At 50.0% G+C, this 95102-nt stretch carries 85 protein-coding genes, 1 tRNA gene and 3 pseudogenes; 43 read left to right on the top strand and 46 right to left on the bottom strand.

The features are described 5' to 3' along the window. The first annotated feature begins 194 nt into the window (after positions 1-194). Together Q0P86_RS03530 and Q0P86_RS03525 are read left to right on the top strand one after the other, a co-directional pair. Complete coding sequence (locus Q0P86_RS03530) at positions 195-1112, top strand: hypothetical protein (RefSeq protein WP_295037507.1); 918 nt, start codon at positions 195-197, stop codon at positions 1110-1112. A gap of 16 nt (positions 1113-1128) precedes the next feature. Then, the gene (locus Q0P86_RS03525) at positions 1129-1791 is read left to right on the top strand and encodes a hypothetical protein (protein ID WP_294112933.1); all 663 of its coding nucleotides are present in this window, start codon (positions 1129-1131) and stop codon (positions 1789-1791) included. Positions 1792-1868: 77 nt separating this feature from the next. Here the strand turns inward: Q0P86_RS03525 and Q0P86_RS03520 are convergent, their stop codons facing one another. From Q0P86_RS03520 to Q0P86_RS03495, 6 genes are all read right to left on the bottom strand, one after another. Further along, positions 1869-2735: an arginase family protein gene (locus tag Q0P86_RS03520; RefSeq protein ID WP_295037504.1), complete on the bottom strand. Its 867-nt coding sequence runs from the start codon at positions 2733-2735 to the stop codon at positions 1869-1871. Then, a complete protein-coding gene (locus tag Q0P86_RS03515; RefSeq protein WP_295037502.1) occupies positions 2722-3765 on the bottom strand; it encodes an FISUMP domain-containing protein in 1044 nt (347 codons plus the stop codon). Before Q0P86_RS03515 ends, Q0P86_RS03520 begins: the two co-directional genes overlap by 14 nt. Positions 3766-3855: 90 nt before the next feature. Further along, positions 3856-4890 carry a radical SAM/SPASM domain-containing protein gene (locus Q0P86_RS03510; protein WP_295037499.1) on the bottom strand — a complete coding sequence of 345 codons (1035 nt, stop codon included), beginning with the start codon at positions 4888-4890 and terminating at the stop codon, positions 3856-3858. A 257-nt stretch (positions 4891-5147) separates the two neighbouring features. After that, positions 5148-6542 carry a chloride channel protein gene (locus Q0P86_RS03505; protein ID WP_295037497.1) on the bottom strand — a complete coding sequence of 465 codons (1395 nt, stop codon included), beginning with the start codon at positions 6540-6542 and terminating at the stop codon, positions 5148-5150. A 48-nt stretch (positions 6543-6590) separates the two neighbouring features. After that, positions 6591-6989, bottom strand: a complete 399-nt coding sequence (locus Q0P86_RS03500; RefSeq protein WP_295037495.1) for a hypothetical protein — start codon at positions 6987-6989, stop codon at positions 6591-6593. Between the two features lie 153 nt (positions 6990-7142). Further along, the gene (locus Q0P86_RS03495) at positions 7143-8444 is read right to left on the bottom strand and encodes a pyridoxal phosphate-dependent aminotransferase (RefSeq protein WP_294112945.1); all 1302 of its coding nucleotides are present in this window, start codon (positions 8442-8444) and stop codon (positions 7143-7145) included. 426 nt (positions 8445-8870) lie between these two features. Between Q0P86_RS03495 and Q0P86_RS03490 the strand changes: the two genes are divergently transcribed. Then, positions 8871-9299, top strand: coding sequence for a type I restriction enzyme HsdR N-terminal domain-containing protein (locus tag Q0P86_RS03490; protein WP_295037493.1), 429 nt, complete (start codon positions 8871-8873; stop codon positions 9297-9299). An 86-nt stretch (positions 9300-9385) separates the two neighbouring features. Here Q0P86_RS03490 and xseA read toward each other — a convergent pair whose 3' ends face one another. After that, complete coding sequence (gene xseA, locus Q0P86_RS03485) at positions 9386-10684, bottom strand: exodeoxyribonuclease VII large subunit (protein ID WP_295037490.1); 1299 nt, start codon at positions 10682-10684, stop codon at positions 9386-9388. Between the two features lie 25 nt (positions 10685-10709). Between xseA and Q0P86_RS03480 the strand changes: the two genes are divergently transcribed. After that, positions 10710-10910, top strand: coding sequence for a type II toxin-antitoxin system Phd/YefM family antitoxin (locus Q0P86_RS03480; RefSeq protein ID WP_072977325.1), 201 nt, complete (start codon positions 10710-10712; stop codon positions 10908-10910). Here Q0P86_RS03480 and Q0P86_RS03475 read toward each other — a convergent pair. The 3 genes from Q0P86_RS03475 to Q0P86_RS03465 form a co-directional block, all read right to left on the bottom strand. Beyond that, positions 10907-12628, bottom strand: coding sequence for a hypothetical protein (locus Q0P86_RS03475; RefSeq protein WP_295037488.1), 1722 nt, complete (start codon positions 12626-12628; stop codon positions 10907-10909). The two genes, Q0P86_RS03480 and Q0P86_RS03475, sit on opposite strands and share 4 nt — an antisense overlap. A gap of 9 nt (positions 12629-12637) precedes the next feature. Further along, positions 12638-15709, bottom strand: coding sequence for a glycosyl hydrolase family 28-related protein (locus Q0P86_RS03470; protein WP_295037486.1), 3072 nt, complete (start codon positions 15707-15709; stop codon positions 12638-12640). Between the two features lie 144 nt (positions 15710-15853). Continuing rightward, positions 15854-16579, bottom strand: a complete 726-nt coding sequence (locus Q0P86_RS03465; RefSeq protein ID WP_295037484.1) for an endonuclease — start codon at positions 16577-16579, stop codon at positions 15854-15856. Between the two features lie 101 nt (positions 16580-16680). On the opposite strand from Q0P86_RS03465, the gene Q0P86_RS03460 reads away from it, so the two are divergent. Then, on the top strand, positions 16681-18009 hold the full coding sequence (locus tag Q0P86_RS03460; protein ID WP_295037482.1) for a cyanophycin synthetase: 1329 nt from the start codon (positions 16681-16683) through the stop codon (positions 18007-18009). A 26-nt stretch (positions 18010-18035) separates the two neighbouring features. Here Q0P86_RS03460 and Q0P86_RS03455 read toward each other — a convergent pair whose 3' ends face one another. Beyond that, entirely contained in the window at positions 18036-18908 is an 873-nt protein-coding gene (locus tag Q0P86_RS03455) for a geranylgeranylglycerol-phosphate geranylgeranyltransferase (protein WP_295037480.1), read from the bottom strand. 92 nt (positions 18909-19000) lie between these two features. Here Q0P86_RS03455 and Q0P86_RS03450 point away from each other — a divergent pair, with 92 nt between their 5' ends. From Q0P86_RS03450 to Q0P86_RS03440, 3 genes are all read left to right on the top strand, one after another. Then, complete coding sequence (locus Q0P86_RS03450) at positions 19001-20308, top strand: deoxyguanosinetriphosphate triphosphohydrolase (protein WP_295037478.1); 1308 nt, start codon at positions 19001-19003, stop codon at positions 20306-20308. Positions 20309-20314: 6 nt separating this feature from the next. Continuing rightward, entirely contained in the window at positions 20315-20974 is a 660-nt protein-coding gene (locus tag Q0P86_RS03445) for a pyrimidine 5'-nucleotidase (protein ID WP_295037476.1), read from the top strand. 105 nt (positions 20975-21079) lie between these two features. Then, positions 21080-22195: a hypothetical protein gene (locus tag Q0P86_RS03440; RefSeq protein WP_295037474.1), complete on the top strand. Its 1116-nt coding sequence runs from the start codon at positions 21080-21082 to the stop codon at positions 22193-22195. 193 nt (positions 22196-22388) lie between these two features. Here Q0P86_RS03440 and Q0P86_RS03435 read toward each other — a convergent pair whose 3' ends face one another. Genes Q0P86_RS03435 through dcm form a run of 5 tightly spaced genes read right to left on the bottom strand, consistent with a single transcriptional unit; the run spans position 22389 to position 28654 of the window. Then, positions 22389-23228 (bottom strand): HNH endonuclease, encoded by an 840-nt coding sequence (locus Q0P86_RS03435; RefSeq protein WP_295037472.1) that lies wholly within the window; start codon positions 23226-23228, stop codon positions 22389-22391. A 29-nt stretch (positions 23229-23257) separates the two neighbouring features. Beyond that, on the bottom strand, positions 23258-24817 hold the full coding sequence (locus Q0P86_RS03430; protein WP_295037469.1) for an ATP-binding protein: 1560 nt from the start codon (positions 24815-24817) through the stop codon (positions 23258-23260). Positions 24818-24832: 15 nt separating this feature from the next. Then, complete coding sequence (locus tag Q0P86_RS03425; protein WP_295037466.1) at positions 24833-26713, bottom strand: DEAD/DEAH box helicase; 1881 nt, start codon at positions 26711-26713, stop codon at positions 24833-24835. A 2-nt stretch (positions 26714-26715) separates the two neighbouring features. Then, positions 26716-27513: a hypothetical protein gene (locus Q0P86_RS03420; protein WP_295037465.1), complete on the bottom strand. Its 798-nt coding sequence runs from the start codon at positions 27511-27513 to the stop codon at positions 26716-26718. 4 nt (positions 27514-27517) lie between these two features. Continuing rightward, positions 27518-28654, bottom strand: a complete 1137-nt coding sequence (gene dcm / locus Q0P86_RS03415; RefSeq protein WP_295037463.1) for a DNA (cytosine-5-)-methyltransferase — start codon at positions 28652-28654, stop codon at positions 27518-27520. An 872-nt stretch (positions 28655-29526) separates the two neighbouring features. Between dcm and Q0P86_RS03410 the strand changes: the two genes are divergently transcribed. The 5 genes from Q0P86_RS03410 to hisB all read left to right on the top strand — a co-directional run bounded on the left by Q0P86_RS03410 (position 29527) and on the right by hisB (position 35519). Next, positions 29527-30336 carry a PDZ domain-containing protein gene (locus Q0P86_RS03410; RefSeq protein ID WP_295037461.1) on the top strand — a complete coding sequence of 270 codons (810 nt, stop codon included), beginning with the start codon at positions 29527-29529 and terminating at the stop codon, positions 30334-30336. Between the two features lie 518 nt (positions 30337-30854). Beyond that, positions 30855-33281, top strand: coding sequence for a putative LPS assembly protein LptD (locus Q0P86_RS03405; protein WP_295037459.1), 2427 nt, complete (start codon positions 30855-30857; stop codon positions 33279-33281). Between the two features lie 76 nt (positions 33282-33357). Then, positions 33358-33933, top strand: a complete 576-nt coding sequence (locus tag Q0P86_RS03400; protein ID WP_295037458.1) for a nucleoside triphosphate pyrophosphatase — start codon at positions 33358-33360, stop codon at positions 33931-33933. Continuing rightward, on the top strand, positions 33933-34919 hold the full coding sequence (locus Q0P86_RS03395) for a helix-turn-helix domain-containing protein (RefSeq protein WP_295037456.1): 987 nt from the start codon (positions 33933-33935) through the stop codon (positions 34917-34919). Before Q0P86_RS03400 ends, Q0P86_RS03395 begins: the two co-directional genes overlap by 1 nt. A 15-nt stretch (positions 34920-34934) precedes the next feature. Beyond that, positions 34935-35519, top strand: coding sequence for an imidazoleglycerol-phosphate dehydratase HisB (hisB, locus tag Q0P86_RS03390; RefSeq protein WP_295037454.1), 585 nt, complete (start codon positions 34935-34937; stop codon positions 35517-35519). A 3-nt stretch (positions 35520-35522) separates the two neighbouring features. Here the strand turns inward: hisB and Q0P86_RS03385 are convergent, their stop codons facing one another. Then, positions 35523-36119: a hypothetical protein gene (locus Q0P86_RS03385; protein ID WP_290992087.1), complete on the bottom strand. Its 597-nt coding sequence runs from the start codon at positions 36117-36119 to the stop codon at positions 35523-35525. Positions 36120-36208: 89 nt separating this feature from the next. Between Q0P86_RS03385 and Q0P86_RS03380 the strand changes: the two genes are divergently transcribed. After that, positions 36209-36511 (top strand): type B 50S ribosomal protein L31, encoded by a 303-nt coding sequence (locus Q0P86_RS03380; protein ID WP_072977299.1) that lies wholly within the window; start codon positions 36209-36211, stop codon positions 36509-36511. A 61-nt stretch (positions 36512-36572) separates the two neighbouring features. Next, entirely contained in the window at positions 36573-37430 is an 858-nt protein-coding gene (locus Q0P86_RS03375; protein WP_295037452.1) for a hypothetical protein, read from the top strand. A 75-nt stretch (positions 37431-37505) separates the two neighbouring features. On the opposite strand, the gene Q0P86_RS03370 is transcribed toward Q0P86_RS03375, so the two are convergent. After that, a complete protein-coding gene (locus Q0P86_RS03370; RefSeq protein ID WP_291023405.1) occupies positions 37506-38240 on the bottom strand; it encodes a polysaccharide deacetylase family protein in 735 nt (244 codons plus the stop codon). Between the two features lie 155 nt (positions 38241-38395). Between Q0P86_RS03370 and Q0P86_RS03365 the strand changes: the two genes are divergently transcribed. The 4 genes from Q0P86_RS03365 (at position 38396) to htpG (ending at position 42117) form a co-directional block, all read left to right on the top strand. After that, positions 38396-39277: an undecaprenyl-diphosphate phosphatase gene (locus Q0P86_RS03365; protein ID WP_295037449.1), complete on the top strand. Its 882-nt coding sequence runs from the start codon at positions 38396-38398 to the stop codon at positions 39275-39277. A 48-nt stretch (positions 39278-39325) separates the two neighbouring features. Beyond that, positions 39326-39736 carry a hypothetical protein gene (locus Q0P86_RS03360; protein WP_295037447.1) on the top strand — a complete coding sequence of 137 codons (411 nt, stop codon included), beginning with the start codon at positions 39326-39328 and terminating at the stop codon, positions 39734-39736. Then, positions 39720-40004: a hypothetical protein gene (locus Q0P86_RS03355; protein WP_295037446.1), complete on the top strand. Its 285-nt coding sequence runs from the start codon at positions 39720-39722 to the stop codon at positions 40002-40004. Before Q0P86_RS03360 ends, Q0P86_RS03355 begins: the two co-directional genes overlap by 17 nt. A gap of 223 nt (positions 40005-40227) precedes the next feature. Beyond that, complete coding sequence (htpG, locus tag Q0P86_RS03350) at positions 40228-42117, top strand: molecular chaperone HtpG (RefSeq protein WP_295037443.1); 1890 nt, start codon at positions 40228-40230, stop codon at positions 42115-42117. A 395-nt stretch (positions 42118-42512) separates the two neighbouring features. Here the strand turns inward: htpG and Q0P86_RS03345 are convergent, their stop codons facing one another. The 6 genes from Q0P86_RS03345 to Q0P86_RS03320 all read right to left on the bottom strand — a co-directional run bounded on the left by Q0P86_RS03345 (position 42513) and on the right by Q0P86_RS03320 (position 47448). After that, on the bottom strand, positions 42513-43553 hold the full coding sequence (locus tag Q0P86_RS03345; RefSeq protein ID WP_290992068.1) for a CofH family radical SAM protein: 1041 nt from the start codon (positions 43551-43553) through the stop codon (positions 42513-42515). A gap of 134 nt (positions 43554-43687) precedes the next feature. Beyond that, positions 43688-43760: transfer RNA gene (locus tag Q0P86_RS03340), tRNA-Met, on the bottom strand. A gap of 49 nt (positions 43761-43809) precedes the next feature. Next, entirely contained in the window at positions 43810-44967 is a 1158-nt protein-coding gene (pgsA, locus tag Q0P86_RS03335; RefSeq protein WP_290992066.1) for a CDP-diacylglycerol--glycerol-3-phosphate 3-phosphatidyltransferase, read from the bottom strand. Continuing rightward, the gene (gene recN / locus Q0P86_RS03330; protein WP_291022146.1) at positions 44968-46611 is read right to left on the bottom strand and encodes a DNA repair protein RecN; all 1644 of its coding nucleotides are present in this window, start codon (positions 46609-46611) and stop codon (positions 44968-44970) included. Between the two features lie 324 nt (positions 46612-46935). Continuing rightward, positions 46936-47163 (bottom strand): hypothetical protein, encoded by a 228-nt coding sequence (locus Q0P86_RS03325; RefSeq protein WP_295037438.1) that lies wholly within the window; start codon positions 47161-47163, stop codon positions 46936-46938. A gap of 66 nt (positions 47164-47229) precedes the next feature. Next, positions 47230-47448: a hypothetical protein gene (locus Q0P86_RS03320; RefSeq protein ID WP_290992058.1), complete on the bottom strand. Its 219-nt coding sequence runs from the start codon at positions 47446-47448 to the stop codon at positions 47230-47232. 325 nt (positions 47449-47773) lie between these two features. Between Q0P86_RS03320 and Q0P86_RS03315 the strand changes: the two genes are divergently transcribed. From Q0P86_RS03315 to Q0P86_RS03305, 3 genes and pseudogenes are all read left to right on the top strand, one after another. Beyond that, complete coding sequence (locus Q0P86_RS03315) at positions 47774-48190, top strand: hypothetical protein (RefSeq protein WP_295037436.1); 417 nt, start codon at positions 47774-47776, stop codon at positions 48188-48190. A 2-nt stretch (positions 48191-48192) separates the two neighbouring features. Continuing rightward, positions 48193-48417: a hypothetical protein gene (locus Q0P86_RS03310; protein ID WP_295037435.1), complete on the top strand. Its 225-nt coding sequence runs from the start codon at positions 48193-48195 to the stop codon at positions 48415-48417. A 25-nt stretch (positions 48418-48442) separates the two neighbouring features. Next, positions 48443-48667 (top strand): annotated as a pseudogene (locus Q0P86_RS03305) (FISUMP domain-containing protein); the annotation flags it as partial. 428 nt (positions 48668-49095) lie between these two features. On the opposite strand, the gene trmB reads toward Q0P86_RS03305, so the two are convergent. The 3 genes from trmB to Q0P86_RS03290 all read right to left on the bottom strand — a co-directional run bounded on the left by trmB (position 49096) and on the right by Q0P86_RS03290 (position 51566). Continuing rightward, a complete protein-coding gene (trmB, locus tag Q0P86_RS03300; protein WP_290993829.1) occupies positions 49096-49839 on the bottom strand; it encodes a tRNA (guanosine(46)-N7)-methyltransferase TrmB in 744 nt (247 codons plus the stop codon). 122 nt (positions 49840-49961) lie between these two features. Further along, on the bottom strand, positions 49962-50849 hold the full coding sequence (locus tag Q0P86_RS03295; RefSeq protein ID WP_295037432.1) for an MBL fold metallo-hydrolase: 888 nt from the start codon (positions 50847-50849) through the stop codon (positions 49962-49964). A gap of 132 nt (positions 50850-50981) precedes the next feature. Beyond that, on the bottom strand, positions 50982-51566 hold the full coding sequence (locus Q0P86_RS03290) for a hypothetical protein (RefSeq protein ID WP_290993825.1): 585 nt from the start codon (positions 51564-51566) through the stop codon (positions 50982-50984). Positions 51567-51776: 210 nt separating this feature from the next. Between Q0P86_RS03290 and Q0P86_RS03285 the strand changes: the two genes are divergently transcribed. Beyond that, complete coding sequence (locus tag Q0P86_RS03285) at positions 51777-52577, top strand: exodeoxyribonuclease III (RefSeq protein WP_295037429.1); 801 nt, start codon at positions 51777-51779, stop codon at positions 52575-52577. A 223-nt stretch (positions 52578-52800) separates the two neighbouring features. Beyond that, positions 52801-53433: a hypothetical protein gene (locus tag Q0P86_RS03280; RefSeq protein ID WP_295037426.1), complete on the top strand. Its 633-nt coding sequence runs from the start codon at positions 52801-52803 to the stop codon at positions 53431-53433. 124 nt (positions 53434-53557) lie between these two features. On the opposite strand, the gene Q0P86_RS03275 is transcribed toward Q0P86_RS03280, so the two are convergent. Together Q0P86_RS03275 and Q0P86_RS03270 are read right to left on the bottom strand one after the other, a co-directional pair. Continuing rightward, on the bottom strand, positions 53558-54730 hold the full coding sequence (locus Q0P86_RS03275; protein ID WP_295037424.1) for an FISUMP domain-containing protein: 1173 nt from the start codon (positions 54728-54730) through the stop codon (positions 53558-53560). Then, the gene (locus tag Q0P86_RS03270; RefSeq protein WP_295037422.1) at positions 54727-55545 is read right to left on the bottom strand and encodes a TIGR02147 family protein; all 819 of its coding nucleotides are present in this window, start codon (positions 55543-55545) and stop codon (positions 54727-54729) included. The genes Q0P86_RS03275 and Q0P86_RS03270 overlap by 4 nt, the downstream gene beginning before the upstream one ends. 245 nt (positions 55546-55790) lie before the next feature. On the opposite strand from Q0P86_RS03270, the gene Q0P86_RS03265 reads away from it, so the two are divergent. The 12 genes from Q0P86_RS03265 to Q0P86_RS03210 all read left to right on the top strand — a co-directional run bounded on the left by Q0P86_RS03265 (position 55791) and on the right by Q0P86_RS03210 (position 70472). Continuing rightward, on the top strand, positions 55791-56897 hold the full coding sequence (locus Q0P86_RS03265; RefSeq protein ID WP_295037421.1) for a fibrobacter succinogenes major paralogous domain-containing protein: 1107 nt from the start codon (positions 55791-55793) through the stop codon (positions 56895-56897). Positions 56898-56963: 66 nt separating this feature from the next. After that, positions 56964-58061 carry a fibrobacter succinogenes major paralogous domain-containing protein gene (locus Q0P86_RS03260; protein ID WP_294113895.1) on the top strand — a complete coding sequence of 366 codons (1098 nt, stop codon included), beginning with the start codon at positions 56964-56966 and terminating at the stop codon, positions 58059-58061. A gap of 18 nt (positions 58062-58079) precedes the next feature. Further along, positions 58080-59495 carry an FISUMP domain-containing protein gene (locus tag Q0P86_RS03255; protein ID WP_295037419.1) on the top strand — a complete coding sequence of 472 codons (1416 nt, stop codon included), beginning with the start codon at positions 58080-58082 and terminating at the stop codon, positions 59493-59495. Between the two features lie 262 nt (positions 59496-59757). Then, positions 59758-61122 carry an ATP-binding protein gene (locus Q0P86_RS03250; RefSeq protein WP_295037417.1) on the top strand — a complete coding sequence of 455 codons (1365 nt, stop codon included), beginning with the start codon at positions 59758-59760 and terminating at the stop codon, positions 61120-61122. A gap of 251 nt (positions 61123-61373) precedes the next feature. Then, complete coding sequence (locus Q0P86_RS03245; protein WP_295037415.1) at positions 61374-63443, top strand: fibrobacter succinogenes major paralogous domain-containing protein; 2070 nt, start codon at positions 61374-61376, stop codon at positions 63441-63443. A 39-nt stretch (positions 63444-63482) separates the two neighbouring features. Beyond that, positions 63483-64496 carry a Fic family protein gene (locus Q0P86_RS03240; protein WP_163452933.1) on the top strand — a complete coding sequence of 338 codons (1014 nt, stop codon included), beginning with the start codon at positions 63483-63485 and terminating at the stop codon, positions 64494-64496. 78 nt (positions 64497-64574) lie between these two features. Further along, positions 64575-65282 (top strand): SMC-Scp complex subunit ScpB, encoded by a 708-nt coding sequence (gene scpB / locus Q0P86_RS03235; protein WP_290996419.1) that lies wholly within the window; start codon positions 64575-64577, stop codon positions 65280-65282. Positions 65283-65601: 319 nt separating this feature from the next. Beyond that, positions 65602-66150 (top strand): hypothetical protein, encoded by a 549-nt coding sequence (locus Q0P86_RS03230; RefSeq protein WP_295037411.1) that lies wholly within the window; start codon positions 65602-65604, stop codon positions 66148-66150. Positions 66151-66153: 3 nt separating this feature from the next. Further along, the gene (locus Q0P86_RS03225; protein ID WP_295037410.1) at positions 66154-67200 is read left to right on the top strand and encodes a hypothetical protein; all 1047 of its coding nucleotides are present in this window, start codon (positions 66154-66156) and stop codon (positions 67198-67200) included. 21 nt (positions 67201-67221) lie between these two features. Next, positions 67222-67812 (top strand): TlpA disulfide reductase family protein, encoded by a 591-nt coding sequence (locus tag Q0P86_RS03220; RefSeq protein WP_295037408.1) that lies wholly within the window; start codon positions 67222-67224, stop codon positions 67810-67812. After that, entirely contained in the window at positions 67809-69137 is a 1329-nt protein-coding gene (locus Q0P86_RS03215; RefSeq protein WP_295037406.1) for a hypothetical protein, read from the top strand. Before Q0P86_RS03220 ends, Q0P86_RS03215 begins: the two co-directional genes overlap by 4 nt. Positions 69138-69182: 45 nt before the next feature. Further along, a complete protein-coding gene (locus Q0P86_RS03210; RefSeq protein WP_295037403.1) occupies positions 69183-70472 on the top strand; it encodes a hypothetical protein in 1290 nt (429 codons plus the stop codon). A gap of 101 nt (positions 70473-70573) precedes the next feature. Here the strand turns inward: Q0P86_RS03210 and Q0P86_RS16860 are convergent. Then, positions 70574-70792: pseudogene (locus Q0P86_RS16860) on the bottom strand (AAA family ATPase); the annotation flags it as partial. 195 nt (positions 70793-70987) lie between these two features. On the opposite strand from Q0P86_RS16860, the gene mutS reads away from it, so the two are divergent. Further along, positions 70988-73600 (top strand): DNA mismatch repair protein MutS, encoded by a 2613-nt coding sequence (mutS, locus tag Q0P86_RS03200; protein WP_295037399.1) that lies wholly within the window; start codon positions 70988-70990, stop codon positions 73598-73600. Between the two features lie 83 nt (positions 73601-73683). Beyond that, positions 73684-74187: an HD domain-containing protein gene (locus Q0P86_RS03195; RefSeq protein ID WP_290991317.1), complete on the top strand. Its 504-nt coding sequence runs from the start codon at positions 73684-73686 to the stop codon at positions 74185-74187. A 48-nt stretch (positions 74188-74235) separates the two neighbouring features. Here Q0P86_RS03195 and Q0P86_RS03190 read toward each other — a convergent pair whose 3' ends face one another. The 13 genes and pseudogenes from Q0P86_RS03190 to rpsP all read right to left on the bottom strand — a co-directional run. Next, a complete protein-coding gene (locus Q0P86_RS03190; RefSeq protein ID WP_295037395.1) occupies positions 74236-74742 on the bottom strand; it encodes a RidA family protein in 507 nt (168 codons plus the stop codon). 61 nt (positions 74743-74803) lie between these two features. Beyond that, on the bottom strand, positions 74804-78196 hold the full coding sequence (locus Q0P86_RS03185; protein WP_295037393.1) for an MFS transporter: 3393 nt from the start codon (positions 78194-78196) through the stop codon (positions 74804-74806). Between the two features lie 218 nt (positions 78197-78414). Continuing rightward, complete coding sequence (locus Q0P86_RS03180; protein ID WP_291025588.1) at positions 78415-80067, bottom strand: sodium:calcium symporter; 1653 nt, start codon at positions 80065-80067, stop codon at positions 78415-78417. 36 nt (positions 80068-80103) lie between these two features. Further along, positions 80104-81408, bottom strand: a complete 1305-nt coding sequence (locus tag Q0P86_RS03175; RefSeq protein ID WP_295037392.1) for a tRNA (N(6)-L-threonylcarbamoyladenosine(37)-C(2))-methylthiotransferase — start codon at positions 81406-81408, stop codon at positions 80104-80106. Positions 81409-81412: 4 nt separating this feature from the next. Then, positions 81413-82882, bottom strand: coding sequence for a SpoIID/LytB domain-containing protein (locus Q0P86_RS03170; RefSeq protein WP_295037391.1), 1470 nt, complete (start codon positions 82880-82882; stop codon positions 81413-81415). 38 nt (positions 82883-82920) lie between these two features. Continuing rightward, positions 82921-83460 carry a peptide deformylase gene (gene def / locus Q0P86_RS03165; RefSeq protein WP_290991302.1) on the bottom strand — a complete coding sequence of 180 codons (540 nt, stop codon included), beginning with the start codon at positions 83458-83460 and terminating at the stop codon, positions 82921-82923. Positions 83461-83470: 10 nt separating this feature from the next. Continuing rightward, the gene (gene yajC / locus Q0P86_RS03160) at positions 83471-83851 is read right to left on the bottom strand and encodes a preprotein translocase subunit YajC (RefSeq protein WP_291025591.1); all 381 of its coding nucleotides are present in this window, start codon (positions 83849-83851) and stop codon (positions 83471-83473) included. A gap of 145 nt (positions 83852-83996) precedes the next feature. Next, positions 83997-84926: a Crp/Fnr family transcriptional regulator gene (locus Q0P86_RS03155; protein ID WP_295037388.1), complete on the bottom strand. Its 930-nt coding sequence runs from the start codon at positions 84924-84926 to the stop codon at positions 83997-83999. Continuing rightward, a complete protein-coding gene (locus Q0P86_RS03150; protein ID WP_295037386.1) occupies positions 84923-85846 on the bottom strand; it encodes a hypothetical protein in 924 nt (307 codons plus the stop codon). The genes Q0P86_RS03155 and Q0P86_RS03150 overlap by 4 nt, the downstream gene beginning before the upstream one ends. A 36-nt stretch (positions 85847-85882) precedes the next feature. Then, positions 85883-86230 (bottom strand): 50S ribosomal protein L19, encoded by a 348-nt coding sequence (rplS, locus tag Q0P86_RS03145; protein ID WP_072978956.1) that lies wholly within the window; start codon positions 86228-86230, stop codon positions 85883-85885. Between the two features lie 15 nt (positions 86231-86245). Beyond that, the gene (gene trmD / locus Q0P86_RS03140; RefSeq protein WP_290991293.1) at positions 86246-86950 is read right to left on the bottom strand and encodes a tRNA (guanosine(37)-N1)-methyltransferase TrmD; all 705 of its coding nucleotides are present in this window, start codon (positions 86948-86950) and stop codon (positions 86246-86248) included. After that, entirely contained in the window at positions 86947-87504 is a 558-nt protein-coding gene (gene rimM, locus Q0P86_RS03135; protein ID WP_294983836.1) for a ribosome maturation factor RimM, read from the bottom strand. Before rimM ends, trmD begins: the two co-directional genes overlap by 4 nt. Before the next feature lie 276 nt (positions 87505-87780). Then, positions 87781-88050: pseudogene (gene rpsP, locus Q0P86_RS16855) on the bottom strand (30S ribosomal protein S16); the annotation flags it as partial. 489 nt (positions 88051-88539) lie between these two features. Between rpsP and Q0P86_RS03125 the strand changes: the two are divergent. From Q0P86_RS03125 to Q0P86_RS03115, 3 genes are all read left to right on the top strand, one after another. Then, positions 88540-89022, top strand: coding sequence for a hypothetical protein (locus Q0P86_RS03125; RefSeq protein WP_290991284.1), 483 nt, complete (start codon positions 88540-88542; stop codon positions 89020-89022). Continuing rightward, complete coding sequence (locus tag Q0P86_RS03120; protein WP_290991282.1) at positions 88994-89266, top strand: diguanylate cyclase; 273 nt, start codon at positions 88994-88996, stop codon at positions 89264-89266. The genes Q0P86_RS03125 and Q0P86_RS03120 overlap by 29 nt, the downstream gene beginning before the upstream one ends. A gap of 162 nt (positions 89267-89428) precedes the next feature. Beyond that, on the top strand, positions 89429-90913 hold the full coding sequence (locus tag Q0P86_RS03115) for a DUF1846 domain-containing protein (RefSeq protein WP_295037380.1): 1485 nt from the start codon (positions 89429-89431) through the stop codon (positions 90911-90913). 412 nt (positions 90914-91325) lie between these two features. On the opposite strand, the gene Q0P86_RS03110 is transcribed toward Q0P86_RS03115, so the two are convergent. The 3 genes from Q0P86_RS03110 to Q0P86_RS03100 all read right to left on the bottom strand — a co-directional run bounded on the left by Q0P86_RS03110 (position 91326) and on the right by Q0P86_RS03100 (position 93641). Next, positions 91326-92039, bottom strand: coding sequence for a hypothetical protein (locus Q0P86_RS03110; protein ID WP_290991278.1), 714 nt, complete (start codon positions 92037-92039; stop codon positions 91326-91328). Positions 92040-92113: 74 nt separating this feature from the next. Next, positions 92114-93070, bottom strand: a complete 957-nt coding sequence (gene dapA / locus Q0P86_RS03105; protein ID WP_294115058.1) for a 4-hydroxy-tetrahydrodipicolinate synthase — start codon at positions 93068-93070, stop codon at positions 92114-92116. 67 nt (positions 93071-93137) lie between these two features. After that, positions 93138-93641, bottom strand: coding sequence for a hypothetical protein (locus tag Q0P86_RS03100; RefSeq protein ID WP_294115057.1), 504 nt, complete (start codon positions 93639-93641; stop codon positions 93138-93140). 160 nt (positions 93642-93801) lie between these two features. Between Q0P86_RS03100 and Q0P86_RS03095 the strand changes: the two genes are divergently transcribed. Together Q0P86_RS03095 and Q0P86_RS03090 are read left to right on the top strand one after the other, a co-directional pair. Then, positions 93802-94560: a nuclease-related domain-containing protein gene (locus Q0P86_RS03095; protein WP_295037377.1), complete on the top strand. Its 759-nt coding sequence runs from the start codon at positions 93802-93804 to the stop codon at positions 94558-94560. A 253-nt stretch (positions 94561-94813) separates the two neighbouring features. Further along, on the top strand, positions 94814-95032 hold the full coding sequence (locus Q0P86_RS03090; protein WP_295037375.1) for a hypothetical protein: 219 nt from the start codon (positions 94814-94816) through the stop codon (positions 95030-95032). Positions 95033-95102: the final 70 nt, after the last annotated feature.

The following is a 95102-nucleotide window of genomic DNA, read 5'->3' as shown; positions in this document are numbered from 1 at the left end:
CCATCCGCATACGACATACAAAACCCTGCACTTTCAGTGCAGGGTAGTTTATTATCCAGGATAGGGGGTATACAGGTTTCGGGGAACGAACACAAAAAAAATTCCATCGATATTCAAACCATAATGTAGTCATTCCGAAGGGATATGACCAACCAGACAACGAACGTATTTCCGGTTCGGAAATACGAAAACGGGTGCAGGCTTTTGCAAAGAATTTTTCTGGTGGAACACAAACGGGTTTGTCTTATCTGTACCTGCTTTTTGAAGGACTTTTTTCTAAGGAAAAGGATTATTCTATTGCCGTTGCCGGCGGTGCCGAAGCTTCTGTTGGCGAACATTTCATAGATAGCCCTGAAAAAGGCGTTGTGGGTTATACAGCAACAACCCACTTGTATGGTAGCAACCCCACCAAAATAGAAAACCATCGTTCCATTTTATATTTTGGCGGAAGTTTCTGGGTAATTGACCGCGCGAATACGACAGACCTCACGTGGCTTGCAAATTCTCCGATTGTAAAATGGACTGATATAAATAATGCTGGATTGCATCTTTATGGTTCTTCTGAAATCGATTCTAGCAAGGTGGCTGTAGAAACCATACAGATCGATCAAAAGGTGGCAAGAAATGATTATTGGGATAAAGAGAAAAATACAAAAGATTTGACTCTTAACTCATATTCTGTTCGTGACAAAAATACGAATACATTTGTAATGACCTACGCAGTTGATAGTGTTTTTGCCAAGGTAACTGAAAATTGTCCCACTTCTTGCAAATGTTTTGAAAATAGCACCAAGGATAAGCGTATAATAATTCCTCCATTGAATGAAAAATTTGAATTGTGTGATGCTGTGCCAAAAAATGAATGTACCGACAACGGAAAGTCTTCTGCAATTACGATGCTCGTTAAATCGTCAAATAAAGAATGGATTTCAAATTTAGACTTAATCTTGGATGGCGAGTTGACTACAGAAGAAAATGGGAGCGATGTCAAATTGAAATCAGTAAAATTATCCCGAAGAACATTTCTTTACGAAAAACTAAATGGTTCTGCGGTTTCTCGAAAACATAATTCTATTTACTTGCCTGCAAACATAATTTTACTACGCCAATAACTAAAGGATTTTTTTTATGCAACGTTTTATTTTAATTTTGAGTTTATTCATAAGCCTTTGTTCCTGCGGGTTTTCCGAATTGTTTTCTACGGTAGGTGTAGACCCTCCTCCTGCGTGGGAATGTAAAGGAACATTGAAAATTCATCCTCAAATGTTACAACTTCGAATAGATTTAATATATTCGTCTTTGTTTTTTGGGTCAGTATACCATTCTGATTCTTCTCATTTATGTTACGCAGATTACGAATATAAATTTGTGTCAAAAAATACAACAGAAAAAATCCATAAAAATAGTACCTTGTACAACATTTTGGATTCTGACAAGCATGTCCGTTTTTCGCTTTTTGACAAGAACAATGTTGAAAAATCGTATGACATCGACCTTTCCGAAATACTCCATTCCTACACATTCAAAGGCGATTCCGTAGAAATAAAAATGCCGGAAAATGGGACTACCGAAATTTCAATTGCGTGTCCTTATTGTAGTACCCATAGAATTTATGATAGCTTATGTCAGGGTATTTTTGCATGCAATTATCAAAGTACAGAGCAAAAGTCCGTTATTGTCGGCACCGATTCTTCTTGGGGAAAAAGTTATGGCTTTAAGTTATATTTGGCTAATCAAAGCTCAATGAAAACAGATAGTATTTTTATATATGGGGACATAACATTTAGATAGTTTTTTTATGGCACTACACTAACAAGGGAGATCCCGTAGAAATAAAATATGCGTTGTCCCTATTGTCAAGTTTATTTTTATATGATGTAATGGATGCTTTGGAGCTGATTATACAGTTTCTCATTCAACGTGTTGTTGAGCGCGTCTGCTGCGGCGGTATCTTCGAAACCTATGTCACGGGCGCGTTCCCCGCAGATGTCGATTCCTAGAATTTTTCGGTTCTGGGCGAGCGTTTGGAGAGTCTCGGCGAGTTGTTCAAAGGTGAGTGAACCCTGGTCCCAGTTGGTGGCGGCCTCTTGCATGCTGAGGGCGTCCTTGTCGATGGAAATGTAGACGGGTGTGGTGTGTGATGTGAGATGGACCCTATCGGGGCTACGCCCCTCCAGGGTGACAGCGGTTAGTTCGCTTTCGCGGATAAAAGTGACGCGATCCAAAATTTCGGCGGCATTCGCTTGGGTAAGGTCTTCTTGAATTTCCTCAACCAGATGATCTGCGACTCCGATGACGATTACGTTCTGCACAAGCTTATTGTGATCGAGTACCTCTTTAATCCAGCCTCCGCAACTTAATATTCCTTCGAAGCGGGGCGGTTGCATATCGGGGTGATGGTCAAACACCACAAGGTCAAACGGCTCGCGGATTGAATCCGTCCAGAGTTTGCTCATGTAGTGGTAATTGCCGTTGTCAAAAAAATGAATGCCCGGCGTACTTATTGAACTAGGTCCCTGAGCCTGTCGAAGGGCCGGTGTTTTGCTGAATTCAATTTGCTTTCGGAGAATTGCCTGCGCTTCGTCGTCGCAGTAGCAGTCGGTACCGTCAATTCGGGTACAGTCAAACCAGCGGATTTCGCCGTCAGTTGAGGCTGCTTTTCGCAGCCCCTGCATAAAGGGCTGCTCTGCGTAAACGCTTGTAAAATCCTGAATGGTAATTCTAGTACTCTTCACATTCAAACAATTCAGGATGAAGGATGCAGAATCTTGTCCTGCAATATGCGAGTTCATCTTCGGTGAAGGACTCGATGGTTTCACATTCCGATAAGTTCGTCAATTTTGCAATTTGATTGTTGAGGCGCTCTATTCGTATGGCCTTATCAAGTTCTTTCTGTACTGAATCGGGGAGCGGTGCTGGAACGGTGATGAATTCATCTTCGGATGAAGAACTTTTGGGTTCTACATAACCCTTGATGCAGCGGATATTCCCGTTTTCTGATGCGCTCCAGTGATCGACTTTTGCCCATTCGGTATTATATTGTATCAATAGGTAACTGGACTCCATTCCCGTTTCGACTTCCTTGTTCCAAAAACTATCCCATTTTTTCCCCATAAAGGAAGTGGATGTCCAAAAATAGGTTCGCTCTCCAACTCTGGTTACTTTATTGGGAACAATACCCACTCCGGCAGGCTTTGCTCCGAAACAATATGAGTCTGTACCGTTGCCGTCATGATTGTCATAATCATCCCAGTTCCAACCCGATGTCGTCTTTAATTTTGTTCCGGAACTGTCCTTGTAAACGTCGGCATCACCTACGTAACGAAGTAATTCGCCAAATTCATTGCTGGAAGGCAGATGCCAACCATCGGGGCAAACCGTGTTTACTTCTTCGAAGGTATAGAATCTACCGTAGATGGCTCCGTCCTTGTCGAGGCTGTCGTTTGTCCAGCTATTAGGACTTGCATAATTCATGTTTTCGGCCATCCAAATCTGGTCGCCGATTTTTACGGTCTTGTAAATTTTTCCGTCGCGAGAATCGATTAAATCGTCCGAGGCGTTGGAACATTTCCCGGTAGATTTTGTGGTGCTCGAATTGGAAAGCGACGTTTTTGAATCCGAAGAAATAGAGGTGTTCGAGTTGGAACTCGTGACCGTTGTATTGGACGATTGCGGCATATCTGTCGAATTTGCCGAGGTGGAACTGTCATCGCAGGCCGCTAGCAAAAGGGCTCCGGCGATAATGGTAAAGAACATTTTTCTCATTTGTATAAACTCCTCTTTGAAAAGAAATATAGCAAAGTCTTTGTAAATCAAAAAGGAAAGATGCCGCTTGATAAAGAACTTGGCTTTCTATTATTTTCCGAAGCGCTTGCAGAAGGAGCAACTCTGGCAAAACGGGTGGCGCAATTCGTGTTTCTTGAAACCTTCGCGGAGGTTTGTTGCCGTAGGCGAGTCAAGAATTTCCGCAAGACTTTGGTCGGTGATTTTTCCAAGAGTTATTTGTCCGCTATGGTCTAGGCAACAGGCGACAACGCGGCCGTCGTGCAGGATTGCTACGTGGGTGTCAAGCGCGCGGCATGTTCCCGCAGCAGTCATTCTGGAGGGGCTTTGCCCCGACGGAATCCATACACTATAATTTGTGCTTGTAATTGACGGATCCCCTCCATCACTTCGTTCAGTCGGGGATGACGTGACGGGTAATCGTTCGGTGGTGGATGATGCGGAGGGCCATTCAAATCGGCTGTCCTGATGCAGGTAGATTCGTCCGGTGACATTGAAACTTTTGTGGCGGCTGCAGAAATGACCTAGTTCGATATTGAAACCGAAAGCCTCGCCCACTTTGGCGAGCATGGTGCGGTTCCAGGCATCGCTGGAATCATCGCCTACGTTCCAGAGCCTTAAATTGATGTACAGGTCGGGACGCACTGCATTCGCCATCTTGCAAAAGTCAAGGACGTCTTGCAAGTATGTGAGTGCCGGTTCCCGCGGCAGTTCCGCATAAGCGTGCGTTGAAAAGTTCACCTGGCGCACGGCGGGGCATTCCAAGAGTCGCTCTGAAACCCGCGCAATCGTGGTTCCGTTAGTTGTCAGGTTCAGCTTGAGCGGAGTCGCTTCCAGTTTTTTCAGGAAATGCCCGAATCCCGGGTGCAGCGTAGGTTCGCCGAGTACATGAAAGTAGACGTTCTCGGCAACGGTCGCTGCCTCGGCAATGCAATGCTCGAAAAGTTCCGAACTCATAAATTCGCGAGGCTCTTTGGGTGCTGAATTTTGGGGCGGAATCGTCGATGCTTGCGAATCCGGCGGTACGGACGAATTCCTTTTGCCGCAAGGGCAAAAGCTGCAATTCAAGTTGCAAACGTTCGTGATTTCGATGTAGACCGCATTCATAAACTTTTAGTAGAGATTTCTCGATTCTGTCATTCTCGACCGAAGGGAGGTCGGACAGCACTTGGCAAGTGGACGCCTTTGGCGTCCGCAATTTCGGCTCAACCATGCCAGCATGTAAACATTCTGTCGCGGCGTTCGCCTTATATGCTTTTGTTGTCTGAGTGCGCATGACCCCCGAAGGGAGTGAATCCAATGCTGGATTCCGTCTCCCCTCCGCTACGCTTCGAGGATGACACGCTCCAGAATGACACTCTGTGTCACTTAAGCCTCAATTTTTTCTGCGCATAGATGCTTTGGCCGCCGTTGCAGGCGAAGGCAACTACGCATACGATGAAAAATGCGGGCAAGGTGTCGAAACCGAAAATTTCTGCGCCGATAAAGATGGGGGCAAACAGCGTATTGGTCGCACCGCCAAAGACGGCTGCGTATCCGAGGGCTGCTGCAAGCGGCAGAGGAACACCGACCATCGTGGCGACCCACGCACCGAATGTGGCTCCAATGGCAAACAATGGCGTGACTTCGCCGCCCTTGAATCCGACGGCGATTGTTGCAATCGTAAGTGCAAATTTCAGAATCCAGTCGTAGGCGAAAACTGTTGCGGCGTTTCCCGCGGCATTTACATCTGCGGCCTGCGAGCCAGCAAAGCAAAGGTCAATTAGGTTCGTTCCGAGTCCTGCGTAGCGGCCCTGCCAGAATACCAACAGTAACAGGCTGATTCCAATCCCGACGAAGGCGATGCGCTTGACCGGGTTCGGCAACTTGTTCGCCGCAAATTTTTTCGCGAGTGAAAGCAGCTTGGCAAAGCCGCCTCCAACGATTCCGAACAGTACGCCGAGCAGTGCAAGTTTCAACACAAAATGGATGTCGAATCCGTTTTCGTTCCAGAGCAAATTCGCAACATTATAATCAGGGAAAAGCGTGTGCAAATCAACGGAAAATTTTTCGAGTCCGAGCATCTCGGAAACCTTGTAGGCCGTGATCGCGGCGACCGCAGCTGGCAACAGCGCGGAAAGTTCCAGGTAACCGACTAACAATACTTCAAGGGCGAGCGCAATCGCCGCAAGGGGCGTCTGGAAAAGTCCCGCGAAGCCGGCCGCCATTCCTGCAACCAGCAGGACCTTACCCGCTTTTTCGACATGGATTTTCTTGCTGATGTTGTGCCCGAGCGTCGCACCAATCTGCATCGCGACGCCTTCGCGGCCGGCGCTACCGCCGAACAAATGCGTAAGCCAGGTGCTTACGGCAACCATCGGAATCATGCGCAGGGGAATTTCGCTTTCCTTCCCGTGAGCGACTCCGAAGACCATGTCCATGCCGCGCTCGGTGCCCTTGCCGAACTTCTTGTATCCAAGAACGATGGCGATGCCGATGAGCGCAAGTCCGGGAATCCAGTAGAGGGGATGCGCGTCGCGCAAGGCGGAAACGGCTAGCAGCACCTGACCGAAGAAGGCCGTAAGCGCTCCGACAAGCGCTCCGAGGAAAAGGGCGACAACAATCAGTACGGGTTGCGAAAGCCATTTCTGCACAAAGGCGTTTAAGCGCGCCTTCATCTGTTCTTTCGCCATGCGCATCATCTGCTCCTTCATTTCGGGAGACATGCCGGCGAACTGTTCCTTGAATTGGTTGTATTTGCCAAAATCTCTAAAATTCATAGCGGTCCCTTTATTGCGACCGCAAATTTAGAAAATACTCTGGCTTCGTTATTTAGTGCGTCTTGACGGTTGTCCAAGCTGCATCGAAGAGCTTGGAGGCGTCGCCCAGGTCGCGCAGGAATACCATACGGTCGATTTCTTCCTTGGTTGGGTTAATGACGCGGTTTTTCTTGAACTGCTCGTTACCCACATAAAGCTTCCTTCCTTTGGAATGGCGTACTGCAACGTGGAGTCTTCGTTAATGGCGTCCATGGCTTCACCGTTGAAGACGATGGCTGCCCAGTCAATCTTGGCAAGAACCTTGTCCTTGGAAATTTCGGAGGGGTCGAATCCAATAAAATGGGAGTCCTTCTTTGCATGATGGATATGTTCGACAGCCTGGTTGATTTCGTCCGTTTTCGTGCTGTTTGCGCTAAACCCTTTTGCTAGCAGCGCCATCGAAAGCATGGACCTTTCCTCTTCGAGCAGGCTGAAGTTACCCTTGGTCTGCTTGGAATCAAACTTTCTGTAAATTTTAGATAGGATATGTGCCCTTTTATAAAAAAAAACACTGCCTTGTTACAGACAGTGTAAAATTCAATTGAAGCTAGATCCGTTAATCTAGCTGTGCAGGTATTCTATAATCGCGTCGTGGATTGTGGTGAAAACTTCGCGCAGTTCCTCTTCGTCTTCTTCCAGGAGCGTCACGCGGAACCCCTTGAGGTCGGTACAGAAGCTCGTGCTCGGCACCACGCAGATTCCCTTTGCGCCCAGCAGGTAGTACACGAAGCGGTAGTCGAGGTTCGTTGTCTTGCTGCACCATTCTTCCACCTTCTTCTTGATAATCGGGTTGTCGATCTTCAAGGTCTGATGGCTATTCAGGGTGCCTTCGCGGAAGATGATGGTGTTGTAGAATGCACCGTAAGTCGGGTTGAAATACAGCTCCGGAATGTCGGAGAGAATTTCGTTGATGATGGCGCTACGGCGGCCGATTTTTTCGTTTAACGCATCGCGGTGTTCCTTGAAGCGCTTGTCGCCAAGCACGCGGGGAATCGTCATCTGCGGTAGCGTGGTCGAGCAGACTTCTACCATCTTGGCGTTGTCGAGAGCGCGGCAGAATGCGTCGAACTGTTCGTCCTTGTCGCGGTTGTAATATTCAGCCCAGCCGCAACGAGCGCCCGGCCACGGGTATTCCTTGGAAATGCCCTTGAGGGCGATTCCCGGCACGTCGCCAATGTATTCGGCGAGCGCGTAAGCGTGCGCTCCGTTGTATGTAATCTTGTTGTAGATTTCGTCGCAGATGATGAACAGGTTGTAGCGTTTGGCGATATCCACGATTTTCTGGAGAATCTCGAGCGGGTAGACCATGCCTGTCGGATTGTCCGGGTTCAAAATCAAGATGCCCGCGATACTCGGGTTGTACTTCACCTTGTTTTCGAGTTCTTCCAGATCCGGATACCAGTGGTTTTCTGGCTGCAAGCGGTAGGTAATCGGGGCCGTGTGGGCATGAGCCGCTTCAGCAGAGCTGTGAGTGGAGTAGGCCGGTGCCGGTCCGATAATGCGGGTCGTCATCGAAAGAAGACCGTAAATTGTGGCGATGGCGTCGCCGAGGCCGTTGAAGAACAGGATGTCATCGACGTTAATCTGGGCGCCGCCCAGCTTGTTGTTTTCTTTCACCAGGAATTCGCGGGTTTCGAGCATCCCCTTGGACGGACAGTAACCGTAGCTGCGGTTTGTCTTGGCGAGGTCAACTACAATATCCTTAATCCAGTCAGGAATCTGACATTTCTTTTCGATGGGGTCTCCAATATTTTCCCAATGAATGGGGAGGCCGAGTGCCTTGAGCTGGTTCGCCTTCTTCACGATCTCACGGATTTCGTAAGAGAGTTCCTTGGCACCTTCGCTCAATAGTCTTCTGCGCATTTTAAGCTCCTGTATAGGGATCGAAAATTCTCATTATCTTACAATATAATAATAGAATATAATTTTTAGAATTTTCGTTGTTCCTTGTGGTTTATGGTTGAAATAGGGGTAAAAAATCGTGAGCTCGTGAGAACGAGCGGTCAAAAAAAGGACAGCCTTTTACGGGGCTGCCCATGAAACTTTTAATCTGGATTTTATCGCTATGCTTTACAGATTTTGGTTTCTCTGGACAGCCCCACAATAGCTCGGGCTGCTGCCGGGCTTGCTGCCATTGCTACGATGGCTGCTGCTATATTCTGTCCAAAGATTTTATTCATATAATCAAATATAGTTTGAAAATAGGGAAATTGTCAAGGCCATAAGATTTTTTTATTTTATGAAAAAAATCCACACTTCACATTTCACACTCCACATTCTTTCCCCAAAGTGAACAACCTCAAGCATCAAACCCTATTCGACCCAATCCGCCAAAAAGATGTGCCCGCTACGCCCGAAGAACTCGTGCGTCAGGCGACGGTTAAATTCCTGATGGATGAAGTCAAGGTGCCGCAGAACCTGATTGCGGTGGAGTTTGCACTTTCGACGGTGGAGTCTTCTACAGATGACCGCGTGGACATTCTGGTGCAGGACTTTAAGGATGGCGCTGACTTGAAGCATCCGTGGCTTTTGGTGGAATGCAAGGCTCCGGGCGAGTACACGTGGCAAGCATTGCAAGTGCAGTTGAACAAGTATTTACAGGTACTGACGCCTAAGTATGTGATGCTTTCGCTAGGCGATGCGGTGCGCTACTTTGCGCTGGATGCCGCCACCAAGCGTTTCCAGAAAATAGATAAGCTTCCCGCTTTTAGTGCTTAAATGTCGGTGCTGGATTCCGTCGTCGGAGGCTCCAGAATGACTTATTCTGTCATCCTGGAGGGTTGAAAACCCGAACGGGATCCATTTTATTTCACGATTGACTGTACGCAGCCGTCCTTAAATCTTGTGGTCAGGGTGTCGCCGTGCTTTAGCTGGTTCTTGTTGCGTATGAACTTGCCGTTGGCGTCAAGCGTAAGCGTGTAGCCTTTAGAAAGCGTGGTCTCGGGGTCGGCGTTTTTGACGCGGAGTTCGATAAGGTTGAATTTTGATTTTTCAAGGTCCAGAATCTTGCGGGATCCTTGGTGCAAACCTTCGGTGTCGCGGGCGATGCGTTCGCGTTCGCCTCTAAAGATAAACTGCAAGTCTTTTTGTAGGTTGCCCTTGTACAGCGAAAGTTTCATCGTTTCTTTTTGAATAAGGGCGTTCACCTTTTGCTGCAGGCGGTTTCCCTTGTAGGTCAGGTCGCGGTTGACGGAGACAAGTGTTTCTTTTGTCTGTAATGCAATGTTTTGCGCAAGCGAAAGCATTCGGTTCCAACTGTCAGTGATGCGGTCAATCAGGCGTTTCGCGGTATCGGTCGGCGTAATGCAGGACTGGTAGGCGACTTCGTCCAAAAGGCTGCGGTCAATTTCATGACCGATTCCGGTAAACACCGGTAGCGGAAAGTTCGCAACGGCACGGCACAATGCTTCGCTGTCGAAAAAGTTTAGGTCAGTTTTGCTGCCGCCTCCGCGGATAATGCACACGACATCCAGTTCTGAATCCTTGGCGAGTTCCTCAAGGGCGGCAAGTACCGTGGGTTCGGTGTCTGCGCCCTGCATTTTTGCGTAAGCGGTTTTCACCTTGAAGTTAAAAGGCGATTCTGCAAGTTTAGTCGTAAAGTCCTTGTAGGCGGCGGTCCCTTCGCCGGTAATAAGTCCCACGCGAATGGGAACATCGGCGAGGGTGAGCGCCTTGTTCTTTTCTAACAAGCCTTCAAGCGCGAGCCTCTTTAAGATGGCGCTTTTGGTAAGAGCTAGTTCCCCGAGCGTGTAAACGGGATCAATATCCAGAATCTGTGCCTGCAATTTTCCATAAGGCACATAAAGGTCCGCCTTGATCAAGAAACTCACCTTGAGCTGTTCCTTGAGCGTGAACGGCTGCGGGTAATTTTCGACCTTGGCTCGAATGGCGGCGAATTTTGCCGAATAGCAATACAGGGGAACCGTCGCAAGCGGGTTCACGTTCCCTTCTTCGAAGTCCGCAATGCTCAGATAGACGACGCGCGCCTTCTCGTTAATCTGGGTAATCACGCCACGCACCCAAACGGCAGGGGTAGATTCCACCTTCTGCTTCAGGGCCTTCATGTATTGGGTGACGGTATAGGACTTGTTTTCGGTTTCCATACGCGGAATATACTATTTTTAGGGCATGTCTAAAGTAGTTTCTGCCATGGAAGTCCGCCAGAATTTCGGCTCGCTCTTGAATCAGGTTTCAATCAAGGACGAAGAAATCGTTATCGAAAGAGCGGGGAAACCCTTGGCCCGCCTCGTAAGCGTGAACGCTCCGTCGACGGGACTTCTAGACTTCCGCGATATCGGTAAACTTCCGAACCAGATCTGGGAAGATTAATTCGCTTTGGCGATAATTGAAATTTTCAGCGTGTCTCGCTTGGCGGGGTCCGCAACGCTTTGGGCGATGAGAATAGCCGTTTCTCCGATGCCAGCTTCCTGCGCAATCAGGTAATCCGAAGAAATATCCTGTTCAACCTCGCAGTTTTCCGCCTTGTAGTTGCTGCTGTTGTTCAGGAAAGCTAGCGATTCGCATGGCACAAACCAGGAAATGTCAGACCCGATGATTTTCCATCCGGTTTCCTTGACGGGTTCCATCATAAATTCAATGTTGCTGAAACGGATGGTGTCGCCTGCAGAAAGGGTCGTCTTGTCGTAGGTGTTGTCCGTTTCGCCGTTGTAGAATTCTAGTGTCTTGAGCAGGCCCGGCTGCTGTACCATGGTGTAAAGCTGCAACACGTAACGCAGGCTATCGTAAACTTGGTCGAGCGGATCGGATTTCAGACGGAGATAGTGCAGGTAGTAGGGGCCTTCGGGCATGTCTCCCTTGACGGAGAAGGCTCCGCCATAGGTGCTACTGATGGTTCCCTGAACTTTCTGGTTCTTGTCCAGAATTTCGTAGGTGACCGGACTTGTGAATCCGTCGTCGCTGTAATTTTCAATCCAGTGCTTTACGAGGACGGAATCGCCCTTCTTATAGTCGCCAATCCACACGAACTGTTCCTGCCGCAGGTTGTACTTGTAAATGGCCTTGTTGGGGTCGTCCTTGGGGCGGGAGCGTAAGTAGGCTTCGCCCGGATACGGGATGGAATCCGGTTTCGAAAAGTATTCGCCCTGTTCTAGTTCGCGCGCCTTGGTTGTCGCTTCGAAGAAGGCATAGGGGCCGGTTAAGAAATTGGAGAACGATTCTGCGGAAACCTTGAGGTTCCAGCGGATGGAATCCTTGGTAACAAGCATTGTGTCGATGTTGCTTGCGAATTCGCAGAGCAAGGAATCGTTGTTTGTTAATTTGTATTGAACGATGTTTCTGCCCGTTGTCTTCAGGTTGATGCTGTAGCCTTCGGTTGCCGAGAATTCGATGGAAATATCTTCGGGACTGTTGTCGATGTCAATGATGCCGCGTAGCGTGTCGCTCATTTTCATTGAGATGTTTTCTTCATCGCCTGTATATTTATAGTAGGCGGTATCGACCGTTACCTTGAGGCGCAGGCTGGATTCATTGTTGAAAGCTCCGCCGATTTCTAGGTAATAGTGGTTGTCGCTAAAAATAACGAATTGGTTGGAATCCTTGAATATGGCGCTCGTGTCGGAACCGAGGCTTGCTGCAAGATAATTGCCGTAGACGGAGTCTTTGCCGGCTTCCTTTTTCGGAACGGCGGTCAATGCCGGCATATAGTCGCCGAATTCGCTCTTGATGCGTATACGGTCTTCGCCGATGTCCGATGCGTAGGCGTAAACCTTGATGCGACTGCCCTTGGTGAATTCTCCCAAGTACAGAGGAACACTTGTGGCGAAACTGTCGATGTAGATTTCGCTTTCGTCCATCTTGGAACTGTCGCCGTCAAAGAGCTCTATGTAAACGCGGGTGGTGTCGCCGAGTGTCAGGGTGTCCTTGTAGTTGATGTCCGCTCGGGTCGAGAGCGAGCTGCTAGACCTGAAGGATGCTACGGACGAACTGCTTTCGTCGCTGGCCGAAGAACTGGAATCATCTCCGCAGGCCGCGAAAAGGGCGAGGCTGGAAATGACGAAACCGAGTGGAAAAATGTGACTGATTTTCATGGTTCGCTCCTAGTTCAAGATGTAGAAAGATTGCTCGGCGGTAAAGGCTTCGCCAATGACGCGCAGCACGTATTTGCCGGTCGGGAATGCCATCGCCTTGAATTTGAAGTTGGTTTTCTTTTCGCCAGCCAAGTCGCGGGCCGCAACGGTCAGCATGCGCTTGCCGAATTCGTTCACGATTTCGATCTGCACGAACTGCGGGTAACCCACGGTCAGGTCGAAATTACATTCGAGGCTGTAGATGTCTATGTTCACTTTCGAAAGCGTGTAACCGCCGTCCATGGCTTCGCCACCGACGGAACGCGTGTTGTCAAAGTAGCCGATATAAAGAGATGGCGCGAATTCCCTGCCTGCTGCGGCAGAGGGAAGAATGGTTTCTCCTTGTTCGACAGCGGTCAAAATCAGCGTGTACAGGTTAGAGGCGTGCTTGCGCTTGAAAAATTCCGTGAGCGAGGGAGTGCGCAGGAATGCGCCCAGCGGAGCCTTCGGATTCAAGGTGATGATGCCCAGGAAGTCGGCGTACTTGGTATCGACGCCGCCGCCCGAATTTTTACGGATGTTGAACTGGCCGCCCGCCTGCGGGATATTTGCCGGGGCGTTTTCCCAGGTGAGTTCGAAGTCCGCCCAGTCGACGCCGAGTTTCTGGTCGCCGAAGTTCATTTCCTTGGAATTTTCCTTCAATCCGAAAATGTTGAGCTGAATCGGCTTCTTGACGGAGTCCTGGTTGAATTCCAGCTTCAGTGCCGCGTCGAAAAGGGCTCCCGGAAGTGCGGAAAGATCGAAGCGCAGGTAAAGCTTGCCTGCATTGCCTCCCGAAACGTTTGCAATATGGATTTCGGGGTCGGAATTGTGCGGGCTGTAGTTGTCGAATTCCGAAATCCAGGTGGCGGCTCCGCGTCCGCTCGGGATACCGTCGCCGGTGTTGTCGAGCGTGGTGTAGCGCTTGTCGAATACGTAGACCTTGCCGGTGTCGGAGCCGGTCTGGTAACCGTCATCGCCGGTAAAGATGATGTTGTAGCGGCCGCTGGCGGTAAATGACACGTCCGTTTCGTAGGCCATACTGTCAGAGAAAACGACCTTGCCGGGGCCCAGGCCCTTTTTCCAGCGCACGGGGTCCTCACAGAGGCCGTCGCCGCGTCCGTCATCTTCGATACTGCCTTTGATGCGGAGCAGGTCGGGCTGCACGATAAGCATTTCGTGTGGGATTTTTGCGATTGGCTTTTCGTTGGCGCCTTGCTTGGGGGCATATCCGACGAATAGCGGAAGAAGCGTGCCTCCGTTAGGCGTCTTTAACAGGTCCGTGCTGTAGAGCGACTTGATGGCGGAAGCCTTTCTCGATTCTTCGACGATTTTCTGATAGGCGTTTCCGCGTGTGAGGGTTTCGCGGAGACCCATAATCGAAAGTCCGGAATTGTCGTTGATGAACATGGGGCGGTCTTTCGCCTTGTCGCTTGCGACAATCTCGACACCGATGAGTTCGGCGTTCGCCTTGTTGAAGTTCTGGAGAATCGTGTTGCCCTTCTTGGCGGTGAGGCCAAGAATCCAAATGTTACCACCGTTATTCGTAATCTTGGGTCCCTTGGTGTCGCCCATCATGGTTACCTGACGGCCCCAGAGCTTCTGGTAGTTTAGCTGGATGGTTCCGATGGTCACGTCTTCCAGGAAGACATCGCCGCCACCGAGTTCGTCGGTCTCAAGGGCGCGTACCATCATGTTCTTGAGCAACAGGTTGCGCTTGGATCTCAGGATAATGCCGCTTCCGAATTCCGAGAAACGTTCAATCGTGAGTTCGCCAAAGGCTCCGCTTTCGATGATGAACTTGCCCTTGCCGTCGATGCGTCCTTCGATACCCAAAATCCTGCGGACACGGTTACGGATGTAGATATCGCGGTTAATGGTCCAGCGGCCGCCGGGCGGGAAATAGATCGTTTCTGCACCGTCGTCAATCGCTTCTTGAATGGCCTTGGAATCGTCGGCACCCGTATTCGATTTTCCACCGTAGTCGCCTGCGATCGTAATCCAGTTGTCGGCTTTCTGCTCCGGGTAGTTCGGCGTTTCTGCAACGGCGAGTCTCATGGACTGTTTCGGGCTGTGGCAGAGCTGGTGAGTTTCTTGCGTAGCGAATTCGATGATCTCGCCTTGGATCATTTCTTCGTTATAGCCCTTTTTCTTGGACTGGATCATGGTCTTGTAGCGCGAGACCTTCATGGATCTTGCGAACAGGTGGCTCTCGTTGACGATAGCGGTGGTCGGCTTGACTTTCTTCTTGTCGTTGTCGAATTCGAGCAGGCCGTCGACCAGGCTCATGATGGCGGATTCACCGTGGTTGAATACGGCGGGAGTGTATCCCTTGAAACGCAACGAGCGCACGGACAGGTTCATATTTTCGTTTTCAAGTCCGTATTTGCGTTGCCCGCCCAGTGTCACGTGTTCCAGGGTGGCGACCCCGTTTTCACCCTTGGCATAGACGCCGACATTGAATCCGCGGACTTCTATGTTCTTCAAAAGCAGGGGACCGATTCCCTCGGTAAAGCCGAGGTCGATGCCGTAAACACCCGTGGAGTCACCGGAATAAACCTTCACGTTGTTGATGGTGCCCTGGTTAGACGCGTTAAACTGAATACCGATGGCGCCGGGGTTCGCCTTGCCTGTGCGCAGGGTGAGGTCGCGGATGGCGTTTCTGTATTTGGGAGAGGGGCCTTCGCCTGTAAAAATGAGTGCCTTGGGAAAATCGGGATTGTCGAAACCGTAGGTACTGTCGGCGAGCTGGATAATTGTTCCGCCCATGCTCTGTCCCTGCAAAATGGTCCTTCTGCTGGAGGATTCCTCTTTTTTGGTGGTGGGCCAGACAAGACCGTCGGTAATCTTGTAAATGCCGTGCGGAAGGTAGATAATGTAGTCGCCGTCGGGATGGTCGTTCAAGGCCCTCTGAATGGCTTCAGTGTCATCGTTTTTGCCGTCACCCTTTGCAAAATAGGGATCTTTAGTGACATTGACAATCTTGGAGCCCATGGGGAATTCCACCTGGGCGAACGCCGAAACTGCAAAAAAGACAATAAAAAGAAACAGGGCTTTATTCATACAGACCTCTAATGTAAATATATATATAAAAAAGAGGGGCGGATATTAGGAAAACGAAGAATAAAGAATTAAAAATGAAAAATGAAGGCGAATAAGCAGGTCGAGGGATTTGGATGTTGTAATGCCCCAATTAAAAAAGATTCATTATTGCTTGCATTTTTCGTACACGAACGGATTGTGGTCCCCTTGCACCTTGAAAATGCGGCGATCGCGCTCGCATTCCCTTTCGGTGACGGGGTACATCTTGTCCCATGCCTCGAACAGCTTGCGGTCTTGCTTGGACAAATTAACACCGTATGTCTTTTCCATGTAAAAGTAGGCGCGCGCGATAATTCCGCGGGCTTCTTCACGGGGTTGAGCCTTCTTGAGCTTGAAATCGACAATCGTCTTGCACTTGCCGTACATGGGTTCCGGATTGTTGGTCCACTGGCTATACATAAAATTGTTTCGGTCGCCGTTTACTTCGCCAATGGCGGGGTAGAGGTTGTGAAGGTCGCCTTCCATCAGCTTGAAGGTCGTGTCGTTCGCGCTGCAATTCTTGCGTCCTCCATCGCGCCAGCAGGGGAGATGCTGTCCCATATTGTGGGCGGTTACCATGTGTTCCCATTCGATAGACTGGGCCCGCTTAAAGCTCTTGCGCTTCGGATTGTCGCGCGGTGCAAAATCGCAGGAGGAAAAATCGACGTGTTTTTTGTCTTGGTAGCGGCAGCCGCAGTAAAGGGTTTCTTGTAGGTCGCCATAGTAAATGCGACGCATCTGCTGCGAAGCCTGCTTGTAGTTGTAGTGGTGCGGAGCTTCTTCGGGATCGACGCGCGACCAGGCAATAGCGATAAAAACCGCCAAAAGCAGTAATGTACCAATTCTTTTCATATAAAAACTATGTAGTAACGTTAGAAATATAGAATACTAGTGGTTAGAGTTTCATCTTTTTTCTAAGTTCTACCAGCTAAAATCTTTTCTACATTTGGCGCATGCAATCTCTCGGTATGGATTATCTGAATTCTCGGCTCATGTTCGGCATGGTGCCGGGGCTTGAATCAACAAGAAAACTTTGCGAAGTTCTCGGAAATCCGCAAACCAAGTTCAGGACCATTCACATTGTCGGTACGAACGGCAAAGGCTCCACGAGTTACTATCTGTCGGGTATTCTGCAGGCGCATGGGTTCAAGACCGGTCTTTTTACGAGCCCGCACTTGGTCAGTCTCCGTGAACGCATCCGCGTCAACGATGCGCCCATCAGCGATGAAGATTTGGATCGCCTGTTGCTCTGCGTGCGCGATGCCGCCGCAAAGGCTCAAGTGGAACCGACTTTTTTTGAGGTGCTGACCCTGGTGTCGTTCCTGTTTTATGCGGAGCAAGGCGTAGACGTGGTGGCCATGGAAGCGGGAATGGGCGGTCGCCTCGACAGTACGGCGGTGGCTTGCGGCGATTTCGTTGTGCTTACGAGTATCGGACTTGAACATACCGAGGTTTTGGGACCTACCGAAAACACCATTCTAAAGGAAAAAATGGCCGTTGTGGATGCTTCTGAACAGAACGTCATTACGGGCTCGAAGTGCGAAATAATCCGGAAGACTTTTATTGTTGGGGGACTTTCTGAAAGCCTGCTTGCCGAAGCACGTCAGTTTGCCACCTCGCACAATGCCGACTGTATTGTCCCGGAAATCCGCGACGATATCGAACTCCCGAACTTGGGACATCATTATATCGAGAATGCAAGCCTTTCTTTGGCGGCTGCGGAACGCTTCATAAACGGGAGCGGTCGTTGCTCCTATGATGATGCCCTTGCGCTTTCCGCTCTCAGGACTCGTTCGTGGGCAGGGCGCATGCAGAAGCTGACTGATGCCTCAGGGCGCGTCCGCTATATTCTTGACGGGGCGCACAATTCCCATGCGGTCAAGCGCCTAGTAGAAACGTTGGCGGAGTATTATCCCGGAGTACAGTTCCACTGCGTTTTCGGTGCGCTCAAGGACAAGGACGTGGGAGAAATGTTAAAGCTCATGGCCCCGCACGTGAGCCATTGGCATATTACCAAGACTCCGTACCCGCGATTCCGGGAACTGGATGATTTGCGTGGTTTGCTGACAGGCCTTGGATTGAAAGTGGCTAGCGAAGGCGAACTCTGTCGCGAATTTTTAGATCGAGTCGCAGAGACTGCTTCTGCCGAAAATAAAGATGTTCCCGTGCTGGTGACGGGGAGCCTCTATATGATAGGCGAAACGGTTCAGGCCTTGAAAAATGATTTTGACGGATTGGCCTTTTTCCGTGGACTGAATCCGACGACTAACGAACACCGCTAATGAATACCGCGATTCGTTCGTCCGCATTAGCAGCTGACGACGAGCGCAATGAGACCCGCAAACATCGCTACCTTCACAAGTTTTTGGGCTCGGCGGTAGTTTCTTTGGTGCGCGAAAATGAGAATGGCCGCAAGAATCGGGGTAAAGGCTGCTCCCGTGATATAGAGGAATAGCATGGGGTAGTACCCCTGAACAACAGGAAGCGGGAGGATTGCCCAGCAGAAAATGGTGATAAAGGCGGCGAGGCGTCTTGCCGTTTTTGTTCCTGCAATCAGCGGGAATGTCATGATTCCTGCTTTGAGGTCTCCTGTTTCGTCTTCAAGATCCTTGTAAATTTCACGAGATGTTGTTAGCAAAAATGCAAATAACATAGCTGGATAGAGAAAGCCGACTTTATCGGTGATATCCATCGCAAAATCTTCGGTTTCCTTGTATCCGGTGGGATAGAACAGGCAAAGGATAAGGGGGGTCGCGCATAAGAAGGCGACGATCATGTTCTTGAGAAGGGGGATATGCTTGAGCCACTTGTTGTAGGCTATCAGAACAAGACTGAGCAGGATAAAGAAAATGGCGGAAGTGAATCCAGTCTTTGTGACTAGGCTTTCGGCGATTCCACAAACAACAGTCAAGACAATCAGGGTAATCCACGCCCTCCGCGCCACAGTCACCGAAACTTTCCCGCTTACAAGGGGGCGCTCCGGGCGATTCAGACGGTCACTATCCAGGTCAAGAATGTCGTTTTGGATGTTTGCGAATCCAATCGCAAAGGCGAACCCGATGCTCTGCAAAATCAGCGTTGTCCAGCTGATGCCCGTTTCCTGGGTCGGCATGGCCGAAAGCAGGTAGTAGCCGATTGCGAGCGTCACCATGGCGATGACGATGTTGACGGGACGGGTCATTTTGAGAAGGTGCAATATCATATGCGGTAATTTAGTAAAAGATGAACGGAGTCATCCTGAATGCGTCTTGGCGAATTACTATCTTTCTATCTATGCTTCAATGGGATACTTTGCTTTCTGCGACGCGCTACGGGCACCCCGCCAATTTGGACCCGAACCGTTCTGACTTTCACCGCGATTACGACCGTATTGTTTTTTCGACAGCGTTCAGGCGCCTTGGCCGTAAGACGCAGGTGCACCCTTTCTCGGTGAATGACCATGTGCACAGCCGCTTGACTCACAGCATCGAAGTGTCGAGCGTGGGGCGCAGCCTTGCGATTACGGTGTATCATTTGATTAAAAAGTATCTGCCCAAGTACATCAACGAATACCATTTCGGAACGATTGTGCAGTCCGCCTGCCTCGCGCACGACATCGGTAACCCGCCTTTTGGTCATGCGGGTGAAGCGGCCATTCGCGAATGGTTCCGCAAGAACCGTAATTCCGCACCGCTTCGCGACTTGAGTGAAACCGAAATCGCCGACTTTGAAAACTTTGACGGCAACGCCCAGGGCCACCGCATTTTGAGCAAGCTGGAATACCACTTTTTAGATGGAGGTATGCGCTTGACTTATGCGACTCTGGGGGCTATGATCAAGTATCCGCAGCTTGCAAAGTTTGGGCAGCCTACAAGCCTTTTCTCGACCGAAGCGGATCTTTATCGAGTGACCGCTTATACGCTTGGCATTCCCGAAGTGGAAACGGGCAAGTGGGTGCGCCATCCGCTGGTTTACCTGATGGAAGCGGCCGACGATATTTGCTACAGCATCTTGGATGTGGAAGACGCCATTGAACTGGGCATCTTGAGCTACGGCGATGTGCGAGGCATGTTCAGTTATTTGTGCGGCCCCGACGTGGATATTGACCGCGAGTTCCAGGAAAACGGTCAGAATTTCCGCGATTTCTTGAGCAGCGTGCGTGGACTTGCCATCCAGAACCTGATTGACGATGTAGCCGTGACCTTCGTAAATAATTATGAAGCCATCATGAGTGGCGAACGCGTCAAGCATTTGACGAACCTTTCCCGCTCCGACGTGATGGAAGGGATCCGCATCGCAAAACGCCTGGGTGTCGAACGCATCTACCCCGACCGCCGCAAGACCGAACTCGAAGTCGGTAGCTACACGACGCTTGCCACCGTGCTCGATGCCTTTATCAACGGCGTTTACGACTACCGCCTGAACGGAAATAATTCCTACCGCGCCGACCGCATTGTGCGACTCATTGGCCAGGCAAAAATCGGCCAGAGTGTCACGGTTGCCGAAGCCTACCACCAGGTGCTCGACTTTGTGAGTGGCATGACGGACAATTACGCCACTTACTTGGCGCGCCAGATTGGCGGCCTTGCCATGGGATATTAAGTCCGTATGGTTTGGCTGTTTGATTACGATTTAACTTTATACGGAACCGAAGAACGGTGCGTCATTAATTCCTTGGACCACCGTATTTCGCTGTTTGTGCAAAAGACTGTTGGTGGTGATTTCGAATCGGCCCATAAGGTGCGCACCGATTACCTGGAACGATTTGGCACGACCCTTTCGGGGCTGATGGCGATGCATGGTACGGATCCCGACGAGTTTTTCGATTTCATTCATGAGCCGGAATTCCTGATTTACCCCAAGAAGTCCCCGGAAAAGTTGGCCCTGCTGCAGAGCCTGAAAGGGCCGCGCTTCGTGTTTACGAACGGTCGCCACGACTGGAGTGAGGCGGGCATGGCTCACATGGGGATCGATTCGGCGATTGATGGCGTGTTTGATCTAAAACAGCTTGATTGGGTTGGAAAGCCCCACGACAGTGCCTACGAAAAAATGGAAAAGTGGCTTGCCGAAAGGCTTGCTGAGATGGGGCTTTCGATGCCCAAGGATCCGCGCGAAATTGTGCTGCTCGAGGATTCGCTCCGTAACCTGGAACCTGCACATCGGCGCGGCTGGACGACGATTTTCGTGAATCCGACTCCCGACACCCCCGATTGGGTGGATTATCACATTCCGCATTTGCTTAATTTACGCGATTTACAAATTGCCTAGCATTAGTCATCCTAGAGTGTGGCGTGGCCGAAGGGCTGAATTGCCCAGCATCAGTCATCCTGGAGCGTAGCGACGGGATCCAAGATTTTGTATTTTATTTCCTGTATGAAGTTTTCTACTCTATTTGCTGTAATTTGCCTTTTGGCGGTGTCGTTTGCCGCCGCAATGCCTGAACCTGCAAAACGCAACGGTTTTAGCAACATGACCGTAACCACGGAGTATTCTGAACTCCTCAAGGAAAAGAATGCCCGCAATGATTCTTTGCTCCCTGCGCTCGATGGCGACAAGGCCTTTGCCGAGGTGCTTCGCCTGAATCCGAACTTCTGGAGCCTGGGTGGCGCGCTCGACAAAGAAGCTTCTCTTGTAACCAAACTTAATGCAAAAGTCATCTTTATTGACGGTATTCGCGAAGACCCCTTCTGCGAAATTGACAAGAATGCAGGCAATACCGCCGGCGAGTGGAACGTGCGCATTGGCGTGGACTTTGTGTCTGGCGGCTCCAATACGGTGCATATTCACGTGCAGCAGTGCCTGGATTATGTGCGCGACCAGCTCGGTTATGCCATCAAGAAGGGCGATAAGGTGGTCTTTGTTCCGCCTAAGAAAGTGCTCGATAAAATCAAGGAAAGCGAAATTCCCGATGCTATCGATATCGACTTGCAACAGACTCTTTTAAAGGCCCACGAAGACGTGAACTTGACCGGCAAATGCCCCAAGGATATCGAGGCGTATATCATCTTGATGAATGTTTACGAACAAGTGAAAAACCAGAAGATGGACTATGTGGTCATCAACGACCAGCTGAACAAGCAACGCAACGGGGCTGGCCGCGTGCAGAGCTGCGCCTTTAGCCGCGAATGGAACAAGCGCTACCATGAAAGTGCAAGCTTCGAATGTGACATCGATAACGACCGCTGCACCTACCGCCAGGAAAACGACGGCAACTCCGAATGGGCAATCAACTACGAACAGGACCGCTTTGAGTACATCAACAAAAAGTTCCTTTTCTTCAATTTGAATCCGAAAAGCATCCACAAGGGCGGCACTATGCTTGACTTGCGCCTACTCCGCCTTTCCACGAATTTGTGGCTTGAAGCTTACTTGAACATGAAGGGCGACCCTGTGACGCTCGGCCTAATTATCGTCCCCGGCGGCGACAAGTCTATGGATGACTACGACGACGGTGAAAGCGATGAAGACGAAGGCATGATGTTTGAATAGTTCTCAATTTTTGCGGCAAGCTCCGCAATATCCTTGTCAGAGGACTTGGGATGTCGCTGCATAATGGAGCGGACATCTAGCAGGATCCCGTAAATGCGTTCATAGGGCTTTGCGTCTTGCGCATCGCCCTTTCGCCAATCACATTCCGCATATCCAAAATTTTCTAGGCGATATGAAGTGGTAGTAATGTTTTTTAAGTTTTCTTCACTTCATCTATTAATTTTTTCAATTGATCTGGCTCAAAAGGCGGATTTTGACGATGCAGCATTGCATGACAATTGGGACATACAGGGATCAAATCCTTGATTGGATTTATCTTGTAATCTTTCCCTATTTTTGAAACAGGGATTATGTGGTGAACATGAATAAAGTCCTGACCGATAGGACCATATTTAGACTTAAAGTCAATTCCACATATTCTACACTGATATCCATAATAGGATAAACATAATTCCCTATTTATAGGATTTCTTTCATATCTAGTTGCTCTGACCTCAAAAGGACTACCTTCTACGAAGCCTTCTATTTCCGGTTCCTTTTCAGAAATTGTTAATAAGGAAAAGATTAGGCAATACGCTTGCTTGGTCCATTCACAAATTACTTGATATTCGTCGTACAACGACTCGCTTTCGATAATGGGGATTTTTGTAATTCGACAAGAAAATGTCCGCCAATTAGAAGACCATAGCGATGGATTGATTTCCTGAACATTATTTTCATTTACCGAGAATATGAACTTGATTCCAGTGCGCTTCGTTATTGTCTTAGTATAATCGAGAAATCTTTCTATTTTCTCCGTTGAAGCGGAATTCATTTCATGAACAAGCCCGCCTGCATGGCGCTGTGGTTTGATTTCAACAACTATACGTATCGAATTTGAAATATATGTGATTACATCAAAGTAAAGAAAACCATCATTTTGCGGACAAGAAATAAAAACTTCCACCCCATCACGGTTTTCGGTCCGGACGTCAAAAGGCATTGAAAATGTAATCTCTAAGAACTCTTTTAGAGAATCCGGAGACAAAGTCATTTTTCATCCTCGTCAATTTCGGGATCCGGCTAATCAGCAACCAATTTCTTTAATATTCGTGATACGGTGAATCGCATATCTTCATAATTTTCAATACTTGCTTCATTACAGGTTGAATTTTCTGCTTCCGCCAAAGACCACAACAAATCATCAAGACCCTCGACAACAACACTCTTAGCCAAAATAGGTCCATATATTTTTTTATAAAACGGATGGCTTTGGTTAATATTTACAGCATGCTTTCCATTTACCAAAGCAGGCTCCCAAAGAGCTCCACCATCAATGTCATCAACAGGAACGACTCTATTTTGCTTTGGATCAACTTCATTTACAATAGTTATCGTTTTTGTAAATTCGCCCCTGTTGTTTTTTACAAGAGCTTCGTTTTCATTTCCTGTTGGCGTAATGTTAGAGGATTCAACAGAACTTCCCTTTGCATCAATATTACTGTTTGCCGGAGCATGGGCGTCTTTTCCCGATGTCGAAATCTTTTTCGTTTCTCCGTCACGATATCTCTTTTGCGCCTCTCTTCGTGGTGCAGCCAAGAATTCCATCAAGAAATTTTCGATTTCCGAAATCAAAAGAATTCTCGACTTCTTTATATCCACATTCAAGAATTCATCTAATTCATGGGTGAACGAAAAATCGACTCGTAATAGAGAATAGTGGGGTTCCTTTGTAAAGAAACCCAGCCAATCACCATAATGTATTAAACGATTTTCTCGATAAACGTAAAATCCCTGATAATCATTATTGCCGCGAGCCCTATCGCTTGCTTCCTTAGAGCTGAATTCTGATTTTCTAGGAATAATGTGAGCTGCAATTTTGAACGATCCAGCTTTACGACCATCAACTTCTATTGGTACATTTTGCGTTTGGACATTTTCTGATTTTTCTTCTTGTGTGCAGAATGGGTCCCAAGGTTCCAGTTTCTCATCGTTAACGTAGATTTCAACATCAGATGCTCTTGAGTCCTTTTCATCAAGGAAACGCTGAAACACCATTGATAAATGGAACTTTAGATCGGTAATTTTCTTTTGGAGCGCTCTTTTGGCAGTACTATCACTTTTATATTCTTTTAAAAGACGGTCTACCTTATCCCAAACAACAAGTGTACCATGGCCATCAATCGCAACACTATCAAAAAAATCGATTTCATCGGAATCAACCTCAAGTATCTTTAAAGCCCATGAATTCTTTTCACAAATATGGTCTAAATCCCACTGAACCTTTTGAAGCTTATCTTCTCTAGTTTTTTTTGATATCACAGAAAGCTGACGACAAAATGCTGTTGACGCTGTTTTTAAGCCCAGGCCAAACTTACCCAAGCTACTTTTATTTTCTCGTTCTTTGGACCCATATTTCATTGCATTTTTTAAACCATCTAGATCCATACCGATACCATTGTCAGCAACACATATACTTACATGTAAACTTGGATCTACATCTACACGAACAAACACTTGGGTTGCATTCGCTGCAATGGAGTTATCCACAATGTCCGCTATTGCAGTATTGAAATTGTAGCCTGTATCACGTAGGCCATTAACGATTCGGTCCGGATCCGGAAGAAGTTCAAAGTCTGGCATATAAGTGCTCCTTTTTTAGATGGGTAATTTGGTTAAGATTTCAGAAATCAACTTTTTGTTATGACTTGTATTACTTTCTGTTACAGTAACATCAGCAATGTCCTTTTTCTCATCCAGTTTATTTTGAATGATTTCCTCTATCGTGTCCTGATAGTACAATCGATAAACAAAAACATTTTTCTTTTGTCCGTTTCTATACGAACGCGCGGTGGCTTGCGCTTCCAAAGAGGGATTCCACTCTAAGTTATAGTGTATAACATGGTTGGCGCCGGTTATATTCAGCCCAACTCCAGCGGCTCGTGGATTAAGCAAGAGAATCTCCGATTTGTCCGATGCATTAAATGCATCTACAATTTTTTGGCGCTCTTCTACTGGAGTACTTCCGTTAATTTCAGAGGCTTGGATTTTCCATCTATTAATAAAATCCGCTTTCATCAGTTCAAACATTTTGACATACGAGGTGAAAATCAGAGCTTTTTCACCACAATCAATTATATTCTGCATAATTTCACATAGACGTTGATACTTCACCGATGTTTTACAAGGATCTTTTTCATTTTTTTCTGGAGATACAATAAAAGGATGGGTACAGAACATTCTTAGGTTTGTAAACATTCCTATGGAGATGTCTTCAGAATCACTCTGTTTTATCTCGTTAATGTAAGAAACGTATCTTTCGCTTTCTTCCCTAGACATTCGGATAGGTTGATTTATTACAACCTTTGCAGGCAAGTCATTGGAAACATTCGCCACGACTCTTCTTATCATCAATGTTGAAAGGAATGACGCTATTTGTTTTCCTCCATTCACATCATCCGAATATTGCTCGGACAATTCCTTGGCATTATTAAAAACATTCGGTTGAATGAATTCTAATAAAGAAAGAATATCGCTTATATGATTTTCAAAAGGAGTTCCCGTTACAGCGATACTTTGATTACGTCGAATGGCCTTGCATTTTTTCGCTCGCTCACTATCAAAATTTTTTATGTTTTGAGCTTCGTCAAGAATGACTATATTCCAGCAAATCATATTCATAAAGTGAATATCATTGCACAAGGTTGAGTAAGATGTAATAACTACATCGTAATCCATAAAAGTTTTGTAATAACCGGTTCTATCACTACCATGATGAATCAGAGTCTTTAATGTCGGCGAAAATTTTCTACACTCGTTCACCCAATTGTCTAATAAGGAAATGGGCGCTATAACTAAGGCCGGTCCTCTATCGAATCGCTTTTCCAATGACAATATTGCAATTATTTGTAGTGTTTTGCCTAGTCCCATTTCATCGCCAAGAATGCAACCATGTGTTTGCTCAAGCATAAAAGCCATCCATTCAAAACCAGTTTTTTGATAGGGATATAAGGTTGCATTTAATCCTAGCCCGTTCAACAGAGAACCATCATTAGGAGTTTTTAATAACGAATAGGAATCAACATTGTCCTCAAAAAGAGGCCTTTCGAAATTAAACTTCTTTAGTTTTAAATATTGGGAAAGAGAAATGGTTCCTGAAGATGTAACACCAACTTCATTAAACACCTCCTGAAATTCATCAACATTGGATATAAAAAACCAGCGATTTTCTACAACAATAGAATCAATGATTTTTCCTTGACAGAAAATCACCGACCAACGATTTCCATTTTTTTCCACATATGGGAAAAGTGTCAAGTCGTTATTGTGACAGGCTAATTCTATTTTAAGAGTGCAATTAAATCTTGAAAACCTTAAATCTGGAATATCTAATTCAGGTGAACCACATTCATAATTATTTATATGAATTTTTTCGCAAGATTCTCTAGCCGAAACAATATTTGATGCCGATGGAAAATATATGCCATCCGCCATACTAATCGCAAGATGATTGTCTTTTAAGATCCAACGGCAAGTCATGCTTATTTCCTTGATTGAAATCTTTGAAGACTCGCAATACTTATATTTATAGGCGATGCGTCATACTGAAATTCAACATTTTCTTTTAAGGTTATTTTTTTAGGGACAATTTCTTCGACCAACTCATTTACTTCCAACACAGTTGCTTTCTTTTTGAAATCTGCCGCAATGCTGTTTATATCAGAAGCTGTTCTTCTGAGAAGATAATTTGAAGCATAAGCATTCACAATTTCGGCCACATAGCCATGAGATTCATGGACGAGATTCAATTTGTTCAAAACAGGGGATACGTAAAAATCATTCCTGTCAATTGTTTTTCCGCCATCCCACCAAGAGTAATCACTTAAAAATTTCCACAAATATTCAGCCGTTTTCACATAATCGTCACGACCAGGAAACTGCCTTTCTAAAATTCTAATAGCACATCGTTCGAAATGTTCTTTTTCGCTATTACTGCCTCTACAGTTTTTTATATAATCTTTTATATTGGTACTTAAACTTGAGCATATATCCACTGCATATTCTTTGTACGTAAAAAGCTCCGTACAAAAATCCACCACATAAGAAGCAATGACAAACCATTGATTGGGCAAGAAGATGTACTGATTCTGTTTTGTTGTAATTATGGATGATTTTGACAGATACTCAATCTCGCAACCTTTCTCTGCCAAATATCGACGATAGTTATCCTGAAAATCATTTTTTAGTGAAAACTCTTGCCATTGGAACTCGTTTTGATACCGGAATTCCGCACTCTTCATGACAACGTTGAGATTTTTTAATATATGAGTTTGCGGCATATACTCACCCCTCTAAAAGTTGATTCTTGATTTCTTTGGCAAGTCGTTTGATTACCGGAACAGCAACACTATTTCCGAATTGATGATACGCTTCCTTTCGAGAAACCACAATCTTATACGGCACCTGTTCCGATATCTGGTCATGGTGATTGGTTTCCCATCCGGCACCAGCAATGTTGTAACCTTGCAAGCGTCCCGCTTCTACAGGAGTCAGCGTTCTCGGATTTTTCCCTTCAGCAGATTGGTCTATTAGAATCTCGCTGCCGTCTTTCCAATACCTTGCAGAGATTGTACTTGCATAGGGAGAATCATCATTGAATAGAGAATACCCAAAACCCTTGCCATTTTGACGGTTTCGTTCTTTCCGTTTCTGATGACCTTCCCACATTCTATCACTAATTGTGTAATGGAGGTCTAAGCTATCTTTAGGTTCAAAGATGTCCGATACTTTAGTCTGTTTTGCTTTTTCTTTTGCTTCATCAATTGAGTAAAGGGTCCTTCCCTTTTCGTCTATGCCATAGGGAAATTTGAAATTTTTCGCTTTTACAGATTCTTTATTCCATGCGACAATAAAAAGACGCTCCCTGTTCTGCGGGACGCCAAAATACTTTGCGTTCAGAACTTCAATGGAATAGCGATACCCGAGTTCTTCTAACGTGGCTAAAATCACTTTCAATGTATTTCCATGGTCGTGATTTTTGAGACCTTTCACGTTCTCAAGCAAAAGAACTTTGGGTGGTCTTTTTTTCGCTTCTTTTGTTTTGACAATATTGGCGATATTGAAGAACAGTGTTCCGCGAGTATCTTCAAATCCGCGACGAAGTCCGGCAATGGAAAATGGTTGACAAGGAAAACCGGCGCAACATACGTCAAAATCAGGAATTTCCTTCGGGTCAGCTTTAGTTATATCGCTATTGAAATTCTTATTATCATTTTTGAAAAGTTGTGGAGCAATTTTCTTATAGTTGGCTTCATAGGATAAGCGAGCGTTTTCATCCCACTCACTGGCAAATACGCACTTGCCGCCGACACTATGCATTGCCTGATGAAATCCACCAATTCCTGCGAACAAATCAATAAAAGTGAATGTCGTCGCTCTGGGCTTATTCTTTGCCGTTGTCTTGGCGCTTTTCTCGGGCATCTTTTCGCTCCATTTTGAAAGTGAACGAGTTCACTCTCGCGGGAGCGGTTCTAGCCGATTCGCTTGGCCGGGGTGCGGGCAAAAAAAGAAAAGGCGGGGAGCCGACTCACTCCTCGTCTAAAAGCGCGACATTTTCAAAAGAATACAATACACCCGCATAATCTTGCAATGGATTGCTTCACCCTTTCAGGGTTCGCAATGACGTTGCAAAACAATCCCGAGCGGATACAATACGCCCAGGGTACACTACGCCCATGCAATCCACGGGCGATGGCGAGTCATTGTCTTATTCTTTCTGTTCGTGAAAGTGTCTAGTTTTCAAGAGAAGAACAAGAGCGATACTCAACGAGCGTTCACCCTCGTTCTTGCAGACTCTTCCAAGCTTTTTCTGTATATAAAAAAGGCGTGGAGTTGAATGCACTTACCTCTTGAAGGCCTAGACTGCCCGAACAAAATAAGCGCAAACAACTCACGCCCCATAAAGGCCGCTTGCCTACAGGCAGATCTACAAAATATGCATGTACCAAAACGATGCGGCAGGCTTGCGCCGGTCGCAGACGTGAGCGTTCGCCTTATTCTCCTTGTTCGTGAAAGTGTCTAGTTTTCAAGAGGAGAACAAGAGCAAAAACTCTATTTCATCCAAAATATAGATTTTTGGAATGGCAAAAGATGACACTTGCCGATTTTGTTGTAAAAAAGCGACCTAAAACCGTGAAAACCGGCCCCTGAGGATCGGTTATGGAATAAAGGATGCGATTCTTCTTTCGTTTTTGTCAAGGGTTCGGCATTTTGGGATGATTTCTTGACAAATGGAGTTGCCGAAACGATTAAATAATATATATTTAGGTCGAATGGATTTTCAAGGAGAATTTATGAACAAGTTTATTAAGGCTTCTCTTGTTGCTGCAATGCTTGCGGCTCCGATCATGGCCGACGAAGAGTTCGGCGGTATCGGCGTGACAATTTACCAGACTCGCGACGGTGTCAAGGTGGCGGAAGTCATTCCGGGCACTCCCGCAGCCGAAACCAAACTTCAGGCCGGCGACGTGATTACTGCCGTCGACGGTGTGAGCCTCAAGGGCAACGACATCGAACAGTCCAAGTCCATGCTCCGCGGTCAGGTGAACAAGCCGCTCGAAATTACTTATACGAGCGAAGGTGAATCTTATACGACGGTCATCCGCCGCGCCCAGATTACCGTGAAGGATCTGGAAAGCGAAAAGGTGGAATCCTGGTACAAGAAGTCCGAGTTCAACGCCCAGGAACTTGAAACCTATGCTTCCGCAACTGAAGGCAATAGCAAGCAGCTCGTCGCCGTGCTCCAGCAGGGCTCGCTGGTCGCTACCGACAAGAACGTGAATGCTGCGAACCTGAACGGCATTTATGTGGAACGCGCGACTGAATTCGCTCCCAAGGCGAGCAAGCAGCTGAACAAGCCTGCCTCTTCCTCGCTCAAGGGTTTCAACCGCAAGTCCATCAGCTTCAACCTGTCTTCTGCGGGGAATGCTGTCGTCACGATCTTGAACTCCGATGGTGCTGAAGTGGCTACCCTCCGCGCCGACAACGCCCAGCCGGGTTTCAACACGCTCCGCTGGAACGGTGAAAATGTCCCGAGCGGCCGCTACCTGGTTCGCATCGACCACAACGGCTCTGTCTCTGGCAAGAACGCCGTGCTGAAGTAGTTGATCGCCTTTAATTGCTGATTAATCGCTATTGATGTAGGCTCCCGACGAAGTCGGGGGCCTCTTTTTGTACGAACTGCTGGGATGGTGTTGTTGGAGGGGGTAATTTGGGAAAAAAAAGACCTGTTTTTGGCGGGGTGTACCTATAAATTGGTCTGAACACGGAGTTTTATAGGTGCATTTGCAGGAATTATGAACAAATTAACAACTTTTTGCAGACCCTTTTGTAAAGGAAATGAAATGTTGTACCTATAAAAACCGGAATCTTTAGCTGTTTATAGGTAAAAAAGGATGACGCAATGCTCATGGCGAGTTTGTACAAAGTAACATCGTACCTATAAATGCTGTCATTTGGCTGCGTTTATAGGTACAGTGTTGGAAAAATGCCCTTTTGGCGGCCTCCAAGAAGCTCTTTCTTAGGGAACAAAGTGCTTTTTGTTGTTTATAATGGTCTCCTATTTGCTACATTATGCCGCAACGTGATTTTATCTGGAACCCATCGTATTCTGTGGGCCTTTTTGGCATTATGGATTGTGTCCATCGCCGCTCCGACCGCCTTCGGCCAGGAGATGACTCGCTTTGAACTCGAAGAACGGGTGCAGGAAGAAGAGGACACGACCGAGGTCGACTGGATGAATGACACGACCGGTGTCGACACAATCGAGTACCGTGCGGTGGACCTCGTTTACGATGTGGACAAGTCTACCTTTAACTTGAACAATAGCGCTCAGCTCAAGTACCGCACGGCGACCCTGGATGCCGATACGATTATGTTCGATCAGGAGAACAGCATCTTGGCGGCGAGCGGTGATCCGGTCCTTCGCGAAACCAAGAATCCGTCGCTTTCGGGAATGCGACTCAAGTACAACATGAAAAGTCGCATCGGTGAAATCTACTATGCGACCACTTATCAGGACAACCAGCAACTGAACGGCATGGAAGTGCGCAGGCTTCCGGACCAGCGAATCCAAATCGCGCGCGGTGACTTTAGTACTTGTAACGACTCGACGCACCAGCACTTTTATTTTTACGGCCGCCGAATGGTGGTGAAGCCCAAGGAAACCATTACCGCGCGTCCTGTGGTGCTGAACATTGCCGATGTGCCCGTGGCGGTACTCCCGATGATTGTTGCTCCCTTGAAGAGCGGGCGCAAGTCGGGTCTTTTGACTCCTAAGTTCGGCGGTGACCAGAAGCAGGGTTACTACATGAGTAATATCGGTTTCTATTATGCACCGAACGACTACTGGGATGCGACGGTCAAGGGTGACATTATTGAAGGTGACGAAGCTCGCTTTGAACGTTCGACACTCACCGGTGAAATCCGCTACAAGAAACGCTACGTGCTCGATGGAAACCTCTCCTATACGGCGTATCTTGAAGAGTTTGATCTGGGAAATAGCGGGTACGACATCCGCTTTACGCATAACCAGAACTTGACTCCCGACGGCAAGCAGACCTTGAGCGGTTCGGGCTCGTTCGTTTCTAGCCAGAGTATCCGTAAGGACAAGGCGCTTGATGCGGAAACCATCCTGAACCAGCAGGCGAACGCTCAGCTGACTTATTCGGGAAAGTTCGGTACTAACAAGAGCCTGACGATTAAGGCTCGTCAGAGCCACAACCTGGTGACCGACATGATGGAACGCGAAATTCCTGATATCCAGTACCGTATGAGCGGTCAGCTTTTTACCTTCGAGGTCGACGAGGATGAGGAAGCCTACGAGGACGGTTCGTTCATCAGCTACATGGAAAAGTTCAACTATAGCTTCAACAACCGTTTCAACTATTACACCAAGCGGGCGCGTGACACGGTGAATGCGGTCGATACGACTGCTGAATATGTGGGCTACACGGGAACATATTCCTTGGATTATTCGGGCTCGCTTTTTGATGTCATCAACATTACGCCGCGCGCAAGCTTTACGGGTTACTGGACGGGAACGGGGTGGATCAATCCCGAGGATTCGCTGAAGTACCGCAAGCGCTATATGAGCCTTGATCCTGAACACGATGAATATGGCCAGGTGGCCTACAACCACAATTACAGCATTACGGCGGATACAAAGCTTTACGGTATTTGGGTCCCTGAAATCGGACGGTTTACCGGGGCACGACATGTGCTTTCGCCGAGCGTGTCCTATACGTATGCGCCTGAAATTGATACGGTGAAAAAATTTGCGCCGCATCCGCTGTTGGGACAGACGCCTTACCAGATTGAACAGAAAACGGTGGGCTTTGGCCTCAATAATGATTTCGACATTAAGTACCTGAAGGTGGTGGGGCATGCGGCCGATACCACGAAGGGCGATACGGCGAAGGCGGTTGAAGACCAGTATGGGACTCGTCGCTTGCTCACCACTCGCCATAACGTCTCGTATAACTTCGCGGCAGATTCCCTACAGTTTTCCGATATTACCTCTTCGTTTGGATTCCAAATTTTGCCCGATTACCTGTTTACGATTAATACGCGTCATAGCGTTTACCACAAGTTCACGGACGAGCCGAACAAGGTGCAGATGCCCGAACTGATTTACTGGGGCTACGATTTTTCGAAACGCTTTAGTTGGAGTGGCGATTTCAACGGAGGCCTTCCGTCGCAGATGGGCAAGTACGAAATGCTTAAGTGGACCTTCGGCTTCGACTATAGCTATAGCTTTAGCAGTACCCGCGTAGCGCGCGACTTGTTCCAGGATCGTGTGACGCATTCGACGGGAATCAGTGCGAGCCTGCAGCCGACACGCAACTGGGAAATGACTTACAGCACTCGCTACAACTATAACGAAGGCCGCTTCGTGACGCATAGCTTTACCTTTAACCGAACGCTGCATTGCTGGCAGCTTGACTTTAGCTGGACGCCTACGGGACCTGCCGCGGGCTGGAGTTTCTCGATTTACGTGAGGGATTTGCCGGACATCAAGCTGAACGCGGGTAGTACGGAGACGAATTAGCGATGAGGGCGCACCTGCGGTGCTTTGAGTAGTGAGGGAGGTCGCAGAAAGCTCCCTATGAGTAAAAAAGGATGCTATGATGGGAAAAACGAAAGTGATTTTAGCGAGTGGATCACCGCGACGCAAGGAAATTTTGCAGTTGATTGGCGTTGATTTTGAGGTGGTGGTTTCGAACGAAGAAGAAAAGCCGACTTCGACGAATCCCCTCGATTTCCCGAAGGAAAACGCATCGATCAAGGCGCTTGCCGTTTCGCGCAAGATGCCCGCTGAAATTGTTCTCGGCTTTGATACGCTCGTGTTTCTGGATGGAGTGCCCCTCGGAAAGCCTCACTCCGAGGCGGAGGCGCTGGAGATGCTACGAAAGTTGAACAATCGTTCGCACAAAGTAATTACCGGTGTCGCCATTGCCCATGGTGGGCAAATTCTCAAGGCGGAATGCGAGGATACAGAGGTCATTTTTAGAAACTGTTCCGATCAGGAACTCGAAAAATATGTAAATTCTAGAGACCCGATGGATAAGGCTGGCGCCTACGGAATTCAGACTGGAGGCGCAAGGCTTATCAAGGCAATTCGGGGGTGTTATTACAACGTTGTTGGACTCCCTATGGCGAGGATGCTCCAGATGTTGGGTGATTTGAAGGTAGAGGTATAATGTCGAATCCTGCAGAAAAAAGCCCCGATGAAAAGCTGGGCGCGTTTATTGCAAGAGTCCGCGAAGAACGCGGCATGAGTGTCGAAGAACTTTCTGCGGCGACCAAGGTGTCTGTCGCTTATATCAAGTCCATTGAATCGGGGGACTGGAAGGCCTTCCCGGTAGCGGCGTACGTTCGCGGTTATCTGCATTCCATTAGTAACAAGTTGAATTTGAATCAGCAGCAGGTGCTCAAGGCTTACAATGCCGAAAGTGGTGCCCCGGTTCAAAATGATTTTGAAGACGTTTCGGGCGGCCAGAAGCTTGCTCCCCTCAAGGATGGCGAAATCAAGAAAAAAAGCATGGCTGTGCCTGTGGTGCTCGTGCTTCTCGTACTGGCATTCCTAGTTGCGTCTCACTTCCTTGATTTGGAATCTTTGGCAACGAAACAGTCTAGCGAACAGCAGCCCGCTGAAAATGTTCCTGCCGCTGTTGAAGATTTGATGACTCAGGAAATTCCTGATGGTGCCGAAGCGGTGCCTGTGGATTCCTTGGGGAGCGATTCCGCCGCAAAGGATTCCGCTGTAGACCGTTTTGCCGTCGATGTGACGGTGAGCCAGGCGGTGGTAGACGAAGCGGTGAAAAACTCTGATTTGCCTGCATCTGCAACGATTTTCATTTCTTCGGATTCCAAGAAGGATTCTGTCGCAGTTGAAGAAGCTCCGAAGACCAAGAAGACAAATTTCTTGCTGGTCGGTTCGGGTGAAGCTCTTTCTTGGGTTGGGCTCAAGCGCCGTGAAGATTCGAATTCTTTCCTCAAGGAAGCGAACATCTCCAGGGCGGGAGTCAAGATGGTGTACAACACGAACGATACTTTGTGCGTAACCATCGGCGAGCCCAAGGCGATTGCTAAAATGTACCTGAACGGAGTCGAAACTCCGCTTCCCGAAATGAAGTTTGGCCGTGTTACGCGTTTCCGCGTGTTCGGTGGCCGCATCGTTAAATAATTGAGGTCCTTGTTTATGCGCAGTTCGACGATTTCTCGTAAGACCGGCGAAACCGACATTACGTTGTCCCTGAATCTGGATGATTCTACGCCGGGGCAGATTAGCTCCGGTAATGGTTTCCTGGATCATATGCTTAACTTGTTCCAAGTCCACGGCGGAATTCACCTGGATCTGGATTGCAAGGGCGATGTGCATGTCGATATGCATCACAGCATGGAAGATATCGCGATTGTGCTCGGCCAGGCGTTAGTGGAATGCCTCGGCGACAAGAAGGGAATCGAACGCTACGGTTTCTACTTTGTTCCGATGGACGAAGCCTTGAGCCGTGTGTGCATCGACTTCAGCAACCGCATCGGCTTTGTGTGGAACGTGAAACTCCCGGCTGCCATGGCTGGCGGTATCGAAGCCTCGATGTTTGAACACTTCTTCAAGAGTTTGTGTGAAAACGCCCGCATGAACTTGCATGTGGAACTGTTCTACGGCAACGACAACCATCATTGCCTGGAATCGATCTTCAAGGCGTTTGCCCGTGCTGTCGCCATGGCGATTGCCCCGAGCCGCAACGTGAAGGGCATTCCCAGCAGCAAGGGCGTGCTGTAATAATTAAATCTTCGGTACCCTGACTTTATCGCCGGCGTTCAAGTGTTCCAGCACGACGCCGGCGTTTACTGATTGTAGGGCAGAGAGTACGTAGAAGCGGGGGAGTCCTTGGACTCCGGCACCGTAGGTGCGTTTCAGCAGCTTGAACAGGTCGTCGCCTTCGTTTGCGGTGACCGTTTTGTATAAGCTAGCGTTGCTCGGGTCGGACTGCAACCTGGAAAGTGCCGTGGCGAATTTGTCGGCAAACGCTTCGGCGCTGTTGTCGGCCGGCTTTGCTGCGTTCGCTTGTTTTGTTCCCGCCGACTTCCCTGCGTGGTTCGCCTTCGCGGAAGCCTCTTTTTTGCCGGTGACCGACCCCGGCAGTTTGAAGACGGGCGCTTCGAAAACGTTCATGTTGATGTTCGCTTCGGTTTCGGCGTTCTTCTTGATAGGCTCCAGGGCGAGAATTGAATCTAGTCCTGCAACGTAGGCGCTGTCGGGCCATTCGGTGAGAGGCATCTTTTGATCCGTCACGATGATTTTTGCCACGGGAGCTTCGTTCCCGCAGGCGGTGAAAATCGCTGGAATTCCAATAAAAAGTGCCGTCCACAATGTCTTCATGCTCCCAAAAATACTATTTCCCTTGCCAAAATGGCCAAATTCTTCTAAATTTAGGCTCTCAAAATCAACTACTTCATAGGAAGTTTAAAATGAAAGAAGGTATCCACCCTAACTATCAACCGGTCGTGTTCGTCGATGCGAATACGGGTAAAGAATACATCACCCGCTCCACGAAGTCTTCCGCCGAAAAGAAGACTATCGATGGTGTTGAATATAGCGTAATTTCTCTCGAAATTACGGCTGATACCCATCCGTTCTGGACGGGCAAGCAGCATCGCGTGGATACGGCTGGCCGTATCGATCGCTTCAACAAGCGTTTCGCTGGCAACATCACCGGTGCAAAGCGCAAGACCCGCAAGGCTGCGCCCGCCAAGGCTGAAGACGCCGAATAATTACATACAAATTGGGCTCCCTGCTTAAGTGAAGGGGGCCTTTTTTTCAAAAAGGATTCTCATGAAGAAGCAACTCTTTATTGGTGCAGCCGCTCTCGTGGCCATGGCTATGACCGGTTGCCAGAAGACCGGCACCATCGAAGGTGTCGTCCTCGATCCGTTTACTGGCAAGGCTGTTGAAATGCCTACCGTCTGGATGGATTCCACCATCTTTGGTACGCAGAACCCGAAGTACCCCTACAAGGGCGACCTCCAGCAGGGTAAGTTCAAGTTCGAAAAGGTTCCCGTTGGCAGCTACCTGATCAAGGCTCGCCGTTCCAAGTATATTCTCGGCCAGCAGAAGATTACGACCGACGAACAGAACCCGAACCTCTCTGTGACTTTGTACGAATACAGCGACCAGATCAAGCCGGGTCTCTACAAGAGCGGCACGACTGAAGGTCCTGAAAAGATCGATAACCAGTGGGTCGTGTACTCCACCAACTGCAGCGAATCTGTTGCCGGTTACCGTTTGACGATGCCCATTGCTACGGATGCCGCCAAGGTTCCGGGCAAGAAGGCTGACAAGAAGAAAAAGGCTGACAAGTCCGCCAAGGTTTCTAACCTCCCGGCTCCGTTGGCTGTGGACGCTGCACTCAACGTGTTCTACGTGAATGCGAGCTCCGTGACTTCTCCGCTGGTCGTGACTTCCTTCCCGGCTGTGGAAGGTAAGGTGGCCGACCATGCTGACTGCCAGGGCTTCGGTGCCGACGAAAAGACCGGTCTCTTCGTGGACAAGGCCAAGGGCACGACTCTGAACGTGGAATACAAGGCTGAAAACCTGTTCCAGGTGACGGGCAACCTTCCGAAGGGCAAGCAGATTATTCAGCTTTCTCAGGATGGCAAGACTTTGCAGACCTACTACTTCCAGGTGAAGTAACTAAGTCTCGCTTGAAATTTGAAAACCGGTTGCTTTCGCAGCCGGTTTTTCTATTTGCTGATAATTGGTCCTTGATTACAGGTCTTTGTATTGTGTAAGTCTTCTTCCGCAACCGAGGGCCGTGCGGATGAGATTCTTGATTTGAATCTCGTGCTGAGGGAAGTCCTCTGGATGCAGTGCGATGCGGGGGAGGCCCACAGGGACTTTCAGGATGATGTCACCGAATTTGAAAGCGGTCTTCGTCATGAAACCGGGAATGCCTGCGAAACTTGCAACGGGTGAGGCGTAGCGTTTGCCACGAGAAGTCACGAGCGCGAACCTGTCTTCGTAGAGCATTTTTTCGGCGTGGACTTGCGTGGGCAGGAACTTGTTGCTGTACCAGGTCGGTGGAATGAATGCGGCGGGCTTTTCAATGTCATTCCGGACCAGCCCCGGAACCTCGAAAAGTTTTTCCCAGGCATCGAGTCCTGCATGTAGGAGTCTGCTGGATTCAAATTCGCTGAGGCCCGCGAATTCCGCTTCGCCTTGGGTAAGATTCATGGCGATAAGCCCGGCGTAGCTGCGGCCCTGGCTGAATTCTGCCTTGTGCTTGAAGCCGTGGAGAGCGAGCTCGAAGTCTTCCGATTTTAGCTGGGTGAGTGTGGCTCGAAAATCGCGGACGGTGTCCGAAGGGGCGGTCTCGGTGTCGGGAATGACGAGTATGCTGAATGGGGCTCCGGCAAGGTCCTTGAGCTTTTCGAGGATTGGGGTCACCTTCTGGTAATTCCAGACGCTGAAATCGTGAAAGCAGAGAAGAAATTTACGAGCCATGACTTTGAAGATAGTAATATTAGACGAAAGAACGGACCTTCGGTCCTACAGACTAGAGACGAAAGTGAAATAATGGCGCTTCGCGCAATGAAAAAACTAAAAATCTCTCGTCTCTCGTCTCTCGTCTCTCGTCTAAAAGCTACATTTACCCTACTATGATTGAATCTGTCATTCTCGGCTTCTTGCAGGGCCTCGCTGAATTTCTCCCCATCTCCAGCTCCGGTCACCTCGTTATCGGACACGAACTTTTAGGCATGAACGAAGCGGGCATGTTCTTCGACATCATGCTCCATGCAGGCACACTGCTTGCGATCTTCGTGGTGTTCCACAAGAAGATTACCGACATCATTGTGGGCTGCCTCCGCCGCGACAAGGATCAGTTGCGTGAAGCGGGCTACATCGTTCTCGCGAGCATCCCGACGGCGCTCATCGGCCTTGGTTTCAAGGACTTGCTTGAAGGCCTGTTTGAAAATCCGCGTGCCGTGTGCGTGGCGGAACTCTTTACGGGCTTGCTCCTGTTTACCTCGCAGTGGGGCGCAACCGGTGCCAAGCATCCGGATAACGAAGGCGTCAAGATGAACTGGTGGCGTGCGTTGGTGACGGGCGTTGTTCAGGGCATTGCCTGCATTCCGGGCATCAGCCGCAGCGGTTCTACCATCAGCGCCATGATGTTCATGGGCGTGAACCGCAAGTACGCCGGTGAATTCAGCTTCCTCATGAGTATTCCTGCCGTGGGCGGTGCCGCACTCCTCGACTGCATCAAGTGGATCAAGTGCCAGTCGATGACTGGTGAAAGTGTTAAGCTTGCGCTAGACAATGCGGCGACACCGGAACAGGTGCAGGACATTTCTGAAAAGGCGATGAGGTGCGCCATGGCCGGTGGTTTTACCCCCGAACTTCTGGTGGGAATGTTGGTATCCTTCATCTTCGGCATCATCGCCCTCAAGTGGCTCATGACCTTCTTGCAGAAGGGCAAGTTCCAGCACTTCGCCTGGTACGTGTGGGCCGTGGGTATCTTCGGATTGATTTTCATCTAGGTCTACAAGACTGTCTGTAAGAAATGCGGCGAGAAATACGAAGACGATATGCCGCGCTGCCTTTGGTGCGACGCTCCGAATCCGTTGCACCCGCTGAATGAAGCCAAAGTGGTCGCACCTTCCGTAGTCGTCACCACACAAGCAACGCCCCCTATGCCTGCTGTAACTTGCCTGGGCGTCACCGAACAATCTGCTGACGAGCCTGCCTCGCCTGTGACAACCGATGCCAGCAAAACCGTCGCGGTCATAGACCCAGAGCAGGACCTGGATACTGTCGTCGAGCAGCAGTTCCATCAAAAGGGATTCCTGTGGAGCGTTATTCTTGCGGGTCCCTTCATTTCATGGCTATGCCATTACAAGTACCTAAAGAAGGGCGACAAGTTCGGCACAACGTTCTTTTGGTCCCTATTCGGCATTGAGTGTGTCCCAATCTTTATTCCACATGCTTTCAAAGGCTAATTATTCTGGATTAGCCTTCGGCCCTTTTTTACATGCCATCATCACCATCATCGTTTGCCTGTTCTATTGGTTTTTCATCGGAAAGCTAGGCTACGCTCTACTCAAGAAAGCCGTTCCCAACTATGACCAAAAGGCTTTCAAAAAACGGGAACGCATCGGGATAGCTATCGGCATCCCCATCGTCGCTTTAGAATTTATCGCCGGATACCTTCAATACGGCACTGCCGCTAGAATGTTGGGAGTTTGGCTAGGCAACGCCCTCCGGTAGTTTTCCACCATTTTTGGCACGGTTCTTGCATATACTAGCGCGGAAACAAGGCAGAGCGATCGTTTCGTTTCGTTTTGAAACTAGGCAATCGTTAAAACCGCTTAAAAATTTAACAGCAAACGAAAAACAGCGACCTTAACACGAAACCTTATATACCGCGCAAAGCGCCAAATTAATCTTTCGTCTTTCGTCTCTCGTCTTTCGTCTAAAACAGGAGATTAAAATGGCAACAGAGAAGATGGAATTCCAGACCGAAGTTCGCGACATGCTGAACTTGATGATCAACTCCCTTTACAGCAACAAGGAAATCTTCCTCCGCGAGCTCGTCTCGAACGCGGCGGACGCCCTGGACAAGCGCCGTTTCCTCTCGCTTTCGAACGCAGAACTCTTGCCGCAGGGCACACAGCTCCGCATCGATATCTCGGTGAACAAGGAAGGCAAGCGCATCGTTGTCGAAGACAACGGTATCGGCATGAACAAGGAAGACTTGATCAACTGCCTGGGTACCATCGCCCGTAGCGGCACCAAGAACTTTATCAAGAATTTGAAGGAAGGCGACAAGGGCAGCGTCGATCTCATCGGTCAGTTCGGTGTGGGTTTCTACTCCGTGTTCATGGTCGCAAAGAAGGTCGAAGTGTTGACCTTGAAGGCCGGTGAAACTCAGGGCTATATGTGGTCCTCCGAAGGCACGGGTGAATTTGAAATTTCTGAGGCCCCGCGCGACAAGGTGGGCACCAAGATTACCTTGTATCTGAAGGACGACGAAGACGCGGTCGACTTCGCCAGCGAATGGAAAATCAAGGACATCGTTCAGAAGTACAGCGGCTTCGTGAGCTACGGCATCTACTTCCATCCCGAAGCAACGAAGAACGACAAGGGCGAAATCGAAGAAAAGCCCGAAGAACGCTTGAACGAAAAGCAGGCATTGTGGCGCCAGAGCGAAAAGGAAGTCACCGAAGAGCAGTACAAGGATTTCTACAACGTCATCAGCCACGAAGCCGACGAACCGGCCGCCTGGAGCCACAGCCACGCCGAAGGTTCCCAGGAATTCTGGAGCCTCGTGTACATCCCGAGCAAGGCTCCGTTCAACATCTGGCACAACGACGCCTTGCACGGCCTCAAGCTCTACGTGAAGAAAGTCTTTATCATGGACGACTGCAAGGACCTGCTGCCGCCTTGGCTCCGCTTTGTGCGCGGCGTGGTGGACAGCGAGGACTTGCCGCTGAACGTGTCCCGTGAAATCCTGCAGAACAACAAGATTATCACCAACATCCGCAAGCACGTCATCAAGAAGGTGCTCGACACCCTGCAGAACATGGCCGACAAGGATGCCGCCAAGTACAACGCCTGGTGGCGCGAACTCGGCATGGTCTTGAAGGAAGGCTTCTACATGAACTGGGAGCATCTTGACGAACTCAAGAAGTTGCTCCGTTTCGAAAGCACCAAGACGGAAGGCGACGCTCTCGTGGGCCTCGATGAATACGTGAAGCGCATGCCGGAAGGCCAGAAGGAAATCTACTACCTCATCGGCGACAAGAACGCAGTGAAGTCGAACCCGATGCTCGAAGCCTTCAAGGCGAAGGGCTACGAAGTGTTGCTCATGAGCGACGGCATCGATGAATTCATGATGTCAAGCCTCACCGAATTCGGCGACAAGAAGTTCCACGACATCGCCCGCGGTGACGTGGACTTCGAAAAGACCGAAGACGAAAAGAAGGCCGAAGAAGAAAACAAGGGAATCTTCAAGGGCCTCTGCGAAAACCTGCAGAAGGTCTTGGACGAAGACATCAAGGAAGTCCGCGTGTCCAGCCGCCTGAAGGATAGCCCCTGTTGCCTCGTCACCAGCGAAGACGCCATGAGCGCCCAGATGGAACGTATGATGAAGGCGATGGGCCAGAAGAACTTGCCGAAGAGCAAGCGTATCCTGGAAATCAACCCGACGCACCCGATTTGCGAGATGCTCAAGAAGAAGGCCGAAGCCAAGGAAGATTTGGGCGATTGGCCGAAGGCCCTCTACGGTCAGGCATTGCTTGCCGAAGGCTCTCCGCTTCCGAACCCGGCAGAATATGTGGCTGCAGTCACACGACTGCTCGGCCAAGCCGCAGGCAAGTAAATCCCGTTAGGCCTCGCTACCACCTAAAGGTGGCCATGCTCACGTAAATACTAAAGTATTAAGTGAGCAAAGGTCGTTGCCACGCCCGGTCAATACCGGGCGCTTGCAACTCACGGCCAAGCTGCTGACCGCCAGCGTGAAGTAAGGTCACTGTGCCGGTGCGCTGAGTTTGTCGAAGCGTTGCCGAAGTGCCGCCTTTGGCGTCATTTTTGAGTGCTATGCACGAGGGAATCTATACGATTACATACAAAAGACCGCGAAACAATCGCGGCCTTTTTCGATGAAATTCTACGCATTTTTTTTGAACGATTCTCGTTAAGAGAATCGAATGAGCGGTTGGGAAAGGAAGGTGTTAGGAGGGGCGGAGCCTCTCCTTGTCGAAAGAAAGATTCTCGTCAAGAGAATCTTTCATATAAAGCATCGCGCTCCACTGGCGTGAGCCCCTCGTTTGTAATGAGGGTCTTCATGCGCTCGGGGCTCATGCCCACGGGGACCGTGGCGCCGGCGGCGTGCGTAATCTTCTCTTCGATAATCGTTCCGTCCAAATCAGAGGCGCCGGCGTGGAGCGCCTTCATCGCAGTCTCGATTCCCATTTGAATCCAGTAGGCCTTGATGTGCGGGAAATTGTCGAGGAAAAGTCTTGCGACGGCGACCGTACGCAGAATATCTTCAACGCAGGTGATATTCGGAACGATTTTATGCAGCGCGTTATGTTCCGGGTGGTACACCAGCGGAATGAATGCGAAAAAGCCCGGCGCTTCGTCCTGCAGGTCGCGGAGCATCTTCATGTGGGCGATGCGGTCCTCGATCTTTTCGATGTGCCCGAAAAGCATCGTCGCATTCGTAGGAATTCCAATCTTGTGGGCTGCGCGGTGAACTCCCAGCCATTCCTCGCCGGTTTCCTTGCCAGGGCATATTTGGTCGCGAACATCCTGCACCAGGATTTCGGCGCCACCGCCAGGCAGTGCGTCAAGGCCAGCTTCTTTCAGCGTCGTCATAATTTGCAGCGGCGTCTGCCCCGAAAGTTTCGCGAAGTGGCAAATTTCTACGGCGGTAAAAGCTTTCAGGTTCACTTTCGGAAATTCCACGCGGAGCTTGCGCAACATTTCGATGTAGTAGTCGAACGGATGGTCCGGATGGAGTCCGCCTACAATATGCAGTTCACGGGCTCCGCCTGCAATCGCCTCGGCTGCCTTGCCTCGAATTGTATTGTAGTCCCAGTCGTAGGCAGTGGGGGAATCCTTCTTGATTTTTGAAAACGCGCAGAACTTGCAGTGCAGCACGCACACGTTGGTGTAATTAATCTGGCGGTTATTCACCCAGTACACGGACTTGCCGTGGCGACGTTCTTTTTCTGCGTTTGCTCGGGCGCAGAGTTCGTCGAGCGGGGCGTTCAAGAATAAGTCTAATGCTTCGGATTCTGTAAGGCGTGACATATATGGTGTAAATTTACAAAAAAGCGGGCGAGAACAGAAATGCCTATTTTCGTGGTGACAAAAAGAGGTGTACAGTCTAAAGTAAAACAATAATTAAAAAAGAATCCGCCCTTGAAGGACGGATTTCTTATTAGTAGCGGGGGCAGGACTTGGACCTGCGACCTCCGGGTTATGAGCCCGACGAGCTACCAACTGCTCTACCCCGCGTCGAAGTTAGCCCATATATAGAAATTTTTAATACCCATGTCAAGGGTTGCTAAACGAATTTTTTCAGAATGTGCTTGCTGGCGACGAAATAGTCGATTCCGCTAATGATGGTAATCGCTGTAATGCACCCCATCACGGCCTTTGGGAATACGTTCCAGAAAGCTTGGTAATTGGGGATAATCGATTCCATAGGGTTGAGTGCCCCAACGAGAATTGCGACAATCCCGATGCCCTGCAGGGCCGTTTTCCATTTTCCGCTACGGCGGGCCGGCATGATGAGGCCTTCGCTTGCGGCGAGCGTGCGGAGCGTCTCTACACTCGACTCGCGGAAGTAAATCAGGGCGACCATCCACACAGGGGCGTATCCCGTAGCGATAAAGCACATAAAAATCGTCATGTTCGATATTTTGTCGCTGAACGGGTCAAGGTACTTGCCGAGCGTGCTGACTTCGCCCATCGCGCGGGCGAGTTTTCCGTCGAGGAAGTCGGTAAGCATGAACCCGAGCACCATGATGAGGGCTAGGCTTTTGAAAACGATGCTGTTGTTGCTGTAATCGAGGTCGTTGTCGTAGAAAAATACCCACAAAAAGAATGGCGTGAGTACGATGCGGCTCATGGTGAGCTGGCTTGCAATCGAAAGCGGCTTGCGGTGAGCCGGATCGCGGTAGTACCAGTAGGAGTAAGCGACGGTCGATGCGATAATCAGGAGAATCGAGGATACCATGCAAATCTGCTGGTAATCTTCGAGGTTCAGCAGGTAGACGCCCATCGTAATGGTGATGGCGATGTTCGAAAGTTTGCTCCAGCGTCGCTTGCGGGGGAGCGACTTTCCTTCGCGGAGAACCCCGAGGCTGAACAGAGTGTGGGCGACTAGGCGCGTGAGCAGGAATACGCATCCGATGGCGAGCAGTTTTTCGGTCTGGTCGTTTTGCAACAGGTCGCGCACAAAGATGCTTGTCATCACGGCGAATGAAAGGAACCCGTCGATGACATTCAACCAAAGCCGGTAATAAGGCTTTTCGATTTCCTGCGAACGGAGTTGGTACAAGTTAACCCAACCCATAATAAGGGCTACAGCGACCAGGGCGCAGGCGCTTTTGGCCATGCCCATCCAGATAAACACGATGACCGCGATAAAGACTGCCGCGCGCAATACGCTCCAGATGCGAGTGCGTAACCGGATGTCGGATGTCTGTTCTTCTGTCATTTAAGCCTCTAAAAGTTGTCTTGCGTGTTCGCGAACGGTGTCGCTTTCGCCGCCGAGCATGCGAGAAAGTTCATTCACTCGGCCTTCGTGGTCGAGTTCCTTTACATGCGTGTAAGTGCGTCCGTCGATTTCGTCCTTGCTGACGGCGAGCTGGTTTACGGCGCGACTTGCCACCTGGTGCAGGTGCGTAATCGTGAGCACCTGGTGGTGTTTGCCTAAGTTCTTGAGTGCGATGCCGATGCTGTTGCCGACTTCGCCGCTGATGCCGGAGTCTACTTCATCGAATATCAAGAGGGGGACGCGGTCGAGGTCGGCCATGACACTCTTGATGGAAAGCAGCACGCGGGAAAGTTCGCCGCCCGAAACCGCCTTTTGCAGGCTCTTGAAACCTTCGCCGGGGTTTGGGGCGAGCGTGAATTCAATCTTGTCCGCACCGTTCGGTGACAGGGACTGCATTGTAATCGAGGTTGTAAAGACGGCCTTCGGCATGCCGAGCGTGTGCAAAATGTCGCTTACCGCCTTGTCGTAACGGGCGGCGGCTTCCTGGCGGGATGCCGTCAGCTTGATGGCGGTCGCCTGCAACGCATCGAGCGCCTTTTGGGATTGCCTTGTGAGTTCTTCGAGGTCGGCATCCAGGTTCTCGAGACTCGAAAGTTCTTCGCAGCGTTGTTCGGTCAAGGCGATTAGGCCCGCGACGTCGGTGCGGTACTTGCGCTTGAGTTTCTGGATCGCGGCGATGCGGGCGTTGGCGCGGTCGATATCGGCTGCACTCATGGCCGCAGCGGGGCGGAGCCTCAGCAGGTCCTTGCAGACGCTTTCGTAGGGGTCGGTCACTTCTTCGAGCGACTTCAAATGATCTTCGTAGTCGGGAAGCTTTGCCGCCAAGGAGCGCAGCTTAGATGTGAGGATTTGCACCTGGTCCAGGAGACCGTTTTCTCCGCCGAGCATTCCCTGGATTTCGTTCAGGTAGCGGGTTTCTGCTTCCTGCTTGCTTGCGCTGTTGACTTTTTCTTCGAGGGCTTCTTCTTCGCCTTCCTTGAGTGCTGCTTTCGAAAGTTCATCGAACTGGAATTTTAAAAAATCCTTTTGCGCGGCGAGATTTTTCGCCCGTTCTTCGGTCGCCCTGATTTCGTCCTGGATTTTGTTCCACAGGGTCCAGTGCGTCCCGTATTCCCTGAGCAGTTCGCCGTTCCCTGCAAAGTCGTCGAGCATCTTGGTGTGGGTGCGTGTATCGCGCAACAGGAGCTGTTCGCTCTGGCCGTGCATCTGGATAAGTTCTTCGCCCAGACGCTGCAAGTCGGGGAGAGCGACGATTGCGCCATTCACGCGGGCGCGGCTCTTGCCGTTCTCCTGGATTTCGCGACGGATAATGAGTTCGTCGCCCTCGTCCAGCTCCAGTTCTTCAAGAACCTTCTTCACCTGCGGCTTGTTCGAAATGTCGAAGGTCGCTTCGACCACGGCTTTCTCTTCGCCGGAGCGGACCATCGATGCCTGAGCCTTGTCGCCGCATACAATGCGGAGTGCTTTAAGAAGTACCGATTTTCCGGCGCCGGTCTCGCCGGTAATCGCCGTAAAACCTTCGCGGAAGGGAACATCCGCTTGCGCTATCAAAGTAAATCCACTAATCGACAGGTGCTTGAGCATGGTGTGCATAAATTAGAAAAATCGCGGAAGGGGTGAGTGAGGGATGTGGAATGAGTAGTGTAAAATGTGGATTGTTTTTGTTCCGTTTCGCTGCACCAACCGAAGGCTTCATCGCAGAGAATTATTGCAGGGCGTCTTCACAATCGTCAAATTGAGAAGCCAATGACTGATCGACAGTAGATTCATCTGCCATTGTCATGTTTGTAGGCAATCTTAGGTTTTGAAGTAAAACTTTCACGTCGTTTTTCCATGCTTACATAGAAGGTAAGAAGCCGTTGCGTATGTCATTGGGGGAATAAAAAAGATACTTCTTTGATTTTCTCTTCACGCCACCAGGTCCAGCAGGTCAAAATACATTACTCTCGTGTGTGGGTCGTCATCTTCGGCGGTCAAGAAGCGGAAACCGTTCTTCTCGTAAAACGGCACCGTCTCCAGGTAGGCGTCCACTGTCAAAAAACGACAGCCTGTCTTGTTCTCGATAACGAACATGGACTTGATGTAATTTTTGAAAAGCGGTTGCTCTGTTTTGGATGAAGTCATCCAAATCGGCATCACCACAACAGAAATGTTCTACGGAATACGAGTCTCTTAACCGAACAAAAGATAATTTGTTTCGGTCTATACATGCTTGAACCATGGATCTAAACCTCCGTTGGCGGCTTCGCGGGCACGTTGTTCTGCCATGCCCCGTTCGTAAGCCTTTTTCATGAATTCGTAATCCCGCAGGCGGCGGGCACGAACTTCCGGAGGTTCCGGGTGCCGCTCTTCCATACGGGCTAGAAACCGGCGAGCATCCTCGCCGAACAAAATCGGGGTCTCTCGAATATCGCGAGCCATAAGTCCTCTTTTGCGTTGTCCATATATTAAACCGGCCATGCCGGGGCGACACCTGTCAGTAGGTTCTAGGGATAATATACAAAATTCTTTCGAGAAAATCAGTAGGGCGTGTTTTCCGTCTTTCTGAAAATCCCGCATTCTATTGCTGTGAAAAAGAAATTATTATCAGAGTCAAAAATTTGACCTTTTCCAATAAAAATTGCCAAGAAATATGACTTTTCCCAGTTTTGCGGATTTTTGTAAAATTTTCGCTCTTTTCGGCAAAATACTTGACATTGTGTATTTTTTTTTACATTTGAGAACGAAATCATGAAGGAAGATTTATATGGCTCATAAGAAAGCGGACATCAACGGGTTTAATTATGAACAGTTTGCCGATAGTCTTTTCGGTTTGTACCAGCAGAACTCATTTGGGTCCGTATCTAAGCGGGAACTGGATTTGTTCCTTTTTGCGAACTTTAAAAAGATGGGAAGGATTCAAGGTTGTTTCTCGTGGGACATCGCGCAAGAATTGAAAATCTCCAAGAGCAAGGCTCAGTCATTGCTTTACGAAAGTGAATTACGTTACCGTTCTCAAGATGACAAAGAGCTGATTCAATGTGCGCTTGACAAGATTCCGCAGTTTATAGACAAGGGGGTCGTTTCGCTTGTTGTCGATAACCGTTATGTGAGAGATTGTATGCGGAGCTTTCTATCAAAAAAGGTTTTATTTCTGATTTGTCCTTTGCATCGGATGTGGTAAAAATGCCTATAGATGCGTATTGGGAACTTCAAAGTGAGTACAATAAGGAATCGGTGAAATCATTGCGAAAAGAGGACTTTGTTAATAATTTGAAGTCTCTCGGTAAGGATGTTTTTCCGGGACTTGTAAGTAGGTTTGTGGGAGAGCCGGTGGGACAGTCTGTTTCAAAAACACTATCGTCTTTCTTTAAATTTGTTTTGGAAGAAAAAAATAATGTTTCTAATTGAATATTATTAAAAAGGTGCCACCGATGCCTACGGTTTTTCTGCCCTCCCTGCTGGATTCTTCGAAAAAATCGATGGCTTCGCCTTCTTCGGTATGGTAGGCCAGTTCGCCTCCTTCTGGAGTGCCACTGAAGACTACGATAGCTATCAGAAGGCCTTCGTATTGTGCTTGCTTGGTGTCTACGCGGGCGTCGACGCCGCCAACTCCTACAAGGACCGCGGCTACTCGGTTCGTTGTCTCCAGGATATGTGAGGATAGCCCGCAGGGCTAACCTCACCGCGGGCCTGCCGTAGGCGCGCCCGCGTGGCGTTTTTTTGCGAGTGGGGCATGTGGAAAGACTAATTACCCACATCGGGCCTCTCTCCCGATTGTGCGAAACAAAGGATCGGGTTAAATCCTTATCCATTGATAAACCTCTTGATTTTTTCGGTGCGACGGGCACGCTGGATAGGCAAGAAATCTTCGTAGAAATACAATGCCTTCATGATGTATTTGTGAAATATTTGAAAGATCGGCTATGTCAACTTCGCGTCCACACAGTCGGCCTTGCTCAGGGCAGGTTTCGGCGGACTGTTGCTTTGCTAGAAGGAGTCAAAAAAGGCGGCTTTCCTCTTTTCTTTTGCACCTTCTTGCAATTATCTCGTATTTTATAAAGTTTGCGAAAAAGTTTTTTGGACTTTTCACTTTTCGAATTCCACGACGCTTCTGTAAATGGGACGGCCTTCCTTGCGGTATTTCTTTTCGAAACCGGTCATGATTCCTTCGGTGGGTTCGGCCGTGTTGCGCTCTAGAATCTTGCAACCTTTGAAATTGTCGAAAACCTCGAGGGCGACCTCGTTGTATTCCTGGTGGTCGGTTCCCCAGTAGAAAATGCGCTTGCCCGGCTTAAGTACGCGAGCGACTTCCTTGAGAAAATCCGGACGCAAGAGGCGGTTTTTGTGGTGGCGTTCTTTCGGCCACGGGTCCGGGAAATACATGTGGAATGCATCGACGGTGTTGTCCTTGACGCAGTCGCGCAAGAAGTAGAAAACATCTCCCCGGAGCATGGTGGCGTTGGCGAGTGCGCCCGCCTTGTCCATCTTGCGCTGGGCGAACTTGGCCCAGGTGTAGTCCCATTCGCTACCCATGATTACGAGGTCCGGGTGCCTGGGGGCGTATTCGGAGAGGAATCCGCCCTTGCCGCTTCCGATTTCGACTTCCACGCGGGCGTCGGCCTTGCCTGCGATTTGCGGGAACATGTCCTTCCACTCAAAGTCAAGTTTGTGGGGGAGTCCGTCCGGCGTGGCGATGGGCTTCCTGTCGCCGTGGGTACGAAACACGTAATGCCAGAGACCCTTGGATTCAGGGTCTTCTTTCAAGTCGCGGAAAAACTCGGGAATGATGACTTCCTTTTCAACGTCTTCAATGTTTTCGATATCGCTCATATTCTTTTTCTTAAAAAAATCGTTCACCTGTGGATCCCGTCATTTTGCTTCGCTACATTCCAGGATGACTTAAATAGATGCGTCATCCTCGACCAACGGGAGGGGATCCAGATTGGTCTCTTTTAAATAAATGCTACGATTCTATCTATAAACCTCTCCGGGATTTCTTTAGCGATCATTTCGCGGATGTATTTTTCGGAATACTTCATCGAAAAGTGCGCGAGGATAATTTTTTCGCATTCTACGCGGTCACCCATGCGGTTCAGGGCGTCGGCTATCTGGCGGATATGCGTGTGTCCTTTCTTGTGGCTCATCTCGTAGTCTTCGGGAGCGAGGAAGGTACATTCTGTAATCAGCACCTTTGATTGGAATACGCGATAGTTTTCCAGGAGACTTTCGCCCATGCAGTCACCCATGAAGCTCACCAGCGGATCGTAGACTTCGCGGGTGATTTCGGTGCCGCTTGTGCGCAACTTGATGATTTCGTCGGCAGAAAGTCCCAGATATTCGTCCTTGAGTTTCTTCTTGTAATGGTACAGCGTGCCGCCCATGGCAGGAATCGAATGCTTGACGTCGAAAGCTTCGAACGCAAGGTCCTTTCGGTGTTCCAGGAACTGGATGTCGTCCGCCGTAACGGGAACGATGTCGGGGTAGCGGAACTTGTTTTCGGGCACGCCTTCGAACATGGCTTCGGAACGGATCCAGTCGCGGGCTCCATCGCAAATGTATTCGGGCATGTAGTAGACGCTTTCGCGTTCGACGCCCATCATCTTGCGCAGGCTGTGGTGACGCATCAGGCAACGGGCGTGGTCACCGTGCGCATGCGTCAGGAACACGTGATTGATGGAGGTTGCCGAAAGCGGGCATTCGCCCATGTCGATGCAGAAGTCCAGTTCGGGAAGCTGGATGTAGGTCGCCAGTCCCGAAATCGAAAAGCCGGAGACGGTCGTGCACGAAGTCTCCAGGTGAACCTGCTTTAATGCGTTATGAATATACTTGCTTTCTGCCATGACGTGGGGACAAATGTAGCATTTTAGATTTTAGAACTTAGAGCTTAGAACTTAGAAAACGTCTAAATTCAATAAAAAAAGAACTTAGATTTTCTCTAAGTTCTAAAAGCATAGCGGTCTAAGTTCTACCAACTACTTCGTCTTCGCGTTTTCGGCGACGAGCCTGTCGAAGTCGGCGCAGCTCAAAGCTTCGATGTGGTTACCCATAGCGACGCTACGCGTACGGGCGTTACCCCTCTTCTCGGGAATGCGGAAGCAGAATTCGTAGGTGTTGCCCTTGTCGGTCGGGATACCCATCTTGAAGATGCGGATGCGTTCTGCGCCCTTGTTGTAAATCTCGTGGTAGTCGTAAGTGTTCTTGATCTTCTCGAGGCGCTTCTGCTGGCTGAATTCAATTTCGTTGATGATCGGGCCGTCCAGGTACAGCGGAAGGTTGTTCTGGAAACGGAGTTCCAACTGGCCGTTGGATTTGACGATAGATGTTTCTTGCGGCTTGATCAGATAGCGCTGCTGCGGGATGTTCTTATAGGCGAAGCTGCGGACCGTGCGGACGCCGCACATTTCACGCATGTCAGGTTGTTCCACAAAGTCGATTTCACGGCAGATAGGGGGCATATTAGTGGGAACTTCCAGGTTTTCGCCCGAATTTGAACCGGCACAGGCGGAAAGGAGGGAGAGCAAAGCGATACCAGAGAAGAACAAAATTGAAGATTTCATATGCTAAATATAATTTTATTATTCCGTTTGGCATATTTTTTCTTTAAAATTGTGATAAAATTTGAATAAAGTCTGTAAATTTTCTTTTTCCTTTTTGCCGTTTGAGTTAAATTTGAGCCTGTTTTCTGTTTCGCGGTGAATTCGAAAAGTTTTTACGCATTTGTGCAGTAAAAAAATGTATTTTTGGCGCGGATTAAGATTTGGGTTTATATGAATATTTACAGTTGGAACGTAAATGGCCTCCGCTCCGCCCTCAAGAAGGGCTTTTCGGATTGGTTTGCCGCAACGAAGCCGGATATCCTGTGCTTGCAGGAAGTTCGTGCCGAAGTGGACCAGATTCCTGACGAGGTCGCTAAGCCCGAAGGATACTTTGCCTACTGGAATCCCTGTCGCCGCAAGAAAGGCTACAGCGGGGTAGGCATCTATACCCAGATTGAACCTGACCGTGTGAACTACGGTTTTGACATCGAGGAATTCGACGAAGAGGGCCGCGTGCTCCAGCTCGTGTTCCCGGACTGGGTGCTGAACTCCATTTATTTCCCGAACGGTGGCCAGGGGGATGACCGCCTGGACTACAAGCTCCGCTTTTACGATGCCTTCCTTGAAAACAGCAAACGCTGGGTGGCGGACGGCAAGCACGTTGTGACCGTCGGCGACTATAATACTTGCCACAAGGAAATCGATATTGCGCGTCCCAAGGACAACGAGGACGTGAGCGGCTTCTTGCCTATCGAACGCGCCTGGATGGACAAGTACGTGGAAAGCGGTTTTGTGGATTCGTTCCGCAAGTTGCATCCCGATGAACGTGACCGCTATTCGTGGTGGTCCAACCGTTTTGGTGCACGCAAGCGCAACGTGGGGTGGCGCATTGACTACGCCTTTGTAGACGAAGGCCTGGTGCCAAATATCGTGAATGCCGAGATCCATTCCGAAATCATGGGTTCGGACCATTGCCCGATCAGCATCGAGCTTGAACCGCCGTTCGCCCCGCTGCCGATCTGCCACGAGTAAGATCGCTAAAACAGGGCTTAGGAATCTTTTTTTGTACTGCTTTGACGTTCTGTGTCGTATATGTCTCAGGTTGAGTCATATAGAAAAATTTCTGCTCGAAAAGTTAAAAAAATTTCTGTTTTCAGTCCAAACTTCTCAAATTTAGTACAAATTTTTCCTATCTTGTGCCGTCAAGAAAACAATGTCGTTTTCTAAAAAAAATCTCCATTAGGAGGACTTTATCATGAAAAAATTTGCAGCGCTTCTCCTCTGCGCAGCTTCCCTCTCCCTCATTGGTTGCGGTGGCAAGGCCGGCCTCAAGAATATCGACCCGACTTGGACTGAACCCGCAACTGCAGTGACCGTCTTCTACACCGAACCTGTCGTGAAGAACCAGGACGACGTCGCCGACGACCTTCCGGACTTCTCCAGCAACTTCTCCGGTTGGTTCACCCAGCAGATGGGCAGCGAACTGAAGAGCCAGGCTGACATCGCCGCCAACTTCACCGCCAAGGAAGTGACCGACTACACCATGACCCCGGCCAAGTTCGGCAAGAAGGACTACCTCGTTCCTTCTCCGAAGTTTGACGCTCTCGACGGTGTTTCCGGCCTCATCATCTCCATGAGCAACCTCGAAGTTTCCCGTCTTTCCGAAACCAAGATGAACCCGCTCACCATGAGCGCCGAAACCAAGAGCTACCTCCAGTTCACCGGTGAATACTCCATTGCCAACGCCGACAGCAAGGCTGTCGTCGCAAGCGGCACCCTCAAGGCTCGCGTCCACCTCGGCTTTGCCATGGGCAAGGGCGACTGGGAAGAAAACATGAAGAACCTGGTCGAAGAAATCCTGAAGGATACCCCGCTCCAGAAGAAGTAACCGTCGCCAATACTCCTTATATGATGGTTAGCCCCGCGCAAATGCACGGGGCTTTTATTGTCGCCTATCCATGCGTTTCGCACATGGCATCCCGGCACGGTTGCGGCTCGCCCCCACCGCTTCGTCAATCCTTTAGGCATCGGACATTCAGATAGTTGCCCGATGTCATGGACGTTGCCGGGTAACCGACATTGAGTCCGTCAAAAACGAGCGTCCCGAATTCGCTTTCCGTGTCCGTCCATAGGTAGGTCGCCACTCCCATTTGCACGAATTTCGGGGTGTTCCCGATGATGCTGTAGCGTCCTGCCGGGTAAAGGCTGAATCCGTAAAGGTCGCTTCCGTTTCCGCTTTCCCAGCCTTCGGTCGTCCTGAGAGCGGTCATGTCCTTCCCGGTGTTATCCTCCAGGTCTACAAAGTCCTGGGCGGACGGCAGCCGCCAACCCTCTGGGCATGCCGTCTTGGCGTCGTCGGGAGAATACATCCTGCCGTATTTTTCGCAGTTCTCGTCGTCGTTTTCGTAGCAGTAACTCGTGAAATCCCCCTTGTAGTTCAGGTTCTCGGCAAGCCATGTCTGCGAACCTATCGTCGTGGTGGCGTAAGTCCGCCCGTCCCGCTTGTCCACAAGGAGCGTGGAATCGGCTTCAGCGTCTTCTCCCGGGGCGTAGAACTCGGCAATGCAGATATCCTTCATTCTCTTGGCCGTAGCCTGCAAGTATTCATCGGCGGCAATTTTCGGCGTGAACTTCATGACGCACGAGAGGTGCAGAACGCTGCATTTTTTCAGTTTGAAATAGTCCGTGAAGACGCCGTCGTTTTCGGCACAGTAGTCTGCGAAGGCGGTAGAATCGGCCCTGCAGTTTGCCACGGCGCTGTCGCCGTAAGAATTGTCCAGGTGATCCTCCACTACAGCGTCCAGCGAATCCCGATTCAAAAATTCCGTATAGATGTTCTTCTTGTAGGTGCGAGTCAAGTTCATGCGGACGCCGTTCTGTTCGGCATACAGGTTCACGGTGCAACCGTCGTCAACGGTCCCGCCCGCATGCTCGTAGTAGGGCTTGGCGGCTGTGGTAAAATCGACATCGAACCACGACAAGCCCCGTTCCTTGTCCTTGACTTCCACGAGCCTCAGGGCGACCTTGGGTTCCCATGTCATGAGCCTTGCATAGGCGGCGCTGTCCAGGCTGGCGTTCTGCTCTTCGGTGTAGCCGTTGGCGATTTCCTTTTCCGAATCGCTGCAGGCGGTGCAGAACAGGAACGCAAGGCAGGGGATGGATAGAATGTTCGGGGAAAATCTCATTTTTTAATTTCTTTGGTCAGCGGGAACAACTGCAGGTTCACCCTGTAAACCCTGTCGCAGTCCTCTGCGGCAGAAACGATTGCGGCTATCTTCTTGCGGCAGAAATCCAGTTCGCTTACGATTTGCGCGTATGCCGCCCGGTTTAAGGCGACCGTCATTCCCGAAAAGTTGCGCTCCGTTACGGGGAATGCCTCGACGGCCTTCTCCGCAAGCCTTGCCATCTGTCTGTGCATGCCGCGGATGGCCCGCGGAATCTTCTCGGACGAGCCAAGAATTGCCTTGTCGGATTGGACATACCTGTTGCGCCGCTCCTTCAGAAATCCCGCCTGGACCAGGAAATCCAGGGATTTCTTCACGTTCTCGGGAGTCACGCTTTCGTGGAGCATATTCGCGATTTTTGACGGCGTGGCATTGGCAATCCTGGGGGCAAGTTCCCGGAGCACCGGGTTCCACCAGTTCTTGAAGTATTCGTAGCCGTCGCCCCCTACGACCCGGATCCTGTCGTCCTTTGCCAGGGTGTGCATCTGTTCAAGGGCGGCCTGCCTTTTCTTTTCTACGGGGGAATTGCAGTAGGTGACCAGCGCCAAGAAGTAGGATGTCTGGATCTTGGAAAGGCCCATGACTTTTGACAGGCGGGCGGCGCCGACGCAGCTCAATTTCGACTTCCCGTCACAAACGAGTTTCAGGAACTTTGTGCTGGCGTATCCGGCCATCTTGTTGAAGCCGCGCCACGACAGGCCCGTCATCAACTTGCGCTCTTCGTAAAAATCCCTGATGTAGGTTCGGTAGTTGTCGTAGTCGGAAATCGGTTTCATGGGCTTTTCAAATTTACCTTATTGGGTTGGAATTTGCATTTTTTACGGAACGGAAAATTTCGATAAGATGTGCTTTTTATCACGTACTCTTCAAGAAAATTCTCCATATGTCGCAACGTGAGACATATAGAAATTTTTCGGCCCGACGCGGCATAAAAAGTTCGTTTTTCTGCGCATTGAAGGCTTGCGATGCACGGGGGTGCTTTGTTATTTTTAGGAGGTAAATTATCATAATGGATGTTTTTATGAGAAAGTCTTTCCAGCATGTCATTGCGACCCTGAACTTGTTTCAGGGGACGCATTCTCTAACCATCTTCTTGTTGGCGGCAATCTTTGTCCTTTCCTCCTGTGACGACTCTTCGTCGGCTTCTAGCAACGGATCGGATGAAAATGCCGCGGTCGATTCTTCATCTTCGGTCTGTAAGGATTGCGATGACGAATCAAGTAGTTCTGCTAAAAAGATTGAATCCTCTGCTGAGAAGGATGTAGAATCATCGGATGATGCCAAAATAGATGAATCTTCTTCAATTAAGGAAAACAGAACAAGTAGTAGTTCTGTAAAGACAGATGATTCTTCTAGTAGTAAGAAGGATGTATCTAGCTCGTCGGTTAGTTCTTCATCGAGTGTCAAGTCTAGCAGCAGTTCTTCCGTGAAGCAATCTTCTTCAAGCGTTGGTTTCATTGATCCTGATGATGTAGTTACGGGTACCATGACCGACAGCCGCGACAACAAAGTCTATAAGACGGTGACCATCGGCACCCAGACTTGGATGGCGGAGAATCTGAACTACGCTTACACCAGCGTTCCCTATAAGTTTGACAGTAAATATGGCAGTTACACCTCCGATTCCACAAGTTGGTGCTACGACGATGATCCTTCCAATTGCGACAAATACGGTCGTCTTTACACTTGGGCTGCCTCCATGGACAGTATAGGAACCTGGAGCACTAACGGAATAGGCTGCGGATACGGTTCCACATGTTCGCCTACTTACCCTGTTAGAGGAATTTGTCCCACAGGCTGGCACTTGCCTACCAAAGCCGAATTTGAAACTTTGTTCACCGCAGTGGGCGGTTCATTCCAAGCAGCAAAGAGGCTCAAATCTGCCAGCGGATGGGAAGCTGCTGGCGAGGCCACCGATGCCTATGGCTTTTCCGCTCTTCCGGCGGGCGCCCGCGACAACAAGGGAGCCTTCAGCAGTCCGGGTCTCTACGCGTACTTCTGGAGTGCCACGGAGTTCCGTGACTACGCCTACAACATGTTCTTGTACAGCAACGACGAGTTCGCATACCTGGAATACAATTACAAGTACGACGGCTTCTCCGTCCGCTGCGTCAAGGACTCTGACTAGCCCGCCAGCGAGTTATCAATTCCGAAATCCGAATTCAAAAATCCCGAATTTCCCAAAGGTTTCCCTATGAAAAACACGTTCGCGAAAAAGTTCACTGTCTTAGCCCTTGCAGGGGTGCTCGGATTTGCCCTTTCCGCCTGCGATGACTCTTCGTCGGCGGGTGGCGATGAAACCGAAACAAGCGCCCTGAGCAGCGCCGAAGGGCAGGAAGACGTGTCGTCCAGTTCGGAAAAGTCTTCTTCGTCTAGCAGTGTCAAGGACTCTGAGCCTGCCGAAGTGTCCAGCAGTTCCACGAAAGAAAACAAGAAATCTTCAGATTCCAAGAGTTCAAGTTCCGTAAAGTCGGGTGATTCTTCGAGTTCGACTGAAGCGCCGAAAAGTTATGCCGAAGCGAAGGTCATGCCGTCGGGAACTTACGCGTGTTCCAAATACAAATGCTTCACGACAGAATACCTGAATCAGGACTTTCTGGAAGCGGGGAAGTATGGCGAAATTCTCGACGAGCGAGATGGTCAGGTCTATAAGACTATTGAGATTTGCGACGAGGAAAATGAAAATTGTCAGATATGGATGGCTCAGAATTTGAACTACGCATACACTAACGTTCCCTATAACTATGGTGACTACACCTCCGATTCCACCAGTTGGTGCTATGACAACGCCCCTGCCAATTGTTTCAAGTACGGACGACTTTACACCTGGGCTGTGGCCATTGATTCGGTGAAGTTGGCGAGCGATGCAGACAATCCGCAGGACTGCGGCTTCCGCAAAGATTGCGACCTCATTTCGGTAGGTTCGGCAACCTTAATTCAGGGTTTTTGTCCCAACGGCTGGCATCTGCCGAACGGAGATGAATGGAATGCCTTATTCACGGCGGTTGGCGGAAGAAACATAGCAGGTACAAAGTTGAAATCTACAAATGGTTGGCAAGAAAATGGCAACGGCGATGACGCTTTCGGTTTTTCTGCGCTCCCTGCTGGTAGAAGGGCCTACAGTGGCGACTTCTTCAATGACGCCACTAGGACGTACCTATGGAGTTCTATTGAAGGCGAAAGCCTCGGCGCGTACAGAGTGAATTTGGACTATCACAGCGGCCTTGCGGACTTGGGGAGTTCCTACAAGAACCACGGGTACTCCGTTCGTTGTCTCAAGGACTCTGAGTAATTTCCAAAAGGTTTCCCTATGAAAAACACATTCGCGAAAATGTTTACGGTTTGCACCCTTGCGGGGGTGCTTGGTGCTGCGTTTATCGGTTGCGGGGACGACGATTCGTCTTCGCCGAAAGGGACGGGGCTCCCCGCCAAAGTGGCCGACATGGAAGAACTCGAGACCTACGGGTGCGGCATGGATGTCATCGGCGAGAAGGTCTATGTAGTAGACCTTGAATTGAACTACGAATGCGACGGCGAAAAGTGGTTCAAGTCCTACGACCAGACAAGGCCGAGTTCGACTTCCACAAAGTCGTCGAGCAGCAAGAAGTCCGACGGCTCCAGCGACTCCAAGGCTGCCGACAAGGACGGTTCATCGAGCAGCGACGCTACGACATCAAGCAGTTCTGCGAAGTCCAGCAGCTCGCGCCCGACGGAAATCCTTGAACCCGAAATCACCGTGAACGAGACCTGCACCGAGGTGGGAGCCTGTGACGCCATGGTCAAGACCGACATCAGCACATGGCACTTTGTGCGCAAGGACAACTTCGGCGACGATGCGGAATACACCTACACGGTGGACGGCAAGGACCTTATCGTTACCATCAAGAATGCCGACGGCACGACCAACTCCAAGACCTACTCCATGTATAACATGGAATCCGAAGCGGGCGTGGAAATGGCCTTCAACGCCGCAAAGTCCACCTGCAAGAACGGCGGCGGGAACGACAATGTAATAAGCAAGACTTGTGTGAAAGACACGATTCTAGCCTTACCCGAATGTAAATCAAGTATTGACGGGGCGCTTGGGATTGATACTGCCGGTATAAAGGTGATTTGTCTAGAAAATGAATGGAAAAGATACATCGAGTACGGCTCTTTGACGGATGCGCGTGATGGGCAGACTTACAAAACTGTGAAAATCGGTGAGCAAATTTGGATGGCCCAGAACCTGAATTACGCTTATTTAGTGCCCACGGATGAGGAAGATTCCTCCAGCATCTGTTATGAAGACAATTGCGCTTTATTTGGTCGGCATTATTTGTGGAGTGCCGCCATGGATAGTGCGGGCGTATTCACGGATAATGCAAAAGGATGTGGATCGAGAGTTTTTTGTTCTCCAATTTATCCTGTAAGAGGAATTTGTCCAGAAGGTTGGCATTTGCCAGATTTTCAAGAATTTGAAACAATGCTTTTTTTTGTTGGCGCTAAAGTGGAAAACTATAAAAATATTGGAGAAATATATGTGGATGTCAATCATAGGGAATTCGGTTTTACAATTCCCTATGATGGTATAAGTGTTTATCGTTATTTGACATCCACTGAAACAGATTATGACGAAGGATTTACATTTGGGGTTAATTTCGAAAGAGCTCCTGATAAAGTTACAATGTGGGGCGCTCCCAAAAATAGATTCAACCCAGTCCGCTGCATCAAGGACTCCGATTAACCCGCCGACGGATTTTCAATTCCACACCGCACATTACACATCGACTTCGCGTTAGGGATGGAAGTGGCGAAGCCATTCGGACTCGCGAAGCAAGGCTGAACGGACGCACGGCTGCCTTATTCTTGCCATAAAAAATTGCCGTGCGATAACGCGACAGCCCGACTCGGCCCTTGGCCGGGGAACGCCCAATAAATGGCTAAATTTTGAAAATTATTTAGTAGAAAAATTATTTTCCTGCTAAATAATTTGTTATATTAGGGGTATGGAATTCCTAGATCGTGAAGAAGAATCGAAAAGGCTGAAGGCGGAACTCTCCCGGAAGGGGGCGTCTTTTGTCGTTGTCTATGGCCGTCGCAGGTTGGGCAAGTCCACCTTGTTAAAGCGCGTCTTGAAGGAAAACGATATCTATTTTATGGCGGACCGTTCGGAAGAATCCGCCCAGCGCCGTTTCCTGGCCATGGCGATTGCAGTCCGGTATGAGGGGTTCGATTCCGTTGCTTACCCCGACTGGGAGTCGCTTTTCAGGGCATTCAACTACAGGTGCGCGAAGGGTTCTACGCTCTGCCTGGACGAGTTCCCTTATCTTGTGAAATCCTGCGAGATGTTGCCCTCTACGCTGCAGAAACTGCTGGACGAAAAGTCCTTGAACTTCAACCTGGTGATTTGCGGCTCGTCGCAACAGATGATGTTCGATGTCGCCCTCGACGAAAAATCGCCATTGTATGGGCGAGCCCATGAAATTCTCCGGTTGAAGCCTATTCCGGTTTCTTACTTGCCTTCTGCGTTGAAAATTTCGGCAAAGGAGGCCGTTTCTGAATATGCCGTTTGGGGCGGGGTGCCCCGCTATTGGGAACTGCGTGAACGGTATCGGAATTTCAAGTCGGCCTTGAGGGAATTGGCCCTTTCTCCCATGGGCGTCCTTCACGACGAGCCTGTGCATATTTTGCGCGACGACATGCGCGACCTGGTGCAGGCGTCCACGCTTCTTGGAATCATCGGGAACGGCGCGAACCGAATTTCGGAGATTGCGGCGCGTGCCGAAAAGAATGCGGCGACTTTGAGCGCCCCTTTAAAAAGGCTCGTGACCATGCAGCTTGTGGACCGGGAAATCCCTTTCGGTGAAAATCCAAAAAATAGCAAGCACGGCATTTACCACTTGTCCGACCCGTTCATTAATTTCTATTACCGGTTTATTAGCCCGTATCGTTCGCTGCTAGAACTGGGCCGTATCGATTACGTGGAAGAAATCGTAAAACAGCATTTCTCTGAATTTGAAGGTTTTTGCTGGGAACGCCTTTGCCGGCAGGCTGTTAGCGGGCAGGTTGTCGGTGACGAAATGTTCAATGTGGCTTCCAGGTGGTGGGGCAATGTCGGCAAGAACGAACGGGTTGAAATCGATGTCGTTGCCGAAAGCATGGACAAGAAAACGCTGCTTGTCGGGGAATGCAAATGGACGAATGGCGAAAATGCAGGGCGCCTGTTTGCTCATCTGAATGAGCAGGTTCAGAAATTGCCGTTCGTCCACAAGTATAAAAAAAACGTCCCGGTTCTTTTTTTGAAAGAAAGACCTCGCGACAAGACGGATGGAATTGTCTTTTTGCCGGAAGACATCCTTAAAATTATTTAGTAGAAAAATTATTTTTCTGCTGAATAATTTTATTGATTGAATTGTCACTCTGGAATAATTTATTTTGCCCAAATCTACCATAAAATTGCCTACATTTGGCAAGTTATAACTCTATATGTCCCAAGTTGAGTCATATAGAAAATTTCTGATAGAAAATCTTGAAAAAAGTTGTTTTTATGTGCGCTGAAGGCTTGCGGTGCAGGGGGTGCTTTGTTATTTTTAGGGGGTAAGGTTTACAAAGGGATGTTTTTATGAGAAATTCTTTCCAGCGTGTCATTGCGACCCAGAACTTGTTTCAGGGGAAGCAATCTCTCACCATCTTCTTGTTGTCGGCAATCTTCGCTCTTTCCGCTTGCGGGGACGACGACTCGTCTTCACCGAAAGGGACGGGGCTCCCTGCCGAAGTGGCTGACAAGGCGGAACTCGAAACATACGAGTGCAGCATGGATGTCATCGGCGAGAAGGTCTATGTAGCAGACCTTGAACTGAACTACGAATGCGACGGCGAAAAGTGGTTCAAGTCCTACGACCGGACAAAGCCGAGTTCTACAAAGTCGTCGGGCAGCAAGGACACCGACGGCTCCAGCGACTCCAAGGCTGCCGACAAGGACGGTTCATCGAGCAGCGACGCTACGACATCAAGCAGTTCTGCGAAGTCCAGCAGTTCGCGACCGACCGAAATCCTAGAACCTGAAATCACCGTGAACGAGACCTGCACCGAGGTGGGCGCCTGCGATGCCATGGTCAAGACCGACATCAGCACGTGGCACTTCGTGCGCAAGGACGATTTTGGCGACGACGCCGAATACACCTACACGGTGGACGGCAAGGACCTTATCGTGACCATCAAGAGTGCCGACGGCTCGACTGATTCTAAGACTTATTCTATGTATAATATGGAATCCGAAGCGGGCGTGGAAATGGCCTTCAATGCCGCAAAGTCCACCTGCAAGAACGGCGGCGGGAACGACAACAAAGTAAAGAGTTGCGTGAAGGACACGGTAAAGGCGTTGCCAGAATGCAATGCGAGTAGGGAAGGATTTATCGGAAAGAAGGATTCTTCCTATGTAATTTGCAGGTCGGGTTCTTGGATAAAAGCTTCAGTTCTCGAATACGATACATATGGTTTAGAATGCTTTGATGATGGACGCGTGGTTACAGGAAATGTTGTAGATAGCAACATATATGTTTGCGAAAAAGGAGCTTTTCGTGTTGCATCGGAAAAAGAAGTTGAATTTTATAATGATACTTATGGATTAACATGTGTTGATGGACGAATCGTTACTGGTGCAGTAAACCCGACTAACAAATATATGTGTGAATCTGGAAGGTTTCGGACGGCAACAGAATGGGAAAAAGATACAGAAGGCCTTGACTGTATAGAGGGAGAAATTGCAAAAGGGGAGAAAGAGACTTATGTTTGCGAATCAGGAAAGTTTAGAATCGCGAATTCAATGGAAAAACATTTAAATAAAGCTTGCTCGGCGAAAAATGAAGGTATGGCCGTTATAGACTCAAACCCTGCTGGTTATTATTCTCAGATTACTTATTACACACATTTTTGTAATGAAGGAACATGGCGTTGTATAATGTTTTGGGAGTGGGATGTTCCGAAGGAAGTTCGTTTTAATAAAGAAATTGATTATGGCGTGATGACTGATAATCGTGACAATAAGGTTTATAAAACGGTAAAAATTGGAAGTCAAGTATGGATGGCGGAAAATTTGAACTATTATGATAGGGCGACAATGCCCTTGGATGAGATGAGTTCGTGTTTCAATGATGAAGATGAAAATTGTGATGTTGGAGGACGTCTTTATAATTGGACTGCAGCAGTGGATTCCGTTACATTGGCAAAAAATATTGATTTTAGGGAATGTGAAACTTCAGCAATACTGTGTAATCTACCATCGAAAATTCAGGGAGCTTGTCCTAATGGCTGGCATTTACCTGATACATTGGAATGGGTAACTTTGTTTAATGCAGTGGGTGGAATTTCGACAGCAGGTAAAGTCCTAAAATCTTTGACTGGTTGGGGAGATAAAACCGCAAATGGGTATTCGGGTCTTAATGGGACCGATGTCTATGGTTTTTCTGTGTTACCTACTGGTTACGTAGAACAATGGGGTGGCTCCAAAGGGCTTTATTGGAAGTATGAATATGAAAGTACTCAAGTTTTATTTTGGAGTACTACTCAATATGGAAATGGAGTCACTGCGTTCACGGTGGGATTTCATAGAAACTCTGATGCGGTTCTTATTGATAATCATGTTAAGATGCAGGTTCGGTTGCCAGTCCGCTGCATCAAGGACTCTGAATAATTTTCCCGTTCTCAAAATTGTTATATTGATGTCAGGATTATGCCACAAAATGACTTGACATCCTTGATTGCCCGTTATCGTGAATTGGGAATAGATTCGCAGATAGACTATAGGAAGTTCTATCTGTATTCGATTATTACCCATTCTACGGCAATCGAAGGTTCGACGGTCACTGAAATTGAAAACCAGTTGCTGTTTGACAAGGGGATTTCTGCAAAGGGCAGAACCATTGAAGAGCAGATGATGAACCTGGATTTGAAAAAGGCGTACGAAAAGAGTATTGATTTTGCTCAAATTCATGCGGAAGTCTCGATTGATTTGCTGAAGGAACTTTCTTCGCTCGTGATGAAAAATACCGGTAGTTCTTATCAGACTGTTCTTGGTAATTTTTCGAGTGCAAATGGAGACCTTCGATTGCTGAATGTGACTGCGGGTATTGGTGGGCGCTCCTATATGAGTTTCACGAAGGTGCCTGCAAAATTGGAAGCCTTTTGTGCGGAAATGAATGAGGCTCGACATCGTATAAATCCTCAGGACTTAAAATCTCTTTATGACTTGAGTTTTGATGCGCACTACGGGCTTGTCACTATTCATCCTTGGGCGGATGGCAATGGACGTATGGCAAGGCTCCTCATGAATCAAATTCAATTTGAATTTGATGCGATTCCGTCGAAAGTCCTGAAAGAGGATAAAGAAGAATATGTGAAGAGCTTGTCGCAATCACAGGAAACAGGCGATTCAAGGTTCTTCAAGGATTTTATGCACGCATCCCTTTGCCGTAACCTTCAGAAGGAAATCGATGAATTTCTCCGTTCTACAGAAATGGGGGGAGAAAATCTGGAAATGGGGGGAGAAAATGCAAAACGGGGGGAGAAAACTCGCGATGTTATTCTCCGTATCATTCGTGAAAATCCGCAGATAACGATGGCTGCACTTGCCGAAAAAGCAGGCATTTCTGCAAAAGCAATTGAAAAGCAGATTGCCCGCCTAAAGAAAGACTCCCTGTTAGTTCGTGTAGGCCCCGATAAGGGTGGCCATTGGGAAGTGCTATAGAATGGGGGACGCCCTAAAGAGGGGTCTCCTGGGGTGGCGGCGTATTCGCCGCGGTGAAAATTTTTATTTTGCGGATGTATGGAAGAAAATCAGAATTTGGACGATTTGGCCGAAGAATCGGCGGAACTCCCGAAAGTCGAGAGCCAAGAGGATTTGGCCCGCATTATCCAGGCGCTGGTGTTTGCGTCTCCTGACATTGTGACGCTTAAAAAGCTGCGTGAAATTCTGGGTGATTTTTTGGATGCACGCTTGGTGTCCGATGCCTTGATTGCGGCGAACGATTCGCTGAACAAGATTAATTCCCCGTTCGAAATCGTGGAACAGGCGGGCGGTTACCGCTTCCGCACGCGTGCCAAGTATTACCCGTGGGTGCGCAAGCTGTTCCCCGAAGCAAATGCTCGCAGACTCAGCCAGGCAGCCCTTGAAACCTTGGCGGTGATTGCTTACCAGCAGCCGATTACCAAGGCAGCCATTGAACAGGTGCGTGGCGTGTCGTCGGTGGACGGCCCGATTCGTAACCTGCTCGACAAGGGCTTTATTGCGCTGGGTAGCCGCGCCGATACGGTGGGTAACCCCTATACCTACGTGACCACGCAGGAATTCATGAAGTATTTCGGCATCAACCGCATTCCCGAAGACTTGCCGAGACTCCGCGAGTTCAGTGAACTTCTGGAAGCGGGCGCCTTGGTGCCGCAGTACGCGAAACCCGAATCGGTGAGCCCCGAAGAACCGGTGCAGCCCGAGGAAAATCCGGACCAGGTTGAATTGTCGATGGGGGACATGTAATCCGAATAGGAATGTGCAGCATCCCATGAAATGTTTTTTCTCGGTGCCCTATTGACTTTGGCAGCCCCTTTATATATATTTATGTTATGATTTCCTCACTTTGTAAAAAATCCGGGAGTGGACGTCCGGCTTTGACCGCCGGTGGGCGTCTTGCCGTGTCTTGCGCCGTTTCCTGGTTTGGCACGAGTTTTGCAGGGGGCTGCTCGTTTAGGCAGTAGAATTTGTCTGTATTTACGCTCTAGGCTCGTGGCCATTTTCGGCTACGGGCTTTTTTTGCGTTACGTGGAATTTAACACTTACCTGTAAACGGAGGCTTACCATGAAAAAAATGCTCACCGCGCTTGTCGCATTCGCTATCGTCGCATTCCTTTCGGGTTGCGCCGGCACCCCGCAAGAAAAGGCTGCCAGCGTGCTTGTGGAAATGCAGATGAAAAAGACGAACTTGATTAAAAAGGACCATGTTCCGGCGGGGCTTGGCATAGGCGTCTCCAAGGACGAGCAGGTGGCCATGGAAAAGGCCGACCAGAACGCCCGAGTCGATTTGGCCAGGGAGATTGATGCCCAGGTGAAGGCGCTGACCAAGAACTTCAAGGAAGAAGTGGGCGGGGACATTGCCGAACACTTCCAGAGCGCATCGAAAACCGTCGTCGATACGCGGCTGAACGGGGCGACCCTCACCGATGTGAAAATCGAAACGACCGAGGATGGACAGTTCAAGATTTACGGCATCATGACGCTGGACGTTAGCCTTGTGGAAGAATACCTCAAGACCCTGGTGGATACCGATGCCGCGAACGAGGCCATGAAGAACAAGATTCGCGCCGCCGCCGAAAAGGCCTACGCCGAAATCGATGCTGAAACGAAGTAGCCTATGAACAGCAAACTTGTCTGCATTTCTCTTGCATCGCTTGTTGCGCTGGCGGTGCTTTGGGGTTGCGCATCCAATGAGGCTACGGTCCAAACGCAGCCTTCTGTTGCGCAGGCTCCCAAGGTTCCCGTGTCGCAGGAACTGAACGCTATCGCCTGTTCCGAAGGTGAATTGCGCGGTTCGGGGCTTGCCGGTGGTTACGACCAGGCGCTGAGTTACGCGGTTTCGCAGATTGCGACGCAAATCCAGAGTTCGGTCGTTTCGACGAGCGTGATGCAGACAAGGTCCGATGTTTCTGCTAGCGGCAACGAGGAAATTTCTTCGTCGTTCGACAGAAAGTCGCAGGTGCAGGCCGAAATCCGCAACAGGCAGGATGTGCACGTGCGGGAGACTATCGCCCATGACGGTGTCGTCGGTGTCGTGGCGTGCATGTCGAGGGCCGATGCCGCAAAGCCTTTCCGCGAAGATTACCTAGGCGCCCGCGATGCGCTGGTGGCCGCCGTTGCGGTGCTTTCGGTGACGAGCCATCCCTTGGACAAGTTCGGCAGTTACGAGAAGGTAACTGCGGCATATTCCAAGTACAGGGCGGCGCTGCAGGTCCTTTCTTCGCTGGGCTTTAACGAGACCTCTGCCGAAGTCGAAGACGGCTATGCGAAGGCGGTTGAAAACTACATCGGGTTCAGGAGCAAGTACAAGGTCTACATCGACGGAGCCTTTGAAAGCGAAGAAGGCAAAATCCTGTTCGAACAGATTTCGGGCGATGTAAAGCTACAGAGCCGGGAAGATTCCTGCGATGTGGGACTCGTGCTTGAACTCGAAATTTCGGCACCCTCCTGTAAGGAAGGCGCACTTGGCGTGAGCTGCACCGAGGTGGTGGCCTTGAACGGTAAGTCCTGCAAGGGCGAAACCTACTTCACCCTGGGGGGCACGCTCAAGGGGATTGGACGCTCCGACGAAAACGAGGCGAAGGCGAAGCTTTTGAAGAGTGCATCGAAGAACGACTTTGTTGCCGACTGGAAAAAGGAAATCAGCCGCTGGTTCGCGAGGTAGTGCGATATGAGCTTTACAAATATGAAAAATGTCATTGCGTGGAGCCGGAAGGCGACGAGGCAATCCCTAGTTGTATTGTTTTTCGTTGTCCTGCTGTTTTCTTCTGCATCGTTTGCGGCAGAGGCGGCTACTCAATCGCAAAGGATTCCGCTCCCGGCAGCTATCCGGGATTCGCTCCCGTGGTTTGCCGTGTTCGAACTGCAGAACGACAATGCTCCCTTTACGCGCAACCACCTGAATGCACTCGCGCAAAAAAACGAGCGGGTGGCGCTTGTCTATTTCGCAACCTGGTGCATTCCGTGCCGCGAAGGACTGAAGCAGATTTCAACAAATGCAGAAGCCCTTGCCGCCGCAAAGACAGCCGTGGTCCTTGTAAACGTAGGGGAACGGGAAAAGGATTCAATTACGAAATTCCTCGAACAGTTTTCGCTAGAAAAGATGCCCGCCGTGGTGGACCCGTTCGGCAGGCTTACGGAAGGCTTCGGGCTGATTAAGGAAGGCGAAAACATTGACCTTCCACGAACAGTCGTGGTCGATAAAAAAATGCTTCCGAGTTTCATGATTGGTGCCGAAGGCGCCGACTACATCCAGATTCTGAAAGGTGAAAAATGAATTCCGTGAATATGATAGGATTGTCATTGCGAGCTTGCCGTAGGCAGGCGTTGCAATCTATAGTAGCATTCCTGTTCCTTGCACTCCCTGCGCTTGCGACGCATGTGGCGGTTCTCGAAACTACCGCCGCAAAGGACGTACTCACGCTTGAAGAAAAGCAGTACCTGACCGATGTGCTTAGGTCCGAGGCGGTGAAGTCGCTCCCTGCCGAGCAGAATTACACCATCATGACGCGCGAAAATATCAGCATGATGCTTCCGCCGGGCAAGGCCGTGGAAGACTGCGAAGGTAGCTGCCTTGTGGAAACGGGCAAGAACATCTCTGCCAATTATGTCGCCCAGGGGCACGTGGGGCGGTTTGCAAACAACTTGACGATTACCGTGGAACTTTACGAAACGGCGGGCAACAAGCTCATGGGCAGTTTCAGCTCCAAGGCCCCGAATATCGAATCGTTGGAGACGGAAATCCGCCAAAAGTCAAGCGGGCTTTTCTCGCGCATATTGGCAAGTTCCCTAGGAAAGGTGGATTTGCAACCGGTGCTTGCCGACAAGGTGGGGCACGAGGCGGAACTCGTGATAAGGATTGACGGCGAAAGCAAGAAGGACGGTCGCAAATATGTCCGCGGTACATGGGAACTGGCGTCGGGTATCCACGAAATTGAATTCGAACACCGCTGCTATGAATCGCAAAAATTCAAGGTGAACGTGCAGAGCGGGAAGACCGTGACGGTGAACAATTCGCTCGATGCCACGATGGGGAATTTTTCGCTGACTACTAATTTCAATGGCGCGTTCCGCGAGGTGCCCGTGTTCGTGAACGGCGTGATGGTGGGGCGCACCCCGTTTACGGGGCGTGTGCCGATTTGCGCGAAGGTAGAAGCGGGCGAGGACGAGTTCCGCGAGACGGTGGTGCTGGAATGGTCGGGTAAGGAGAAACTCGAAATTGCACACGACCTAAAGAATGCGAAACCCACCGCCGAAGAACTCCGTGCAGATTCGTTGGCCTCTGTGGAACGCATGGCCGAGCAGATGGCTGCAGAAGAGGCCGCCCGTGCAGCCGCTGCCAAGGAAAAGCGCTCGGCGATAGCGAAACCGGTATCTATAGCCATGATGGTGCTCGGGCTTGCAAGCGTCGGTGTCGGTGTCTACGAGAATATGGTTGCAAGCGATGAACGTAAAAAATACGACGAAGCGACGTTTGACAACCAGAAGGATTTTGACGACCTGTGGGACAAGGTGGAATCGGCGAAGACGATGCGGAACATTTTCTATGGAATCGGCGGTGGCCTGATTGGTGCGGGTGTCGTTGTGTTCTTTGTGTTTTAACCCTCGTGTCATCCCCGCGTAGGCGGGGATCTTTAGGAAAAGTATATGGAAGAATTGAAAGAAATTTTGAATAGTTCCTTGCGAGCGATAGGGACCATGGCGCTATTGCTTCTTGCCGCTTGTAGCGATATAGGCGACCGTGATAACCCGCTGGACCCGGGGGCAGAAAATTATGCAGGTCTAATCATGTCCAGCGACAGTTTCCTTGAAATGTCCAGCGACAGTTTCCCAATCTCTAGTTCTGCGGAACCCCCCTCCAGTGCAAGCGATTGCATAGGAGATGATTGCTTTGTGGACATTTCCAGCAGCGCGAACGGAGATCTTTTTGAAAGCTCCTCATCTTCGAGTATTCGAAATGTCGGAAATTCGTCGTCGTCAGTAAAGTCTTCAAGTTCAAGAGTCTCGGCGTCCGTTTTGAACTGTGGCGACATCTGGTGCGGGTCAACGGCAACGGATGGCTTTTCGACAATCACCGCAACGGATGGAACGGTAATCGGTACAAACTGGTTTTATTATGGTGACGAGAGCAATGGCGGCAATTCCTATTTTGACTGGCCTGCTACAGTTGAACTGGATGCGTCCGTCGGGTACAAATGGGAAGGCGTTGTTTTAGCCTGTAACGGGATTTGCGGTACGGCCAATTTGGAAAATGGCTATGATTTCCCGTATGCGGGAATCGGAATTATCACGCAGGACAATAGTACGGTAGATATCTCCAGTTGGGGTGGCATCTGTGTTTCTTACGAATCAGACGAACAGATAACCGTGGCTATCCACCCCGATGAAGCCGAACAGGAAAAAATGCAGTGGGACGACTACCGATTCACGGTTCCTGCGGGTTCGCATACCATAGATATTCCTTGGAGTAAGTTCTCACAGAGAGGATATGGTCCATCGTATAGCATTACGACATTGCTAACAAAAGTGCAGTCCATTGTTTTTGCGTATCAGGATTTGGGTACGGTATCTACCCATTTTAATATTGTGGGTGTCGGCAAAATGGGAACGTGCAATGAGAATTATTCTTTAGACAGAGAGTCTGTGAAGTCTTCAAGCAGCGTGGAACAGCCGTCGTCCAGCAGCAAGGACGAACCAAAATCTTCCAGCAGCGTTCCCAACTCCGATTCGAACTCCAGCAACAGCAACACTTCCAGTTCAACGATTCAGTCGTCGTCTGGCGGGGCGGGAAGCCAATACGATGCCACAAACAACATTGTGACCGACTTCCGCGACAACCAAACATACAAAACTGTCACTATCGGTACACAAACATATCCTGCGAGGCCTCGAACCCCGTTTCGAACGGAACAGGGTCAACCTTGTACTTGCGCATAAGCCGCGTCAAGATGGTCGGTGTGCCCGTGGAAAACCAGTAGTTGGCAAGTTCCTTGTCGCTTAGTGCATTTATCAGGCTGAACGGGTTGTATACATTGGGCGAGTGCAAGACCGGAGAACAGGTCCTTGCGGCCCTCGAAATAGTACTGGAGCGTACTTACAAGCAACGACTTTCCGAAACGGCGCGGACGGGACAGGAAGTAATACAGGTCTGTATGAGTCAACTTATAGACAAGGTCTGTTTTGTCTACATAATACATACCGTCTTCGCGAATTCTCGCAAAATCCTGAACGCCGATAGGGAATCTCTTTAACGCCATGATGTTAATATGCATAAAGATGAGCGTCGCGACAATAGAGTGCTTCGCGAGTCGGGTGCGAGAACCTGTTTTCGCTTTGGTCGGAGACAGAAATAAGTAACCTTGTTTAGCGGTAGGTCAAAACATCGCAAGAAAATGTTATTATTTTTCGCATATGGCTGATAGATTGGTTGAATTGTCGATGGGAGATGCCTAATGGCTGTGACCCCGTTAATGCAGCAGTATTACGAGATCAAGAAACAGAATCCCGGCTGCATCTTGTTTTTTAGAATGGGCGACTTCTTCGAACTTTTCGAAGACGATGCCGTAGTTGCCTCGAAGATTTTAGGACTCACGCTCACGAGCCGCAACAACGGCGCTTCGGGGGCAACACCCTTGTGCGGGTTCCCGCATCATGCTGCGGACCGCTACGTGCCCAAGATGGTGGCGGCGGGTTACCGCATTGCCATTTGCGAACAGGTGGAAGACCCGAAGCTTGCAAAGGGTATCGTCAAGCGCGATATTGTAGAAATCATCAGTGCCGGCACCGCGATGGACGAATCGAACCTGAATGCGAAAGAGGCGAATTACCTTTGTGCGTTCATTCCCGAAAAGGATTCGGTCTCGTTTGCGATTGCCGACGTGACGACCGGCTACTTGGCCGCGTGCAAGAGCTCGGTGCAGGCTTTCGAATGTGAATTCTGCCGCCGCATGCCCAAGGAAGTTGTGGTGCCCGAAGGAACTTCGATTCCTAGCGGCGTCATGGACTTGATCCGCTCCGAAAACATTCTGGTGACGGAGCTTCCGGCTTTCCTGTTCGGCGAAGATTCCGCGAAGGATGTGCTGTTTACGCATTTTAAGGTCGAGGCTTTGGATGGCCTTGGCTTGGACGGGCGAGTGGTCGAAACGCAGGTGACGGGAGCGCTTCTCCAGTACCTGATGGACCAGAAGAAGTCCGAACTTTCGCATTTTACGACGCTCGAGATTCTGAATCTTGACGATTACATGACGCTTGATCCGAGTACGCTGCGTAACTTGGAACTGGTGCGTCCGTTGAATGCCGACGACATCAGCAGCACGCTTTGCTACGTGCTCGACTTTACGGTGACCGCGATGGGTGGGCGCAACTTGAAGGAATGGGTGAGCCACCCGCTGATTTCGGTGGACCGCATCAAGGAACGCGAAGAGGCCGTCGAAGAACTTGTCAATAATCCGGTCGCGCTAGACGAACTCAAGGAATCGCTGACTTCGATTCTCGATATGGAACGCCTGATGGGCCGTGTGGGCTCTGGCCGCGCGAATGCCCGCGACTTGGCGGGCATGGGCCGTTCGCTTTCGCAAGCATCCAAGGTGGCCGATGTACTTGAGGGCTTGAATTCGCCGATTTTTGAACCGATGCGAACGGCCCTCATTGCCGCCCGTGGCCGTGGCGAGGAACTCCTCTCGCAATTTAACGATGACTTGCCGCTGACCGTGCGCGAGGGCGGCATGATTCGCGCGGGTGCAAACGCGGAACTCGATGCCATGAACGAAGACATCAAGGAACGCCGCGAATGGATTGCCTCCTTGGAAGTCCGCGAGCGCGAACGCCTCGGCATCCCGAGCCTGAAGGTGGGCTATAACCGCGTCTTCGGTTACTACATTGAAATTACCAAGGCGCAGATGGCGAAGGCCACGAGCCCGATTCCCGACGAATATATCCGCAAGCAGACGACGGTGAATGGCGAACGCTACATTACGCCCGAGATGAAGGAATGTGAATCCATCATCAGTAATGCCGAAGTCAACATTCATGCGCTGGAATACAAGATTTTCTGCGAACTTCGCGAACGCGTGAACAGCTGGCGTGCCGAACTGCAGGAAATCGCAAATGCGATTGCCCATGTGGATACGCTTTACAGCTTTGCCCGCGCCGCACGCAAGTACAATTACGTTTGCCCCGAAGTCTTCGAAGGCTCGGGCATCGAAATCAAGGGCGGTTTCCATCCGGTGATTGTCGCGGTGAATTCCGACCTTGACTTTATCCCGAATGATGTGAATCTTTCGCCCGAAGCGACCCGCCTCATGCTCATTACGGGCCCGAACATGGCCGGTAAATCGACTTACCTGCGCCAGACGGGTCTTATTGTGCTCATGGCGCAAATCGGCTGCTTTGTGCCTGCCGAAAGTGCCCGCATCGGCGTGGTGGACCGCATCTTTACCCGCGTGGGTGCCAGCGATCGCCTGAGCCGCGGCCTTTCGACCTTCATGGTCGAAATGATCGAAACCGCAAACATCTTGCGCAATGCGACTTCGCACAGCCTGGTGCTCCTCGACGAAATCGGTCGCGGAACGAGCACCTTTGACGGCCTCTCGATTGCGTGGGCGATTGTGGAAACTCTGCACGACGAACCGGCCCGCGCCGCCATCACGCTGTTTGCGACGCACTACCACGAACTTACCGGCCTTGTAGAAAGCCTTGAACACGCCGGAAACTTCCAGGTGGGCGTCCAGGAGAAGGGCGACAAGCTGATTTTCTTGCACAAGATTTTGGAAGGCGCTTGCGATTCGAGCTACGGTATTCACGTGGCCGAAATGGCGGGGCTCCCGAACAACGTGCTCCGCCGCGCCCGCAAGATTCTCTTGCGTCTTGAAAAGCAGAAGATTGATCCGAGCGATGGCGCAACCCACAAGAAGCTCATGGAAAAGCCGCAGGTCGACCTGTTCGCTCCCCCTGACGAATCCACGCAGCTCCTTAAAGAAGAAATCCGCCGCTTGAAACCCGAAGAAATGACTCCGATGCAGGCGCTCCAGTGCCTGATGGACCTGAAGGAACACTACGGAAAATAATTCGGAATTCAGATTTCAGAATTATGAATTAAATTTTATATAGGTAATTCTGAATTCCGAACTCCGAAATCTGAATTAGATCTATGCTAGACTTTGCTGCTTTACAAGAGTTTGTCTATAGCAACCGAATCGTGGATTCGACGATTCATGGGCTTTCTCATTGGCGGCAGGTGGAATTCAATGGGCTCCTTCTCGCGCCCATTACAGGTGCCGACGTGACGGTTGTGCGACTGTTCGCTCTTTTTCACGACTGCAAACGCGAAGATGATGGCTACGATGGCGAACATGGCGAGCGCGGAGCTGCCTTTGCCAAGGAATGCTTCGAAAAGGGCCTTCTCGAAATCACGCAGGAACAGTTCGACCAACTGTACCATGCCTGCTTTTACCACACCAAGGAACATCAGACCGATGATCCGACCATCAACACTTGCTACGATGCCGACCGCCTAGATCTCGGCCGAGTCGGTATGTCGCTCAATCCGAAAAAGATGGCTACCACTCCGGGTGCAAGAATCGCCCACAAGTCCTTGCAGGCGAAAGTGGATGTCTATGAAATGCGCGAATGGTTAAAGACCGTTACGGTGTGAAAAAAGCCCGCTCTGTTGAGCGGGCGTAATAATAAGATTTAATCGAAGTTATCCTTCGATCCAACCGTAGCGGCCGGTGAACTTGGCTTCGGCTTTGATGACCTGGAAGGTGCAGCTGATTTCAACTGCGACATTCTTGGGAAGCTCGCTCACTCCGACGGCGGTTCGTGCGTGTTTACCGTTTTCGCCGAAAATCTTGACGGCCAGTTCGCTTGCTCCATTCAGTACTGCGGGCTGTTCATGGAAGCCTTCGGAGGACTGCACAAAACCCTGTATCTGCACGAGTCGAAGGGTTTCGTCTTCTTCGAGCAGGGTAAGGGCGGCTGCCACGTTGTTCATGAGGCAGATGGCGGCGCCTTCGGCAGCCTTTTCAACAGAAATATCTTTCGGGACCGATCCACAGAATGCCGAAAAATCCCCGTTGACCGAAGGAAGCTGACCCGAGACATAAATCGTGTCGCCGTTGCGGGTGGCCGGGACGTATGCGGCAAGCGGTGCCGGACATTGGGGGAGCGTTAGCCCCAGTTCTTGAACTTTCTTGACGATTTGATCCATTTAGACTCCTTTTTATTCTGCTCCTATACAACTTAATATACAATATTTTAGCAGAAAAGGGTTATTTTTTCTCGTCTACCAGTTCCAAAGCGATTTTTTTCATCCCGTTGAAGTCCCATTTGCCGCTCCCGAGCTTCGGAATCTGATCGACACTGAAGACGGCTCCCGGCTGCATAAGCGGCGGAATGCCCGATTTGCGGAGTTTGCGGGATATTTCTTCGGCGTTACCTTCCTTGACCAGGAGCACGATTTTTTCGCCCTTGGCAGGATCCGGAACTGCCGTCACGGCGAATTCGTGGTCTTCCATGATGCCGGATTCGGCGATGCGGAGTTCTACGGCGGTGAGTGAAATCATTTCGCCACCGAGCTTGGCAAAGCGGCTGTAACGTCCGAGGATTTGTACGAACCCATCCGGGGTGATGGTGCACTTGTCGCCGGTCTTGTACCAACGGCGTCCGTTGATTTCCAGGATGACGCTGTCTGTTTTTTCTTTGTCCTTGAGGTAGCCCTTCATGACCTGCGGACCGGTCACGACCAGCATCCCTTCTTCACCCTGCGGCAGGAATTCGTTGGTTTCCGGATCGATGATGGCGCAGACGGAACCCGGTACGGACATGCCGATGCTCGAATTGTCGGAGCATTTTTCCATGGTGAGGAAGTCATCGAGGAGTACGTTCGGGGCGTTGAGCGTTGCGAGCGGCGTGAGTTCGGTGCATCCGTAACCTTCGTAGACGTCTTTGCCGAACTTGAGCTTGAAGGTTTCTCGCATTTCGGGGCGGAGCTTTTCGGCGCCGGCGATAATGTAGCGCAACGAATCCAGGCACATCGGATGAACCCAGCGGTTGATAGCGATGGCTCGGAGGAAGGTCGGCGTGCCCATCATGATGGTCGTCTTGTACTGGGCGCACACGCGGGCGAGCGTCTTGATGTCCGTCGGATCGGGGCAGAGAACCATCGGGACTCCGTCCAGAAGCGGCATCATATAAGTCATGGTGAAACCGAACGAATGGAACAGCGGGAGAAGGGCTGTCATGACATCGGTGCGGCGAAGCTTGATAATGTGGTCGCCCTGCTGGGCGTTCGCGATCACGTTCTTGTGCGTGAGTTCGACACCCTTCGGGGTGCCTTCGGAACCCGAACTGAACAGGATGACTGCGTCGTCGTTCAGGTTGGCTGCGGTAAACCACAGACGGCGTAAAATCGCTCCCGGGCAGATGTGGATGATAAAGGTCGAAACAAGGCGACATATCGTCGACATTTTCGCTTCTTCTTCGTCCAGGTAAATCATCTGGCATTTGTCGGCGATTTGTCCGAAGGCGACGTTCTTTCCGCAGAGCTTGTCATAGAAGGCGTGCGTCGTAACTACGGTAGAAAGGTCGGCCTTTTCGATGCAGCCGAGAATCGTATCGACCGGCGCAGAGTAGTTCAGGTTCACGGACGTCTTGCCGGTGCCGAGAATTGACATAATGCCGAGGGCGGCGTCGCGGCTGGTTGGGAGCATAAAGCCCACGTTGCGGTCACCCTTGGCGACAGACTTGATGACCTTGCCGAAATAGTGGCAAAGGCGAATCATGTCGTAGCCGTTGACGTGGTTGCCGGCGGGGTCAATAAGCATCACGCGGGAACGGCGCTTGCGCATGGCCTTGAACCAAAGCGGAACGATGGATTCGGAGCAGTCGGTGGCTGCATTCCAGATGTCGGTGTCCAGAAGCTCCAGGTCGCGGCGGATGTCTTTTTCGGAGGCGTTCGCCGGGAGCGGTTTCGAAAAACCGACACTGATGACGCGGTTGAAAGACTGGGGGCGGTTCACGCATTCCGAGGCATGGCTATAGCGGCTGCCCCAGAGTCCCTGAATGTAGAACGGAACGATCTGCGCTTCGGTGCCTTCGATGGCCTTGCTGTAATCGAGAGAGAATGTTGAGACGAACGGAGTTTTCGATACTTCGCCTTCGGGGAAGATGACGACAGCTTCTCCGTTCAGGAGCGCCTTGTGGATTTCTTCCATGGCAGGGGCCGGGTCGCGGCGGTTAATGCTAATCAGGAAGTTCCCGTGGAAAAACCAGCGCTGGTACCAGTCGGCGAATGTGTTGCGGTTGCTTGCGATGCGGAGTGGCCTGGGAGATGCTATCTGGAGGACCGCCCAGTCAATAAAGCTGAAGTGCGGACCCACGAGAAGTACCGGGCCGTTTTCGGGGATGTTCTGTACGCCCATCACCTTGACTCGGTAATGGAATACGAAGGCGAAAGCAAAGCGGAGCGCCGCTCGCAAAAGGGCCATCGGGTTGTTCTTGAGGGTTGCGATAAAGCATAGTGCAAGAATTACCGCTAAAATCATGAAGCAGTAATCGAGCGTGATTGGTGTAAAGATGAGAAGCAAGGTCTGTCCACCCATGATGAGTACGAGGACGGCCATCTGGATGCTGTTCGCGACGGCGTGGATGCGGCCCGCTGTATCGGGACGGGTGTAACTTTGAATGACAGTTCGCAAGATGACGAATGCGCAGCCGGCGCTCCAGCCGATGATACCGTAAAGGATTGCCTGCAACCAGGCGTTATGCACGAACGGGAGGGCGAACATGGTGATAGCGGATGCTGCCGCAGCAAACGGGATGAGGCCTGTTTCGACGAAGCCCTTCGATGCCTTGCTAGCCGAGAATGCTCCAATGACATAGCCGATTGTGACGATGATCATCGAAACGGGAATGACAGCCGTATTCAGCATGTCGGTCATGTTCTGGATAAGAATCAAGAAAATCTGCGTGACGCCCCAGAAGGCGGCAAGACCGAGAATTGAAAGGCGTATAATCGGATGGCTCCAGGTGGCCGAAAAATTACGCATGGGCGAACGCATCTTGAGGTTGTCGTGCCTTTCGCCGACCTTGATGCAAAAGCCCGCAATGGTTGTCACGACGCTTAGGCCTAGATAAATCCATAGGGTAAGGTCAATGCTTACGGGGGAGTCGGGGCGACCCGAGAGTCCCATGGCAAAGAAGGCCGCTGCAGCGGTTCCGAGTACTGAAAGCGCCATGTACCAGGAGTTTACCTTCACGAGGTCTTCGCTTTCGACCATCTCTTTCATGATGCCGAGCTTGGCCGGGCTCAGCACCGCAAGGAAAATGCCGTACAGGCCAAGGAGACCGTAGGCAACCCATTCGGCGCCCGCTACGTAGCAGACAACAACGGCAATCACCGAGGCAAGCATCCCCACAGAGCACCATGCCATGACGCGGCCCTTGCGAAAACGGCCTGCAAAGTAGCTCGCAGCAGGGATCATAAAGATGCTGGGCGCAAAAATGGCCACTTGCAACAGCATGCTGCGCCACCAGAAGGCGGACCCTTCGAACGAGAAGGACAGCCAACGCTGAAAATGGACGAACAGGCCCATTTGCACAAAAATGCTACAGAAAACAAAAATCAGGTACGCAATGGAACTCTGGTACTTGGTCAGTTTCATAAATCCTCAGTTAGAACCTAGATCTTAGAACTTAGAGCTTTGAAGCTAGAATTTAGGGCTTAGATCTTAGAATATTCTCTAAGTTCTACAAGCGAAGCGTCTAAGTTCTACCAACTTATTTCTTCTTGAACACCTTGTAAAAGCAAAAGCTGCACATCCCGATGATGCTTGCCCATGAGAGCACCATAAAAATCAGGCCGCTAGTAGAAAATTCCATATTATGCCTCCTCGCTGTCGGAATCGCCGACAGACATATTCTGCTTGTGGAGAACGGTAGTCTTTCTGGCCGGGCCGTTCACTTTCCAGGCGTAGTAGATGGCGATATTCAAGAGTACCACGAGGGCGAGTAGGAATCCGCGAACGCCCCAGGTAAAGCCAATCTGCGAGAATTCGCTGCCGAGGAATGTCACCTTGGCGTCGGTCGGAACATTACTCAACAGGAGTACGCCCATGCCATCGTGAATCATCCAGGCGACCAGCACGACTGCCAGGTAAATCGGGCACACGTACATAATGATCGGCCTAAAGAATCGGGGGAGTTTCAAGGCGGCACCGTCGTTCATCAAGGCGAAAGCTTCGCATTCCGGCTTGCCGTCTTCGCCAATCACGTCGGACTTGCGGCGACCGAGCACGAACGAGAAAATGAACGCCTGGATCGTACCGAGAACCACGAGCAAGAAACTTCCGCCCCAGAAGTCGAGCTCGTCGACTGCACCCGCGGCAAGGCCGAAAATACCCACAAGTCCGCCCAGGAAGGTCACGGTACCTGTGGCGGTAATGGAGCCCTTGCGACTGAGCTTCAGATCGTCTTCGCAGAAACTGATCAGCGGCTGGATAATCGAAATGGCGCTCGTGACGCCTGCAATAAAGAGCATACCGAACCAAAGCGTCTGGAAGAATCCGCCAAAGGGCAACTGGCCGAATACGAAGGGCATGGTCTGGAAACCGAGCCCGAAGGTGCCGAGCTTCGCGCATTCTTCGATGTTGTTTCCGGCAATGAGTACTGCCATCGGAATCACAATCGTACCACCAAGAATGATTTCGGCAAAGCCGTTGGTGGCGCCCGCAGTCAAAGACGAAAGCACCAGGTCTTCCTTGGGCTTCAGGTAGCTTGCGTAGCAGAAGACGATGCCCATACCGAGGCTCATGGTAAAGAACACCTGGCCGGAGGCGGCAAGCCAAACGGCGGGGTTAAGAATTTCGGAAAGGTTCGGGTTCCACACGAAGGCAAGACCCTTACCGATGTCGGAAATCGTAAGCACGCGCACCACAAGGATAATGCCCATGATTAAAAGAATCGGCATGGTAATCTTGTTCACGCGTTCAATGCCCTTGCGCACGCCGAACGAAAGGAGTCCCATGTTGCAGGCGAAGGTGAGCAAGAAGAAGAGGATAGCGGCAGGAACAGGGCCGACTTTGGTGTTCAGCATGATGTAGTTGCCGAAGAATTCCTTCATCGGTTCGTAACCGCCGGCGACGACTTCCATCAGTTTGCCCGTGGCGGAGTAGTAGGTAAACGCCAGAATCCAGGACTGGATAAAGATGTAGTAGAAGCTGATGAACAGGGGCGGGAGAAGACCGAGCGAACCGAGGTGCTTTGCCCAGGGTTTTTTGTTCAGAATATAGTGGAATCCACCCGGAGCGGTGCCGTGGTGCTTATTGCCGGCTGCGCGACCAAGAGTCCATTCCATCCAAGAAAGAGGAATGCCCAGGAGCAGGAAGGCGATGAGGTATGGAATAATGAATGCGCCGCCACCGTTTGTGGCTGCCTGTACCGGAAAACGCAAAAAGTTGCCAAGTCCGACGGCGGAACCTGCGACTGCAAGGATAACGCCCAGTTTCGAACCCCAGTTATCTCTAGAGCTTTTCATTTTTTTTTCCTTTATTTTGGGGATAAAGTTAGAAAATTAGATTCTTTCGCCGATAAGGGCGAAGGGTTCTGCGGCGGTTATCGTGACGGTGAACCTTTCGCCCGGCTGTAGCGGCACCTCGCTGGTGATAGCGACGGGGCGGTAGGCGGCGTTCCGGGCAATGTAGGTGCCCTTGCGGTAGCCGTTTTTTTCGATGACAACCGTTTCGGTGGTGCCGACCCAACGGGAATTGTTCTCGGCGGCAATCTGCTGGAAGGCTTCAGCAAGGGCGGCGGAACGCTCGTGCTTGATGCTGTCGGGAACGGCGCCGGTCATGTTGTAGGCCGGTGTATTCGGGCGCGGCACGAAGCGGGTGATGTTGCAGACTGTCGGGCGGGTCTTTTCGAGGAGCGCCAAGGTGTCCAGAAAGTCCCGTTCCGATTCGCCGGGAAAACCGACGATAAGGTCGGTGCTGAGCGTGAATCGGGGAATCCTGTTGAAGGCTTCGGCGAGGTCGACGTAGTCCTGGGCGGAATGCTTGCGGTTCATCGCCTTGAGGATATCTTCGCTTCCGCTCTGGACGGGCAGGTGGATGAACTTGTAGACGCGCTCGTCGTCGAAACATTTCAGGAGGGAGTCGGTGTAACGCAACATGTGACGCGGGTTGCCCATGCCTAGGCGCATCTTGTAGTCGCCAGGAACTTCGTCAAGAATTCGCTGCACCAGTTCGGCGAGGTTTGTTCCTGTATCGAACCCGTAGCAGCCGCAGTCTTGACCCGTCAGCTGGATTTCGACGCAGCCGTCTGCAACGAGGTTCTTGACCTGTTGCACGATATCGGCGACGGGGTAGCTGTACAGGCGGCCTTTTACGAGTCGCGTGGAACAGTAGGCGCAGGCATCGAGGCAACCTTCCTCGATGTTGACGATTCCCACCAGCGGAGATTCTCGCAGCGGAATGTCGTTGCGCTCCCCAAGGTCAATGAGGGTTGCCGCAGTGGGGGTGTGGCTATCTCTAGCTTGCAACTCCTTCAAACTTGTAAATGTTATTTTGTTTGAAATTCTAGCTACATCTTCTCGAAAATCTTTCGGCGCACATCCCGTAACAAATAATTTGGCCTCTGGGGCCGTGCTCATGGCTTCGCGCAGCAGCTTTAACGCGCTTGCGTTTCCCTTGACGGTGCATACATTCAGTACGAAGGCCGCGGGCTTTTCTGTTTCGCCGTTAGTAGCTTCTTTAGGCATCCCAAAGACAACGCGGTAATTATTTGCAAAAATGCGGGCGATTTTTTCACCGTCGCCAAAGTTGGCTGCGCAACCTTGGCTAATCACGACGAGTAGCGGCTTTTCGTTGGGATAATCCACGGCCTTACCGATCGAATTTTTCCAGGGTGATTCCCTGATAATAATGGCTCAGGATTTCCTGGTAGCTTTGCCCGGCCTGCGCTCGTGCACGAACGCCCATTTGGCACATGCCTACGCCGTGTCCGAATCCGGTCCCTGTCAGCACCCATTCCTTGCCTTCCTTTTTCACGGTAAAGAATGAGGATGGGAGAATCGTCCCGGCTTTCTTGAATAGCCAGCGCGTTCGGTCGGTCAATACATCGAAATGCCCCTTGTCCGTTTCGACGCGGAGCGTCATAATACGCCCGCTTTTTAACTTGTCCTTGATCTTGATGGACTTGATTTTCTTGAAATCTGCACCATTTGCACTGCTGAAGGTCGCCTTGGCTTCGCTAGCATTCGCCTTGAAAAGCTTGACGATTTTCTTGTCCGCAAAGCGGCGCTCCCACGTGGTGTAGCTGGATTCGTCGCACCAGGGTTTTCCGTTGGGACGCCTGTCTGGGACTGATTTTAGATAAGGAAGGTCGGCGCGATTCCAGGTGGCGAGCGTCTCGGTAATGCCCCCGCAGGTGGAATGATAGTAGGCGATAATGAATTCCCCGCCATAAGTCATGACCACTCCTGCCGTAGCCTTGACGGCTGCATCGGTCAGCGGTGTTGCCGATTCGAGGCCCTTGTATACTTGATCTTTAGTGTCTGCGTATACGTCAAAGCCTACGGATTCTCGGCTGTTGAAATGCTTGTAGGCGTAAGTGCGCGCGGCTACGGCCTGGGCCTTTAGGGCCTCGATGCGACTGCTGTCTAGTTTTCCGATTTCGTAAGGGACGACTCCGCGCAAGTAGTCTTCGACATCGACTGAATTGATGGCGTCCAGCTTGCCGTTCGTGTTGCGGAACAGGATGCTTCCGGGGTAACACGCCTTGCCGAGAGTCTTGGTGTCTGCCGCGACGGCGAGGCATCCGCCTTCATCGCTATTGAATTCCCGTGAAATATCTTCGGTGGAATTTCCCCCGGCTTCGAACTTGACCTTGTTCCTGGAGACGGTTACATGGACTGTTTCGCCTTGGTACTTAAAGTAAAGTTCCTTGACTCCCGTGAAAATCCCTACGCGCAGCGGGCGGTTCAGTTCTTCGGGAATCGGGTGCTCCTTGAATGTTGCCGGCTTGTCCTGACTCGTTTCTTCCGTATTCCAGGAGCCACTATCGTGGCGACGGAATCCATCAAGAGAATCTGCTGTCGCCGATGTTTTGTAAGAGGATTCGGGTTCGCTTGTCGTCGATGTCGCTTCAATCGGTGCAAAATTGACGGGAATATCGGCTACGTCTTCAACGCTTGCAGGGACTTCCGCTTTCTGCACATCGTCGGGCAGGTCAAAATCGTAGTCTGCAAATGCAAACGATGCGCAGAAAACAAGAATAGGAAGAATGAATAAAGAAGAATGAAAAATGGATTGCTTCGTCGCTTCGCTCCTCGCAATGACGTTTTTGCAATCCATTCTGAATCCTCTAAGTTCTGCCTGCTAAGTTCTAAGCTCTATCTTTTCTTCAACGTCGCCTGTGTTTCCTTGGCCATTTTGCGCAGCTTGGACTGGTTCATGGTGCGGTCGGCCGTCGAAATCTTGTCGACGAACAGGTCGCCGTTCAGATGGTCCGTCTCGTGCTGAATGCAACGGCCAAAGAGTCCGTCGCAGTTATGCAGTTCCTGCGGTTCCCCGTTGATATCGAAGAATCGCACGCACACCTTGTCAGGGCGAATCACGTTGCAGAAAATGTCCGGTACCGAAAGACATCCTTCGTCATAAGGGACCGGCTTCGCATCGGGTTCTGCTTCCCATTCAGGATTGAACATGATGTAGGGGCGCGGTTCCTCTTCGCCGGGAACGGCTGTGTCAATGACGACCAGGCGGATGTTCTTGCCAATTTGCGGAGCGGCAAGACCACACCCCGGGGCGTCGTACATGGTTTCGAGCATGTCTTTGGCGAGCTGGCGCAGTTCGGGGGTAATCTCGGTCACCGGCTCGCACTTTTTGCGGAGTACCGGATCGCCGTAGGTCTTAATTTCGAGAAGAGCCATTGGCTACTCCTTACTTCTTTTCTTCGGTCTTGGTGGCGGCCGGAGCGGCTTCGGCGTTCAGAACACGGAGAATGGCGGACTTTTCAAATTCGATCAGCGTGGTAGAGGCGGTACGGACGGTGATGCTCGTGCCGGTTTCGTCGATGTTGGTGACGGTGCCGATAATGCCTGCTGTGGTCATCACCTTGTCGCCCTTCTTGAGCGCCTTGCGCATTTCTTCGATCTTCTTCATTTCCTTGTTCTTCGGACGGATAAAGAAAAGCCACATCACCACGAACAGGAGAATGAGCGGAAGGAAGCTCATAATGCCACCCTGCTGCTGTTCGGGGGCTGCTTCCTGGGCGAATGCGGCGATGGAGGAAAGGGTCACGAGAAGTGCTGAAAGTTTCATGTTTTTACCTGCTAGGGGTTTAGTTGATTTACGAAGATAAATATAGAAAAATAGAACCCAGATCTTAGAACTTAGATTTCAGAAGAGAGCTTTTGTTGCTCATCTAGGTTCTGCCAGCTAAGTTCTAGCAACTGCGTCGAAGCCGCTAAACGAATTTTTTATCAAGCAGCGGGTAAATGCGGTTGAGTTCCATCAGGTCGAGGATATTGTCGAAGTCGCCGAAGAAAAACGGGATTGTTTCAATTTCGGGGAGTGACGTCTTGTCTCCAAGTGTCACGGAGGCGTTCAGCAGTTTTCGCTGCAATAGCGGAAGCAGGGTGCGCGTCGTGAGCGTTGCTCCGTGCATGGCTCGGCGCGAAATCTTCAGCAAATCGGGGGTCATCACGGTAAACATGCCGTTTTTGAGCGGTTCGTTGCTTTGCTGCAAGGTCCTGATGACGGCGTTCAGCACCATCTGTTCTGTCATCGAAAGAATCTGGGGAGGCATCTTTTGGTAGCGGGCACGGTACCGGATGGTTTCGTACAGTAGATGCTCCACGTTCCTGTTCTTGAAAAACACCTTGTCGCCCTGTTCCTTGAGTATTTCAAGTTCCTCGAGCAGATGCAGGACGTCCTTGATGCCGTCGCGTGAGATGTTGAAAAGGTTGTAGACCGCCTGGAGAATTTCGTCTAAGGCAATTCCGTTGCTTGCGGCTTGGGTCGCCTTGGAATCCAGAATGTAGAGAACGCTCGGTAGCGCCTTGATCTTGTCGCTCTTGTGCTTGTTGCTTTGCGCAATGGAAAGTCGACTTGTCATGAACTGGATAATCGACTTGAACCACACCGGTTCCTGTTCCAGGATTTCGTTCAGGTTTTCGGGAGAAATCTCTAGGAGTTCGCAGTCTTCTTCGGCGGTAATTGTTTCGGGACAGGGCTCGTTCTTCAGGAGCGAAAGCTCTCCAATCAGGTCTCCCGCTTCGTAGGTGGTGCTGTCACCACGCGTATTGTTTCCTTGAAGAATTCCTTTACGAACAACATAAAGGTTGCTGTTGCGGTCGCCTTCGTGAAAAAGAATAGATCCTTCTCCAAGAATCATAGCACCCCCCGAATGTTGGTCTCGTAACGGAGCGCCTTCAAAAAATACCGGATGGTTTTCTTATCCATTTCGTAGCGGTCGGAATCGGTATCCAGCTTGCGGAACCACTCCAGCTTCAGCAGGTTAATCCACTGCGAGACTTCGACTTCTTTGAACTTTTCCTGGATAAACGAAATCCATTCGGGGCTGGTCTTGGGTTCGGCTTTTTCGAGGGTGGCGAGAAATACCAGGAGCTTCTTTTGCAGGAAGCTTAATTTGTATGGAACGAAGTCCTTCCCGCTGTCGATACTCTGCTGATAATCCGCAAAAATCCGCATCAGTTCGGTATCGACGACCCGGCAGAAAATGCGCTCGTCGTTTTGTGAAAGCTTGATCAGGTGCCTGCGGAAAATCGCCTTCACGTCTTCCTGAATGGTCGCCGCCGGAATCTTGGTCAAGAAACGGAATTCGCGGATCAGTTCGGTGAGGTTGAAATTCACATTCTCGGGCTTGTGGCACAGATACTCTGCGAGACTCTTGAGCGTGTTCTTGACGCGGGTCTCCACGGTCGCGCGCTTCAGCTGGTGCGTCTTGGAAGACATCTTGCGGATAAGCGCCAAAAGCCAAAGTGGGAGCCGCTTGAGCTCCGATTCCATGCATTCTTCGGTAACGAGGGTAATCTTGGAATCCTTGCTTGCCGAAAGTTCATACTTGAACGGTTCCCGTTCCAGAAGCGACGCCACCCCGACCAGGTCTCCAGGACGCATGGTGAATACGACCGGATGGGGCGGAGTGGTTTCGCGGGCGACGAGTTCGCCTTCTTCGAGAATGACGATACTGCGTTCTTCGCTCTTGGGGGAGTATACAATAAAACCCGCCTTCACGCTTTGGTGCGTGGGCGGGATAATCTCTTGACGCGAGGGCTGATTTGAATTTCCCATATTCATAGGAATGCAAACGCCTCGATGAAAGACTAATTAAGCCTGACGTTCGTCGATACGAGCAGCCTTACCGCGGAGGTCGCGCATGTAGTAGATGCGAGCCTGGCGAACCTTACCCGGACGGTCGAGCACGATGGAGTCGATGCGGGGGGAGTGGAGCGGGAAAATACGTTCCACGGCCACAGAGCCGCTCATCTTGCGGACGGTAAGAGTTGCAGAAATACCGGTGTTCTTCTTCTGGATCACGACGCCCTTGAACGGCTGGATACGTTCCTTGGTGCCTTCGATCACCTTCACGTTCACGGTAACGGTGTCACCGGCGCGGAGTTCGGGAAGGTCGGTCTTCAAATTTTCGTTGTGGATTGCTTCAATGTTCAGGGACATTTGTGTACCTCGTTTTTATTTGATGCCAAATTTAGTATCTTCTTCAAGATTTTTAAAGATGTCTGGGCGTCTTTCTTGTGTTCTTTTTAACGATTCTTGGCGCCTCCAGGCTTTGATGTTCGCGTGGTGGCCCGAAAGGAGCACTTCGGGGACCTTTTTTCCTTCAAAAACTTCGGGTCGGGTATAGACCGGCCACCCCAGTACCCCCTGCGCAAAGGAGTCCGTTTCGCCGGATTCCTTGTTGCCGAGAGCCCCGTCCAGGAGTCTCACTACGGCATCCGTCACGAGCATGGCAGGGAGTTCGCCCCCGCTCACGACAAAATCGCCGATAGAAATTTCCAGGTCGACCTCGGACTGGCGGATGCGGTCGTCGATCCCCTTGTAATGTCCGCAGATGAGTACCAGGTGGCTTTCCTTGGAAAGTTCCTTGGCCATCTTGTGGGTAAAGGGGACGCCGTCTGCTGTCAGATAGATGACTTTGCCGCCATCTTCCTTGACTCCCGTGCTGCGGATGGCGTTGGCGAGAGGTTCTGGCCTGATGACCATTCCCGGTTCGCCGCCATACGGCACGTCGTCCACCTGGCCGTAATCGTTGATGGCAAAGTCGCGCAGGTAGACGGTGTTGAATTCCATCAGTCCTTTGCTCTGGGCGCGACCCATGATTGATTGCTTCATGGGAGTGAACATCTCGGGGAAAATGGTGATGCAGTCGATTTTCACCTTTCCTCCGGGCACAGACTCTTTAAATAGTCTGCGCTGAATACGATGTTCTTGCCATCTTCGTCCACGTCCAAGACACAGTCGTCTATCCAGGGGGCGAGGATTGTTTTCGCGGAAAATTCGCGTTGGAAGGCTGCGTCGAACTTGACGTGAAATGCGTTCACGGTAGGCAGTTCTTCGACTTCAAGAACTTCGCCCACATCGCGGCCGTCTTCCAGTTTTACGCGGAAACCCTCCAAATCGTCCAGGTAATATTCGCCCTCGGGGGCGGGGAGCCTCTCCGATTCGGGAATCATTACGTCTGCATTTACGAAATGAGTGAGGGATTCCGGCGTATCGTACCCCTTGAACTTGAGTAACCACAGATTGTTTGCAAGCCTGGAATCTTCCAGAGTCAATTGTACCTGTTCACCATTGGTCTTCTTTAGCATCACGTCCTTGAGCTTCTCATGACGCGTGAGGTCGTGAGTAAGCGGCATCGCCTTGATGTATCCCTTGACGCCATGCGTGCGCATGAGCTGGCATACGGTGATGTAATCTTGGGACTCAGACATGAAAGACTTAGTGGGGTTTTGAATCAGCGGAAGGTGGTTGCCTTGGTTCAAGCGGATTTTGCCAGATAAAAAAGCCCCGTGCCAATTTGTGTGGTCGGCACGAGGTTTCCTTTCAAGCGAAAATTATGCTTCGGCAGCAGGTGCTTCGGCCGGAGCTTCAGCAGCGGCGGCTTCCTTAGCGGCCTTTTCAGCTTCGATCTTGGCGAGAGCCTTGGGACCGAGCTTGGCCTTCTTGGCCTTTTCAGCACGCGGAGTAGCGGACTTGCCTTCGATAGAACGGCCAGCGCGGATTTCGTGGAACAGGTCCATGATGCCGACCTTCTTGAGGAGGCTGCGAACGGTGTCAGACGGCTGTGCACCGGTCTGGAGCCACTTGAGCACCTTTTCCTGTTCGAACTTGATTTCAGGAGCCTTGGTGTTCGGGTTGTAGAAACCCACCTGTTCGATAAAGCTATCGTCGCGAGCCTTGCGGGAATCAATCACCACGGCGCGGTAGATGGGGTTGTGACGCTTGCCGAAACGAGCGAGACGGATAACGGTTGCCATTTTAACCTCTTATTTGTTTATTTTCCCGTTTTCGGGGAAAATGGGGTTTGTTTTTATGTTTTGGGCCAAAGATAGCAAAAAAAATCTTGTGTGTAAAGGACGGAATGTAAAATTTTTCCGTTCTTTGTGTATAAATTAACGCTATATTTAGGCAATTTCAGTTTCTAAAAGCGTAAAAATGCCGATTTTTAGCAAAAAAACGGATTTTGGGGGCTCGGAGTTCTGCCGCTAACTGGTGGTTTATGGAAGGTTGCTTCAAGGACTGACCCTCTGGAGCGGGGAAACGGCTCGATAAAAATGACAAAAATGTGGCGGAAATCTTACTTCGTGTTGTAGGAAGATCCCGTTCCCTGTAAAATACTTATTTTTACGAGTATGCTTTCTTCGTTGATAACGAAACGAGCTGTTATTCGATGCGTGTTTATTGCGGCGAGCATCAGAAACTGAAATTGGCGAATAGCAATAATTTTTTGGATGATGTGAAAGTCAATGTGGAAGCTGTCGTTTATCCCGAAGACAAACAGTCCTTTGCTGACCATATCAACCACGAACCATTACGCCTTGTATAAGAGCGAACGCCTGTTCTGCGAACTCTGCATCGCTTTCGAGGGTGATGATTTCTTCAACCAACTTCAGAAGGGCGCCTTGAGTGTTATCTACAAAGATGATATCCCCCTGATTGCGGCGGCTCTGAAAAGGGAAAGCCTGTTGAGGGAACTCGACGAACACGCCATGTTCTCCTTGACTTATCGCTTGAATTCTCCGGCAGGTCCGCAGCATGTGAACCTGGTGGCTGTGTATGCGGACAAGAACCATGTGGTTATCAGTGTTACCAACGTGGATGTCCAGGTGCGCCGCGAACAGAAAATTAGGGAAGAGGCGAACCTTGAGTTTGAAAAGTCGCGTCGAGACGATTTGACGGGCATCAAGAACAAGAATGCGTATGGTGAATTTGAGCGTGGGCGGCGATGAGTTTGTTGTAATTCTTTTCGGCTCCGATTATGAAAATCGCGAAAAACTGGAGCAGGACTTTGTCAAAAAAGTAAATGAAAGTACCGGAAAAAATAAGGTTTCGTTGGCTTGCGGAATTTCTGTGTTCGACCCGGCTCACGACAAGAACGTTGCCGTTGTTTTTGAACGAGCCGACGCCTTGATGTACAAGAATCAGGAGTCTATGAAGGGCGGTCGCGACGAAATGATCGATGCGGTCGTCTGAACGGCTGAAGCCAAAGTGACTGTTTGGAGCCTTTTGTACCCACCCCGCATCAAGTGCGGGGAAAACTCCTGCAGGCATCTCCATTAAATCGACATCCTCGCACAAGCGAGAATCTTTCTTTTTTTTATTTTTGTGCAGATATTTTTTAGATGGACAAAAAAGATGTTTAAAGTTGGGTTTGATAACGACGCGTACCTGAGGACGCAGTCCGAAAAGATTGCCGAGCGCATTGCGAAGTTCGGTGGAAAACTTTATCTGGAATTTGGTGGAAAACTGTTCGATGATCATCACGCATCCCGCGTGTTGCCTGGCTTTGCGCCCGACAGTAAAATCCGTATGCTAGAAAAGCTCAAGGACAAGGCCGAAGTCATTATCGCGATTAACGCGGGTGACATCGAAAAGAACAAGGTTCGCGGCGACTTGGGCATTACCTATGACCAAGACGTGTTGCGCCTGATCGACGCTTTCCGTGGGTATGGCCTGTACGTGAGTTCCGTGGTGCTGACCCGCTGGCAGGAACAGCCGAGTGCCGTTGCCTATCAGAAGAAGCTTGAAGACCTTGGCCTCAAGGTTTATCGCCATTACCCGATTGCGGGTTACCCGAGCAACATTCCGCTGGTGGTGAGCGACGATGGTTACGGCAAGAATGAATTTGTTGAAACCACCCGCGAACTCGTGGTGGTGACCGCTCCGGGCCCGGGAAGTGGAAAGATGGCTGTGTGCCTTTCGCAGATTTACCACGAAAACAAGCGTGGAATCAAGGCGGGGTATGCCAAGTTCGAGACCTTCCCTATTTGGAACATTCCTCTCAAGCATCCGGTGAACCTCGCGTACGAAGCTGCGACGGCCGATTTGAACGACGTGAACATGATCGACCCGTTCCACCTGGAAGCTTACGGCAAGACGACCATCAACTACAACCGCGACGTGGAAATCTTCCCGGTTTTGAACGCCCTGTTTACCCGCATCTTGGGAGAATCGCCGTACAAGAGCCCGACGGATATGGGCGTGAACATGGCTGGCAACTGCATTGTCGATGACGATGCTGTCTGCGAAGCAGCCCGTCAGGAAATCATCCGCCGCTATTACAATACGCTTTGCGATGTGCGTAAGGGCAATGCCGACAAGGAACAGATTTACAAGCAGGAACTGATTATGGAACAGGCCCAGATCAGTACTGCAAACCGTCCGGTGATTGCTGCCGCTGTCGAAAAGGCGAAATTGACAAGTGGTCCGGCGGTGGCGATCCAGCTGAACGACGGTGCCATCATTACGGGCAAGACGTCTTCGCTGCTCGGCGCATCTTCTGCAATGCTTCTGGATTCCCTTAAGCACTTGGCCGGAATTCCCGATGAGGTGCGTCTGCTTTCGCCGATGGTGATTGAACCGATTCAGAACCTGAAGACCAAGCAGCTCGGCCACAAGAACCCGCGCCTGCACATGGACGAAGTCCTGGTCGCGCTTTCTGTTTGCGCCCTCACGGATTACAATGCGAAGATTGCACTTGAAAAGTTACCGGAACTCCGCCACTGCGAAGTGCACTCCAGCGTGATTCTATCTCAGGTCGACGTAGGCGTGTTCCGCCGCTTGGGTGTGAACTTGACTACGGAACCTACATACCAAACGAGTAAACTTTATCACGGTTAATTAGGGGCTGCGGCTACTGAGACTCCGCACTTTAGTGCGGGAAATGAGCTTTGCTCATTGTTCGTCGAAGGATGTCGTAATCCTATCTTGTCGGAAACTTGTTTCCGTTACAAGATAGAGATTAGGACCTCGCTATACTCGCTTATACGATGCTATAACGATTGTCTCAATATAAAGCAAAAGACCGCAACAATGTTGTGGTCTTTAAATTTGTCCTGAAAAAGTGAGTTTGTTAAAAACTACTTCTTCTTGGGCTTTGCGGTCTTCCGTGAGCCGTAAGCGACTCGTATTGCAATGTAATTGCATAAACCGGCGCCTCAACAATAGAAACAAATGAATTTGTTTCTGCTGTATTCGGCTTAGGTTTATTTAACGAGTCGTGTCGGCGAGAGCAAAGTCTTATCGACTTTTGCTACTTCTTTTTAGACTTTGCGGTCTTTTTCGGGGGGTGAACGGCGATTTTCTTCACGCTCTTGTCTTCTTCCTTGGCGAGTTCCGCTTCTTCGGCTTCGAAGATGGCCTGAGCCTGGCGGAGTGCGTCGGTCGGGTCGATTTCGATTGCTTCGGAGGCTTCGTCCACGAGCTCGGCAAAGTCATCGTACCAGTCAGCGAAGATTTCCACTTCGAGGTGGTCGACACCCGGAACGGTGAGACGTGCGCCGCAGGCTTCGCCTACGCGGTCAAGATACTTGGCCATCTGCGGCTTGAGGAGCGTGAGGTCGAGACCGTCGAGGTCTTCGGGTTCAAAGTAAACGCCGTCGACGTCGGAATCGTCATCGTCCTTGGACTTCTTAGACTTCTTGTTGGTTGCTGAGCTTGTCGAAGCACACTTGCCGCACTTGCACTCGCCGTTGCAGCATTCTTCGTCGCCGTACAGGGCCATGTATTCTTCGTCGTCCATGCCGCTGTCGTAGTAGAATTCGTCTTCTTCGAGGTACAGGGTTTCAACAAAGATTCCCTTGGCGCCGAGCGTCTTTGCCGCGGCAATGAATTCCTTGAGGTCGCCACCGAAGTAGCGGGTGGTTTCCATGTCTTCGTTCAGGGTCTGAACGGGAATGGGGGAGAGCTTCTGCTTCTTGAGGTAGTCGCAGATTTCGTCACTGATGGATTTCTGAGTCTTTGCCATGGGATTCTCCAGTAAAAAAGTGATTAGTGGTTGGTGATTAGTGGTCCTGTTTACTAACCACTGCCCACTGTTTACTAAACGTGGTACTTCTTCAGGCTCGGGGCCTTTTCTTCAATCAACTTCATGATGCGGGCGACTGCGTCTGCACCGTTTGCGGTATCCTTCACGCTCACGAGCGGCTGGAACAGCGGGCTGTTGAACAGCGTGCCCAGCGGAATCGGGTTCTTGCGGCAGAACGTGATGTCGATAAAGTCGCGAGCGTCCTTCTGCAGGTTGTGAGCCTTGTCCTTGTCGCCGGCCTGGAAAGCCTTGTACAGGTCCACGAAGATCTTCGTGGCTTCGGGGATGTTGCCCGAAGCGCTGATGATGCCCGTGCCGCCCATTTCGAGGAGGTCTGCGAACAGACCGTCTTCACCGCTCATGACGGCGAAGTCCTTGCCCTTGGTTTCCTTGATCACACGCATCGTGTCTTCGTGGAACTTTTCGCCAAAGCCGAATTCGACGGCCTGCTTCAGACCGATGATGTTCTTGTCTTCGGCAAGTTCAATCAAGGTGTCGGGGTGCACGTAGCTGGAGGTGCGGCCCGGAACGTTGTAAATCACGATCTTGGCACCCGTTTCGCTGCTGAGCGTACGGTAGTGCTTCAGGAGGCCCTCCTGCGGCGGGTTGTTGTAGTAACCAGTCACGCAGAGGACTGCCACCGGGGCAATCTTCTGAACATTTTCGATCATTTCGATAGATTCGCGAGTGCAGTTGGATCCGGCACCGGCAATCACGGGCACGCGGCCGTCCACATAGTCGAGCGTAAACTTGATGATATCCAGGTGCTGCTGCGGAGAAACCGTCGCGCTCTGACCCGTGGTCACTGCAGGGAGCACGCCACTTGCACCGTTGGCAATCACGTCGTCGATCATAGCACCCATCTTCTTGTAGTCGATGGAGTTGCGAAGGTTCTTGGGATCGTCGTTCTTGAGCGGGGTGAACAACGCGGGGAAAACACCAGTAAGTTGAGAAGCGTTAGTAATCTGCATAGTGCTGTAAATATATAAAAGTAGGCAGTAGGCGGTAGGCAGTAGGCGGTAAATTGTTGTGGTTATTTCAGAAATTTAGAGCTAATGCTCCGCCGTAAGTTTTGTTTATCGGGTCTACAATCGGGGCGAAACCTACTTTTGTAGCTTGCCGTACGGAGTATTTTTTTCGCCGTATATTGTAATTCGAGTAGTTGTCCTTTCGTACCGCGGCCGCAATTTCAAATCCGCCATAAACAAAGGCAGAGGTGGCCCCGATGCCGCATAATATAAATGTTGTGACTGCCCATGGGTGTGACATGGAAAGCGGACTTTTGTTGTCTTCGGAATATTGTTCGAAAACGTAAAAGGTGATTGAAAATCCTGACACCATCGCCAGTCCTACAGAGACCCATGCTGTAATCAAAGCTATGTTAGCCGCTTTCTTGTCAAAATTGTACTTGTCCAGATTGTACTGGTATAATTGCTTGTAGTATGTGGCGGAGTCAGTGGGTGAGTCTGTTGCGGGTGCAATATCTGTTTGTGAAAAACAGGTGGTTGCGATTAGAAATAAGATATATAGAATTTTTCTCATGATGGCTGCCGATTTGCTAAACTGTGATAATTGTTCAAATTTACTTTGTTAAAAGTAATGTTTTTTGCGTTTTTTAACCAAAAATGTGGACAAAAGTTTGCAATCATTGTCGGTTTGGTATATATTCAAAGGGAACGTTCGCAAAGGGATGACGTGAATTATGAATCGTAAACAGCATTTTAGACCCCATGTACAGGGAGAATCTCTTGAGTGGCGAATTCAAGAATTGTCTGATAAAATGTATGAATACCTGATTTTGCCGACGGTAACACTTGTTGCGTCTGTATATTTTTGGATGATTGCTCTAGGCTTTTTAAAAGTAAATGTCCTTGCCGCTGTATTTATGACATCTCTTTTGATTATATGCTCTATAAGGGCGTTTTTCAAAATCAGAGGAATCCATAAGCAAATACATCGTTGTCAAAAAGGTTTGGATGGAGAACGTTTTGTTGGCTCAAATTTGGAAAAACTTTCTTCCAATAAAACATTTATTTTTCACGACATCGTTTGCGAAACACAAAATAAAGCAAAGCCTTTTAATTTTAATATAGATCACGTCATTATTAGCACAAAGGGTATTTTCACGGTTGATGCGAAAAATTGGAGTTTAGCTGATAGAGAATACAATCAAGCCGATTTTATTTTTAAGGACAATGAACTTATTGATAGTACTGGAGTTTTGCAAAGCGATTTAATGTATAAAGTAGAATCCCAAGGACGATGGTTGGAAAGCAAAATTTATGAATGGATTGGGAAAAAATATCCTGTATATAGAACTGGCATAATGATCGGCGCTTTCGTAAATAATGTCGATAAAGATTTTTCAAAGTATTGGATTGTTAATGATGGTGCTTTCGCAAGATTGTTTGAAAAAGAGACTGAAAAAAATCACGTTGCAGGATGTGCAACGCATTTCTGATTCACTTCGTCGTTTTGTAGAAAAACCTATTAAATAGTTTTTTTGAACAGTATACAAAGTTTCCATCAGTTTTCGCAAATGAAAAACTGAATTGGGAATGCGAAATGCTCTAAAAACATGTTTTTTGCAAACAGTTGTTTGCAAAATGAAGGGCGGAAAGTTCAAAGCCTTGTTTTTGCTGGTGGAATAGAGTATATTTAGTTGTAACTGAAAGATCGCTATCTGTTGAATAGAAACGACAAAAAGAGGATATATGGCTCGCGAAATTCGAGAAACTCCTATTTTGTTCGGTGAGGATGCTCGCCGGTTTCTAGCCCGTATGCAGGAGCGACACCCGGAACCTCCTGAAGTTCGAGCCCGTCGTTTACGGAATTATGAACTTATGAAAAAAGCTTATGAGCGAGGCATGGCTGATCAGCGCGCCCGTGAAGAGGCTAATGGAGGATTTGATCCGTGGTTCAAGCACGTGTAGATAAACAAAGTTTAAGTTTTATTGTCCAAAAAATGGTTAAAACCCTGCACTTTCAGTGCAGCGACTTTCA

Origin of the sequence: uncultured Fibrobacter sp. (genome assembly GCF_946062555.1) — a bacterium.
Taxonomy (GTDB): Bacteria; Fibrobacterota; Fibrobacteria; order Fibrobacterales; family Fibrobacteraceae; genus Fibrobacter.
This window is presented reverse-complemented; position numbering and strand designations above follow the sequence as displayed.

Bases quoted from the DNA above. Each gene is read 5' to 3' on its own strand.
- Q0P86_RS03525 (WP_294112933.1), top strand. From the start codon at position 1,129: ATGCAACGTTTTATTTTAATTTTGAGTTTATTCATAAGCCTTTGTTCC.
- Q0P86_RS03515 (WP_295037502.1), bottom strand. From the start codon at position 3,765: ATGAGAAAAATGTTCTTTACCATTATCGCCGGAGCCCTTTTGCTAGCG.
- Q0P86_RS03510 (WP_295037499.1), bottom strand. From the start codon at position 4,890: ATGAATGCGGTCTACATCGAAATCACGAACGTTTGCAACTTGAATTGC.
- Q0P86_RS03505 (WP_295037497.1), bottom strand. From the start codon at position 6,542: ATGAATTTTAGAGATTTTGGCAAATACAACCAATTCAAGGAACAGTTC.
- Q0P86_RS03500 (WP_295037495.1), bottom strand. From the start codon at position 6,989: ATGCTTTCGATGGCGCTGCTAGCAAAAGGGTTTAGCGCAAACAGCACG.
- Q0P86_RS03495 (WP_294112945.1), bottom strand. From the start codon at position 8,444: ATGCGCAGAAGACTATTGAGCGAAGGTGCCAAGGAACTCTCTTACGAA.
- xseA (WP_295037490.1), bottom strand. From the start codon at position 10,684: ATGGAAACCGAAAACAAGTCCTATACCGTCACCCAATACATGAAGGCC.
- Q0P86_RS03480 (WP_072977325.1), top strand. From the start codon at position 10,710: ATGTCTAAAGTAGTTTCTGCCATGGAAGTCCGCCAGAATTTCGGCTCG.
- Q0P86_RS03475 (WP_295037488.1), bottom strand. From the start codon at position 12,628: ATGAAAATCAGTCACATTTTTCCACTCGGTTTCGTCATTTCCAGCCTC.
- Q0P86_RS03470 (WP_295037486.1), bottom strand. From the start codon at position 15,709: ATGAATAAAGCCCTGTTTCTTTTTATTGTCTTTTTTGCAGTTTCGGCG.
- Q0P86_RS03465 (WP_295037484.1), bottom strand. From the start codon at position 16,579: ATGAAAAGAATTGGTACATTACTGCTTTTGGCGGTTTTTATCGCTATT.
- Q0P86_RS03460 (WP_295037482.1), top strand. From the start codon at position 16,681: ATGCAATCTCTCGGTATGGATTATCTGAATTCTCGGCTCATGTTCGGC.
- Q0P86_RS03455 (WP_295037480.1), bottom strand. From the start codon at position 18,908: ATGACCCGTCCCGTCAACATCGTCATCGCCATGGTGACGCTCGCAATC.
- Q0P86_RS03450 (WP_295037478.1), top strand. From the start codon at position 19,001: ATGCTTCAATGGGATACTTTGCTTTCTGCGACGCGCTACGGGCACCCC.
- Q0P86_RS03445 (WP_295037476.1), top strand. From the start codon at position 20,315: ATGGTTTGGCTGTTTGATTACGATTTAACTTTATACGGAACCGAAGAA.
- Q0P86_RS03440 (WP_295037474.1), top strand. From the start codon at position 21,080: ATGAAGTTTTCTACTCTATTTGCTGTAATTTGCCTTTTGGCGGTGTCG.
- Q0P86_RS03435 (WP_295037472.1), bottom strand. From the start codon at position 23,228: ATGACTTTGTCTCCGGATTCTCTAAAAGAGTTCTTAGAGATTACATTT.
- Q0P86_RS03430 (WP_295037469.1), bottom strand. From the start codon at position 24,817: ATGCCAGACTTTGAACTTCTTCCGGATCCGGACCGAATCGTTAATGGC.
- Q0P86_RS03425 (WP_295037466.1), bottom strand. From the start codon at position 26,713: ATGACTTGCCGTTGGATCTTAAAAGACAATCATCTTGCGATTAGTATG.
- Q0P86_RS03420 (WP_295037465.1), bottom strand. From the start codon at position 27,513: ATGCCGCAAACTCATATATTAAAAAATCTCAACGTTGTCATGAAGAGT.
- dcm (WP_295037463.1), bottom strand. From the start codon at position 28,654: ATGCCCGAGAAAAGCGCCAAGACAACGGCAAAGAATAAGCCCAGAGCG.
- Q0P86_RS03410 (WP_295037461.1), top strand. From the start codon at position 29,527: ATGAACAAGTTTATTAAGGCTTCTCTTGTTGCTGCAATGCTTGCGGCT.
- Q0P86_RS03400 (WP_295037458.1), top strand. From the start codon at position 33,358: ATGATGGGAAAAACGAAAGTGATTTTAGCGAGTGGATCACCGCGACGC.
- Q0P86_RS03395 (WP_295037456.1), top strand. From the start codon at position 33,933: ATGTCGAATCCTGCAGAAAAAAGCCCCGATGAAAAGCTGGGCGCGTTT.
- hisB (WP_295037454.1), top strand. From the start codon at position 34,935: ATGCGCAGTTCGACGATTTCTCGTAAGACCGGCGAAACCGACATTACG.
- Q0P86_RS03385 (WP_290992087.1), bottom strand. From the start codon at position 36,119: ATGAAGACATTGTGGACGGCACTTTTTATTGGAATTCCAGCGATTTTC.
- Q0P86_RS03380 (WP_072977299.1), top strand. From the start codon at position 36,209: ATGAAAGAAGGTATCCACCCTAACTATCAACCGGTCGTGTTCGTCGAT.
- Q0P86_RS03375 (WP_295037452.1), top strand. From the start codon at position 36,573: ATGAAGAAGCAACTCTTTATTGGTGCAGCCGCTCTCGTGGCCATGGCT.
- Q0P86_RS03370 (WP_291023405.1), bottom strand. From the start codon at position 38,240: ATGGCTCGTAAATTTCTTCTCTGCTTTCACGATTTCAGCGTCTGGAAT.
- Q0P86_RS03365 (WP_295037449.1), top strand. From the start codon at position 38,396: ATGATTGAATCTGTCATTCTCGGCTTCTTGCAGGGCCTCGCTGAATTT.
- Q0P86_RS03360 (WP_295037447.1), top strand. From the start codon at position 39,326: ATGCCGCGCTGCCTTTGGTGCGACGCTCCGAATCCGTTGCACCCGCTG.
- Q0P86_RS03355 (WP_295037446.1), top strand. From the start codon at position 39,720: ATGCTTTCAAAGGCTAATTATTCTGGATTAGCCTTCGGCCCTTTTTTA.
- htpG (WP_295037443.1), top strand. From the start codon at position 40,228: ATGGCAACAGAGAAGATGGAATTCCAGACCGAAGTTCGCGACATGCTG.
- Q0P86_RS03345 (WP_290992068.1), bottom strand. From the start codon at position 43,553: ATGTCACGCCTTACAGAATCCGAAGCATTAGACTTATTCTTGAACGCC.
- pgsA (WP_290992066.1), bottom strand. From the start codon at position 44,967: ATGACAGAAGAACAGACATCCGACATCCGGTTACGCACTCGCATCTGG.
- recN (WP_291022146.1), bottom strand. From the start codon at position 46,611: ATGCTCAAGCACCTGTCGATTAGTGGATTTACTTTGATAGCGCAAGCG.
- Q0P86_RS03325 (WP_295037438.1), bottom strand. From the start codon at position 47,163: ATGCCGATTTGGATGACTTCATCCAAAACAGAGCAACCGCTTTTCAAA.
- Q0P86_RS03320 (WP_290992058.1), bottom strand. From the start codon at position 47,448: ATGGCTCGCGATATTCGAGAGACCCCGATTTTGTTCGGCGAGGATGCT.
- Q0P86_RS03315 (WP_295037436.1), top strand. From the start codon at position 47,774: ATGGCTCATAAGAAAGCGGACATCAACGGGTTTAATTATGAACAGTTT.
- Q0P86_RS03310 (WP_295037435.1), top strand. From the start codon at position 48,193: ATGCCTATAGATGCGTATTGGGAACTTCAAAGTGAGTACAATAAGGAA.
- trmB (WP_290993829.1), bottom strand. From the start codon at position 49,839: ATGAGCGATATCGAAAACATTGAAGACGTTGAAAAGGAAGTCATCATT.
- Q0P86_RS03295 (WP_295037432.1), bottom strand. From the start codon at position 50,849: ATGGCAGAAAGCAAGTATATTCATAACGCATTAAAGCAGGTTCACCTG.
- Q0P86_RS03290 (WP_290993825.1), bottom strand. From the start codon at position 51,566: ATGAAATCTTCAATTTTGTTCTTCTCTGGTATCGCTTTGCTCTCCCTC.
- Q0P86_RS03285 (WP_295037429.1), top strand. From the start codon at position 51,777: ATGAATATTTACAGTTGGAACGTAAATGGCCTCCGCTCCGCCCTCAAG.
- Q0P86_RS03280 (WP_295037426.1), top strand. From the start codon at position 52,801: ATGAAAAAATTTGCAGCGCTTCTCCTCTGCGCAGCTTCCCTCTCCCTC.
- Q0P86_RS03275 (WP_295037424.1), bottom strand. From the start codon at position 54,730: ATGAGATTTTCCCCGAACATTCTATCCATCCCCTGCCTTGCGTTCCTG.
- Q0P86_RS03270 (WP_295037422.1), bottom strand. From the start codon at position 55,545: ATGAAACCGATTTCCGACTACGACAACTACCGAACCTACATCAGGGAT.
- Q0P86_RS03265 (WP_295037421.1), top strand. From the start codon at position 55,791: ATGAGAAAGTCTTTCCAGCATGTCATTGCGACCCTGAACTTGTTTCAG.
- Q0P86_RS03260 (WP_294113895.1), top strand. From the start codon at position 56,964: ATGAAAAACACGTTCGCGAAAAAGTTCACTGTCTTAGCCCTTGCAGGG.
- Q0P86_RS03255 (WP_295037419.1), top strand. From the start codon at position 58,080: ATGAAAAACACATTCGCGAAAATGTTTACGGTTTGCACCCTTGCGGGG.
- Q0P86_RS03250 (WP_295037417.1), top strand. From the start codon at position 59,758: ATGGAATTCCTAGATCGTGAAGAAGAATCGAAAAGGCTGAAGGCGGAA.
- Q0P86_RS03245 (WP_295037415.1), top strand. From the start codon at position 61,374: ATGAGAAATTCTTTCCAGCGTGTCATTGCGACCCAGAACTTGTTTCAG.
- Q0P86_RS03240 (WP_163452933.1), top strand. From the start codon at position 63,483: ATGCCACAAAATGACTTGACATCCTTGATTGCCCGTTATCGTGAATTG.
- scpB (WP_290996419.1), top strand. From the start codon at position 64,575: ATGGAAGAAAATCAGAATTTGGACGATTTGGCCGAAGAATCGGCGGAA.
- Q0P86_RS03230 (WP_295037411.1), top strand. From the start codon at position 65,602: ATGAAAAAAATGCTCACCGCGCTTGTCGCATTCGCTATCGTCGCATTC.
- Q0P86_RS03225 (WP_295037410.1), top strand. From the start codon at position 66,154: ATGAACAGCAAACTTGTCTGCATTTCTCTTGCATCGCTTGTTGCGCTG.
- Q0P86_RS03220 (WP_295037408.1), top strand. From the start codon at position 67,222: ATGAAAAATGTCATTGCGTGGAGCCGGAAGGCGACGAGGCAATCCCTA.
- Q0P86_RS03215 (WP_295037406.1), top strand. From the start codon at position 67,809: ATGAATTCCGTGAATATGATAGGATTGTCATTGCGAGCTTGCCGTAGG.
- Q0P86_RS03210 (WP_295037403.1), top strand. From the start codon at position 69,183: ATGGAAGAATTGAAAGAAATTTTGAATAGTTCCTTGCGAGCGATAGGG.
- mutS (WP_295037399.1), top strand. From the start codon at position 70,988: ATGGCTGTGACCCCGTTAATGCAGCAGTATTACGAGATCAAGAAACAG.
- Q0P86_RS03195 (WP_290991317.1), top strand. From the start codon at position 73,684: ATGCTAGACTTTGCTGCTTTACAAGAGTTTGTCTATAGCAACCGAATC.
- Q0P86_RS03190 (WP_295037395.1), bottom strand. From the start codon at position 74,742: ATGGATCAAATCGTCAAGAAAGTTCAAGAACTGGGGCTAACGCTCCCC.
- Q0P86_RS03185 (WP_295037393.1), bottom strand. From the start codon at position 78,196: ATGAAACTGACCAAGTACCAGAGTTCCATTGCGTACCTGATTTTTGTT.
- Q0P86_RS03180 (WP_291025588.1), bottom strand. From the start codon at position 80,067: ATGAAAAGCTCTAGAGATAACTGGGGTTCGAAACTGGGCGTTATCCTT.
- Q0P86_RS03170 (WP_295037391.1), bottom strand. From the start codon at position 82,882: ATGGATTGCAAAAACGTCATTGCGAGGAGCGAAGCGACGAAGCAATCC.
- def (WP_290991302.1), bottom strand. From the start codon at position 83,460: ATGGCTCTTCTCGAAATTAAGACCTACGGCGATCCGGTACTCCGCAAA.
- yajC (WP_291025591.1), bottom strand. From the start codon at position 83,851: ATGAAACTTTCAGCACTTCTCGTGACCCTTTCCTCCATCGCCGCATTC.
- Q0P86_RS03155 (WP_295037388.1), bottom strand. From the start codon at position 84,926: ATGATTCTTGGAGAAGGATCTATTCTTTTTCACGAAGGCGACCGCAAC.
- Q0P86_RS03150 (WP_295037386.1), bottom strand. From the start codon at position 85,846: ATGGGAAATTCAAATCAGCCCTCGCGTCAAGAGATTATCCCGCCCACG.
- rplS (WP_072978956.1), bottom strand. From the start codon at position 86,230: ATGTCCCTGAACATTGAAGCAATCCACAACGAAAATTTGAAGACCGAC.
- rimM (WP_294983836.1), bottom strand. From the start codon at position 87,504: ATGTCTGAGTCCCAAGATTACATCACCGTATGCCAGCTCATGCGCACG.
- Q0P86_RS03125 (WP_290991284.1), top strand. From the start codon at position 88,540: ATGTGGAAGCTGTCGTTTATCCCGAAGACAAACAGTCCTTTGCTGACC.
- Q0P86_RS03120 (WP_290991282.1), top strand. From the start codon at position 88,994: ATGGTGAATTTGAGCGTGGGCGGCGATGAGTTTGTTGTAATTCTTTTC.
- Q0P86_RS03115 (WP_295037380.1), top strand. From the start codon at position 89,429: ATGTTTAAAGTTGGGTTTGATAACGACGCGTACCTGAGGACGCAGTCC.
- Q0P86_RS03110 (WP_290991278.1), bottom strand. From the start codon at position 92,039: ATGGCAAAGACTCAGAAATCCATCAGTGACGAAATCTGCGACTACCTC.
- dapA (WP_294115058.1), bottom strand. From the start codon at position 93,070: ATGCAGATTACTAACGCTTCTCAACTTACTGGTGTTTTCCCCGCGTTG.
- Q0P86_RS03100 (WP_294115057.1), bottom strand. From the start codon at position 93,641: ATGAGAAAAATTCTATATATCTTATTTCTAATCGCAACCACCTGTTTT.
- Q0P86_RS03095 (WP_295037377.1), top strand. From the start codon at position 93,802: ATGAATCGTAAACAGCATTTTAGACCCCATGTACAGGGAGAATCTCTT.
- Q0P86_RS03090 (WP_295037375.1), top strand. From the start codon at position 94,814: ATGGCTCGCGAAATTCGAGAAACTCCTATTTTGTTCGGTGAGGATGCT.